Here is a 115,343-nt window from a genome sequence, read left to right as displayed (position 1 = left end):
GATTTCTGCACGTCCATTAGAAATCAAGTCAATTGTAGCAAAATCCTCATATACTCGTACCGGATCAGATGTACTTATTATCGTTGCTGAACTTGCAATTTTTATATTTTTCGTAGCTTGTGCAATAGCCCCTAAAATAACTGTATGAGCTTGCGTTGTAAAATGCGTTTGATGACTTTCACCGACAGCAAATACATCAAGTCCAGCTTCATCTGCTAACTTAGCTGTTTCAATTAATTCATGAATTCTTTGTTCAGCACTAATTTTCTCTCCATTATGCGGATTTAATACATGGTCCCCGATCGAATATAATCCAAACTCCATTCCTTTACTTGTATCCATACGGTATTTTTCCATAGTTGTTCTCTCCTTTAATTAAGTCATATTAATTTTCTTCAATCAACCTTCACTTGATTAGTCAATTGATAATGTAAAAAAAATTACTCTTGCGGTAATTCTTTTTTTTCACTGTGCTTATGCACTTTCGTCATTAGCTCGTATAATATTTTCTGCTCTTCTTCATTTAATACATCATCAAAAAACGAAGATTGAAATGCAAGCTGCTCTGGCAGTGCTCTCTCTAAAGCTGCTTCCCCTTGCTCTGTAAGACTAATTGTTTTCGTTTTCCAATCTTGTTTTCGTACTATATATCCTTCTTTTTCAAGGCGAGTTAACATTCGAGAAATACCGCCTTGTGTAACTGTTACCTTTTCAGCTAACTCCATTTGTGTGAGTGGTTGATACGTACGTATTTGCAAAAGCACATCAAATTGAGCTGTCGTTAAATCAAAACGTTTTAAAAACTCATTTGACATCTGATTACTTTGGTTCGTAAATCGTATTAAACGTAACCATATTAATGATCCTATCGTATTATCACGCATGTTTGATCACTTCCTATCGTGAATCTTACTATCACTTTACTACGCAAGTGATAAAAAAGCAAGAGAAAAAGTGAAAAATATCTCATTAAAAAATAACGATAAGAAAGAATTCATGTTTAAATGAATTCTTTCTTATCATTATTCTTAACTTTCCATTTCATTCATTGCTATATTTAAAGCTCCCGCTGCTTTGGGCCAACCAACATAAAAAGCCATATGTGTTATTAATGCAATCAATTCATTTTCTTTAATTCCATTTTGTTTGGCCAGTCGCAAATGAAATGGTAATTGTTCTGTCTGATTAAGACTAATTAATGCCGCCACTGTACATAAACTTCTTTCTCTTAATGTTAAAGTGGCATCCCGCCACACTTCCTCGAACAATATCTCTTCACTATAATGAGAAAATGCAGGTGCCTTTTCTCTCATTTTCTCTTGAATACAATATTCAATGGATTCATTCATCATTTCACTCCCCCTTCACTTTTACCAATTGTGCCATTCCTTGACCAAATGACCAATTTTCTGCAGATGTCTCATTTAGCGTAATAAAAATATCTGCACTTTTTATACTAGAACATTCAGAAACATTCGAGGATATCGACTGATACAGATCACTTTTCTGTTTTATCGTTCTTCCCGGTCCACATGTAATAGAAACATAAATCATATTCTTTGTTCTCTTTTCTCCTCCTTCCAACAAATAATATGGATTATATAAAAAGTGATTTTGCGAGTAAGATAAAAACAGTTGAAAATAATCATTTTCAGGGATGTTAAAATTTTCAATTAATGAAAGATGAATACATTCACCTATCTTTTTGATCTCTTCTTTATTTAATTTATTTTCATGATAATAAACGTTCACAAAAGGCATACATTTTCATTCCTTTTCTTAATTTAACATTTAACAAATTTTCATCGTGAAATGTGCAAAATCTCATATACTGTAACATCTTTATTCGTTACCATATCAGGCTTATCATTATAAAATCTGAATTGGCTATATCCCCATTTATCTGGATTATAAATAATTACATTTCCTAAACTCTTTTCTATGTTTTGTACATTCTCATTCAAAGTGTTTAATTGAGTCCCTCTCAGTGAATTACTTTGAGAAATACTCCCTGTATACTCAACAGCATATCTACTTTTTTTAAAATCATCGCTTAAATTAACAACTAATGGAACACCTATATTTATTTGTTGCCATCCAAAAGATTGTAAAATATTATCGTAATACCCTTCAAAGATAAATTTGTTCATTCCTTCATGGCCATTCCAAACATATAAAGGTGCATAACAGTTATAGAAATTCCCATCCTTACCTGCCTCATTAATTAAATACGCTTTAAAATTTAGTTCTTGAAAACCATCCGTTTTATGTCCATTATCCTTTACCCTTTTTTTAATGATCTCCATATCATAATCCTTTGGCAAAATGACCTTATATTGCATTCCAATCATGTTTATCACTCACTTTCTATCTTATATACAAAATGATAAACCGATAATTAACTAACGTAAAATAGGTATAAATTATGTTTGATATCATTTATAATGATACCGTATAAGGGGCTGTGATACATGGAAATAAATGATCTTATTATATTCAAAACTGTAGCTAGTGAAGGTTCTATTAGTAAAGCTGCTAAAGAGTTAGGATATGTTCAGCCAAACGTAACTGAACGAATCAAAAAATTAGAACAAGAATTAGAAACTCCTTTACTACATAGAGATAATAAAGGCGTTTCCTTATTACCTTCTGGTGACATTTTATTAGACTATACGAATCAAATATTAACTTTAGTAGAAGAAGCGAAAGATAAAATTAAAACGAGTGGTTCTTCTTATATAATAGCGACGTCACAATCTATTTTGACCAATTATGTAAGTAAGCGTATTAAAGAAAATTTCAGGAATTATCAAATATATGTAGAAAATAGTAGTCATTTGCATAAATTACTGCAACAACAAAAAGTTGATATGGTCATTACTTACGAGGATGATCCCGAAGCAGCTTTTAAAAAAGTATTTACTACTTCCATTTCCGTAGGCTTATTACAAGCGAAAGGAACGCTTATCATTGACTATTCAAAGGAACTCTTCTTCGTTAGCAATGACAAAAAGTGCCCTTTTAGAAATAAGACGATACAATTTCTAAAAGATAATAATTTATCTCAACTTCAACTTCAACAATTAGATTCTTATTCGCTTATGGAAGAGTTTATTCAGGACGGTAAAGGGATAGCCTTTTTACCGATTAAAAATGATAACTTAGTGCCCATTGAAGATGTTCCAATTGAGGAATTAGCTGTTCATTTTTTTACAAATCAAAACTCTTTAAAACAAATACCTAATGAATTATTTGATTAGGATAATATCTTTAAACTAACTAATTACATACACCAATAAAAATCCCTCCTTTACGAATCTAAAAGAGGGGTTTTCATATTCTATACAATTGATTTTTCACACATTTTGCTCCACTTCTGCACTTTTCTCCTTCTTATTCCGTTTCACATTCTTCAAACTCTTTACCGTCCCAACTAATCCTTTCGGGAAAACTAGCAATACGATAATGTACAATAAACCAAGAATAATCGTCCATCGTTCAAAAATCGGATACGCTGTAGCTAGTTCTGATAAATAATATTTCAGTGATTCAATAATTCCAGCTCCAGCAATCGCTCCAATTAACGTTCCAACGCCTCCAATCATCGTCATCAATAATGCATTTAATGTCATTTCAATTGAAAATACAGTCGTATTTACAAAGCGTAGTGTGATAACAAATAAACCACCACTAATCGCAGCTACTACTCCTGCCACAATACTAGCAATAATTTTATAATGAAGAACTTTATATCCTAATGCTTCAACACGTTGTTCATTTTGTGAAATTGCCTTTAATACTTTTCCGATAGAAGATTTAGTAAAAAGACGTAACAGAATAAAAATAACAATTAAACATATAAGTGTTACATAATAAAAAGTAAAACGATCACGGAATAAATCTGGTACACCAAATGTAAAACCATCCCCTCCGTGAGTAAGCCCACGCCATTTTTCAGCAAGTACGAAAAACAACTGTGAAATAGCAAGTGTTAACATTGCATAAAAATGACTTTTCAGCCGTAAAGAAAGCAAACCAATTATATAACTAACAATTGCTGAAATGATAATTGCAGCTACTAGCCCTATAAAAAAGTTCGTTATAGATACTCCTTGCCGATCAAATAAAAGGGCTACGCCATATGCTCCTATTCCAAAGAACATACAATGACCGAACGATACAATTCCTGTATATCCAAGCAATACATCAAAACTCATTGCAAAAATAGCAAAGATGAAGATTTGAGTGAACAAAATTAACAAGCTCCTTGAATCATTTACGAATGGAAATACACTTAAACAAATGAGCATAAATACTCCGAAGTATACTTTAATTCGATTTGATGTGCTGTTCACCATTTCACCCCTTTTCACTAACAAGTCCATTTGGCTTCACGATTAAGAAAAATAGTAACATTAACATATTGATTGCAAGTGATAAATCTGGTATAAAATACGCTGTAAAAGCACCAGCTAATCCGACAATTAAAGAAGCGATTGCCGAACCTTGTACGCTTCCTAGCCCTCCAATGATTACTACTATGAAAGCTAAAATCGCATACTGCATACCCATCTCAGCGAAAATAACGCCTGAATATGGTGCTAATAAGAATCCTCCCAACGCTGCCATCCCTGCTCCTAATAAAAAGACGAAAGAAAATATCGCTTTTACGTTAATACCGAGCGCTTGAACCATCTCTTTATCCATTACACCAGCACGTATCATAAGACCTATCTTTGTTTTTTTGAGCAGTAATAGTAAGGCAATATAAATGATGATCCCAATTAAAATAACGAATAAACGATATTTAATTAAGATAACTCCTCCGAACGTAAAACTTCCCTGTAGCCATAATGGTAATTTTGCACCAATTGGATTAGGTCCCCAAAATACTTTAATACATTCACTAAGTACAAGCATTCCTCCAAGCGTCACAAGAAGCTGGCGAACATGATTTCCATATACAGGTCTAATAAGGAATCTTTCTAAAATGAATCCAAGGAACATTCCCATAGCTATTGCCCCAATTAGCGCTAATACATAACTACCTGTCATATTAAATAGCCAAACACCTGTAAACGCTCCCCACGCAAATAATCCACCATGTGCAAAGTTTAGAACACTCATTAAACCGAAAATAAGCGAAAGACCTGACGCTAATAAAAAAATGAGCATCCCTGTTGAAATTCCATTTACAAATAAATTGATTAACACATCCATCCTTCTCACCCCGGATTCATGTTAAGAGATCCCTAAATATTTTTGACACATTTCCTTATCCTCTTTTAATTCGTGCATAAAACCGTTATGAACAATTTTTCCATTATCCATAATATAAAAGTAATCACCAATTTGACTAGCCATCATAAAATTTTGTTCAACGAGTAAAACTGTTGTTTTCTCCTTCATTTTCAAAATGGCTATCATTAACTTTTCTATCATAATAGGAGACAACCCTTTACTCGGCTCATCAATAAGTAGTAAACCATCACTATTAATAAATGCTCTTGAAATTGCTAACATTTGCTTTTGTCCTCCACTTAGGAGTCCGCTTTTTTTGTGCCAAAATTGCTTTAAATCTGGAAATAGTTCCAGCATCCATTCTATTTTTTCTTCCGCTTCTTCACCCTTACCTCTAGCAAGAGCGAATGTTTCTTCTACTGTCAGGTCGTGAAAGATACCTTGATTTTCTGGTACATACCCTATTCCTTTCCTTGAAATTAAATGTGTAGATAATCCATTTACTTGTGTACGATCATAATAAATTTCACCATGTGCGATATGATGAAATCCCATAACCGAACGTAACGTCGTCGTCTTCCCTGCCCCATTTCTGCCAAACAGTACAGTAATCGTTCCTTTTTCAACAGCAAGAGATACCCCTTGTAAAATATGAAACTGATCTAAATACGTCTCTATATTATTCACTTGTAATAGTGCCACTATATAATCCCCCTAAATAAGCACTTTGTACACGCTCATCTTTCATAATTTCTTCGGGTAAACCTTCAGCCAATAGCTCTCCATGAAATAAAACGATAAGATGATCTGACAAACCTAGTACCATATCCATTTTGTGTTCAATAAGTACAATTGTACTCTCTGGATGTTTCTTAATATTTTCAATCACTTGTAAAATAGCTGGTACCTCCTCAACTGATATACCTGCCGTCGGCTCATCAAGTAGTAACACATCCGTTTTTAAAGCTAATAACATCGCAAGCTCTAATTTTCGCTTTTCTCCATGCGCTAAATCTTTCGCTAATACATGTTCTTTCTCCTGAAGTAATACTGTTTTTAAGAAACGTCTCGCCTCTCCAACTTGTTGCTTAAATTTTGCCGAACTCGGAAAAAAACTATAGTAATCTTGCACGAATGATTGAACACTTAAACGAACATTTTCAAGTACCGTTAACTCTGGAAATATATTTGTAAGTTGAAAAGAACGACCAATTCCTAATCGAGTTCGATCTGAAATTGATAACTTTGTAATCTCTTGTCCTTTAAAATATACTTCACCCTTCGTTGGGGAAATTTGCCCACTTAGTAAATTAAATAACGTTGTCTTTCCTGCACCATTTGGTCCAATAATGGAAATGAGCTTTCCTTTTTGTACTGTTACATTCACATCTTTAATAACATGATGTTCCCCAAAAGATACGCTAAGATTTTTCGTTTCTAGCAAATGTGTCACGAAATCCCTCCCTTTAAAGCTTTAAGTTTGAAAGAAATACGTATAAAGAGGGTGTCCCCCCTCTTTATACAAAAACAACAGAAAATTCAGTCTATTTATTTTGAACTGGTGGTTCTGTCTCTTTCATCGTTAATTCTCGCTCTAATACTGGCACAGGATAATCAACACCATCTTGTTTTTTCAATGTGATAGAATAAAGCGTCTGCATCGCTTGATGATCCTTCTCTCTAAATTTCATCTTTCCTTTCGGCGTATCAAATTCCATTCCTTCCATTTTCTTAATCAATGTATCTACATCTGTGTCCCCTTTTGATTTCTTTAAAGCTTCTACAATAGAAATTGCCGCTGACATTCCACCCGCTGTAAATAAATCTGGCACTTCACCATTAAATCGCTTTTTATGTTCTTCCACTAACCAATCATTCACCTTATTTTTTGGGAGTGTATGATAATAAACAGAAAAACCTTGCATTCCTACTAACGCATCCATCGTTTTTAATGCTGGTATATCTGGTGCACCTGTAGAAATTTTAATACCTTGCGCTTCCACATTCATATCCTTCAACTGTTTCCAAGGTGAATTTGCCCCTGCCCAAACGATAAATAAATAATCTGGTTTTGAACTAATGATATTTTGAATATTAGCAGTGAAGTCAGTCGAATTCGTATCAGCATATTGCTCATTTACAATATTCGCACCTAATTTCTTCGCTCCAGCTTTAAATGCCGCAATTCCTTCACGGCCGTAAGCATTATCTTGTGCTAACGTTGCTATTTTCACATCTTTTTTAGCAATTGCTGCAGCACCAGCGACTGCATCTTGAGATGAATTTCTACCCGTTCTAAAAATATATTTATTCCAGTTCTTCCCGGTAATACTATCAGCTACTGCCGGTTCTACAACCATTATTTTTTCATATTCTTCAGCTAATGGTAAAACCGCTAATGTATCACTTGAACTAGACGATCCGACTAAAAAATCAACTTCCTCTTCTTCTAATAACTTCGTAGCTTTCTTCACTGCTACATCTGCTTTCGTTTCCGTATCTTCTACAACAAACTTAATCTTCTTCCCTTCCACCTTCCCAGTTCCCCCCGTCGCATAGTCTAACCCTAATTCAAATCCGTTCACTGTTTGTTTTCCATACGATTCTAATGGACCTGTTAATGAAGCAAGAACCCCTACCTTAATCGTCTTTTCATCCTCTGTACTTGTTTTCTTTCCTGAACAAGCTGCCGTTATGAATAACGAACTTAAAACACAACCAGTAGCCATCATTCTTAGCCATTTACGTTTTTTCATCGACATTGTGATCCTCCCCATACTTTACTTTCTGATAGAGTCAAACACGCCAAAGTTACCCATCCGTAATTATGACTTTTTCTTTAAATCATATAAACGAGGTTGTTAGTATACATGTATCTTCTCCGATTTCCATGAAACACCTTTACAATTTGATATAAATATTTTATTCCTACCTATACCGCATTCCGAAACTATTAAACTTCTATCCTCTCTAACAAGTATTTTGAGCCTCCAATATTAATTAGCTTTCTTAAAAAATTGAATTCTTTGGAGTAAACCATCTGTAATAATGATATTCCCTTGGCTATCCACATCTATTCCTTGTGGTGAGAAAAACTGCCCTGATATACCACTAAAACTTCCAAAAGACTCTAAAAAACCCCCATTTTCATTATAAATATTCACGCGATTATTAGAAGTATCTGTGACATACACCGTATTATTTATATCGATTTCAATTCCTATTGGCAAAAAAAGATCCCCGGGACCCTCTCTCCAATTTTCTAGTGGATCTAAGTTTCCAGCTCCATGATTGGTACCCCATTTTGTAAGAAAATTACCCTCATTATCAAATTTTTGAACCCTATTATTAATCCGATCCACAACATAAACATTATCTTTTGAATCAATTGCTAATTGCATAGGTTGAAAAAACTCTGCCTCTCCAGTTCCTTTTTTCCCCCATGATTTCATATATACAAAGAATGGATTAAATTTTTGAATACGATGATTTTCTGAATCAGCTATAAATATGTTTCCTTTACTATCAATAGCTATTCCAGATGGAAATTGAAAAAAGCCTGGTAATACTCCAAATGAACCATATGAAGCAAGCGCTATTCCTGAATTGGTGAATTTTTGGATACGATGATTTACAGAGTCAGATACATAGACGTTATTGTAACGATCCGTTGCAATTTGTCTTGGAACATAAAACTGTCCTGGAAGACTTCCGTATCCTAGTGGTCCACCAGCACCAAATAAACTTCCCCACTTCCCAACAACCTTCCCAGTTGTATCATATTTCAAAATCCGATGATTAAAGGAATCCGATACAAAAACATTTCCATTCGTGTCTCTTTCGACGTCATAAGGTCCTGCATATTGTGTATTTCCATTCCTTTCACTACCTATAGTTTTCTTCATTACCGCTGTTAGGCCTACTTCATTATATAAAAGTACACGATTATTTCCCGTATCCGTTATATAGATATTCCCTTTACCATCCGGAAGAACTTGATTTGGATAAACAAACTGGAAAAAATTACCTATTGTATATAAAAATTGATCTTTATTTGTAAATTTCATTATCCGATTGTTATAAGTATCTGCTACATATAGCGATCCAGATGTTGAGTCAAAATTTATTCCTCTTGGATGGTAGAATTGATATGGGCCTAAACCTGCAATTCCTGTTCCGATTACTCGCTTAAACTCCCCTTTTTTATCAAACACTTGAATACGATTGTTATATGTGTCTGCAATATAAACCTCGTCTTGTTTATTTATCGCGATACCTTGTGGTAAAGCCATTTCTCCATTCGCCTTTCCATAACTCCCTATTGTTTGAATATACTGCCCATTCGGGCTATATTTCTGAATACGATGATTGTATTCATCCGTAATATAGTAATTGTTATCGCTATCTACTGCAATTTCCCTAGGAAACGAGAACTGCTCACTTCCTTTACCTTTTGTGCCCCAACTTTTAATAAATTGAAACTCCTCATTAAATTTTTGAATACGATAATTCGCTGTATCCGCAACTAAAATATTACCTTCTTTATCAACAGCAATACCAAATGGCATATTAAACTGCCCCGGACCTTCACCTAAAGTTCCTATCGTATCAACAACTTCTCCATTCTTATCTATTTTCAAAACCCTATTATTCCCCATATCAACAACATACAAAAATCCTTTTGCATCCCTTGCCATCGCCACCGGTGTCCTTAATAACTTAGAAGGATCTAGCTCACTCCCCCATGATTTCACATATTTTACAGCAGAGGCATTTCCTACAGAAGCAAACATCCATAGACTCACAATAACAATGAAAAAACAACATATAATTTTTTTAATAAAATCCATCTTTACTACCATCTAATCACAGTCGCTGCCCACGTATACCCAGTCCCGGCACTAACTACTACTGCAATATCTCCAGGCTGTAATTTTCCCTGTTCATTTGCAAAGTGAAGACCAATGCAAGGATCAAGCGCTGACATATGTCCATAATGATCTAAATATACAACTTGTTCTTCTTCTAGCCCTAGTCCCTGTATCAATTCTATTAACATAGAACGTTTTGTATGCAGTGGTAACAATACTTTAATATCTTTAGGAGTTAACCCACTTTTTTTTAACGCCTCCCTAATAACCTTGTCAAAATTAGGGATTGAAACCCGATCTAGACGTTCTTTCATACTATTAGGATCTATTACATCAATATAATGTTGCCGATTCTCAACTGTATCATAGCTCGCAACCTGCTTTGATCCACCTGCTGGAATACGTACATCTTCATGAAATGAACCATCTGTTATAATCGCACTTTCTAATATTTCACCATTGCTAGCATCTTTTTTCACTAAAGCTGCGCTTCCACCATCAGCGAAATTAAACATAAAACGTGAGCGTGGATTATCATAATCTACAATTTGAGATTCTTTACATCCACCTACTAATAATATATTTTCAATTGAGTTATCGGAGTAAAGCATATCTTTTGCAACTTTGAGAGCAATAGGAAAGCAAGAACTAACATTCATAATTTCAAAAGCATAAGCATTTTTCAATCCAAGTTCATGCTGAATTTTTGGGGCACTTGACCATACGTGGTAATCTTTATGTGGACTGCCAAAATAAATGACTACATCAATAGATTGAGGATCTACTTGTAATAATATTGGCTTTGCAGCAGCAATAGCTAAATCTGATGCATGCATCGTTTCATCTGCGACATGTTTTTCATATAATCCAAACTTTTCTATAATAATATTCTCAGGGATGCCTGTTTTCTTAGATAGATCTGCAGCCGTCTCTACGTCTTTTGGGAAGAAAACACCCGTCGTTTCAACCCCAATATTCATTAGACTACCCCTCCTTCTTTTGGCACCATCATTGTCGCTACACCTGTCAATACTAAATCTCCTTTTTGATTATGACATTCAGTTAACAATTTCAAAACTCTCTTTTCTATCATAAATTCTTGCACTGTAGCCGTAGCTGTAATTGTATCGCCTATAAAAACTGGTGCTGTAAATTTAATAGTTTGTTCCATATAAACGGATCCTTTTCCAGGTAAATGAATCCCAAGCAATTGTGATAATAGACTAGAAGTTAATAAACCATGTGCTATTCTTTGATTAAATCTAGTTTGTTTCGCATACTCATGATCAATATGAATTGGATTAAAATCCCCACTCAAACCTGCAAATAATACAAAATCTGTTTCTGTTATTGTTTTACTACATGATGCCTGTTGACCAGTGCTATACATCGTCATCTCTTCACCTGCTTTTCAATTGATTTGCTAACTGTACTTTTTGAATTTTACCAGTTGCATTTTTAGGCAATTCCTCTAGAAATACAATTTCTTTTGGAATTTTATATTTTGCTAGAAATAAACAACAATGTTCAATGACTTCCTTTTCAGTTAATTCACTGCTACTCTTTTTCACAATAAAGGCGATTGGAATCTCTCCCCACTTTACATGTTGCCTACCAACGACCGCTACCTCATATACCTCCGAAATCTTATTAATGACCTGCTCTACTTCAAGTGGATAAATATTTTCACCACCGGAAATTATCATTTCTTTTTTTCTACCGACAATGTATACAAAACCATCTTCATCAACTTTAGCTAAATCTCCCGTATATAACCAACCATCTTGAATCGTTTCTTTTGTTGCATCTGGTCGATTCCAATACTCTTTCATTACATTCGGTCCTCTTATAAGTAACTCTCCAACTTCACCGATTTCAACCTTATTTTTCTTTTCATCAATAAGTACATAATCACAAAACAGAACAGGTTTCCCAATTGAACCTACTTTACGTCTTGCGTCTTCTTCTGAAAGCATAAATACGGTTGGTGATGTTTCAGTCATGCCGAAGCCTTGCCCAAATAAAAATCCTCTATCTATAAATTTTCTCATCAACTCTTCTGGACATGGAGCACCACCGTTATAAAACCAGCGGACTGATTGTAAATTTGTAGTTTCAAACTTTGCGCAATTAATTAATGCTTGATGAATTGTAGGTACTCCCATCACTACAGTCACTTTATGTTTTTCTATCATGGAAAGAGCTGTGGTAGGTTCGAATTTTCTTGGAATAATAATTACGCCACCTGCAAATAAAGTTGGAAATGCGAATAAACCAATCCCACCAATATGAAATAAAGGTAATAATACAATAGAGCGGTCGTGCATAGTTAAGTCAATTGCAAATGTATTGTTAAGCGCATTCCAAAACATATTTTCTTGTGTAAGTACGGCTCCTTTCGGTTTTCCTGTTGTACCTGATGTATAACATATAATAAAGGAGGCGCTTTCATTTATCTCTTCAAAGTTGTCACTTTTTCTATCTTCTATTTCTTTTAAACTTTTAATCGAAATAACTCTTTGGACGTACGATACCTTATGCATTGACAGTGCCATATTTTCAAATGTTTCCTCTACAAATAAAACTGTAGTTCCACTGTCTTTTAACTGAAATATAAGTTCATTTTCTGTTAACCGTATATTCAATGGAACAGCAATACATTCTACCTTTGCTATAGCAAACAAAAGTACAATATATTCCAAGCTATTTTGTGATAAAATAGCTATCCTTTCTCCTTTTTGCACATTTAAGTCGTAAATTAAATAGGCAGCTACTTTACTTACATACTCATGTAACTGTTTATATGTCATTTCCTCCTCTTCTGTAATAATGGCAATGCGATCTGGATGTAAATAGGACCGTTTTTCAATCCAATAAGCAATGCCTTGCATATTTTCCCCACTCCCTTATCTCTTTCTCAATCCTTCAAATATTAATGACATCGCTGCTTCAAATACATCTTCCGGAACATCTTTCTCTTCCCAATAACCCCATCGCATTCCTAGAAATTGTCCAATTGACATAAGACAATACGCAATTGTTTCTTTATCAAGTTGTTTAAACTCTCCCGCTTCCATACCAGCCGATAAACTTTTTAAAAATCCATTTGCGAGCTTTGCATAATACCATCTATATAAGTTATCATCAACAACTACTGCCTGTTGTACAATGTTATATAGATTAGGTCGATCTTTCACCCACCGAAAAAAAGCCTGAAAACCTCTTCTTTGTGCCTCTTCATAACTTGATATTCCCTTCATTTCTTCTTTAATAATTAAGCGTAACTCACGGTTCAACCTGCGAATCAATTCATCAAATATATCTTTTTTAGATGGAAAGTAATTATAGAAAGTTCCGTGCGCTACCTTTGCTTCTTGTGTAATATTCACGATAGAAGCCTCGTAATATCCTTTACTACCAAACACCTCTTCTGCAGCACACAATAATTTCTCTCTCGTTTCTAATCCTTTTGTTGTTAGGTTTTTCACATCCATTATTATTTTTTCTGACACCTGAATCACCTCTTAGATTTGATTATAAATAAAATTCTGAATTTTACAATTATTATCGTTAGACAAAATCTGCAAGTGTCTTTCTATATCTCAATAAAGGTTGGTTTCTTTTGACCAGCTATTAATTAGTGAGAATTTTATAATACATCCTTAATCAGAATGAATAAACACCCACGTCAGTTGACTTTTTTACACTTTCCGGCCTCTTATAACACCATATATATTTAAGCAATATTATAAAAATCAATCTATATTTTACAAAAAACGGAATATCCTAATATATAATTGATTACCACTTATAAGTATCGGATATGAGCGAGAGAATATTGTTTTATATACCTAGGAGGAATCATAATGAATTTTAAACATGTACTTGCAACAGGCTTAATTACCGCCACATTATTCGGCGCAACGAATGCTCATGCGCAAGCTGAACATTTCATCGATGTACCAATGGAGCACTGGTCTAAAGATTCGATTAACTACTTAACTGAAAAAAAGGTCATTAGTGGTTATGGCAACGGAAAATTTGGATTTGGGGACAATGTAACTCGTGGGCAAGTGGCTGCGATTATTTAAAGATACTTAAAACTAGAAAATACTGGATCTACAATTAAACATTTCTCTGATATTCATGGACATATGTTTGAAAACAGTATTAAAGCAGTTGCTCAAAAAGGACTTATGACAGGGGACAGTAACACTGACAAGTTTAGACCCGATGATACATTAAATCGATACGAAATGGCTGTTATCTTACAAAAAGCTTTTCATTTACCAGTAAAAACAAGCGACCTTTTCTATGATGTTCCAAATAATTTTTGGGCAACAGACTCTGTTCGTTCATTGTATAGTAATGGCATTACAAAAGGAATTGGAAACTATCAATATGGCGGAGAAATGAATGTAACAAGAGAACAATTTGCAACGTTTATGTATAATGCAATTTTTGTAAAAACTAACTTTGTTCCTGATCCTATCCCTGCAAAAGATGAGGATACGTATAAAGAAATTGAGAATATACTGATTGATTCTGGATTTTTAAAAACCGATTATAACTATGTATTCACTAAAACTGGTAAAACATATGATGGAATTATGTATTTTAATTTTTCACCTAAAGATGACAGCGCATATAGAATGTCTATTCATAGTGATGACCCTGTATTAAACGAGCCGGTGAAAAAAATCCTAAATACACTACTACCAACTAAAGCAGATCATCTATATAGTTTAATTAAAAACCCTACTGCAAGCTCTCGAACAATAGAATTAGATGGTCGCAAAATTGAATTTAGAAGAGATTCTAGTACTAGTCTAAGTGTTTCTCTTGGAAAACGAAAACACTAATAGAGTGACTATTTAAAATGAATACAAGTATCTATTTGCTTATTCATAAAAAATAAAAAGACTGCCTCATAAGTCGTTTTCACCAACTTATGGGGCAGCTCCCTTTAATGTTAGTTAGAATTAAGTTCCACTTTCTCTAACCCTTCAGCCAGTTGTTTCTTATCTAGCCCTTCCCCTATTACTACCAAGTTCGTCGGGAAACCGAAGTCTTGTTCCAGTAAAGTTGGTACCCCAAATGAATATTGGAATAGGTGCGGGTATTTATCTCCGTGGAATTTCACAAATCCTTTTACACGATAAATACTGTCTGGTAAATTTGAAAGCCATTCATATAAATTGTCTTGATCAATCGATTTTGTAAATTGATACGTCATCGTTTGTATATGTAAATGCTGTTTTACATGTAGTGTCTCACGTTCCGCGTCATTCGTAAATTCAGCTTCTTCTATGTCTTCTAAAGATATATTACAATATTTTGTTTCAAACAATTTCGCATGATTATTTATCACTTTCACTTCTTCTATTACTTTGTTCTTATCCTCATCTGTTAGTAAATCTGATTTATTAATTAAAATGTGGCTACCAAACTTCAGTTGCTCATGCAATAATTGCTGAACATTTGCACTTAATACACTTCGATTTAACCACCTTACTGCATCTAGTACGACTACAATTGATTTCACTTCTAAGAAAGGTGCTAAAATTGGTGATACACATGCATCTAACACTTCAATTGGATGTGCAACACCTGTCGTTTCAATATAAATGACATCTGGTCTTTCTTGCTGATATAACGAATGCAGCTGTATTTCAAGCTCTTCTTTTAGCGTACAACAAATACATCCTTTCAGAAGTTCTCTTAAAACATTCTCTTTTCCAATAATATCGGTATCTACCGAGTATTCACCAATTTCATTCATTAATACAGCAACTTTTCTATTCTTCTTTTTCTCCGCTAACAATAAATTTTGTAATAATGTTGATTTTCCACTACCTAAAAAGCCACCTAATATATGAATTTCTACTTTATTCATTTGATCGACCATCCATTTCTATACTTCAAACGTATTCAAAGCGTAATAATTACGATTTATATTAATTATTCTATTAAAAGAATAGTGATTTGTAAATATATCTTCACTGTTCGTTTACTTCATAAGCAACTCGAATTCCAGACTCTATTGCTCCTTGCATCCATCCATGCGTTAATGTCGTATGCTCTCCTGCAAAGTGCACTTTGCCAGCTGGCGGCGTAATATACGGAAATAACTCGAGCTCTTGACCTGGTTCGAAAGCTGTAAATGCGCCGCAAGAATACGGATTTTTACTCCAGCTAAAAGATGTTCCAGTAACAAACTCACTATAGACGATGTCACCGTATATTTCCGCTAAATTTTTTAATGCGTAACGAATACGATCTCTGTGCGAGAGACTATCCCATGTTAATGCCTCATCTGCCCACGTATAACTTGCTAAAACGATGGCTGCCCCTGGTGTATGAATGCCATAACTCGGATAATATGTAAATCGGATAGGTAAATCTGTAATAGATTTACCTCCACACTGTCCCGCTTTCTCCCAAAATCTACTTTTAAACTCTATCGCAATTTTAGTTGCAGCAATATAATTCAACTCACGAATTGCTCGTCTTTTAAAATAAGAGAATAAATGATATGGCTGAACTTCTACAAATCGTAACGCTGAAAATGGAATTGTGACAATAGCAATGTCGCCTGTTACCATAAATGAATGTAACGTTTGTTCATGTAATACTTGCATTGCTACTTTATTATCTTCCTGTATAATTTTCTCTACTTTATAGGACATAAAAATATTATCTTTTAACTTCGGTAAAAATGCATTTGGTAATGCATCCATTCCGCCCATTATCTCATAATATTTTGTCGTTGAAGTAAAAAAAATCATTTCACGTAATACTTCAATTAAAGACATTCCCATATATGCTTCCATATCAAGAAGTACACCGATCATATCAATTGCTCCATCTGAATAATACTCCATTAAAAAGGAACCAAGCGAATACGTGTTATACTTTTTTTCAACGATAAGCCAGTTTTTATTAGGGTCTTTTTTTATAAAATTTAGTATGGGTTCTAATACTACTAACATTAACTCTTCTGCCGTTTTTCCTTTTTCATTCTCTAAAATAGGGTATCCAAGTATACTTGGATTTTTTTCAAATACGCTCAATCTCGTTTTAATATTATTCGTATATATAATATCTGAAGCGGTTTTATTTATAAAAAGATTTAACGGTAATTTAAATTTACGAATGTAAGCTAAAGTTAACTCGTGTGTTTCAGGAATTCGCATCGGCCCTGCATTAAAATATAAACCAGAGCTAAATGGTTCACGAATCGTATATATTCTTCCGCCTATTCGGTTATTCGCTTCTAAAATTGTTATGTTATGCCCAGCTTCTTTCAATAATGATGCTGCAACTAATCCTGAAATTCCTGCACCAGCAATAATAATCTGCTTTGGATTCTTCGTTTTAACGAGCCCCACATGAATAATATGAAGCATTCTTTCCATCGTTAATGGCTGCATCATGCCCTTTTCCCCTTCAATAAAGGATTTTATTGCATTATATTCGGTTAACTTACTTCCTATGTTTCATGCAAAGAATTGCACGGATACATTTTCTAATACTTGAATATCTTTTATAAAATGTAATAAACTAGATATGACTCTATAGAAGTAAGACGTATTATCTTACATAATAAAATCAATGAAATTGCGAGGAATTTTGAAATGAAAAAAGGTATTAACCGAGTGGTATTAGTAGGAACAGGAGCCGTTGGATGTAGTTACGCTTACTGCATGATTAACCAAGCTGTAGCTGAAGAATTTGTTTTAGTTGATGTAAACGAGGCAAAAGCTGAAGGAGAAGCGATGGATTTAAGTCATGCTGTTCCTTTTGCACCAGCTCCAACTAGAGTATGGAAAGGCAGCTACGAAGATTGTAAAGATGCAGATCTTGTAGTCATTACAGCTGGATTACCACAAAAACCAGGCGAAACACGTTTAGATCTAGTTGAGAAAAACGCGAAAATTTTTAAACAAATCGTTCGCAGTATTATGGATAGTGGATTTGATGGTATCTTCTTAATCGCAACTAACCCTGTCGATATTTTAACTTACGTAACTTGGAAAGAATCTGGTTTACCAAAAGAACGCGTAATCGGTTCTGGTACAACTCTTGATTCTGCTCGTTTCCGCTATATGTTAGGTGAGTACTTCAATATTGGTCCACATAACATTCATGCTTATATTATCGGAGAACATGGTGATACGGAACTTCCTGTTTGGAGTCACGTATCAGTCGGTATTCAAAAACTACAAACGCTTCTTGATAAAGACAACACATACACGCAAGAAGATTTAGACAAAATCTTCATAAACGTTCGTGATGCAGCTTACCATATTATTGAGCGAAAAGGTGCAACTTACTATGGTATCGGTATGTCACTTCTACGTGTTACGAAGGCCATTTTAAACGACGAAAATAGTGTATTAACTGTTTCAGCATATTTAGAAGGTCAATACGGTCAAAAAGATGTTTATATCGGTGTCCCTGCTGTTTTAAATCGCGGCGGTGTTCGTGAAATTTTAGAAGTAGAATTAAGTGAAGAAGAAGAATTAAAATTCGATCACTCTGTTCAAGTATTGAAAGAAACAATGGCTCCAGTTCTTTAATATGTATAGTAAAAAAGCAATCCAATTTATTTTGGATTGCTTTTTTTGTTTATTTTCTATTTTTTAATCGTTTCCTCATTATTTACATTAAGTACATCTAATAAGAAGATGAAGATTGGTATCCCGATAATAAGGCCCCATATTCCAAGAAAATGCTCTGAAAAGATGAGAATCATAAATGTATAAAAGATTGGTAAATTCGTTTTCGCAGACATGAACTTCGGGTTTAAAAAATAACTTTCAAGAGCATGGATTACTGTAATGAACACAAGTATGTATACAACGTACATAACTCCTCCTACGTTATAAGCAATAATACAAAGCGGAAACAAGGAAATGATTACACCGGCAACAGGAATCAATCCTAGTAAGAAAATCATGACAGCCAATACGAGAAGCTGCGGAAATCCTAAGACGATTAATGCAATTACAGTGAGTACACAATTGACAACCGCAATTAAAAACTGTGCTTCAATTACTTTACCGAATGATCTTGCAAATCTTTCACCAAAATATGCAATCTCCTCATAAAAAATCTTCAGACTACTATCTTTAAATTTAGAAGTAAATGTAATAATACGCTCTTTTTCTAATAAGAAAAATAAGCTTAATATGAGAGACAATAATATTTGTAAACTTACCTTCCCTATGTTTGCAATCGATTGATATATGACATCTACACCTTGTTCTATATATTTTGATACTTCCATCCCATTAATTGTTGAAAGTGCATATTTAATGATCTCATTATCAGGTGGATTTTGAAAAAACAACCTAAACTGATAAATCAATTGGGAAATTTGTATCGTTAGCACAGGTAAATATTTATATAATGTTGTGCCGATAAAAGTAACTAATATTATATACAAACATGCGATAACAATTTTCCGATTCACTTTCAACTTCTTTGAAATAAAACGTTGAAGCCGATCCATTAAAAATGTCAGTATAAACGTAATTAATATTAAATTGATCATACTTTTTAATCCATATAACACAAGCGCTACTATTATTAAAACGAGAAACCGTTGGAACCCTCTACTTCGAAAAAAATTTTTCACTTCATTCATTAAGATTTAACCTCCCCCTTCAATGGATGGAAATTGAATATATTACATTTTATGAACCTCTATAGACAATCTTTCTTACTAATTGAGAAGAATCCTTTTTTCTTTTCATATTGTTAGATTCTTTTCATTCCAGCCTACCAACATATTTCAGTGAAACTCTTTTTCCGTTTACTCTTTTACAGTTTTGGTGATCTTCTATTTTTAGACTGCTGCTCATACGCATATCCAATATTGAACAGTTGCTTTTCACCAAATTGCTTCCCGACAAATACCGCACCTACCGGCTCTCCATTGTTATCATATCCTGCTGGCACTGCTAACTCTGGATACCCAGCTACAGCTGATAGAAGAACTTCAGAGTTGTTAATCATAACTAAAGCATCCAAACCTTTTTCTATTAAATACCTATCTAGCTCTTTTCTTGCATTATCTTGGCTCGTTTGCACTACTTTTTGAAACTCAACTTTCGTTATAGCAGATTTGTCAGATCCCTCAATTAATGTTTGTCCGTATTTTATTCGTCTATTACTATCCTTTTTATTAAAAGCTATAATCTCTTCTAACGATTTTACCGGCACATCTTTTTGCTTTGAAAGAAAATCGTTAACATTATGTTTGAATTCATATTCTAATGTTTGTAGATTATCTACACCCTCAGCGTTTAACTGAATATCATCAGTCAAGATCGCACCTGCATCTTGAAGGTCTTTTCTAATCTTCTCTGCTACTTCTTTTCTATTTTCACCTTGTCGATCTATTGAAAAAAGAACTCCTATTTTTTTCCCTTTCAATCCGTCTATCGATAAATCCTTCGCATAATCCACACTTTCTTTTTCTTTCATTTTTTCTGTCATAGCATCTTTTTCATCATAACTTACCATTATGTTAAATAACGTCGCGGCATCCTTTACCGTTCTTGCCATCGGTCCTGCTGTATCAAGTGTTTCAGCTAACGGAATAATGCCTGATCTACTCACCATACCTAGTGATGGACGTAATCCAACTACGGATTGCTGCGTCGCTGGTGCTACAATCGATCCAGTCGTTTCCGTCCCGATTGCAAGTGGTGCAAAATCTGCCGCAACTACTGTAGCAGATCCAGAACTTGATCCCGATGTATCAAACATAATCGGACCGTATGGATTCAAATTTTGTCCTTTTTTCCCGCTATATCCGCTAGGCATTGTAAAAGATAAATAATTTGCCCACTCAGACATATTCGCTTTTCCTAAGACGAAAGCACCTTCTTCTTTCAACTTCTTCACGACCGTCGCATCTTCATCTGCAATCCAATCTTTTAACACATAAGTACCCGCGCTTGTCGGCATCACCTTTTCCGTTTGTACATTATCTTTTACGATGACCGGCATGCCGTATAAGTTCGACTTCTTTTTTAATAACCTTTCTTTATCTAACTTTCGCGCTTCTTCCATTGCATTTGGATTAATCTCTGTAACAGCATTTAATGATATTCCATTTTGGTCATGCTCTTGTATTCTAAAAAGATATATACTCGTTAATTCTTCATATGATAATTTCCCATCATCAATCATTTTTTGAATCTCATCTACAGTCGCATTTACGACTTCTTTTTATTTTATCTTTACGCTTTCTATATTAATTCCTTTTAACTGGTTATGTATCGGTTTTAACACTCTATCTTTATCATATACGATACGCTCAGGTTCCTTTGGAAAATAATTTTTATACACGTAATATCCTCCGGCACATGCCAACAGGACAATACCTCCAGCGATCGATAACGTTATCTTTACCCACTTTTTCATGTTGTTTCCTCCACTCTAAAAGTTGCTCAATTGTATGGAAAAAGAGAGTTACCCTTGTAACCCTCTCTTATTAAAATGCTAAATGAAAAAATGAAGAATTTCAATTTCATTACTTCTTTTTTTGCATTTGCTTCACTAATAATTCCTTCACTTGATTATACGTTAACCCTGAATCTTTATTTAAACGTTTTACTTCCTCAACATCAGTACCTACTACTGTATATTTTTTCTCATCATTCATTTTTCCACTTCCCTTTCTATTGCATTATTTCTAATATTTTTTCCCTAAACCCTTATAAATTAATACAAATAAGGAAACTGCCCGAAATTCAACACCTAAGGGCAATTACGTAAGAGGAAACGATAAAAAAATGTCGAATGTATATACTTGTTGAATTTAAGGGCTTGGAGGGAACATTTTGAAAACATATGAGTTTAAACATAACATTCCAACATTAGAAGAGTACAAATATTTGTGTGATTCTGTTGGATGGACTAATTATATGAATTTTGATGTAGCAAATATTTCACTGAAGAATTCTATTCACTGCATCACAGTGAAAGATAATGAACAAATAATCGGCATGGGGCGAATTGTTGGTGACGGATCTATCTATTTCTATATTCAAGATATAGTAGTTCATCCGAATTATCAGAAACATGGTATCGGGAAAGAAATCATGCATCGTTTAGTTACATACTTACATGAAAATGCCCCTGATAAAGCGTTTGTCGGTTTGTTTGCATCAGAAGGTAAAGAATCGTTCTATGAGAAATTTGATTTTAAGGATTACTCACCAAACATGACGGGGATGTTTACTGTCATTTCAAAAACATAATAGATTTTTAATTGTAAGGAAGGACTTCGATTCCTATGTAGGTAATTGCGCTTGCAATAAGAGTTTAACATTACATACGAAAGGAGAGTACATTTATGGATAATATGTACTCTCCTTTTATTTCACTCTTTATATATTAAATTTCTTAATAAAATTTCACTACATCTTCAGTAGGTAAAAATGTTCTTTCTCCTGGTTGTTCATTTGGCTCACCAAATGGCATTTGTCCTACTAAGTTCCACTCTGCTGGAATGTTCCAAGTTTCTTTCACTTCAGCATCTACGATTGGATTGTAGTGTTGCAGAGATGCGCCAATTCCTTCAGCTGATAATAACATCCATACTGTATGTTGTAACATTGCATTTCCTTGATGAGACCAGAATGGGAACTGATCTTTATATAATGGTGCATTTTCTTGCATTTTTTCTACTGTTGCTTGATCTTCAAAGAATAACACAGTCCCAACACCCGCATGGAAACCTTTTAATCTTTCTACAGTCGCTTCAAAGTTTTCTGCTGGTACGCGGGCTCTTAATGTTTCTTTAACAATATCCCAAAACTTTTCATGCTCTCCATCCATTAATACAACCATTCGGCCACTTTGCATATTGAAAGATGTTGGTGCGTGTAAAGCTGTTTTTAAAACTTCTTCAATTCTTTCTTTCGTAATTGCATCGTTTTTTGTTACTTTACGAATGGAACGACGGTTCACGATTGCTTCTTTTAAGTTTGTTGTAGTTGCTGACATGTTAATTCCTCCAAATATTTGTTTTATAATTTATTTTGTTATTTCATAACAAGCGAATTAGCAATATCCATCTGTATTACACTGCATACCTTCAAATGAATTTGTTTTTTCCTTTTCAATTTCTTTATCAATTACTCTTTGTAGCGTTTCTTTACTAGCAAGTCCTTGAATGACTTCATCTCCAATCATGACAGTTGGAACAGCCATAATATTCGCTTCATCATATGCGTGCTGAATTGCTTCTTCATGCTTTTCTTTATATTTACGAGTTACTAAAGCATCTTTAAATTCGGCTTCAGGAAGACCTACTTCTACTGCTAATTTTGTTAAAACATCAATATCTTCAATGTTTTGCTCTTCTTGGAAAAATGCTGTGAATACGCGGTGATGATACTCATTTCCAAGTCCACGTTCTTTCGCAAATTGACATCCTTCAAAAGCTAAATGTGTATATGGATGCGGAGAAACACGCGGCAAACGCATATCGATTCCTAACTTCTTCGCAGTTGGAAGAATGAAAGCATCCCATGAACCTAATTTTTCTGGCTCATTCCATGGATCTATTTTTGAATATGGACTTGGACGTAATTCAAATGGCATCCATTCAATTTCTACATCTTTCTCTTTCGCTACTTCATCTAATGGACCTTTTGCTAAAAAACAAAATGGACATATAAAATCTGAGTATACTTTCATTTTTACAGTCATAACTTTTACACCTTACCTTCATAGTTGTAATCAAGACAGTTACATTAATAATAAAAAAATATAAATATGATTTAAGTATTCATTTTTTCTTGCAAAGTTTCAAACAACTGCCCCATCGTAATATTTCTTAAAACTTCCTCCATCGCAGATTGCGCTTGTATTAATATAACTTCTAATACGGCTTGAATATTCGCTCCAATTGGACAATCTGGATTTGGTTGCTCGTGAATATGAAATAATTTATCCTCTTCCACTACATTCACTGCATGATACACATCTAACAATGTGATTCCATGCAAATTCTTTAATAATCCCGCACCACCTGGACCGCGGTTTACATATACAAAACCCGCTTGTTTCAAGTACGACATGATTTTGCGAATGACTACTGGATTTGTGTTTACACTTTCAGCCATATAGTCTGAAGTACAAAGTGAAGATGGATTATTTTTCAAAATAGATAAAATATGAACAGCTATAGAAAAGCGGCTACTAATTTTCATCGTGATCATCACCTCGATGTAATCATTATAGTTACAACCGAAAGATAAGTCAATCCTTTTCATAAATTTTTTATAAGCAAATTAAAAAGTGTCCCATTTAGATATATGAGACACCTCTTTTTACTCTGCAAATAGCGCTTGAAATTCCTCTATAAATAGCTGCACAGCTATTGAAGAATCCTTTAATGAAGGAACAGCTAAAGCAATTTCTCTCCATACTTGTGGTTCCAATTCCCTCGTTTGCACATTCTGTGGTAAATTCGTTAAAGATAATTCGGCTAATATTGCAATACCTAGCCCTTCTTGAATCATGTTTAAAGCTGTAGTAACGGTTGATATTACATACTCAGCCCGCAGTGGTACGTTGGCTTGTTTAAACATATCAATAATGGGTGGTTCATATCCGCCCTTACATAATATGATTGGTTCATTCTCTAAATCACTAATTGTAATAGAGCCCTTCTTACAAAGAGGATGGTCATCTCTTAAGATAACAACCATTTTTCCTTTCGTTAATGGAACAATCTCCATCTCTTTATTAGGCAAAATAACAATTCCTATATCAACAACCCTCGATACTAACCAATCTTCAACCTCTTGAATCGTTCCTTCGCAAAGAACGACCTCTAAGTTCGGATACTTCTCCTTAAAATGGTTTATCATTTTCGGTAAGAAATGTGCAGAAGCACTCGGAAAACTCCCAATTCGAATCGTCCCAACTTCGTGCCCTTTCTCCATCGCAACTTCTTGTTCAATCTTCTCTACACCGTTCAAAATCTCTCTAATATGTACAAGAATTCTGTTTCCTACATCCGTAACAATTAGCCCTTTTCGTTTATCACGTATAAGAATAGTAACTCCTAACTCTGACTCAATACTTGAAATGGCATGACTGACTGCTGGCTGCGTCATATTTAACACCCGGGCCGCCTTCGTAAAACTACCTAACTCAACAGTTTTTATTAATACTTGCAGTTGTGTAATGGTCATAACTAATCACTTATACTCCTTATAAAAAAGATTCATTTTATTTATTACAGTCGATATCATATCATAGTGAAATGAATAACAACAAGGAGGTCTTACCGTGACACAGCTTTCTCGAACTAAGACGGCCATCATCCTTACCTTTCTCGTTTTCATGTGGGGGATCAATTGGCCTTTATCAAAGTTCGCCCTGCATTATACACCACCCGTTTTATTTGCAGGCGTTCGAACTTTAATTGGAGGATTCATTTTACTCCTGTTCGCATTACCGAAATACAAAGAGTTACACTTAAAAGAAACTTGGTATTTATACGTTATTTCTTCTTTACTTAACATCATTATATTTTACGGATTACAAACTGTCGGTCTTCAATATATGCCTGCTGGGCTATTTTCCGCCATCGTATTTCTACAACCAGTTTTACTCGGCATTTTCTCATGGATTTGGCTTGAAGAATCTATGTACGGCTTAAAAATTTTCGGGCTTGTTCTTGGATTTATTGGCGTAGGTGTTATTAGCTCTAGTAGTTTAACTGGACATATTTCTATTATCGGAATTCTTCTCGCGTTAGGATGCGCGATTGGCTGGGCACTTGGCACAGTATTTATTAAGAAGACTGGGCACCGCGTTAATTCCATTTGGATGGTAACACTTCAGCTTATTATTGGTGGGCTTTGCTTAATTGGATTTGGATCAGAGTTTGAAAGCTGGTCTAGTATCGCTTGGAGTATACCATTTGTTAGCGTACTACTCTTTATTTCATTCTTTGTTATTGCAATGGGATGGCTTGCATACTTCACTCTTGTTGGAGCTGGTGAAGCAAGTAAAGTTGGGGCTTATACATTCCTTATTCCTCTAATTGCTATAATTGTAAGTTCAATTTTCTTACATGAGGCCATTACTATTAGCTTATTCATCGGACTATTATTTATTGTGGTGAGTATTTGTTTCGTAAATATAAAGCCGAAAACACTTGCTGTAAGGCAGCAGGTTGAAGTGAAATAAATATGAGAAAGAGCCTACTGTTTGTAGGCTCTTTCTTATTGTATGATGATACTTAAGTAATAAAAATATTACTTCTACTATACATGGATGAACTAACAATTCTAATCATAAGGGGGAATTATATGGTTTTACAGTATAAAGAATTTGGAGATTCAAGCTCTCCACTTATAGTTTTTATTCATGGGGGCGGAGTCAGTGGATGGATGTGGGACAAGCAAATTAAACATTTTACTAACTTTCACTGCCTTGTTCCTGATTTACATGAGCAAGGAAAAAACAGAAGTAAAGATCATTTCTCAATAAACTTTAGTGCTCAAAAAATCATAGAACTAATTGAAGAAAAAGGACAAGGTAAAACTGTTATAGTAATTGGGTTTTCATTAGGCGCTCAAGTATTAATTGCTATGCTCAGCATGAAACCAAACTTAATTCAATATGCTATGGTAAATAGCGCATTAGTTAAACCAATTCCTTTCGCTAAAACATTAATAAGCTCTCTTAGCTTAACCTACTGTCTAGTAAAGAGTAAGACATTTTCCAAAATACAAGCAAAATCAATGTACATAGATGAAACACAATTTGATAACTATTATCATGACAGTTGTCAAGTAAATAAAAATACATTTGTAAGGATATTACAAGAGAATATGTCGTTTACAATACCAAAAGGTTTCAAGGATGCTAATAGTAATATATTAGTAACTGTTGGAGATAAAGAAAAAAGAATTATGAAAGTCTCGATGACTGAAATCCTTGCAAATAATACGAATTGCACAGGTATTATCGTTCCTGAAATTGGTCATGGGATCTCTTTAGCAAATCCCATACTATTTAATACTATAATTGAAAACTGGCTCGAACATGATATACTGCCGGAAGACTTCATAATCGTCAATTAAATTCCAGACATCAATAAATTTCATTATAGAGTGGCTATAATAGTGCCGATATCCTCATTCCTTCTAATCCATAGACGTAATAAAAAAGGTCTCATTATTTACGATGAGACCTTTCAATCTTACTTATCTTTTACGACGTACTACAAAAACACACGCACCAACCGACGATACAATCGCCAAAATAGACAAGACAATTGCTATTACTTGCATATTACTAGTGCCTTCATTCTTTTCTACACTAGACACTTCACCATGTTCTCCTGTTAATGACGTACCTTTTGCAATTGTAGTAAGTGAATGTGGTTTTTCAGCTTTTTCATCGCCTGTCCATTCAACAATTTCTCCGTCTTTATATTGTTGATATGCATCCCAAGCTATTTTTTGTTCTTTATCCGGATTTTTAGCGACGAAAGTAAATCGCTGAAACTGACCGGGTAAAATCCCTTCTCCTGTTGCTTCCCATACTACAGTTTTCACTTTTCCATCATTATCTTTTTGTTCTTCCACTTTCCATCCTGGCACTGGTTCATACTGTTGGAACTCCACTCCAGACGGTATTTTCAATGTGATTTTTGTCGTTGCTACATTCTTTTCAACTGGTACTTTTATCGTGTAAGTCTCCCAAGAGTTAACGTCCGAAGTTGCTGGTTTCACAGTAACGTGCGCACTAACAGGTAACGAAAAAATCCCCATTGCAATAATTGTTGCGATCATTGTTGTGCCAATTTTTTTTATACGTTTCATTTTCTATTAGCTCCTTTTTATCTATACCTTCTCTTTATCTGCCGCCTACTATAAATTTATAATCCGTATCAAAGCTATCAAGAGATTTTGTTAATCCGTGCACTTGTATATTCCAGTTTCCTGTCATGTTAATATACATCCCTTCCGCTTCATATTCTCCTGGTGACACGGCCGAAACTTTAAATGAACCTTTTCCCATATTCATATCTAATGATTGCGTAGTTAAAATAATTTGCTCCATATCGGTAACAGGTTGTCCGTTCTCATCCTTTAAAGTAATATGGAATGTATTTTGCCCTACTTTATTAGGACTTACATGTAAAGTAAGTTCATATCCATTATCTAATTGTTTACTCTCTGTAAAAGGTCCAGTAGGAGGCATCGGCGGTGTTTGTACGTTTGTCATAAAAGCTACGATTATGAAAATAATAATTCCAATGGTAAACTCTATTTTCACCGTAGCGCCTAATCCTTGCTGCGCTCTCATTTTCCCTTTTACATAATGTACAATTCCCAATATCCCCATGAAAATGAAGAAAAGCATCTTCACTAATAAAGCTAATCCATACTTCGTATCAAATAACGAGTGGATTGTTGGAATAAAGAATGTACTGTTAAAAAGACCAGTTATTAAAATCATAATGACAGCACCTGTTGCCCACGGTGAAAAACGCTTAATCATATCCCAATACTTACTCCACTTGTCATCCTCTTTACGTAAAAGAAGAATAATGGATGATAGACCACCAATCCATAATGAAGCTGCGAATAAATGCAGAAAATCCATAACGACAGCAATGTCTTTAAACTTTAAACCATATGCATGACTATTAAATGCTTTCATAACAAGTATCCCAATAAATAATACTATCGGAATGCTCCATACTTTAAACGACGACAGCTTCTCAAACTTCATCGCAAAATACGTAACAATTATAAGCAAACTAATAAGAACCATTTGAGTAATCCATACATATCCAAAAACAGAAAGCTGTAACGTTTCTTTTAATAGTAACGGATCGAATGCTTCTAGCCATGAAACATCTGCATTTATTTTCGCTTGCAATGGTAGATTGAATAGTAAACTAATGAATATACCAATTAATGAGATCCATATTATTTTTTTACTTCTTGATTGAACCGAGATTGCATTCCCTTTATACATAATAAGATTAAAGAACAGTACTCCTATAAATAGTGAGAAACTTGTATATAGAACTCCACGTTCTATAATCATGTCTATTTGCGGGACATACCCCATCTCTTCTACTTGTATATCCTCTGCTCCCGCTTCTGCTGACCCAATTCGGAACGGAATAACCCCTTGAATAGGATGCCCATCAGCAGAAATCACTTTCCACTGAATAGAGTAGAGTCCGTCTTTCAAATTTTCTTTTAATCCTGCTTCTAATAACTTTTTCTTTTTCTTATCGATATGAGCATCTTTTAAATCTACTCTTTTACCTGATGTATCTCTTACAAACAATGTATTAAAATGTGAAACTTGTATATCCTCATCGAATTCAATTTTCACAATAGATGGTGCCTTCTTCAACGTTTCATTTTCAACAGGGTTTGATTTCACAATGTGCGCATGAGCAGATGCACTTTTCGGCATCGATATGATAAGTACACATGCAATTAATAACCATGCCCCTAACCTTTTCATTACTTTCACAATCATTTCACTTCTTTCTTACTCATCGCTATACTTCCATTCCTTTAACTTTCCAAGTTCAATTCTCCGGCGAAATATTAACCTGATTAAATATAAATTTCTATACAATATAACTCTTTATTTCTCTCTCACCTCTAAACTTCCAATACAATAGTAACTACCTTCATAGATACAACTTACATTTTTAAAGTCGATTGTTATTATATCATAAAATATATTTATGTAAGTTCCTGAAGAAGAAAAGTTATCGTGAATCATTTGTGAAGAAAGTGTGAAATACATAAATAAAAAGGTATTACGTTATTACGTAATACCCTTCTTCCATCATAAAATTTCTCTACTTCTCTTCCGGATAATCACAATACTCAATGATTGTTCCCTCTGTATCTGCTGGGTTAAGATAAATTAACCTTCTACCGTGCTTATTAATCCGAAGTGTATGCTCTAACGTTCGAATACCTTGTTCTTTTAATTCTTCTAAAGCTACATCTAAATCATCGACACGATATGCAACGTGATGAACACCTTTACCTTTTTGCTTTATAAATCTGGCAATTGGTGAAGTCGTATTATTCGTTGGTGCAAGTAATTCAATTCTATCTCCATCCACTTCAAGAATGGCGACTTCACTTTCAACACCAGGAGCTTCACTTACGTAACGATCTATTAAAGTTCCTAACAACACCTTTTCATAAAAACGTATCGTACTATCTATATCTCGAACTGCGATGCCGATATGATCAATTGTTTTTTTCATTTTATTTCCCCTACTACTTTATTTTCTATCCTTATCAATAGTAACAAAAAAAGTTATAGAATCAAATTCTATAACTTTTTTCACTTAACTTATTTTCTTATTCGTACTAGCTGCTGGCTGAACTTGATTTTTTACTTTCATAATGCTAATGCCGTATCCGATAAATCCACCGATAATCGCTGGTAAGATCCATCCTAATCCTACTTCTTGCATGGGAAGGAATTTAGTGAACACTCGGCTTACTACTTCAATGTTAACTCCAGCTGCACTTAATCCATCGAATAAGCTAATGATAAATGTTACGATTAAGCTCACTTGATAAACTTCAGCTCTTCCTTTGAATAATGAATGGAAGAATGTTAAGAAAATCAATACAATGGCTAGCGGATAAATTGCTGTTAATACTGGAACAGAAACTGCGATTAATTGTGTTAATCCTACGTTTGCAACAATGGCACTAAATACACATAACGTGATTGCAATTGCTTTATAAGGAACATTTGGGAATAACTTATGGAAGAATGAAGAACATGCTGATACAAGTCCCACACTAGTTGTTAAACAAGCTACTGTAATCATTAATCCTAATAATACTCCGCCATATGATCCAAAATAGTAGTTAGAAACTTTCGCTAATACTTCTCCACCGTTCTCTAAATGTCCAAGCTTTGCAACACTTGAAGCACCCATATAAGAAAGAGCTGTATAGATAATTGCTAAAATAGATGCTGCAATGATTGTTGCTTTTGCACAAACGACCATAATTTGTGTTTTCGTTTTTGCACCTTTTTCTTTAATTGCATTAATGATAATAATTCCAAATACGAATGATGCAAGTGTGTCCATTGTTAAGTATCCTTCTTGGAATCCTTTAAAGAATGCATGTGACGTATAAGCTTCCACTGGTGCTTGCATATCTCCAATCGGATGTATAAAAGCAACGATTACTAAAATACCAATGAAAGTTAACTTAATTGGCGTTAAGATTTTTCCAACAATATCGACAATTTTCGCAGGATTTAGCGAAAAAAAACAAGTGATACTAAAGAATACAATCGTGAAAAGAATTAAAGGTGTAGAACCTAATCCTTCTGGCATAAACGGTTTAAGACCAATTTCATAAGAAACATTTCCTGTTCTTGGTATTGCAAATAACGGACCAATCGCTAAGTATAAAACTGTTGTAAACACAATCCCGAACACTGGGTGAGCACGACTTGCTAATGACTGTAAATCATCTTTACCCGAAAAACCAAATGCTAGTACACCTAGTAATGGTAACCCTACACCTGTTACTAAAAATCCAGCGTTTGCAATCCATACATTCTCTCCTGCCGATTGCCCTAACATTGCCGGGAATATTAAATTTCCTGCTCCAAAAAATAGTGCAAATAACATTAATCCAATAACTACTATGAACGAAAACGGTACTTTATTCGCCATAATATAACCCCCATTCAAATTTCCTTATCTCATTTTCCATTTTTAACTAATTGAATTTTCTGAATTTTTAATTCAACTATCAACTATTCTTGACCTCATTATAGTTTGCTATATAATATTTTGCAATACTATTTTCAAACTTTTCATTTATTTTATAAATATACATTTTTTAACATAGAAATAGACTAAAAAACCAACATGGTCATCCATGTTGGTTTTTTACATTTATTATCAATTAAAATTTAGACGCTACTTTTTTAACGTTCTCTAAACCTTCTTCAACAATTTGTTGTGAACGATCTGGATATTGATTGTGCCCTTCAATTACAACAGTCTCTGGATTTGTAATTCCCCAGAACCCAAGTACATTCGTTACATAATTAACGGCCATTTCCATAGGAGCCATTTGTTCTGAAGAGTAATCTGAACCACGCGCACCTAATACAACGACTTTCTTATCACCAGCTAAACCTTCCGGACCATTTGCTGTATATTTAAATGTTTTTCCAGCTTGAGATAAATATGAAATATACGTAATTAATGGCGCTGGCACTGTGAAGTTCCATAGTGGAAAGGCAAATACAACTTTATCAGCTTCTAAGAATTGATTTAAATATTGATCTACCGTAGCTACAGCCTTCTCTTCTTCTGCTGTTAACTCCATTCCTTGACTACGTTTGTATCCACCTGAAATAGCAATATTTCCGTAATACGGAAGATCTAATGCGAATAAATCTAACTCCGTAATTTCTGTATTTGGGTTCGCTTCTTTATAAGCACTTACAAATGTTTCATACATTCTTGAACTAACTGCTTGCTCCGCTGGACGATCGTTTGCTTTTACAAATAATACTTTTGACATTGTTTTATTCCCCTCTACTTTTGTATTTTCTTCTTTTTTACCAAATAGCGAGCTAAATAATCCCATTTTCTTCACCTAAACTTTCTTATCATATTCATTATTCATCATCATAAAAATTCTTATTCTAGTAAAAAGTTCCAATAGATACCTTAAGTACAAACATAAAAAACTTTTTGTTATTTAATTACCTTATGTAAGTGATTGTAATACAGTTACTTACTTTAGTCAAGTAACTTTAAATAAAAAATAATATCTCGAATTAAAAATAATGACCACAATACAATTCATACACCCATTCTAACTTTATTGTTTGTATAATGGATGTAGAGAGGGCAATTCATATTTAGAAAGGATTTACTCATGAGCACTATAGAAAAGATTCAAACTTTTATTATTCTTTTTGCTGTTACATGCGGCATCGTACTCGGACAATTTCATTTGATACATATGTATTCCGAGCAATTTATTGTCCCCTTCTTATTTTTCATGCTGTATGGATTATTCCTCAGCATCCCATTGAAAGAAATAAAAAGCGGGTTCCGCAATTTAAAATTTGCTGGAACGAGCCTTACTATTAATTTTGTATGGACACCTTTACTCGCTTGGGGGTTAGGAGCACTATTTCTTTCAGATCACCCAGCACTTTGGGTTGGATTTATTATGTTAATGGTTACTCCATGTACAGATTGGTACTTAATCTTTACTGAAATAGCGAAAGGAAATGTAGCACTTTCTACTGCCATTTTGCCTGTAAATTTAATATTGCAAATACTACTCCTTCCCATTTATTTATTTTTATTTGCTGGTGTCATGAAGACTGTAGCGGTTTCTGTTTTAGTAGAAAGTATTGTTATCGTAATCATCTTACCATTTGTACTTGCACACGCTACAAAATTCATTATGAATAAAATGAAAAAGGCTGAAATACTCGAGAATACACTCATTCCGTTTTTCAGCTCTGCGCAAATTGTATTTTTAAGTTTAGCAATCGTAGCGATGTTTGCATCACAAGGTAAATATTTACTACAAAATATGAATGTCGTTTTCCTATTACTCATTCCTGTTCTATTGTTCTTTATCATTAATTTTGTACTCGGGCAATTTATCGGACGCATGATGCGTTTATCTTATAAAGATACAGTAAGTCTAAACTTAACAACTTTAGCAAGAAACTCGCCTGTTGCACTCGCTATTGCTGTAACAGCTTTTCCAGACGAACCTCTCATTGCACTTGCACTCGTTATTGGACCGTTAATTGAACTGCCAGTACTTGCTTGTGTTTCACAGGTGTTGTTGTTTATTAAGAGAAAACAGCAATATACATAATAAAAAAACGTCCTAATTTGGGACGTTTTTTATCGAGAAATTATAGAATTATCTGTCCTTATTCATTATTAAAAATGAAATAACTGAAACTAAAAACGTAATGATACCAATTACAATAAATATAATGGAAGATGAAATTGCCTCTAAGGAATACCCCGTTATTGCGATTCCAATCGGAGTTGATACTAATAATAACGAGTTTAGGAAACCAAAGAATCTTCCTTGCACTTCATTTGGAATTGACTTTCTATACAGTACCCCGAAATATACATTACTCACTCCAAAAGCTATCCCTGACAGAAAATAATAAACTGAAAATAATATTGGATTCAATGTCGTACCCATTGCAGCGTTAAAAATCCCCATAATAGCAGTAAATATAAGTGCTGTTGTTATTGTTTTATATGCACGAATTTTTTTAGTAATAAATGCCCCAATTAATATCCCTATCGGAGATGCCGCAAAGACGATACTATACCACTGCGTAGAAAGATCCATCTCTCTAACAACTATTACTTGCAGTGAAAGCATACACGCTGCTCCAAGTAAGTTAATGGCTGCAGCGCTCATTAGTAAGATTTTCAGTGATTTATTATTACTAATAATAGAAAATCCCTCTTTAAAATCTTCATAAAACGGCTTCTTCTTCTCCACTTTCAATTCACGTGGAAATTGAATTTTCATCAAAATTAAAAACGATATAAAGAATGTAAGTGCATCTAACACAAATACTCCATGAAAACTAAAAATAAAAATCAAAAAGCTCGCCATCAAAGGAATTGCGATCGATATGATTTGTATTGATATTTGTCTCAATGTAATCGCCTGCTGAACATGCTTTTCTTCCACATATGTAACTAACGCTGCATTTGAAGCTGGTGTAAATAAGGCACTTCCAATTGAGCGTAAAATTAGTAAAAGTAGTAATGGAATGTACAACATATTATTATAAAATGCTATTACAGCAATTAAAATCATGACAATACACCTTATCACATCTGCAACTATCATAAGTTTTCTTCTCGGCATTCGATCTGCTAATGTTCCTGTAATAGGAGCAAACAGAATCGCTGCCGTTGCAATCGCAATATTTACCCCCGAAACGAGTAATGGCGAGTTTGTTAATTTCATTACCCATAATGGTAAAACAAGTGTAACCATAGAATTACCTATTAAAGAAATACAACTTGCTAAGAAAAAATAAGAAAAAACTTTATTACCCCATATACTAGAGCTATTCTCTTTTCTATTACTAACTTCACTATTCACTGTACTCTCCCTTCTACTCACATATTCTTCTTCTCCTTCTCTTCGTCACCATCCTGTAAAATACAAAAAACCTTCTTCAAAACAAGAAGAAGGTTTACTTATACCCACATTCTTATCTTTTAGGACTTTTAGATCCTACAGGATTTAGCACCTTATATAACATTAGGTTGCTGAGGTTTCAAAGGGCCAGTCCCTCCACCTCTCTTTATAAGAAGTCATTATTCAATTCTCTAAATTTATTATATATCGCATCAAAATACTTTCAATATATTTTTTCTATCCAGTTAACAAAGTCTTTCTAATTAAAAATTATAGGAAAAGTAAATATTACGAAAGCTGCCCAAATTCCGTATATTGGCAAATACTTCGTAACGGCATCTTGGATAGCTGTCGGTCCTGATTTGTTTTGTAGAAAACGCATATAGGAGAACATAATCCAAATGAGATTTGCCCAAATCAGTATGTTTACCCCTAAAACAGCAAGTCTATTAGGTGTAATCCCGTAAGAAGAAAGTCTGAATACGATGGCTGACAATGCGACAGTATCAATAATAAGTGCCAAAACAATTAAGGCAAAGTTTATATAATCTGAAATGCTCTTTTTCTCGTCTGACTCACTCTCAACGATAGAAAATATAGTAACAGCCAATACACCAAGGAGTATTCCGTTGAAGGCCATTAGGAAATTGCGGTCCAAGAATGGATTTTTCCCGACCCAAATTACCGTTATAAGATAGATAAACAATGTGATCAAGACAAGCGGACTAAAAATTTTAGATATGTATGGTGTAATATTTTTAGCAAGTTTAAGATTCAATGATACTAAGTATGCAGCCACTACAGCGAGAGCGGCAGCTCCAAATAAAACAACATTACTAAAATAGAACTCTCCTATATCCAAGTCAACAAAGCTAAATAATCGCATTGTGAATAATGCTAGTATCATTCCGCTCACTGCCATGCTCGCGTAGAGAAGACCATATTCTAAATTAAATTTAATATACGCTAATCTTGTACTACCTTTTGAATATTCATTTCCCGTAAACGCAAGTCCCAATAAGACCCATAGCAATATAGGAAGATGTAAATACGCAAGGATACTGCTGTCTTTATAATTTAATGGCAATATATTAAGATACAACCCGGCAATTAAGAACAACGCTGCAAGGAAATAAATAATACTTTTTTTCGGATTATTATTGTAAATAAAATAAGCAGCAATAAAGGGAATTACACCAAAAGCCAAGTTAATTGGAGCAATTGCTTCCTGCTCAACAAAGTGGAAAATGATTCTAGTGCTTAGCCCTGCTAAAATAGCTAACATGCCCATGAATAAGAAACCTTTTTGAAACAGTGATATTTTTTCTTTATTTGCCGTCTCCTTGAAATGCAATCTTTCATACCAAGCAGCTAGTACCTGAGAATCAGGGTTTTCATCCCATGCTTGTGAGAATGACTTTTTAAAAGCTTTTGGGTCTTTTCTATACATTCTCTCCAACTCATGAGGATTATCCCTATTTTTAATAATCAAATTTTGATTGTTCATAGTTTTACCTCCTCTAATAAAAACAGCGTTTTTACCTTTCTATAAAAAGCATCTCACTGATTTATCATGATATTGATTTTAATATAAAATTTATTGTTTTACAATAAAAAATTATCAATTATAAAGATTTTTTTATTGTATATTTTATTTTAAATAAAAATAAATAGTACTACTTATTCAAAAAAATATCCTATAGAATAGACTTTTTTAAGTGTCTATTCTATAGGATACAGTTTAATTATCATATTTTTTTATTGGTTGAAACTACTTAATTCTCAAACACAAAATTAATCTTATTATCTTTCCACTCTAACTTCGCATCAAATGTTTTCTCGCCCTTTGTAAAGCCTTTAATTAAATCGGTCTTTTCACCTTTTAAGAGCTTTGTCATATTCTTTTGCGAAATTGTTTTGCTTAATATCTTCTTTGAGATGGTAAAATCACATTGTGTTGTATTGTAATTAGAACAACCGTAAAACGTTGACTTATCAATCACATCGCCATCACATTTTTTACAGCTACCAACCTTTTTACCTGTTGTAAATTTCGATCCTTTTCGCTCAATCGATTCAACATGTAATCCAGTGAAATCCCATTTTTCCGACATTTCCACTGCATCTTCAATAATTTTAGCTGATAGCTTTTTCGTTTGTTCCATAAATGTAGCTGGTGATGCTGTACCTTCACCGATTTCCGCAAGGCGCTGCTCCCATTTCGCAGTCATTTCTGGTGAAGCTAATATTTTATCACCGATTGCGGTAATTAATACTTTCCCTTTATCGGTTGCATACACTTGGTTTTTCTTTACATCTATATATTTACGGTCTTTCAGCATCGTAATAATTCCAGCGCGCGTTGCCTCTGTACCTAAACCTTCTGTTTTCTTTAATACTTTTTCAAGCTCTTCGTTCTCTAAATACTTACCTGCCGTTTTCATTAACGTAATAAGTTGCCCTTCTGTATAACGCTTCGGTGGCTGTGTTTTTCCTTCTTTCACTTTTACCTTTACAACTTTCCCTTGTTCACCTTCAGCTACAATTGGGAGAATTGTTTCATCATCTTTATCATCTTGGAAAATTACTTTACGCCATCCTTCTTGAATTTGCTGTTTTCCTTTTGATATGAATTCAGCACGTTCATCCACAAGCGTTACAATCGTTGTATAATCAAAGATCGCGACTTCATAGTGAGCGGCAATAAGTCTTCTTACAATCATATCGTAAATTTTCTTTTCATCACCTGATAATCTGCTTGGGTTTGTAACTTGCTCTGTCGGAATAATGGCGTAGTGATCTGTTACTTTCTTTTCATTCACGTAACGCTTATTATTCATAATTGATTCAACTGGAGCTGGTAATAAACCTTTATATTCATCAAACTGATTTAACTTCTGCAAAATATCAGGGAACGTCGCTGCTTCTCCTTGTGTCACATAGTTGGAATCTGAACGAGGATAAGAGACAATTCCTTTTTGATATAATGCTTGCGTTATATCAAGCGTCTTTTTCGGTGAAAATTTGAATGCTTTATTTGCAGTTGCTTGCAGTGACGATAAGTTAAATAAAAGCGGTGGCTGAAACTCTTTTCGCTCCGTTTTCATTTCCTTCACTTCAGCCGGTTTTCCTTGGCAAAATGCCGCAATTTTATTTGCCATATCAGGGTCTTTTAAGCGGGATTCACTATCCTTCTCCCATTTCCCTTCATACTTCTTTCCTTCTATATTAAAGGTTGCGAACACTTCCCAAAACGGCTCAGACTTAAAGTTTTCAATTTCTTTTTCACGCTTTACAATTAACGCGAGTGTCGGTGTTTGTACACGACCAGCTGAAAATACATCATTCATTCCTTTTTTCTTGAGCAAAATACTAAAGACACGCGATGCATTCATACCAACGACCCAATCAGCGCAAGATCTTGTATATGCTTCGTAATACGTATTAATCGTATCTGATTCATCAAGTAAGTTTTTAAACCCTTGATAAATTGCTTGCTTCGTTAAAGATGAAATCCAAAGACGTTTCATCGGCTTTTGCACGTTACAAAGATTAATAATGTTTCGTACAATTAGTTCCCCTTCACGCCCAGCATCGCCTGCGTGAATAATTTCTGTTACTTGAGGATTATGTAACAGCTGTTTCACAACGTTAAACTGTTTATACTTCGACTTTGTTACTTCAAATTGAAAACGCTCTGGAATCATCGGTAACGTATTAAGTGACCATTTTTTCCACTCTGCGTGATAATGCTCTGGATTACATAACTGCGTCAAATGACCAATTGCCCATGTACAGTACGCTCCATTTGGAAATAACTCATTCGCTTCTACTTCTAAATATCCATCTTTCCGGCGAAATTTAAACTGTGAAACAAGAGCCAAACCTTGATCTGGTTTCTCGGCAATAATTAATTTCATTTTATAACTCCCTATCTGTATTCCAGTGTTACGTTCATTGTCTATCTGTTTAGAGGCGATGATAAAACAACAATCTTATTTATCATTCGCGGTTCGTCTCGCAAATGGGAGACCTATAATATTATACGCTTATTCTTTATGGCTTCACAATAGAAACTCTTCATTTAACTCTTACATTCACATGCTCATAATTAAAAAGGCGTCCAAAAAAATCAGGAGCCTTCTCACTTACATTTATGAAATTGTGCAGATAATATGCAGATATAAATAAGCATAAGTACTCTCCATATGAACATATGATGAAATGAATGATAGGACAGGGAGGTATCATGATGTTCGCTTACACATTAACCGCCTTAACACTTTGTTGTGTCTCGATTCTTATTACATCATATATTTCTAAACGCAAGGGTACCCTAATGGAGTATATGGTATTTATTATGTCTTTTAGTATGTGTATCGGTTTAAGCATAGGTTTTTATTTAGGTATACTCTTTAAAGGAGAATTATTATATTCTACTTTGCTTGCGATTTTAATTAGTGGTTGTATCGGTTTTGTAGTCGGTCTACGTTTTCACCTATATACTGCTTTAGAAGGAATGTTCTCTGGATTAATGGCAAGTATGATGGGAGCAATGATTACAGAAATGTTAAACGCTCAACAAGCTCATAGTATACTGTTTATTAGTCTCTTACTTACGATAACAATAACTATGTCATGTATAATTCAACTTTTATCAGAAACTTTTTCTACTTTTATCCAAAGGCGTTTTTTATTATTACTTTCAATTAGTGTGGTAATTATCGTTTCCGTATTCGTGACATTCCCAGAGCATACTCCCCCACATTCATCCGAGCATGATCAACATATACATTGACTCTTGCAACGAAAATGAATAAGCAGCTATCCAAAGGATAACTGCTTCATATTATTCTGGCTTATTAGGAATGTTTGGATTGGGAACATAGTCAGATTTATAATCTGTATATTTCACTTCTGTTACCATCCCCGCGGAAGCATGGTGTAAATCATGACAGTGGAACATCCAATCACCTGGATTGTCTGCTACAAAGGCTACTTCATATTCTTCACCTGGTTTTAGGTTCAAAGTATCTTTCACAATTGGAGAACCTTCTATCGGTTTTCCATCTTTACTCAACACCTGGAAGAAGTGACCATGTAAATGCATTGGATGATCGTCCATTTTAGAACGATTTACCAATTTTACTTTTACTAAATCACCCTTTTTTACTGGAATCGGGTCAATATTCGGAAATACCTTTCCGTTAATTGTATATACCATTTCATTTCCATTCATTTGCGTATTTAAGTCCATATTATATGTGGCAGTATACTGCTGATCTAACGTGAAACTACCTAATTTTTTAGCACCGTATTTCGTCATATCTAATTTCGATAATTTTTCTTTTTCGTTTGCTTTATCTTTCATCTCTTTGCTGCCATCATATTCAATAACAGCTTTCATTCCTTTTACACCTTTATTTGCTGAATGGTCTTCCACATACCATTTCCCAGAATTATTAGCAGTAAATTCAATATCATAACGTTCACCCGGTGCGATTGAAATTACTTTATCCTTTATTACTTTTAGATCGTTTATTGGTTGACCGTCTGTCGCAATTACTTTTATATCATGACCGTGAACATGTATATCATGTGATAGATAACCAGCATTAACGAGTCGAAGACGAACTTTATCTCCCTTATTCACTTTTAATGGTTCTACTAAATCACCGCTTTTACCATTGATTGTGAATAAATCATACATACTCATATCATGACCTTCCATCTTCATATTCCGATGGTCCATTTCTGCCATATTGCCTGAATCTTTTTTATCACTGCCCATGTCCATATCAGAATGATCCATAGCGTTCTTATCATCATTCTTTTTCGTATTTTCATTATCCTTAGATTTATTACCTTTTTGCCCTTTTGCCATTTCTTTTAACTGATTATTAATTTCTTCTTTATCTGTCATCCATTCATCTATCATTAATGTGTAATCTTTATCATACTTTTCATTTGTATCTTCTACAATAAGTGCTCCATACAAACCTCTGTCTAATTGATTTACAGAATCTTGATGTGAATGATACCAATACGTTCCTGGGACGTTCGCTTCAAACTCATAGGTGAAACTTTTTCCAGATTCAACTGCATCTTGCGTCACACCTGGAATTCCATCCATATTATTTGGGACAGGATATCCATGCCAATGAATAGATACTGGTGCAGATAATTCATTTTTTAATGTTACTTTCACCTTTTCACCTTTTTTGACCCGAATTTCCGGACCAGGAGATGAACCATTAAATGTCCAGACCGGAACAATAACACCATTACTTAACTTTTGCTTTTCTTCTTTCGCTATTAAAGTCACTTCTGGTCCTTTTTCAACTTTCAATGGTTTTGCATCTGTTTCAGTCTGTGGTGTTCCTTTATCATTCATATTTTTATGATCGTTTGTTGTATTTGTAGTCGCGGAACATGCAGCAATTAAAGATATGACAGAGACTGTAACTGCTGTTAATACAAATCGCTTCATGGAAAACCCCTCCTTTTTCTTTTTCAAAATCATTATAAAAAATGATTTTCAAGAAAATATGGAGATGTGCAATGGATCAAATAAAAAGACGCCCAAAATTGAGCGCCTCTACTAATGATTATTTCGTAACAACTTCATCTTCTTTTATATTCACATTATTTGCTCTCATAAACGCTTCAATCTCTTCAACTTCTCTAATGATATCTTTTGACAAGTTTTCATGTCCGTCTTTCGTTACAAGAATATCATCTTCAATACGAATACCAATTGATTCTTCTGCAATATAAAGACCAGGTTCAATTGTTATAACCATACCTTCTTCTAACACTCTATCTTTATATGTTCCTACATCATGCGTATCTAAACCAAGGAAATGGCTGACACCGTGATAATAGTATTTTGATAACTCTTCGTCTTCTTGAATTAAACCAATTGCTTTACACTCTTCTGCTAGTACCTTTTTTGTATGCTCATTTAATGCAGCAAACTTTACTCCTGGCTTAATGAGCTCTGTTGTTTCTTTCAATGCTTTTAATACAATATTATACATTTGTTTTTGGCGACTAGAAAATGTTCCATTTGCCGGGAATGTGTAACTAATATCAGCATTATAGTAATCTTTTTGAGCGCCTAAATCTAGCAGTACTAAATTACCATTTTGAATTTGTGCATCATTATCTTCATAATGAAGAACTGTAGCATTTTTCCCACTTGCCAAAATTGTATTGAACGCATGATGCTTAATGCCAGATGACTTCAGTGTGAAATCAAACTGAGCTTCTAATTCATACTCCATCATGTCAGCTTTTGCATGCTTAAGTACGTTGTAAATGCCCTCTTTCGTTACAGCAATCGCTTCTTTAATGATTTCAATTTCTTCTTCTGTTTTAAACACTCGTAATTCACAAATATTCGGATATACATTACCAATTAAAACGTGTGGATACTGTTCTCTTACATGTTTAGCAAACGCAAGCGTTTTTGTCTCCGCACCATTCCACTCACGACGCTCTAAATCTAAATATAGATGCTTCACATTTTCTGTGAAAAGTATATTTGACATTGTCTTTTCAAAGCTATCTAAATATACAACTTTCTTTATACCTGAAATTTTCTCTGCCTCTTCGTTAGAAACTGTTTTACCGACCCATTTTTCCATTACTGGATCTGACTTTTCAATGAAAAGTGTTTCTTCTACACTACCTCCAACCTTCTTCAACATGAAAATAACATTTGGTTCATCAATTCCTGTTACATAGTAAAAGTTTCGATTCGGCACAAATTTATAATGTGCATCGGCTGACATATGAGGTGCTTGTCCAGCAAATAAAATAGTAATAGATTCATCTGGTAATGTGTTTACTAATCGTTCTCTATTTTGAGCAAAAAATGTTGATTTCATATTAATCCCCCTAGCGTTCTATGTATACTTTTAAAGTTAATTAACCTCTGCTATTCATTTTATTATTGTTATAATTTTTCGTCAATTTTTAACCTTTTAGATGATGTTGACATAATAAAAATTAAGCGTTACAATTACTATACATTAGTAAGTAACTAATGTAATTAATCCTAACTAGAGGTGAAGACAAATGAAAAACATTTTATTCCGTATTAACGAATTATCAAAAAAAGAAAAAGCATCTGGATTAACAGTTGATGAAAAACAAGAACAACAAATGTTGCGCCAAAACTATACACAAACATTTCGTGGAAGCTTAGATTCCATTTTATTAAACACAAAAATTGTTGATCAAAATGGTCTTAACGTTACACCGGCGGCATTACAAGATGCTCAAATACGTTTAAAATTAAGCAAATGAAATCAAAGCTAGAAAAACAATCGTATAAAACATAAAAAGAGCCGGAACTCCTATTTAGAAATTCCAGCTCTTTTTATTTTCTTTTCTAATTTAACATATGAGCGATACATCGCAATTCTCCACGATACAATCATTTTACGCAAAGTTTATGAACGGAATATGAACAAAATATTACATTCAAGTTTTGAAATTAAAAAAACCATCCCACAATTCATAATTGCGGAATGGTTTTTCAACTTATTTTAAATCTTCTATTGAGAAAGCACCTGGAAGTAATTGCTCAACAGTCACTTCTTTTTCATCGCCTTTTACATTCGTTAGTAATACAGGCATTTTCGGTTCACAGAATTCAGCAATTACTTGTCTACAAGCACCACATGGTGAAATCGGCCCGTCCGTTTCGCCTGTAATAACTAAGTAACTAAAATCGCGTTCACCTTCTGATACTGCTTTAAAGATCGCTGTTCTTTCTGCGCAGTTACATAAACCGTAAGAAGCATTTTCTATATTACAACCAGTATAGATTTTACCTGCTTTCGTAACTAACGCTGCACCAACAGGAAATTTTGAATACGGAATATACGCTTTTGCTAACATCTTATTTGCTTCTTCGATATATTTTTTCTTATCCATATTATTTCCTCCCCAAAGTAAATGTAATTATGATTAGTCAGTAATCACTGTATGAACTAATTTAGGTGCTACTGCTGTTTCAGCGATAGAAATGTTCTCATAGATTTTTGCTTTTACATCTTCTACATTTTCACGGTTTGCATAGATTGTTACGAATGGCTCGCCTTCTTTTACTGCATCGCCAACTTTTTTACGCAACATTAATCCTACTGCTAAATCGATTTCATCTTCTTTCGTCGCACGGCCAGCACCTAGTAACATAGCTGCGATACCGATTTCATCTGCAACAATGTTAGAAATAACACCTGAAGTTTTAGCAGGTACATCAATTACATACTTCGCCTGTGGCATTTTTTCTGGATTGTCTACAATTGAGCTATCTCCGCCTTGATTGCTTAAGAACTCTTTAAACTTCTCAGTTGCTTTTCCGTTTTTCATCACTTCAATTAGCATTTCACGAGCTTCTTCTAACGTATTTGCTTTTTTCGCAAGTACGACCATTTGACTTCCTAATACAAGTACTAATTCTGTTAAATCTTCTGGACCTTCACCTTTTAACGTATCGATCGCTTCTTTTACTTCTAGAGCGTTACCAATCGCAAATCCAAGCGGTTGTGACATATCTGAAATAACAGCCATAGTTTGACGTCCTACATTTTTTCCAATACGTACCATTGCATGTGCTAATTCTTTTGCATCTTCTTCTGTCTTCATAAATGCGCCAGCACCTGTTTTTACATCAAGTACGATTGCGTCAGCACCAGCTGCAATTTTTTTACTCATAATTGAACTTGCGATTAAAGGAATTGAGTTTACTGTTCCTGTTACGTCGCGTAATGCATAAATCTTTTTATCTGCAGGTGTTAAGTTTCCTGTTTGTCCAATAACAGCTACTTTGTCACGGTTTACAATATCAATGAACTGCTCTTTCGTAATTTCAACGTGGAATCCTTCTACCGCTTCTAATTTATCAATTGTTCCGCCTGTATGTCCTAAACCACGACCAGACATTTTTGCTACTGGTACGTCTAAAGCAGCTACTAATGGTCCTAATACTAATGTTGTTGTATCACCAACACCACCAGTTGAATGTTTGTCTACTTTAATTCCTTCAATTGCTGATAAATCGATTGTTTCTCCAGACTCAACCATCGCCATCGTTAAATCTGCACGTTCACGATCTGTCATATCTTTAAAGAAGATTGCCATTGCAAGTGCACTCACTTGATAATCAGGAATACTTCCGTCTGTATATCCATTAATAAAGAATTTAATTTCTTCAGTTGTTAATTCTTTGCCGTCACGTTTTTTTGCAATAATATCTACCATTCTCATTACAATCACCATTCCTTTTTATATGATATGAATCTGTTAAAATAATAAGCCAACGATTGTTGCTGATAAGAAACTTACTAATGTTGCACCGAAAAGTAATTTCAAACCGAATCTTGCGACTACATTCCCTTGCTTTTCATTTAAGCTCTTAACTGCCCCTGCAATAATTCCAATTGAAGAGAAATTTGCAAATGAAACTAAGAATACAGATATAATCGCTGTCGTTCTATCTGAGAAATTAAAGTTTCCTTGTGCTAAATCTGTCATAGCGACAAATTCATTTGATACTAATTTTGTTGCCATAATATTTCCGGCATTAACTGCTTCATGCCAAGGTACACCCATAATAAATGCAAATGGTGCAAATACATAGCCAAGAATTTCTTGGAATGAAATACCGATTACACCTTTAAATACTGCATTAATGAATGCGATAAGAGCAACGAAACCGACTAACATAGCTGCTACTGTAATCGCAACTTTAAATCCATCTATAATGTATTCCCCTAATACTTCAAAGAAAGTCTTTTTCTCTTCTTCTTGTACTTCTAACATATCTTCTTCTTCAGTAACTTCATAAGGGTTAATGATAGAAGCAATGATGAAACCACCGAATAAGTTAAGCACTAAAGCGGTTACAACATATTGTGGTTTTAATAACACCATATACGATCCAACGATAGACATTGAAACGGTAGACATTGCAGATGCACATAATGTATACATTCTTTTCTCTGGCAATAATCCTAGTTGCTTCTTAACTGAAATAAACACTTCAGATTGTCCTAAAATCGCAGAAGCAACAGCGTTATATGATTCTAGTTTCCCCATTCCATTTACTTTACTTAATGCTAGACCGATAGATTTCACAATAATAGGTAATACTTTAATGTGTTGCAAAATACCGATTAAAGCTGAAATAAATACGATTGGCATTAATACACTTAAAAAGAACGAAAACTCTTTTTGATTTACTAATCCACCAAATACGAAATTCACACCGTCAGCGGCATATTTTAATAGTTCTCCAAAACCATCTGCTATTCCGCTAATTAATATATTTCCTACACTTGTATTTAATAGTAAAAACCCCAAAATAAATTGTAATATAACCATCGTTATGATTGGGCGATATTTGACTTTTTTTCTATCATTACTAGCAAGCCAAGCGATACCTAAAATCAATACGAGGCCAAAAATACCGATTAAGTATTTCATAAGCCGTCTCCTCCCATTCGTATCCGCTTACATCTATTTCAATTGTTAAAGCAATAGATACACTTTACTTTGTGTATCTATTGCTCTTCACTTCATTAATGATTAGTAGTTATCTGTAGCACCTTTTGCATCATTTAATACGATTGCAACACTAGCACTTGCTCCAACGCGAGAAGCTCCAGCAGCTACCATTTTGTCTGCATCTTCACGTGTACGAACGCCACCAGATGCTTTTACACCAACGTTTGGTCCAACTGTTTTACGCATTAATGCGATGTCTTCAGCAGTTGCTCCGCCAGTTGAGAATCCAGTTGAAGTTTTTACGAAATCAGCACCAGCTTTTACTGATAATTCACAAGCGCGTACTTTCTCTTCATCTGTTAATAGGCAAGTTTCAATGATTACTTTTACAAGAGCTTTTCCTTTTGCTGCTTGTACTACTTCATAAATATCTTTTTCAACGAACTCGTTGTCGCCATCTTTTAAAGCGCCTACGTTGATTACCATATCAACTTCAGTTGCACCTTTTGCGATAGCATCTTTTGTTTCAAATGCTTTTGTTTCAGTAGTGCTTGCTCCTAACGGGAAACCGATTACAGTACAAACATCTACATCATGTCCAGCTAACTCTTCAGCCGCTAATTTTACCCATGTTGGGTTAATACAAACAGAAGCGAATTTATATTCCTTTGCTTCTTCGATTACTTTCATAACATCTTCTTTAGTAGTATTAGCTTTTAAAATTGTATGGTCAATTAACTTTGCAATATTCATTATCTTCACTCCTCATATCTTTTAACAACTTCATTCTAACCCTTAGTTGAACAAATGTAAATACACTTTTGAAATTTTGTTCATTCTTTTTTAAAAGGGAATTTTCCTGTAGTAAATAAAGCTCATTCTAACTAAGAAACACTTCCTATTTAAAATCAAAACTTTTATATTAACAATGGTAGTATGTATCTCAATATCCATAATTATTTTTAAAAAGGCAATTTGTATTCAAAAAACACTCCCATAATCCATACATAACAAAATAAAAGGCTTTCTCAAAATTTACATCTTGAGAAAGCCTTTTATTTCTAATCTTTTTGATAATGTAACAGTTCCTTTGCTGTATGCTGATCGATAATTAATACATTTGCATAACCGCCACGTAACGCACCATCAATTGCTTTGATTTTTCTATTACCACCAGCAACTAAAATAGAACGTTTCTTTAATTTCAGTTCCTCTAACTCGATTCCAATGGTCCGCTTATTAATTTCTTCACTACTAATATTTCCGTCCCCATCAAAAAATCGTGAACAAATGTCACCGACCGATTGTTTTTTGAGTAAACTCGTTTCATCCTTATCGAAATAGCCTAATCGGAATAATAGCGCTTCGTCTCGCACTGTTCCGACAGTGAAAATTGCAATATTCGCCTGTTTTCCCATTTCGATAATGTGATGAATATGTCGATCCTGCTCTACTAATTCTTTTGTCACTGCGTTATCAAATATAACTGGAAGAGGTAGATTTCTCGGCGTCGTTTGAAAAGCATCTGCAAATAAAGCAATGGTCTCATTCGCATATGTATTTACACTCGAATGACTAATACCACCTTTTAACTGAACAACTTCTACACCTTTTACATGTTGTGGTACGATTTTTCTAGCGATTTCATACATCGTCATTCCCCAGCTTACCCCAACGATATCACCAGTTTTAACCGTCTTTTCCATATACTCAGCTGCATATTTACTAATATACTCTGTAATCGTTGCATACTCTGGTACTGGAGAAAATACGACATGTGCCTCTAACAAATTGTACTTTTCTTTCAGTAAATTCCCAACGTTATCTAAATCAGCAAATGGATCGGCTATGCTAATTTGAACAAACCCTTTTTCTTTCGCGTACTTTAATAGTCTAGAGATAGTCGGCCTTGAAATATTTAATTTGTTAGCAATTTCTTGCTGACTATAATCTGATTGATAATATAATCTTGCAACTTCAACGCTTAATTGTTGTTTATCTTTATCCATAGTAACTCGTTACATATCCTTTCCTGTATTTCCTTTTCGTTACAAGCATTATACAGCTTTATGCAAAAAAATTCGACTACCGAATTTTATCTAACTGAACTTCTACTACACTTATTATATATAATGAAAACTTATTGTGTAGATTTACAAACTCAATATAGATACGCTTGAAACATGTAAATCGATTAACATTTAATTCATATTTTTTCTGCAGTAACGATAACAAAGCCGTTCAAAATGCATGATAGAATCAAGTTATTGCACATAGAAAAAGTTGTATATGAGGCCTAGGATATCAAAGACTTTTGTCTCATACCTATAGAATTTCCGTCCGTTTTTCTGTGAGAGTTAGTAAAGAGACCATTTTTGGTCTCTTTTTCATGCTTTTTTCTTAATTCCATACGTAATGTCATTTAAAACCTTAGCTTGATGGGCATATGTTGTGACTCCTATTAAATAAACGCCCCTGTTATTTTATAAAGGCGATTTACTGGAAATTAAGTTAAAACGCCAATTATTACATTGCATAAAGTTACCAGGAGGGTATTCGAATTCGGATTCGGAGATTAATTCGAATCCAAGCTTCCGACAAATTGCATTTGAAGCTGGATTTTCAACTGAAGGGAAAGCATGAATGTACCTATACTTATTCTCAGCGGATGCTTCTTCTATTGCCAACTTTACTGCTGTTGTCGCTATTCCTTTCCCCTGAAATGCGGGAAGGACGCTCCAGCCAGTTTCGTACACACTTTCATCATTCCAAGTAGTTTGCCAATAGCCAACAGAACCTACTGATTCTCGTTCTGGTAACAATAAAATGCTAAACATACATCCTCTACTAACCAGTTCAAGGTACCGTTTGTGTCGATTCAAAATTTGTTCTTCATTTTCTGGACCTCCAAGATGCTGCACCATCACTGGGGTGTTAATACGAAAAAGTAAATCAAGGTCCTTATCTTCCCAAGGTTTAATTTGAATAATATGATTGCTACGTTCTAAAATTTTATTCATCCCCTTACATTTTTCTTTATTTATTCTTTCTTTACGGTAAGCAAAACTCCTTTATCTGTTCCATTAATCTGCACCGTTAGACAATAAGTAAAAATGAAAAATAGTAAAGGTTTTTATTCTCAAAATTTATTATAGATCATATTTCAATCATTCATCTTTTAGAGGCAACCTCCACATTTTTTAGTCATCTAAACTACCTTGATTTTTTCTTATAAAGCAAACCGGTCAGGTTATTGAGGAAGTCATTTTTAAAGTTCAAATTAGATATGTGTATAAAATTAGTATGAGGGTGTGAAATCAATTGTAAAATAGTAGTTTTGGAATAAATAAAAGAAATAATCAATAGTGATTATTTCTCTTTTCATTTACATATTTATTTTTGAAAAAACAACCTAACTCCAAATACTAATAATACAGCGCCTGTAATACCCTCTATTGTACGGTTCACTCGTTCTTTTCTTAGAAAAGTTCTTAATTGACGTATGAGTGAGATATAAAGTAAATACCATATTGCTGTCAAAGTCGTAAATGTGACTCCTAATAAAAGAAATTGGAGGAAGTGATTTTGATTACTCACAATAAATTGAGGTAAAAAACTAAGGAAAAACACAGCAGTTTTTGGATTTAAAATTGCCGTAGTAAATCCTTGTCTAAAGCTTTTAATTGCTCCTATATCTTTAGAGTTCATTTCTACTGAACCTGACATAGCTTCTTTTTTATGTAAGGCACTTTTAATTGACTTTACAGCTAAGTAAATTAAATAAAAAGCCCCAGCATATTTTATAAATGTAAATAACATAGCAAATTTCATTAGAATAGCAGAGAGTCCTAACGTAGCCATTATTGTATGAATCATCATTCCAGATATCGTTCCTAAAACAGTCTTTATCCCACCATTTTTACCATGCGAGATAGTATTTTTTGTAACTAGTGCAAAACCAGGACCAGGCATTATTATGATTAACATTGCTGTAAGGATAAATAATAGATAATTTTCCATGTTCTAGTATTTCCTTTCCAATTTTTAGTTTTGCTTACAGTATAGCTTTTTTCATTAAAACATTACATATAAAAGACTTGATCAGAAATTTATCTATGTTACTAATAACATAGATACAAGACATGGAAAATTTATACATTAAATTACAAGTCCACCTCTCACAAAAAACAGGATAAAAAAATAAACAGCGGAACCAGTCCACTGTTTACTTCGCCACACCTTCATGTAATTTTTCTGTATAATCTTTTACATCTTTCCAGCTATCTTTTGCTGTATGTAAATCTTCTTTTATAAACGTAAATTCTTCAGGGCTGATTCCTTTTACGTTTTGTAATAAGTTATTATATTTTGCCCCTACTGTATACCATTGATTTGATATATTTTGCAATGCTGTAATTGCTGCATCAATCGTTTCAGTCATGTTTGTTGTTTTATTTTTTACATCTGTCAAAATTGCGACCTCTGCTTGTGCGCCAGAAATTCTATCCTTTAAACTCGCGATTTCTCGTTCTGCATTTGCGATATCTTTTTTCGCAACGGCAATCATCGGTCCGCCAGCAAGACATGTAATTAGTGCTACACAAAGTACGCCACCAGCTATGACCATATCATTACTCTTTTTGATTGAATCGTTATATGTATTAATTTGTTGCTCTAAAGCTGGAATGCCAGCATTCGTACTTGCTAAAATTGCTGTTAATTGATTTGTATCCTCTTTAAAACGATTTGTGTCTTTCGCCATTCTATCGCGAAAGGCTTTCAAATCTCCTAATAATACATCTACCTCATTTTGATTCTTTACAATATCCGCATACAATTTTTCTAAATCCGCTTTTAACTTTACGCTATCTTTTTGATCAATCGCAATTAGCATGCTATCATAATACGCTTGAAAAGTATTATTGTAATTAATAATATTTTGATCTGTTTTCATAATTTGAGGCTTCATATGATTTGACCAATACGCCGCATTAATTTTTGCATCTCTTTGGTGCTGAATCATATTTCCTTTAAACTCACCATTAATGGAACTTATTTTACTCAAATCAGTCTCTTGCTGATTTCGAATTAATTTTGCATATGAATCCATTGCAAATATGCTCGATGTCGTTTGTGCCATTACATCTTGGAACCCCGCTGGCCCTAACGAATAATTTTTCGCACTTTCTTGTAATGTTGTTACGTTCTGTTCTGCTGCAAAAGGATGTAAAGGAAATGCGTTACTCGTTGCCACCCCAGCAATCATTAACGTTAAAAGGCATTTTTTATAAAATCGTTTCTGCATACTTTTCACCTATTTTCTTTATAAGAGTATAAAAAGCTCCTGCTCACAACTGAACAGGAGCTTCAAACCGTTCATCAATACTTAACGCTCTAACGATTCGTATTCGATTATGCTTTTTTCGTATCTACTACTTTAATATCTTCAGCATAAATCTTTTCTGCATAGTCTTTAATATTTTTCCAACTATCTTTCGCAATGTTTAAATCTTCTTTAATGAAAACAAGGTCATTTGGACTAATTGAATCTACATTTTGAAGTAAAGAATTGTATTTTGATCCCATTGTGTACCATTGGTTTGAAATATTTTGCAATGCTGTAATTGCAGTATCAATTGTATTTGTTAAATACTCAGTTTGTGTTTTAATGTTCGTTAATCCCGCTACTTCTAATTGCGCAGTTGTAACTTGTCCCGTTATCTTTTGAATTTCTGCTTGTGCATTATCAAGTTCTTTCTTCGCTAATACGATTCCAGCTGTACCACCGCCTACTGCTGCTGCACCACCTGCAATTAACGCGACTCCTAGCGGCGTTCCTGCCCCTGTAGCAATAACTACTGCACCACCAATAATGGCAATTGGCCCTAAAGCTGTTGCAACTGATGAACCGATTATAATTGCGTTATATTTACTAATTGCTTCATTGTACGTTGTAATTTGATTTTGCAATAGCGGGATTCCTGCATCTTGACTAGCTAAAATAGATGTAATTTGATTTGCGTCCCCCTTAAAGTTTTGCGTATCTGACGTCATTTTATTTCGGAATTTTTTCAAGTCTTCTACTAACTGATCTACTTGCGCTTTATTTTCATTAATACTACTTGATAATCTAGTTAAGCCTTTCGTAAGAGTCGCTTTATCCTTTGCATCAACTGCAGCAACTAAAGTATCATAATAGTTTTGGAATTTCGTATTGTAGTTAATGATATTTTGATTCGTTGAAATAAGCTGTGGTTTTAATACATCTAACCATTGCTTCGCATTTCCTCTAGCTGTATCTTGGTGCTGAATTACTTTCCCTTTTAAAGCAGCATCAACAGACGATACATTTCCAAAGTTAACATTACCTTGTTTAATAATTGTTAAAGCGTACAGATCCATTACTAAAGCGTTTGAACCCGTTCTTTCCATTGCATCTTTTAGGCCTTCTGGTCCTAATGAATATTCCTCATAGTTATTATAAGCTTTTGCTACCGCATGAACTGGAGCTTGCTTTACTGTACTCTCCGCTGCATACGTATGAGCCGGCATAATATTTCCTGCTGCAAATACTGCCATAAGTGCTGATAGAGCCATTACTTTATAAGGTTTTTTTGTCATTTTTCTTCTCTCCCTATATCGTTACTTATTTTTAATGTACTTCAACGTTTGTAACGTAATCTTCAAATTGATTCGTTTGTTTATTCATTTCATCACTTACTTTTTTAATTTGGTTGAAATGTTTTTGTAATAAACTACTGTCTGTATATGTGCCTTCTTCAACATTCTTTTGAATTTGGATCATATTATTGTTTAAAACTTTCCAATCCGTTAATAACGTTTCTAAAGTTGTGATTTGGCGATCAATTAGTTCTGTAAAGCTACTTACTTGATCTTCAACGAATGTAATTTGTGTTGCCTCTGCTTCAGTTTGTGATAACTTTTGAATAAGTGGCAATAGCTCTTTTTGCTTTTGCTGAATGCGAAGAGCGGCTTCTCTCGTTTGGCTATCTGCAGCATTTACAATTTCATTACTTAAAGTACCGATAGAAACGAAATCAATTGTCTTCGTTTGTGCAGTTTGATTTGTAATTGTAAATACTTGTTTACCGATATTAATAGAACCTTTAATAATTTCTTGCGGTCTATTCAAAATAGTCGTTAACTCTGCTTGAATTTCTCCTTGAATTCTTTTTATATCTTCTCTTAATTTCACAATATCTCCACTTGATCCTTGTAGTGTTTTTATTGCTTCATCGGCTTTAATTGATAAGTTGCTACTATCTTTATCTAATACCGTTTTAAATCGATTTAACTCTAATAAATCTTGCTCCATACTCTCTTGGATACTTTGTACTTGCAGTTGTAATTTTCCATATGCATTTGTAAAATCTGCTTTTGCTTGTTCATCTTCATTTACGTTTCCTGCTAGTTCATAGAGCTTACTATAATAACTATTAAATCTAGTACTATATCTCATCATCTCTTGATTTAAGTCAATGAGCTTCGGATTATATTCATCAATCCACTCTCTTACATTTGCCTTTGCAAACTTTTGATGATTCGTCAAACTACTCATGGCATTCACCTTAATGTCTGGCTGTTGTAAAATCACTAGTCCATATGCTTGTATAAGTGGTGACTGTGATCCTAACATTCTAATTGAATTAGATAATGTATTTGGAGCAATTACATTTTGTGCATATACTGTTTTCACTTCTGTTTGCCCCTCCTTAGCGTAAGCGCTTACAGGAATGAAGCAACTCGTAGATACTGCCGTAACCAATAACCCTGTAATTAAAGTCTTTTTCACTTTAACTCCTCCTATGTATTAGTAACTATTACTATCGCATTTTATTATTCTATTTCCTTACACATAATTTGAGATGGTTAAAATAGAGAACGTTCTCACCGCGATCCATGTATGAACCACCTCTCTCAACTTTTATTGCTACAGTACTTACTTATTGTTATAAAACATTTCATATGTGATTAGTATGAATATTATTGTATAAAATTTCTATTTTATAGCCATTTCCACATTCACACAGTGAATATATTACATGAAAATATTATTCATTATAAACTAAAAAACGTACGTCAATATGAAATTCCGTTTTGTTTTTATGTAAGTTTTGTACTGTAAGGTCATTTAAACACAGCTATTTATATAACGTAAAGAAGTATTTTCATTCCCTTTATTTTCAAGCTTTATTGTCCTTATTCCAAAATATAATCCTCTTCACTTTTCCAATTGAAATATCCATATATCACAACAAAAACCTCTACTTATTTACATATACAAAAATTATATCAATATATTTTTTAGACTCATATGCAATTATGCATAGTGTATACACAAAAAGGATAGCTTCACTTTCATGAAGCTATCCTTAAAAAATCTTCTTACTTTTTCAAATGATATGGAACTGTCGTAATAACTACATTTCTTTTATAGAGTAAATACGCACGAATGAGTAAACTAGACTGATTATGAAGAATGTTATGCCAACCTTTTTTCGGAATGAACTGTGGTATAACTACAGTAACTCGGTAATTTGATTCACTCGCTTTATATTGCACTGTATCAATAAACTTTGTCAGCGGTTGAAGAATACTTCTATAATGAGAATGCAATGTAACAAGTCTTACTTCAGGTTGCCACTTCTTCCATTTCTCTTCAAATTTCTTCTCTTCTTCTCTGTCAAAAGCAACATATACAGCGATAACTTGATCTGCAGAAAGAGACTTCGCATAGTTCAACGAATTTTCTACCACATGTGTCATACCAGCCACAGGAACGACAATTACATTTCCTTCAATCGGAACAATTCTCTCACAAGTTTTTAAACTTAATTGATCGCCTACTGCATCATAATGCTTCTTAATTCGGTGGAACAGGAATATGATTGCAGGTAAGAATATAAGGATCGACCAAACTTGTGCGAATTTAGTTAAAAAGAACATACTCATTACGATAAAACTAATGACTGCTCCAATTAAATTGACCGTTAATCTCAAAGCCCATCCTTCAGGTTTTTCACGAAGCCATTTTAATACCATACCCGTTTGAGAAAGGGTAAACGGAATAAATACACCTACTGCGTATAACGGAATTAAATGTTCCGTTTGTCCTTGGAAAGCTACAATTAAAATAATCGATGCGATTCCAAGTATAATAATTCCGTTTGAGTATCCTAGGCGGTCTCCTCTAATCATAAACATTCTCGGTATAAATTTGTCTTTTGCAAGGTTAACTGCTAATAGTGGAAATGCAGAATAACCTGTATTAGCAGCAAGAATTAATATTAAAGCAGTTGTACCTTGTATGAAATAGTACATGAAATTACGTCCAAAAGTTTGTTCAGCAATTTGTGAAACAACCGTTACTTCCTTACTTGGATTAATTCCGTAATAATAAGCTAAAAAGACAATTCCTGAAAATAAAACGGCAAGTAATGCACCCATTGCGAGCAATGTTTTCGCTGCATTGTTTGGTGCAGGATCTTTAAAGTTTGGAATTGCGTTAGAGATCGCCTCAACACCTGTTAAAGCTGAACTACCCGATGCAAATGCTCGTAGCAGTAAGAACAAACTAATTCCTGCAACTGGTGTTCCAATTGACGTGTGTAATGTCGGTGAAACTTGACCAGTTATAATATTATAAATACCTACACCAATTAATATAAATAGTGCTAGAACAAATAAATAAACAGGATATGCTAAAACGGAAGCCGATTCCGTTACCCCTCTTAAATTTAAAATAGTAATAAATATAACAAATATAATCGCAATGATTACATTATGTGCATGTAAACTAGGAAAAGCTGATGTAAGCGCATCTGTACCTGCTGATACACTTACTGCAACAGTTAAAATATAATCGACTAATAAAGACCCTCCAGCTATTAACCCTGGATTCATCCCTAAATTTTCTTTTGATACAACATACGCTCCTCCGCCGTGCGGATAAGCGTAAATAATTTGTCGATAAGATAAAATAAGAGCAGTTAATAACACTAATACCCCAACAGCTATCGGAATGGAATACCAATATGCTATTGCCCCAAGACCTGCTAATGCAATTAATATTTGCTCTGGTCCGTATGCAACCGATGACAATGCGTCAGAAGATAAAATAGCTAACGCCTTCGTTTTATTAAGCTTTTGCTCTCCAAGCTCAGTTGATTTTAACGGCCTTCCAATTAAAAACTTTTTGATAGATGAAACCACTGCTGTCCACTCTCCAATAATTTTGTACGAACTTTTCTGCTAGTTACAGCGGATAAACGATTTCTTCAGAAAACAAAAAATGTCTACAAGCCATAACGAAATAGACTTGTAGACATTATATTTTTTGTCGCACAAGCTCCACCTTCCTTCTCAATATAACGCTTACGAGGTTAGCTGTCGGATTCGGGCCTATGAGTAGCCCTACCTTTTTCAAGGATTCACCCCATTGGATTAAGAACTAATCCATAAGAACGGGTCCCCCGCACCATGCGGTTTCAGCGATTTAGAAAATTGAAACTGTGGATTATAATACTCCTTTATTTTCAAAATGTAAACAAAAATTTCGAAAAAGAAAAAATTTAAAATGATTGCGCATAATCCGCCGGTAAATATACATAATGAATACTAAAAAATCGATAAAGGAGACCTACATGTCTAAAGAAAAGAAGCCTATTTTTTCCGATTCCTATTTAGATGCATTAGCAAATGAAATTAATCAATTATACGGTAAACGTGAACAGGAAATAAATTTGACAGATAGAACGAAAAGAAATAAATAATTTGTCATAAAAAAGAAAGCAATACACTTATATATTGCTTTCTTTTTTATTTTTTCATACATCCAATTCTATTGCTGATTTGTTAAAGGTCATTTCTTCATACACCTTTAAATTTTGATATACCGCACCCAATAACGGTGCTTCCATAGAAAATTGTTCTGCTACATCTAGTAAGTATCCTTGTAAGTGCTCACCTTCAATTGCAGAACCTTTTTCCATATCACGCTGCATCGATGACTTCATATTATACGAAATTTTATCAATTGTTTTCATATGTTCCTGGGCAATATCTTCCTTAATTGGTGCTCCTATAAATCTCATGATTTGCACGCACTCTTCAAATAAGTTTTGGATAAAATTGCGGCCACCTTCGCTTTCACGAATCGGTCCTATCGGTGCACGCATTAATGTTGTCACACCTGACATTGCAGTAATAAATAAATATTTATGCCACATATCTTGCGTAATATTTTCACTTAAAACAAAACTAGATTTCGTACCTGCAAATGCTTTAGCAATATGCTGTATTCTCTCTGAATCTTGAGACTTCATTTCTCCAAATACAAGTCTGTTAGCAGCACTCGTTTGTACAATCTCTCCTTGATCGTTTAACGTCGTCTCAATAAAGCATAAACCGCCGATCACTTTCTCTTCACCAAATTCTTTTTGTAATAGTGATACATGAGCAACACCATTTAGTAATGGAATAATTACAGTATTTTCACCTACAAACGGCTTCAAATCTTGAATTGCATCGTTTAAGTGATACGCTTTTGTTGAAAATAGAATAACATCAAACGGAGAAGTTCTATCTTCTTTCGTTATTAATTTCGGTTGGAAGGAAAAATCCCCGTTAACACTACGAATAACAAGTCCCTTTTCCTCTAATTGCTGTTTTCTTTTGCTACGAACAAGAAACGTAACATCTTCTCCTTTTTCGACTAATCGGCCACCAAAAAAGCCTCCGACACCACCAGCTCCTAATACTAAAATACGCATACAAGATCCCCCTTTTCAACATACAATTTTATAACATTTAGTATACATAACATTATACATGTCCCCTACTAAATAAGCTGAATTTTCATTCTTAATCAAGTATAAAACAATGGTTATTTTCAAATGAATTTGGGCATGTTGTTTTTATAGCATATATGGAAAGGAAACAATGTAAATGGAGGCAATACAAACAATCGAGGAAAAAGATGTAGCAACAGCCATATTTCAATTTATATTCCCATTTTCTTTTAAAACTGGATATGAACAAAATATGTTCCCTTTCTTACAGAAAAATGATTTTCGCCCTTTTCGACTCGATCATCTTGAAAATGAAAATACATACTACGGAAAGTTTCAAGTTTCACATCAAAATATGGAAGCATACTACCTTTCATTTACAAATAAAATACTATTTCCTCACTCAGAACATCAAAAAGGATTACAACGCTATTCTAAAGACCTTAACTTAACTGGACATTTAACAACAAATTTGATTTCCGTTCCATTCAAGATTCATTCTATTGACGTAACACTTTGTCCTTATGAGCTTGGCTTCTTAACAATTCGGACAGAAGTAGAAACCGCTCTAAACATGACATTATCAGAAGCAATCGAATTCGCCGCCCGCTTCCGTGTACTTGAAACTAAAAATGATACAAACGAGACTATTTGTATCGAATGTAATGGAAAAAAGTATTCCCAAGTGGAAAGATTCATTTTTGGTTATTTATTTCATGGCGTAACAGATTTCTTTGAGAAGAAGAGATTAAGAAGCTCTTACTTTCAAACCTTTCCATTCTTTGAAGACCAAAGAATGTACGTTCAAACTTTATTATCTATAAAAGAAGCAATGGAACTGAATGAAGTGGATGTTTATCGTACTTCCAGTCTTTCCGGGTTAACAAGTGATGGTAAGGCATATGTGAGTGCAAATAATCTGCCTTATATTCATGATTATTTAAAACAACACGCTTACCAAAGATGGGCTCCGAATCGCTATTTCATAATGGAAGAACATATATTCACATGTGTAACAAATGAAGGAGAACGCGAATTTACTAAACTTGCGAGTCAAATGTATGGGGAGTTTTATTACGCTTTATTATTAAATCTATTTCATAAAATTGTTTTATTAAAAATGGCAAATGCTTATGCTGAATTAAACATTGAACAAGATACAAATGAAATAGAGAAATTAATTTATTCAATCAATTCGTTTACGGCGAATTACTTTTCTTTAGAGCTAGTATCCCAGTCACAAAGTGAAGATATTTTCTTTCGCTTAAGAAAGCTTTTTAACATCGAAATACTATACTCAAATGCAAAACAAAATCTTGATAGTTTGTTTAAATATCAAGAAAACGTCGCCTCTAAAAAAGATAGCCTTTTATTATTAATTTTAACGCTCTACTCTGTAGTAGGCCAAATGTTAGGGTTTACTATGATTGATCTGTTAAGAAACACCGATTCAAACAAAATATCATCGCCACTTGAATTTTTCGCACTTTTAATAGCAATTAGCGGCATCGTCATTTCACTTATTTTAGGTGCGCAAAGTTTATACCAATGGAGTCTACAACATAAACGAAGAAAAGCATGGGTAAAACAAACTGTACTTTCTGCTGTGAAAGAGAAAGATGATGAGAAGTAAAGAAGGTTATTTTCAAATTATAAATATGTAGTATACGTTTCAGTAAATGAAATTTTTATCGGCGCAACTCGAAATATATCAGCGATTTTTAAGATATATCGACTTACCGACAAAAACTGACAAAAAACACATCATAAAAAAGTACTCCAAACTGAAATTTGGAGTACTTTTTTATTACAATAATCTAGCTTACTTCCCTGCTTCGATTTTCTCTAATGCGGCAGCTACTTGTTCTTCTGTTAATTCATGTTGTATTACGTAGCGGTTACGTGGGCTTACACGACATTCATGAGAACATGCACGTAAATATTTCGCTTCGTTTTCTTCAGAACATAAAATTTTCTTATTACATTCTGGATTTGAACAGTTTACATAGCGCTCACAAGGTTCACCTGAGAAGTGGTCTTTACCAACGATAACATGTTCTTTTTGGTTTACTGGTACAGCGATACGCTCATCGAATACGTAACATTGTCCATCCCAAAGCTCACCTTGTACTTCTGGGTCTTTACCGTACGTTACAATACCGCCGTGAAGCTGGCTTACATCTTCGTAACCTTCACGAACTAACCAACCAGAGAACTTCTCACAACGAATTCCGCCAGTACAGTATGTTAAAATCTTTTTACCTTCAAGCGTTTCTTTGTTTTCTCTAATCCAATCTGGCAATTCACGGAATGATTCAATATCAGGTTTGATCGCGCCTTTGAAGTGACCTAGATCAAATTCATAATCATTTCGTGCATCAATAATAACTGTGTCTTCTTGTTTCATTGCCTCATAAAAATCTTTTGGCTCTAAATATTTACCAGTAATCTCTTTTGGATTAATGTCATCTTCTAGACGAAGTGTAACTAACTCTGGACGAGGACGTACGTGCATTTTCTTGAATGCATGCCCCTCTTCTTCATCTATTTTAAATACGATACCGTCAAAACGTGGATCGTTATTCATCGCTTCCATGTATTTCTCTGTTTGTTCTACAGTACCAGAACAAGTTCCGTTAATACCTTCTTTTGCAACAAGAATTCTACCTTTTAATTCAAGTGAATTACAAAATGCTAAATGCTCTGCCGCAAATTCTTCTGGGTTTTCAATTGTTGTGTACATGTAATATAGTAATACTCTATATGGTTTTGTAGTTGCCAATGTATTTCTACCACCTATCTAATTTTTAAAATCATGTATAAGTTAACGTTCATATCAAAACATATATAATAAGAAAATGAATCCCATTTTCTTTTCTTTATACTATTTTCTATCAGTTAACAAAAATAAAAAACAAGATTACACACCAAAACACTATGGTTATGTTGTAATCCCAATATATTATATATCATACAAATGCAATTCCATCAATTAATATGCTATATTATCGGCTTTATGTTCACATAAATTTCAAAAATAGTCCTTTAATTTATTATCTTCCCCCTTATCTAGAAACCATAAACTTCCAAAAGTTCTTCACATCGTCACACCATTCATTGCATAAAGGCATATAATTTGCACTAAGGAAACATTTGTGTTCAAATAAAAATATCATCTAATACATTTAAATGTATTGAAATAAAAAATAAGAATACTTACAATAATTTCATCAAGTTAACATTTCAAAGGGGAAAACGACTATGAATAAAGATATATCAAAAGATGAACAAGTCCCTTCTCAAAGTACAACTGTTCAATCAGCGCATTTAGCATTAAGCGGACAAACGAAAGGTTTAAAAAGACTATTACCCTTTTTAGGTCCTGCTTTCATCGCTTCAGTCGCTTATATTGATCCTGGCAATTTCGCGACAAATATTGCCGCTGGATCACAATATGGATATTTATTACTTTGGGTAATTCTCGCTTCTAATTTAATGGCTGTATTAATCCAAACTTTATCAGCTAAATTAGGAATCGCGACAGGCAGAAACCTTCCTGAAATAGCTCGAGAGAACTTTCCAAAACCTGTTTCCATCGGCTTATGGATACAAGGTGAACTCGTTATTATGGCTACTGATTTAGCTGAATTTATCGGGGCAGCACTCGGATTGTATTTATTATTTGGAATTCCGATGCTACCTGCCGCTTTAATTACAGCAGTCGGATCATTTATTATTCTTGAGTTTCAACGCAGAGGATTTCGTCCATTAGAAGCTATCATAACAGGAATGATTTTCATCGTTGTTATCGCTTTTGGTGTACAAGTCTTTTATGCAAAACCGGAATTAAGTCCTCTACTTTCAGGGCTCTTCATTCCAAAATTCCAAGGTGTAGACAGTATATTACTTGCAGCAGGAATTTTAGGTGCGACAGTTATGCCACACGCAATCTATTTACATTCCGCCTTAACGCAGCGCCGCGTAGTCGGAACAAATGATGAACAAAAGAAAAAGATTTTCCGCTTCGAGTTTATTGATATTATTATTGCAATGGTTATCGCTGGAGCAATCAACGCAAGTATGTTAATAGTAGCAGCTGCACTATTCTTTAAAAACGGCTTGCATGTCGAAGATCTTGATGTTGCTTTTAACCAGTTCAGTACTTTAGTCGGTCCTGTATCAGCTGCTTTATTTGGAATTGGGCTCTTATCAGCAGGACTATCTAGCTCTTCTGTCGGTACAATGTCAGGTGATATTATTATGCAAGGTTTCATTCGAATGCATATTCCGTTATACTTACGCCGCTTTATTACAATGATTCCACCATTAATAATTATCGCTTTAGGTGTAAATCCAACTTACGCACTAGTCATGAGCCAAGTCGTCTTATCATTCGGTATTGCCTTTGCGTTAGTACCCCTTATTATGTTTACAAGTAGTAAAAAAATTATGGGTGCGCTCGTTAATCACCGCATAACGACCTTTATCGCTTGGATCATTGCTGCACTTGTTATCATTTTAAATATTTTCTTACTGTATCAAACTTTTGTAGGGTAATAAGAAAAGGTATTCCAATAAAACTGGAATACCTTTTTCATTACCACTTATGTATGTACCTCTTTCCGGCATTATCACATCTTTTTCAGTTCGAAAGTACAGTGGTAATCCTTCCGAAAGAAATATGCTCACCTTGGATGGATCCTGTCTTTGATGATGAATATGTAAATGCGGCTCACTTGAACTTCCGGAGTTACCGACTTGGGCAAGAACCTCTCCTTCATTTACATGTTGACCTTCCCTCACTTTAATTGATCCTTTCTTTAAATGGGCCAGAACCATAAATGTCCCTGATTCATCTAGTCGTAAATAAATATGATTCCCCGCCATTGACTGAAAATCATCCTCTCCTGGAACTACATCTTTTTCATCATTATTGATAGATACAACTGTTCCAGAAGCTGGTGCCATTACTTCCGCTCCATATATTCCATAATCCTCTAACTTACTACTTTTCACTTCAGCAGGCGGAATAAGAATATCATATGCCCAGCGTTCATTTGGTTTTATAACATGATAGTTCGTTTCTAATCGATCACCACCCCATCCCACTAATGCTCGTTCATTCAAAGGAAAGCGAACTACTGCTTTAGGATTCATAGAATGTACATCTGCTGGATAAGCAAGTCCCCCTATGTTAGCAAACCACCCTAAAGGCCAAGCTCCAATTATAGAGAAAAGAACGATGAAGAGTAGCGCTCTATCTATTCGCTTTCTGAAAATCCCTTTCCACACAAATAGTAAAACTGATCCTATCAAAATAAAGAGTGATACTATGCTAAAGGCTTGTATACTCCACCAAAAAATGACTGATATAACACCATGGGCTAAATAAACTACACTCCAACTTATAATTAAAAATGCAACTAAAATTATTAATACATATTTCTTCCACATGTTGTATCCTCACTCTCATATCTTTGTTCTACATAATACGAAGTAAAAATTACGACATATAAAAGAAATACTTACGACTTTCTTACAATTCTTTATAACGCGGTAAAGCGATAGTGAAAACAGTTTCTTTCTCGTTACTGCGCACAGTGATATCCCCTTTATGAAGCTCTGCTATACTTCTCGCTATTGCAAGTCCCATTCCTTTTCCACCCGTATGAGAGCTACGTGATTTTTCACCACGATAAAACTTCTCAAAAACGTAAGGAAGGTTCTCATTCGGAATGCATTGCCCAAAATTTTTAATTTCTATTTCAACATTCATGTCTCTTTTAGAAATTTGAACCAAAATCTGTTTTCCGTCTTTCCCGTACATAATACTATTACTAATTACATTTCCGAACAGCCTCACCATAAGCGCTACATCCATTTCCACATGTAACTCCTTATCACCATTAATACAAAAGCTCATATCGGCATCATCTAGTTGTGGTACAAAATCAATCATGATTTGTTCAATGAACGCTTTCATATTTACTACACTTTTATGTAATTCAATCTCTCTATAATTTATTTGACAATATTCTAATAAATCATCTACTTGATTTTTTAATTCATAACTTTTTCGCTTTAATATACTTACATACTGTTCACATTCTTCTCTATTTGAATGAAGCTGATTTCCTAACAGGTCCGCGTAACCGATTAGAGATGTTACAGGTGTTCGTAAGTCATGAGAAATATTGCTAATCATTTCATTTTTCGTTTCCTGTGATTTTTTTTCATTTTCGATAGACTCTTTTAAACTTTTAGCCATTCTATTAACATTCGCTGCTAATTCACCAATCTCGTCATTTTTTGAAATAGGTATATGTATTTCCAAATTACCACTACTTATTTGCTTCACACTCTTGTTAATTTCAGATAATCTTTTCATCATTGTTTTTGTCATGAATGCAAAGTATATTGTAGTAAAAGTTAAAAAAGCTATTACATATAAAAATGAATATTTTTTCTCTAATTCGGTAACTTGACCATATATATTTCCAATTAATATTTGAAACGCTATTATACTTACAGTTGCTAACAAAATGCTACATATGAATGCGATAAAAAACTTAGCTCTAATGCCTTGTAATGATTTAATCTTCAATTTTATATCCGACTCCCCAAACATTTTGAATAAACTTCGGCTCTTTTGGATTCTCTTCAATTTTATTTCTTAATCTTGCAATATGAACCATTACTGTATTATTACTTTCATAGGCCCTTTCTTTCCAAACGCTCTCATATATTTCTTCAATAGTAAATACACGATTCCTTGCAGCGGCCATTAAGTACAAAATATCATATTCAGTCCTCGTAAGATTGATTGTTTCTCCATATAACATTACAGTTCTAGACACTTCATCTATTTCTAAACCTCTAATGTTTATTTTCTTTTCTATTTCTTGGACAGCATTTTGATTGAAATATGTATACCTTCTTAATTGAGCTTTCACTCTCGCTATAAATTCAATTGTGCTGAACGGCTTCACAATATAATCATCTGCTCCAGTACTAAATCCTATTACCTTATCTACATCCGATGATTTCGCGCTTAAAAACATAATTGGTAAACTATGTTTCTCTCTAATCCTTCTACACAATTCTATTCCATCCATTTGTGGCATCATAATATCCAAAATAGCAAGTTGAATTCTGTTATTATTTATTATTTCTAAAGCCTCTTCTCCATTATGAGCACTAAAAACTTTAAAACCTTCTTGCATTAAATTTACGTTCACAAATCGAACAATATCTTGATCATCATCTACAATTAAAATTGAATTTTTCTCCATATACAAACCTCTTTTTGAAATATATTCCACAATCAATTTTATCATACATTAAAACCATACTTCCTCTTGAATAATCTTTATTTTCAGACTAAATTATATAATAACAACACATTCTAGTTTCAGAAGAAATGGAGTGAAAGCATGTTTCCTATATTGAAAACCGACCGACTAATTTTACGAGAACTTACAGAAGAAGATGCACCGGGTATACTACAATGCTTTTCTAATACTGACGTACTGCGTTATTATGGCCAAAAACCATTACAGGATCTTGATCAAGTAAGACAAATTATTCATAACTTTAAGCTGAGTTACAATGCAAGAAGCGGTATAAAGTGGGGAATTGAATTAAAAGGCAAGAAAGAACTCATTGGAACAATCGGGTTTCATGATTGGTCTTCTGAGCATAAACGAGCAAATTTAAGTTATGCCTTCCTCCCTGAACACTGGGGAAAAGGATATGCGACTGAAGCGGTTTCTGAAGTTATATCATACGGTTTCCAAACAATTCACTTAAAACGAATCGGGGCGATTGTATTTCTTGAAAACGAAGCTTCAAATAAAGTGCTATTAAATTTAGGGTTTGAAAAAGAAGGAGTTCTTAAAAATTATATGTATCAAGATGATATCCCCTATGACACGAACTATTATTCTTTATTAAAATGAGTTTAATAGAAATTATGCGTAAAAACTCGTTTCAGCATAATAAATCAAGATAGTGGATTTTTAACGAAAGATGGGAAACCGAGCGTTTTTCATTTCTTAGATCATCATGCGACTGATGCGAAGTACAATAAATTATATAATCTAAAAAAGGGGCATGAGCATATTCTTACTCATTTCCCTTTTTTACGTTCTTTTTCTGTTTTCTTAATGCTTTTGGAATGTATACACAGAAAGGTTCACTTTCCATGTAATCTCCCGTTATTGCATATGCTCTAGAACGAGATCCCCCACAAATATATCGAAACTCACAAACACCACACTTTCCTTTATAATTGTCAGGATTACGAAGGTTTTGAAAAACAGGGGAGTTTCGATAGATTTCAGCTAGCGATGTTGTTCTAATATTCCCAGTTTTAATCGGCAATAACCCACTTGGATATACATCTCCAATATGAGAAATAAATACAAAACCGTTCCCATCATTCACCCCTTTTGGAGCACGCCCAAGCCCATCAATTCGCCCCGTTGTTCCATTCATCAATACATCCTGATATTGAATGACCTGATTTTCCTTTTTATGTTCTTTCATTTTTTCTTGAATCACAACACGTCTATAGTGCTGACCAGCTGTTGTTTTAATGTCAAAAGAAACCTTTTTACTAAGTTGATATAGCCAATGGAATACCGTTTCATGTTGTGCTGGTGAGATCATATCTTTTTCCTTACCTCGCCCTATTGGAACTAAGAAAAATATACTCCAAAGTACACATTCTAATTCTTCTATTAACATTGCCATCTCTTCAAGTACATCCACATTATAATTAGAAACAACAGTATTAATTTGAATAGGAATTTTTAATTCATGCAAATAACGAATCGCATTCATCGTTAATTGAAATGACCCTTCTGTCCCTCTAAAATGATCGTGTATTGCAGCTGTTGGTCCATCTAAACTAAATGCCCATCTAGCAAGTCCTACTTCTTTTGCTTTTTGAATCGTTTCTTTCGTAACGTTCGGGGTGGCACTTGGCGTCATAGATACTCGAACACCTTTTTTCACTGCATATTCCGCAATATCATATACATCTGAACGCATTAATGGATCTCCACCAGTAAATACAAGCATTGGGTTTTCCATTTCATATATATCATCAATTAGTTTTTTTCCTTCTTCGAATGTTAGCTCTAGAGGATGACGATGATACTGTGCTTCTGCACGACAATGCAGACATTTTAATTGACATGCCCTTGTCAACTCCCATATTACGATAAATGGATTTTTATTAAAATCAAGATTCATCAATATTAACCCTCCCATCAATTGATATTCTAATTGTAAAGTTATATATGTATTTATGGTGTGAGATGCATCACAAATAACTCTCTTCCTAACCTGCTGTTGATCTAATGTTTCTACCTTCCTCTTCAACAATTACAGAATCTCTTTTTTAATATAAATACCCCTTTAGACTAAATTATCTAAAGGGGCAAAACTACACAACTTTTTATTAACATCGCGGCTTTCTTCAACTCATCAAATTTAAATTACATTTTTTAAAATTGTATTTTTAAAGTTTTTCAACATCATTACTTCTTTTCTAAAACCATAAAGAATGTACTATCCGGTAGCGCAACAGCATTCCCAGACTCATCTTTAAACTCGATTTTCTCGCTAAGATGTTGTGTATATCCATCCTGTAAATAGTTCATAGCTTGAACGATGTTTATGTTATCTCCAAAGATACCCTTTACGAAATCCTTATATTCGTTTGGCGTAAATATTCCAAACTGCTCTTGCACCTCGTGAACGAAGGAATCCTCGCCCCATGTATACGTATATAAGAACTCCATTGCATCGTTAACAGACATTTTGACTGTATTGTCTGCAAGTACCTCATACTGGATTATGCGCCCCTTAAATTCACGGACATACTGCTCTAAGAACTTCATTGCACCTGCATCTTTAAAATGAATCACACGCATTAACGTTTTATCTTCGGTCATGATGCCATCACGAATGATAATACGACCTCCTGGTTTTAACACCTCATAGGCACTCTGCAGCCCCTTTTTAATTACTTCATGATTGAATTTCTTACCTTCATACTCGATATAAGAGAACAGCTCATGAAGGATAGAAGAATATACAATCGTATCAACCGATTCTTTTTCAAACGAGCTGCTTAAGTTGATTGCATCCCCTTTAATGACGTCCCAAGAACGCCCCTCGTTCTGCTTCTTCTTTTTCAACGTATCAATTACGTTTTCAGAAATATCGATACCGTAGATTCGTTTGTCCTCGGTCTCTTCTTCGATCATGTCTAACATGACACCGCCACCGGCTCCGACATCTACAATCGTATCTCCCTTTATATAATCAAGAATAATTCGTTTATCATCAGCTGAGCTATTCATATGCTCTAGATACACTTCTTCGTTATGGAATCTATCATATGCATCCTTACGTAACCCGAAGAAATCAAAGAGCAATACATTTGCCCGAGCATGCATCATATCTATCTTTTCTGCCTCTACACAGAAGGTAATTAACGCCTCACCTACAGCAGAAAACTGAAACGACACATACGCAGTTTTCATATCTTCATCGACTTTAACCTTAAAAGAAACATGCGTTGTATTCGGCTTCTCATTCTCACGGTACTCCCGTAGATACTTCTCAATAACCCGCTTACGATATACGTTGTCCTTTTTCTCGCCTTTGAAATCATAGTGCAACTGCTGCATCAATTTCTCGAAATGTATATGCTGAACCTTTCTAGTGCCTATCTCATTCTTTAACATAACAAACACTGTCCAAATATCCTCGAAGCTAAGAGCATGCATAGACGGTTCTACATACCACAAATCCTTATCGGATAAGAATGTTTGAACGTCACTCTTCTCGCTTCCCATAATTATATCTTTTTCAAATACCGACTCCTTATGTTTTGGCGTGAGTCTATGTATACGAGAAGTAAATGGCTCCATATAACCATCAAACAGGCCATCAATTGTAATCTTCACATCGTTCTTCACTTCACTCCACAAAGCTTTTGATACACCTTCAATAATACATTGGTTAAGATAGTATAGAATCTCCTTTAACCTAACGTCTCCGTATTCTTCTTTATATGTGTTAATTAAATCAACATGAGAGTCCAAACGAGCCTCCCCGCGTATATACTGCCCGATTAATCCATGTGTTCTAATTAAATCTCGAATAAACAAATACTCAGTAGAGTTTAAGTTTGTCTCTACACGTTCAATAAACTGAATATCACTAAAGATATTAGCAGAACCCTCGTTATGTACGAATAGATTAATCCCTTTTTTCTTCCATTGCTCCCGCTGTTTTAAAGATCCTACCTTTGCAAGTTCACTATACGTTAGTACCTTTTCAATAATACGATACGCTTCTTCATCTAAAGGCAGTCCATCTAACACTTGTAGCGTACGGTGTACATAGTACAACACCGCATCTGTTTTTAATGTTCCAAGTACTTGTACATTCTCATAGTTTTGATGTATCTCCTCTGCCTCAATTAAATACTTTAACCACGTAGGGAGAGTATCGGAAAACCCTTCAATGTATGTATTTAAAATCTCAATGTTTTTCAACTTATTTACCCCCATATATAATCAATATCTGTAGTAAAGTCTGGGCACCTTCTCTAAAAAGATCATCACCCTATGTCCCCCTTTACCATCTAGAACTCTTTCAAATACAAACGCATCAAACCCAGTCTCTTTATCTTGTAAAAAAGAGTTATCAAGTTTGTAACATATTCTTTTGTTCATCTCTTATTTTAACTTCATCAGGAATTTCGGCGGAATAAACAGTAGGACTCAGCGGATCACTTCTTACATTGATAAACATATGTTGTGATAGAGAAAACGGCAAGCGGGTGCACTCCACTTGCCGTTTTTTCATAGCTTAGTATGTATTTGAATTTCTTTTGCTTTCTCTTTTTCACCCTTCACGCGTACAATTAAATCATATGATCCGGATTTTGGCGCTTCAAAAGAAAGCAGACCTTCTTTTTGAGAAGTAACTTCTTCTTCATAAATAACCTTATCATCTTTTGTAACTTGTAATAAAATCGTACCTTCCTCAACGGCTGCTTCATAAGGAATTTCCACATTTCCTTTTTCAGCTTTAACCGTTTGCACATCGTAATACCCTTGCAACGAACCAATTTTTAAAGTCGTTTCGCCATTTTTTTGAACCTTTGTGACTTGTGTTGCTGTATTGCATGCACTTAACAATACAACAAGAGTAAGAATCATAAATAAACGTAGTAATTTCATAAAAATTCCCCTTTTTTTATGTATATGAATTAAGATTCATTCTTTAACTATTTAAAAAACACCAATAGCTTAAAAGAATCACCACTTTTCTTCAATTTCTTTTTTAAATAATTTTTGAAACTCTAATCATTAAAAATCCTACTCTTTCTTACTTTAATTGTTTCTAAAATGTAGAAAAGAACCCCTAAACCAAATATCTTTTCAGCATTAGAAATATTATTACCTAATTTAATAATAGGTACATTTAATCCGAATCTTTCGCTCCATTCCAAAGGCATATATCCTCTTTTACAGTTTATTAATATCCGGTTATCCATTGTACGTAAAGAAGTTTCGAAAAAATCAAATTCAACTTCTACTTCAGAAAGTTTTATCTCTTTTTCATTCATTAAAGAACCACGTACCATTCCAAATCCTTGTATCATATTTTCTTTAAACATACCTACACAATTATAATTTGAGTCATAAATAGCCCAATCATAGTTTTCAACTTCACTATGAAAATATGCAAGAATTTCCCCATCCTTTGCTTCCAATCCAATAACTTGCTTGTTTTTAAAAAAAGGTAATTTTGAAGAAATTATATCAGTTGAAACCATAGTTGTTCCTACTATATAGGTCCCATCGGGAGTATATAAACCGTAATGTTTATTATTTTGAGGTAATTCTAGTAAAACATAAGTATCAATATCCCAAAACTTCAAATCATTTTTAGCTATATTCTCTTTTAATAAGTTCCCTTTTCTTAATTGCCAAAATCCAATTCCCCAAAAAACAAACGAAGCTACAACCATAAATATTATTTCTCCCCAATTAACATCACCCCAACTATTATACAGACAATATAATCCAAAGAGAAAAATCCCTGTCCCAATTAAACACTTAAACCGTCCCCTTTTTTTATAATACTCAAATAATTCCACCCAAACACCTCTATCAATCCATCTTAATACCAAAATTACCTTTTAAGTATACCAAGGACAAAATATATAATCTAATATTTTTTGTATATAATTAAAACAAATATAGTTATAGCAAGAGAATGCTTGTATGCTAATCTCCACTGCATTCCCTTATTCCATGTATGCTATATTTCTATTCTTCTTTTTCCAATATTACATCCCTACAAAGAATAGAAATTACATTCAATTTTTAAACAAGTCGGGAACACCACCAAAGGATTTCCCTGCCCTCTGTTAAAAAAACCTTACTTTTAATAAGTAAGGTTTTTTGTATTTATTCTTTAGTGATATAAGCATTCTTATAAGTATAAACACCACCAAATTGATGCTTCTCAATTCCTTTTACATAATCCTTTTGTACGTAAGCTGATCCCATTTGATAAAGCGGTGCGACCGCAGCATCCTCTAGTAAAATACGCTCGGCCTCTTGCAATGTTTCCCACCTTTTCTTCTGATCTAGTACTAAATCGCTTTTCGCTTTCTTTATTAATTCATCGTAGTGTCGGTTAGAATAATTCATTTTGTTATTCGGATTACTCATCGTAAAGAGTTCTAAATAACTAATTGGGTCTTTATAGTCAGGTCCCCAATTTGCCATAGATATATCGTAATCTCCCGTTTGTTCTAACTGTAATTTTTGCTTAAATGGCTGTTGTTTAATTTGTACCGTGAGTCCTTGCAAATGCTTTTCTAAGTCACCTTTTATATATTCTGCCATACGTTTTGCATTATCTTGTTCATACGTTAAAAATTCGAGGTTTACTTCGTCTACTCCCAGTTCTTTTTTCGCTTCTTCCCAAACCTTTTTCGCATTTTGCAAATCATATGAAGAAAGATCTCCGTTTTCTTTTCTAAAATCTTTACCAGTCTCTTCATTTACATGACCAACTGGTACAAGTCCACTTGCAGGTTTTGCTCCGTTATTAATAAAATGAGCAACGAAATCTTCTTTATTTAACGCGAATGAAATAGCCTGACGCACTTTCTTATTTGCTAACGCACTATTTTTTTCATTAAAACGTAGCATAGCAATTGCAGGTTCGCTCGACATATGTAATTCCTTACTTCCTTTATACTTGTCTACAAATTGAGAATTAATAGGTACCCGGTCCAAATCACCAGCTTCGTATAAATTAACAACCGTCATTGTATCCTTTACAATTTGAAAGTTTATTTCATCTAATTTCACTTTCTTTTCATCCCAATATGTAGCATTCTTCTTTAATTGAAACTCTTGTTCATGCTTCCACTTCTCTAATACAAATGGCCCGTTATATATGAGATTACTATGTTCCAATGCATAATTCTTTCCTTGTTCTTTCAAAAATGATTCATGCTGCGGCAAGTAAATCGGCAGTGCTAACAGCTGTAAAAAATACGGGATTGGCTGTTCGAGTTCCACTTCTAACTTATAATCATTTATAACTTTAACCCCAAGTTCATCAAGAGGCATTGTTCCCTTATTTATCTCTTTCGCATTTTTCACGTAAAAGAGCATGTACGCATATTGAGACGCTGTTTCACGGTTAATTGCACGTTTCCATGCAAACATAAAATCATTAGCTGTCACACTGTCTCCATTTGACCATTTTGCATCTTTACGCAAATCAAATGTATATTTTTTACCATCTTCACTTCTTTTAAACGATTTTGCTACTGCTGGAATAGGCTGATCTTGATCATCTAATACATATAAACCTTCAAATATGTTTTGCATAACGTGTGCTGATGTACCATCCATCGTTTTCGCAGTATCAAGAGAAGGAATTTCTTCTGATACTGTTACATTTAATACTTGTTTTTTTGCCTCTGTATCACTTTTATTCGCTTTATTATTACATGCTGTTAATAATAAAGATGTAACAAGTGCCATTACCATTAAATGGCTCTTTTTTCGCTTCATGAGTTGTTCTCCTTAAGTATAAAATATTATAAAGCGTTATATATTATAGCAGAAATATGAACAGAAAGATGCGACATTCTGTTGAATATTTATTCGTTCAAGAAAAAAAGCTATCCTTTAAAAAAGGATAGCTTTTTCAAATATCTATCTTTGCAAACCTCGTTTATAACGACTCGCTTCAAATATAATACGCTCTTCATCTAACGTTTTACATTCACCATTCCAAACGACACGCTTTCCGTTAATAATTACATCGCTAATATCTTTTCCACTAGCAGCATACACAAGATGCGATAATACTTCATCTGCTGGTTGTAAATGCGGCTTATTAGATGGGTCAATCGTAATAAAATCGGCACACTTTCCAACCTCAAGTGATCCTGTTTGTTTCATGCCGATTACTTCAGCAGCTCCTTTAGTCGCAAGTGTAAGAGCAGTTTCAACTGGTAATGCTGTTGCATCTTGATGAATACCTTTTTGTAATAATGTTGCAATGCGCATTTCTTCAAACATATCTAAATTATTGTTAGATGCCACACTATCTGTTGCAATTCCTACTTTCATTCCTGCTTCTAGCATCGCTTTTACATTTGCTATACCAGAACCTAGTTTTAAATTACTATTCGGGTTATGAGCTACTCGAACATCATGTTCTGCTAAAAAAGCACGTTCATTTTCATTTAATACTACACCGTGTGCAATAACTGTTGGGCGTTTAAACAATCCACAACTTGCTGCATATTCTACTGGACGTTTTCCGTATTGCGCTTCAATATCACGTACTTCACGCTCTGTTTCTGAAAGATGAATATGAACCATCGTTTGATTTTCTACTGCAATACGTGCGCATTCTTCTAATAGTTCTGTGGAACATGTATATGGACTATGAGGTGCAACCATCGTAGTTAACATACCACTTTCGTTATGGTAACGCTTCACATATTTTTCAGCTTCTTCAATTGCTTTCTTTTCATCGTCTTCCGTTCCGAAGCTAAATAAAGTTCTTGAAACAGCAGCTCGCATTCCACTCTTTGATACCGTTTCCATAATTGCATCTTGATCTACTCCAATTGGATTAAACATATCAGAGAATGATGTTGTACCACTTTTCACCATTTCAAGTAATCCTAATTCCGTACTAGCGACCGCAAGCTCTGGAGTAAACTGACTTTCAAGTGGCCAAATTCTCGTCTCAAGCCACGGCTGTAATAACATATCATCGCCAATACCTCTTAAGAGACTCATTACAACGTGTGTATGTGTATTTACAAGCCCTGGTAATACCCACTTTCCTTTCATGTCAATTACTTCATTTACTTCAAAATCATTAGCGAATTCTCCGCTCTTTACATCTATAATTTGATCATTTTCTACAATGATATATCCATTTTCTATCACTTCGTTTTGTTCATTCATCGTTACGATTGTAGCGTTTACATAAGTTGTTTTCAAAAGTATTTCCCCTTTCAACTCTATGAAGTTCCCTTTAATAAGTTACCACCATTATAGTAACTTATTAAAGATTAAGAGTCAAAAGATAATTTCAATTCTTTCATTATCTTTTCCTTCAAAATGCTATATTGTTTTTCATTTGTATCTGCAAACGCTTCTTCCCGATTTGATTCCACATCCAAATAGTTCAGGTTTTTATTGAATTGAGACTCTGTAAAATCAAACCTATGTCCATTTATACAGTTATAAAAGTGCCACTCCTTTCCAATTTTTGTCTTTTTTATTTTCCCTCCGTTTATATCTTGAACGACTAAAGCCGTTACACCACACTGTCCCTTTGCTGGATTTTCACTTGTCCACTTTGTACTTGTTTCAATCGACCAAGATTTCATGAGTGCTTCATATATTCTTTTTCCCTTTATATGATCCATTCTCAGCTTCTCCTACTATTAATTGTTTTACACATCATATTTCAAAAGGGGCAGTAATCGGCCCTTAAAAACCGTTGATGGTGTCTCTCCTATTAACTTCGCTCCCATTTTCAAGTAAAACCCTTTTGCATTCGGATCACTATCAATTGTAAAGCTTTTTATTCCTAGTTCATTTGCTTGCTCTATTACAAACTTCCACATTATTTTCCCATACCCCTTTCCTTTGTAACGAGGATGAATGTATAAGAAATCGAGAGCTTTATCGTTACGTAAAAATGAGAAAAAACCAATCTTCGTATTATCGTTTTCTAAAACATATACAAAATTATTTTTTATGTACTCAACGGTAATTGTTAAATCTTCCTTACAAGCAAGTATGAATTCTTCACTATAGTTCCACGTTGCTTTTGAATATAGTGCGAGTTCACTTAGTTCATCTGCTTCGCTTAATAACGCTTTTCTTATCTTCATGATCCTTTCTCCTCACCTTCAATATGTAAACTATTAAACTGATTCGAAAAAGTAATTTAAAAAACCTTTTATTTTCTTAGATAAGAGCTTACTTTTATAATTCTTCATAATAGGTAACAATTTTTTAAAAGAAAAAGAACGCCATTCCTGAAAATTGGCGTTCTTTTTCTTTTAACCTTTATGGCATATTATATTGAGAAGCATTTTTACACTTCTATACGGTTTCTACTACTGCTTCAAGCATTGTTCCATTTTTAGCATAATTCGTATGCCAAGAAAAAGCTTTTTCTAAAACATGAGGGGTTTGTCCACCTCTTGTTTGTGCTTCTTCGAAATAAACTCTTAGCTGGTTACGATACATTGGATGTGCGCAATTCTCAATAATTAGCTCCACTCTTTCTCTTGGCGCTAGTCCTCTTAAGTCCGCATATCCTTGTTCAGTGACGATAACATCTACATCGTGCTCCGTATGGTCTACATGCGAAACGAAAGGAACGATACTTGAAATGTTACCACCTTTTGCAATCGATTTCGTAACAAAGATAGCTAGGCGTGCATTTCTCGCAAAATCACCAGAACCACCAATACCATTCATCATTTTTGTGCCTAAAACGTGAGTAGAGTTAACATTTCCGTATATATCTAATTCTAAAGCAGTATTAATCGAGATCAATCCAAGGCGGCGAATGATTTCAGGGTGATTAGAAATCTCTTGCGGGCGCATCATTAATTTGTCACGATATTTTTCAAAGTTAGAAAATACTTGTTGCATTTTCTCTTCAGAAAGCGTGATCGAGCAGCAAGAAGCAAAATTAACTTTCCCAGCGTCCATTAGATCAAAGACCGCATCTTGTAAAACTTCAGAATACACTTCTAAATCTTCAAACTCAGAATCTAGCATGCCGTGCAATACTGCATTAGCAACTGAACCAATACCAGATTGTAACGGCGCTAAACGATTTGTTAATCGGCCTACTTTAACTTCTTCTCGAAGGAACTCTATTAAATGTTGTGCCATAATAACAGTTTCTTCATCTGGAGGAACAATTGTCGATGGCGAATCCAGTTGATTCGTAAACACAATCCCCTTCACTTTTTCAGCATCAATCGGGATACCAATTGTTCCAATTCGATCATCCGTTTTTACGAGCGGAATTGGAAGTCTTTCCCCTTGTTTACCTGGTTCATATAAATCATGTAGCCCCTCTAGTTGCGTTGATTGAGCCATATTCATTTCAATAATAATGGACTTAGCATTTAAGGAGAATGCTAATGAATTTCCAATTGAAGTCGTTGGAATAATCATTCCATCTTCAGTAATCGCAACCGCTTCCAAAATAGCGACATCTATATCCATAACGTCAGCACGAAGTAACTCTGCTGTATGAGATAAGTGCTGATCTACAAATAAAAAGTCTCCGTTATTAATTCCTTTTCGCATAGTCGCATCGGCTTGGAAAGGCAATCTTTTTCCTAAAATTCCTGCCTCAGCAAATAATTTATCTACATCCGAACCTAAGGACGCCCCTGTATAAACATTTACTTTAAAAGATTTATCATTCTTAACTCGATTTACAAGTGCAAACGGGACTGCTTTTACATCCCCAGCACGTGTAAATCCACTTAAACCTAAAGTCATTCCACTTTCAATCCATGAAGCTGCTTCTTCAGGTGTAACTACTCGATCTTTTAATCGTTGATCCCTAATTCTATCCAAATTATTCTCCATATGTAATCCCTCTCCTAATGAATATTCATAATTATTTTACACATTAACACCATCAAAATAGGGATTTTTGTATATAATGCCGAAAATTCAGATAAAACAGCGAATCTAGGTTCTAAAGCAGAAAAAATTTAGAATCCTAGAAGCTTGCGAAAATAACTAGCGTATGATTGACTCACTGGTACCCTCTCTCCGTTATCCATAGAAAGTACAAAAGTAGAATGCGTATCTGGATAAATCGCTTTAATATGATTAACATTTACAATAAAGGAACGATGGCATCTAATAAACGAATCTTTCGGAAGCAAGTATTCAAATTCTTGTAGAGAGTACTTATGTGTTCCAGTTAACTCTTCTGAATTCACATATGTCTTTTTATCTTTAGCCTCTAAATACTTCACCTTTGAGAAAGGAACCGGAACCCATCCGTCTGTTGTTTTTAAAGTAACGACTGACTTCCCATCCGTTAAAGCAGGATATATCGCCGTCACGCAACCTTCAATCTTGCCATTATTTGAAAATGGTACGGCCATTCCATGATAAGGAATACCGAAAACATCCCGGTTAATAAACTCAGAGGCTTTTTGCCTCGTTACCATTGCTTTATGAGCAATCGTTCCTTCCTTAATAGGATCCCCGGCGCTAATCTTTAAATCAATTCGTTTACTTGGCCGATAGTACATATATTCTTCCGTATTCGAAACGGCGATTGATATTTCATCTGAAAATAATTCCCCAACAACATCTAGTAGTATACCTAACGTTTTATCTTCCATAGTATTAACACCTCATTTACTATTATACTACTATTATGAACAGGTAGCTGTTGCTTTTACATGTAGTGCAAGTCCACTTAATTCACTAGCTTCAATTACTATCAATTTTCTTACTTCCTTAAGTATTTCTCTCCACCTTCAAAATATGAAATACTAAAGTATTGCTACAAGCAATAAAAAACCCTTTATTTTTATAAACTTTAAATCAACTTGCTTCTTATATTACTTGCATTATAAAATAAAAAAGTATTCTAAAAAACATTTCATTTAGGGGGAATTGCCTATGCCGTTGGATTCCATTTCAGGTAACGAATATTCCAACATTTAAAGGAGTGCCTGAAATTTGTTAAACTCATATATCAATTCATTTTTATATAAAAATATCTAAAAATTTAATGGAACAATTTTAATAGCCCATAAAGAAGAGACTCTTTATAAGCAGTCATTTGGAAAAGCTAATTATAATTGGGACATACCTAATACATCTACAACGAAGTTTCGTATCGGATCAATAACTAAAATCTTTACAGCAGTTTCAATTTTAATGCTTGTGGAAGAGAAAAAATTACAGCTACATGATACATTAGATCAATTTATTCCCGATTTCCCAAAAGGAAATCAAATTATGATCAAGCATTTACTAAATCATACTGCTGGAGTTGGTAATATTACTGCTCAACATGATTTTTTATCGCAATCTTGTCGACCTCGAACACCAGATGAACTAATACAATGGGTTATTGCATGCCCCTTTGAATCTAGCCCTGGTGAAAAATTCAATTATTCGAATTCGGGTTATATTATATTAGGAAAAATTATTGAAGTTATAAGTGGAATTTCTTATGAGGAATTTCTTAAAAAGAAAATTTTCTATCCAATCTCTATAATGAACACAAATATTGATTTGAATCACACTATTCAAAAACATAAAGCAACTGGCTATGAGTTACATCCAAATCACGGCCTACAGAACGCATCATTTATTCATATGTCTAATTCATATTCAGCCGGTGGATTAGTTTCTACAGCCGAAGATTTATATAAATTTGATAAGGCACTAAAAGAAAATTGCTTCTTATCAAGTAGGATGACATCTTGTATGCTTACTGCAGAATCTTACGGATATGGTTACGGTTGGAATATTGCTATGACTGAAAAAAATAATAAACTTATATTTCATCACGGCGGAATTAACGGCTTTACATCCTCCTATTTACGATTAATTGACAAAGAGGCTACAATCATCATTTTAAGCAATGTATCTACACCATTAACATCGACTCTTGCTAATGAAATAGCTTCTTATATAGATAGTAATTTTTAATTCTATTATAATTTGTAAAACCGTTCAAATTTTTGAACGGTTTTACAAACAATTTAGTTCACCTTAGCACCATAACATCTTGCTACTGCAACTGCCTGCGCTATATCTAATTTCACATTTTTTAAATCAAAACTTGTAAAGTCAATTCTATCAACTATCGCTCCTTTTAAATTTGCACCGCTAAGTTTCGCCTTACCTAATTGTGCACCGGTTAAATCCGCTTCACGTAAATCTGCTTTTTCTAAATTACATTCATATAAATCAGCTTCAATTAAACGTATACCTTTTAACATTTGTTTACTTAAGTTCGCGAACCTTAAATTCGTATATGACCAATCACCCGATATTATAGTTATTCCGTCTAAATTCGCTTCTTCAAAGTCAGAACCAGTCATTTTACATTCTTCAAACTTCGATACGAATAAATTTGCACCAACAAACTTACAATTTGCAAATGTAGTTCCTTGATGGATAGAAGCGTTAAAAAGAGCACCGGTAAAATCACATTCTATGAAATTACAATTTTCAGTAGAAACTTCCGATGCATCTATCCCTCTAAAACGGCATTTTATGAAAGTACAATTTTTCAATTCCTCTTCTTTAATCAAAACATCTTGAAAATCTATTTCTACATATTCTTTATTTACAAATTCACTCATAACTATTCCTCCATCTCCTTAAAGAAACCTCACTTCAAAAAGTGAGGTTTCTTCTCATACAATATGTCCATCTAACCAAGAAATCAAATCTTGAAATACTTCATCTCTATTTACTTCATGGAACATTTCATGTCTTCCATTTTCATATAAACGCAGTGTTACATCTTTCACACCACATATTTTATAATTCTCATATACTTCCTTTACACCTTTCCCCATATCCCCAACAGGATCACGATCTCCTGAAAAAATATGTATTGGAAGGTTTTGCGGTGTTTTCTTGAACTCTTCTAGTTTATTTACTTCTAATACACCAGAAAATAATTCTCGATAAAAACTAGTCGTACAAATGAATCCACATAACGGATCCGCAATATATTTATCTACTTGATTATTATCTGAAGATAACCAATCAAATTTTGTACGATTTGGTTTAAAGTGTGAATTGAAGTTTCCGAAAGATAAAAAGTTTAGCATCGGACTTTTCGTTTTTTCCCCGCGTAATTTCATCTCAATTGTCGCTACTTTATGACCAATACTTCCTAAAATACCTGGATTTCCACCAGTCCCTGAAATAAGGAATCCATCATATAATTCACCTTTCAGTTGTACAGCACCCCTTGATAAAAAAGAACCCATACTATGTCCAAGTAAAAATAACGGGCATGTCTGCTCTTTTCTTATCGTTTCAGATACAAAGATAACATCAGATACAGCCTTACTCCAACCTACATTTGGTTCAAAATGACCATAATCTTCTTCTCTTTTCACCGTTTTCCCATGACCTTTATGATCATGTGCATAAACACCATACCCTGCTTCTAATAAAGCAGCAATAAAGTCTGTATAAACACCTGCATGTTCTGTCATACCATGTGCAATTTGAATAATCCCTTTCGGTTCACCTTCTGGTAACCACTTACGTAAATAAATTTCCGATTCATCCATTGCCGTAACGAAACTTTCCTGTACGTTCATTTCGTCAGCTCCCAACTCTATTATGTATCTCAAAAAATGAATATCCATTCATTATTCTTATTATGTATTATATGCAATTGCCTTCATTATGACAAATGACTCACTTTTCTAATTAGCTCTTAAACTAATATGTTGACGCATTTAAAATAAAATTATATAGTTACTTACATAAAGTAATTATTATATTTTTTGGGAGGTTTCTATTATGATGCCATCATTATTTTTAGCACACGGATCACCGATGCTTGCTATTCAAGATACAGAATATACAAGTTTTTTAAAAAAACTTGGAGAAACATACAAGCCAAAAGCAATTGTTATTTTCACCGCTCACTGGGAAAGCGAAGTATTAACGATTTCTTCATCAGATAACGAATATGAAACAATTTATGATTTTGGAAGTTTTCCTCCTGAGTTATACGAAATCAAATATCGTGCGAAAGGCTCTTCTAACATTGCATCTATGTTAGAAACAAAATTTAAAAACAAAGGTATTCCAGTCCATCATAATATGACGAGAGGTTTAGATCATGGCTCATGGACTCTCTTGCACCGTATGTATCCAGAAGCAAATATTCCTGTCGTACAAATATCAGTCAATCCATTCCTTCCTGCAAAAGAGCAATTTAAGATTGGAGAAGCACTAAAAGGACTTGGACAAGAAGATATTTTAGTAATCGGGAGCGGTGTTACCGTTCATAACTTACGAGCTTTAAAATGGAATCAAACGACACCCGAACAATGGGCAATTGAATTTGATGATTGGATTATTAAACATATGCAGATTACTGATAAAGATGCATTATTTAATTGGGAGAACAAGGCCCCTCACGCACAATTAGCAGTACCAAGAGCAGAGCATTTTGTTCCTTTATTTATCGCTATGGGAAGTGGTGAAAATAATGGTGAAGTCATTCACCGCAGTTACGAGCTTGGTACGTTAAGTTATCTTTGTCTCCAATTTTAAAGAAAAAGGATGAAGCAATCGTTGCTTCATCCTTTTTCTTTTTCATTCACTTAGTTAACTAACTTCCAAATGTCGTTTCTCTGATACTTCTTCGTTCTTATTATGAAAATAAACCCAAATGCACGCAGTAAATAATAGTGATGATGTAGAGAAGAAAACATATTGAAAACCTGCATGCGCTGCAATTTGTCCACCAAGTACTGGTCCAATCATATTTCCTAAAAACTGAAACGATTGATTATACCCAAATATTCTTCCCGTTACATGGGTTGGTGTATGTTGTTTTAGTAGAGTTTGTACGGAAGGTAATAGTCCTGCTTGTGCAATACCTAATAAAAATCGAAGAATTAATAGTTGCCAAGCTGAGGTTACAAATGCTTGCGGAATAAAAATAATTCCTGCAGCAAACAACGCTACAACTAACGTTTTTTGAGGACCAATTTGATCTGATAATCGTCCAAGTCTTGGTGCTGCCAAAATAACTGCTAACCCTGTCGCTGACATCACTGCACCCGCAATTGTTTCAATATGTGCAGTTTGAGGACCTACTAAATTTTTTACGTACAATGTTACAATTGGTTGAACAGACATATTAGCAAGTTGAATAATAAATGTTGTTACAAACAAACTAATAATTAAATGCTTCGCTGGAACCATCGTCCATACTTTTTTCGTTTGTACTTTTTTTGCTTGAGCGGAGTGATTCTCTTCATGTAGGAAGAAAAAAACGATGAGAAAAGAAAGGAATAAAAAAGCTCCTGTAACAAGAAAAACATGGCGCATTCCAATTAACTCAGACAAATATCCTCCAAGTAATGGACCAAGTAAAGAACCGCTCACTCCACCAGTTGAAATTGTAGAAATTGCCCAACCTGAATGCTCTTTCGGAGTTTCTGCTGCAATAAATGTCATCGCCGTTGAAAGGAAACCAGATACTGCACCCATTAAAAATCTTAGTGCGACTAGTTGATACACATCCGTTACAAACCCCATAAGCGTCATAATAATCGCCATACCTAGGCTCGCACGAATAAGCATCAATTTCCGTCCATGTATATCACCAAGTTTCCCCCATATTGGTGATACGATCGCACCCATTAAAAATGTTATACCAAATGCAAGTCCCGACCACTGTGCAATACTTGAAGTGCCAGTTACTCCTAATTCCTCAATATAAAAAGATAAAAAAGGAATTACTAAACTCATACCGGCTGCAGTGGTAAAACAACCTAGCCAACAAATCATCAAATTTCGTTTCCAGCTGGCCATTTTCACACCTTCTTTCTTTAGATACCCATTCTACACCCTTTCTTGTAAAAAGTTTAGTAATTTGCTTTATTTGTAAGTTTTACTACAAAACCCGTTATTTTCCAGTAAAAATCACTACATCTCTACATTTTTTCATAAAAAACCAACTCCCCTATTTGGAGTTGGTTACTTATTCTCTATCGGTATTAAACGAGCATTACAATTTCTTTCATAAAACTCAATCGGACCTGCTTGTCCAATAATTGCGTATTCATATCCATCTTGCTTCATACTCTGTAAACAAAGGTGTAACAATTGCCTCCCTACACCTTTCACACGATTTTCTTTCGCTGTGCCCATTGGACCAAACAATCCTTTCTTTCCTCTCACTACATCATAGCAAACGAAACCTACTATCATTTCTTCTCGTTCTGCTATATAAATAGGTACATTTTCTTTATAGGTACGAAATCCATATTCTATTGAATGTAACCAACGTTCACCAAATTCCTCATTAACAAAACATGCTAATTTTTTAAAATCAGAAAGGTTAGCCTTTCTAACAGTACAAGTTAAATCATTATAAGTAGGAACAAAAGATTTTAAATCGACCGCTAAATCTCTTGGCTCAGCTATAATATGTAATATATCTTTTTGTATTTGTGCACTTTCAATAAACGTATCCGCGCGAAATAGTGCATACATAACATGTCCTTCATTCATCATTACTTGCTGAAAACGTTCCATACGTTTCTTCGCTATTTGTAAAATTTCTAGCACCTTATAAGATAATTTATATTGTCCTATTTTTTTATAATCTTGATCCGTTAAATCGTCTTGTTTTCGTGATGAAAGTTTTTCTAAAAAATTTGTACCCACGTTACGAAACAAATACATATACAACTCGCTGCAAACTCCAGTACCTTCTTTACACATTCCAATAAACAGATGAGTTGGTTGAATAATATTATTTTCCGCCTCTTCTGCTGCAATCTGCAATATGTTATGAACACGTTTTGTAAATTGAAATTCCTCCATATGTATCTCCACCCCCTATTACTTTACTATTAAACCGTAACCGTAAATAAGTGAAACAATTATTCCAACTACCAATATACCTGGCAGTAAATTTGCCACTTTAATTTTAATAATACCAAGTAAGTTCAATCCAATAGCGGCTATCATAATACCACCTGTAGCTGTCATTTCCACTATAAATTGATTCATTAATTCTTTCGGGACCAAACTATTAATTTGTGTTGCAAAAACCGCAATACCTCCTTCGTATAAAATAACTGGAATCGCCGAAAATACTACACCAATTCCTAAAGTTGTCGTTAATATAATAGAAATAAATCCATCGATAATCGCCTTTGTAAATAAAATATCATGATTGCCGCGAATGCCGCTGTCGAGTGCACCAAGTATCCCCATCGCACCAATTGCAAAAATTAAAGTAGCCGTTACAAAACCTTCTGATATGCTCCCTTTCCCTTTCGATCCAACTTTATTTTCTAGCCAATCTCCTAACTGTTTTAGCTTTCCCTCTAATTGTAGCCATTCCCCGATGACGGTACCAATTACTAAACTTAGTATGACAACAAGAAAATTTTCACTTTTCAATGCCATTTGAAGTCCAAGCACAGTAACCGCTAAACCGATTGCATGCATAATTGTTCCCTTCATACTTTCTGGAATTCTACTAAATAATTTACCTAGTAAAGTACCACATATAATACAAATCCCATTTACAACTGCTCCTAATATAACCATTTCTCATTCTTCACCCTTCGAATTCTTTATTTCTATATTTTGGTTTATTCATTGATTTACAGGTTATCTATATGTTAACTTAATATTGAGAATATTAACAAACGTTTTTTCACAACATAAACCGCAATTTTTTATAGTTATACATAATGTGAAACTTTAATTAACGTGAGTTTTATTGCCCACAAATTGCGGTATAAATTCAAAAGGGAAGGTATTTATGAACACTTTACTAAAACGATTTCTGTTAATAGCCTTTTGCATTACACCAATTGTTTTATTAGTTAACTACTCTTTTACTTCAAAAGCGAAAGACAAACCCGATTTGCAAAACAAATCTAGTAAAACCGCTTCAACAAATGAAAAGAAATTAGAAGACCCGGAAATTACACTCACCTTCTCTGGTGATACTATGTTCGATTGGCAATTACGTCCTGTAATCGAAAAAAACGGGGCTGATTATCCATTCCAACATGTAAAAGAAGAAATAACAAAAGCTGATATTTCTTTCGTTAATTTAGAATCAGCATTTACAACGAGAGAAAAGAAAGCTCCTGGACAACTGTTTTGGATTAAAAGCGATCCATCCACGCTTAAAGCGATAAAAAACACTGGATATGATATCGTAAATATTGGGAATAACCATACACTTGATTATGGGCAAGATGGATTATTAGACACAATTTCTCACGTAGAAAAATTAAAGTTCCCTTACATTGGAGCCGGAAAAAATGCAAAAGATGCATATACAGCACGAGAAATGACCGTAAAAGGGAAAAAGTTCAAATTTCTTTCCTTCGTTCGATTTATGCCTGATACGAATTGGGTAGCTAGCGACAATAAACCTGGTGTTGCGAACGGATATGATTTAAATCTCGTAACAAAAACAATTAAAGAGCAAAAGAAAGATGCAGACTATTTAATTGTCTATATGCATTGGGGCGTTGAGAAGTCAAATCGTCCAGTAGAATACCAAAAACAATATGTTCCTAAAATGGTTGAAGCAGGAGCTGACGCGATTGTCGGAAGTCACCCACATTGGCTTCAAGGATTTGAGTATTATAATAAAGTTCCTATCGCTTACTCATTAGGAAACTTTTTATTCCCAAGTTACGTGAGCGGGAAAAGCGCCGAAACTGGCGTATTAACTTTAACTTTTAAAGGAAAGGATGTCCAAATGTCATTCAATCCTTACATCATTCGCAACAACCAAATCTCCCCTGTAAATGAGGAGGAAAAGAGAAAAGCTCTACAATATTTACAAACGATTTCAACTGATGTAGAAATTGATGATACAGGGAACATAAAAAACAAACGAAACTAAACAACGCAAGATCTATTTCTCTGTAACATACATTAGAGAATAGGTGATGAATATGCTAAAAGACTTATTAGAAAATATAAATCTCTTAGAAAATATCTATAAAATTTCTATAGCAATCCTGCTTTTATGTTCCTTTTATTCTGTGAGACTATTAAAAAAAATAAAGCGAGAGAGAAACCTTTCTCCCTTTGAATTTACTATGTATGTAATTATTCGTATTGCGATATTTTTTTGGTTAGCTAGCTTTATTCTTCTTGAATTTAATGAATATCTAGTTTAACTATAAAAAGATAGAACAAGCATTATATTTCCCCGCTTGTATCTATCTTTTTTATTTTGGTGCTAACCCTTTCCTTCTATTAAATAAGCAAATCAAACAAAACAGGATTTTTATTAAGCTCCATAAATTGAATGTTATTTTCTTTAAAACGGATAATTAACTGCTCGTAATCTTCTTTATGTTTTAACTCTACTCCGACTAATGCTGGACCATTTTCCTTATTATGTTTCTTAATATACTCAAAGCGCGTAATATCATCTTCTGGCCCTAATCCTTTATCAAGAAATTCTCTTAACGCACCTGAACGTTGCGGGAATTCAATGATGAAATAATGTTTTAACCCTTCGTAAATAAGAGATCGTTCTTTCATTTCTTGCATTCTATCAATATCATTATTTCCACCACTTAATGTGCATACAACTGTTTTACCTTTAATTTCATCTCTGTATAAATCAAGCGCTGCAATAGATAGTGCACCAGCCGGTTCAGCTACAATTGCATTTTTCTTATACAGTTCTAAAATCGTCGTACAAACCTTTCCCTCTGGTACTAAAACAATATCATCAATTACATCTTTACAAGTTTCAAATGTTAACTTCCCTACCTTTTTAACAGCTGCCCCATCAACAAAACTATCTATTTTCTCTAATGTGACATTTTCATTTTGAAGAAAAGCCTCTTTCATAGATGCAGCTCCCATTGGCTCTACACCAATGATCTTTGTAGCAGGACTAACACCTTTCACATATGTACCAACACCTGATGCTAATCCACCACCGCCAATTGCTGTAAAGATATAATCCACTGGTTTCTCCATATCATGCATAATTTCAACTGCAACTGTCCCTTGACCAGCAATTACATACGGATCATCAAACGGATGAACGAACGTCATTCTATTTTCTTCACAATAGCGCTGTGCTTCTTGGAAAGAGCTATCAAATGTATCACCTACTAATACAATTTCTGCAAAATCACCACCGAAAAATTGTACTTGTGATACTTTTTGCTTAGGTGTTGTTGTTGGCATGAAAATTTTTGACGGAATCTTCAATAAATTACACGTGTAAGCAACTCCTTGCGCATGATTACCAGCGCTCGCGCATACAACACCGTTTTGTAATTGTTCTTTTGATAAACTTTGAATTAAATTGTACGCACCACGAATTTTAAAAGAGCGAATCAATTGTAAGTCTTCTCGTTTTACATAAACTTCACAATCATATTTCTCAGATAGAACTGTATCACGTTGTAACGGTGTTTTTATAACGATATCTTTCATGCAATTATGAGCCATTAAGATATCTTCAATTTTCACTCTCTCCTTTACCTTCTGCACCATTATATATCATCCTTATCTCTTTTAAATTGGCTCAATCAAAATTCGGGATTTTTAGAACTGCACCTGTATTCGCCGATGTTACCATCTGTGCATAACGTCCAAGCCAGCCAGTTTTCACTTTCGCTTCTGGTCGTTTCCATTCTTTTTTACGCTTATCTAATTCTTCGTCACTAACTCTTACTTCTAACAATCTTTCCTCAACATCGATACAAACGATATCTCCTTGTTCAAGAAGTGCAATCGTTCCACCCGCAGCTGCTTCTGGCGAAATATGCCCTACTGAAATACCACGTGAAGCACCCGAAAAACGACCATCTGTTAATAGTGCAACATCTGCACCTAATCCCATACCAGCAATCGCTGACGTTGGTGCTAACATTTCTGGCATACCAGGGCCGCCTCTTGGTCCTTCATAACGAATAACAACTACATCCCCTTTCTTAACCTTACCAAGCATAATGCCCGCAAGCGCCTCATCTTGTGAATTAAAAATAACGCAAGGTCCTTCAAATCGTTTTACTTCAGTTGCCCCGCTTTTAATAACTGCTCCGTCTTTCGCAAGGTTTCCTTTTAATATACGTAATCCCCCTTCTTCACTATGAGGGTTTTCGAGAGAATGAATCACTTCCTTATCTTTAATCTCTGCATGAGCAATATTTTCTCTTAACGTTTGCCCAGTAGCGGTAATACGATCTAAATGAAGTACCCCTTCTTTTCGGCTCATCTCTTTCAAAATTGCACTAATCCCGCCTGCACGATCAATATCTTCCATATGCCAATTGGAAGCAGGACTTACTTTACATAAATGTGGTACACGTCTTGAAACGGCATCAATGCGGTTCATATCGTAATCTAAACCCGCCTCTTGCGCGAGAGCTAATGTGTGCAATACTGTATTCGTAGAACCGCCCATTGCCATATCAAGCGCGAACGCATCATCAATGGCTTCTTCCGTTACAATATCTCTCGGTTTAATATCTCTTTCAATTAAAATCTTTAATTTTTCTGCTGCTTGTTTAATTAATTCTTCGCGTCTTGGATCGATGGCTAAAATACTTCCGTTACCCGGAAGAGCTAAACCTAACACTTCACATAAACAGTTCATAGAATTCGCTGTAAACATACCGGAACAAGAACCACAAGATGGACAGCCATGATCTTCAATATCCTTTAATTCTTCTTCTGAAATTTTCCCAGATTGATAGGCTCCTACTCCTTCAAAAACAGAACTTAAATCGACAACTTCTCCTTTAGATGTTTTTCCAGCCGCCATCGGGCCACCTGAAACAAACACAGTTGGAATGTTAATACGAAGTGCAGCCATCATCATACCAGGTGTAATTTTGTCACAGTTTGGAATACAGATCATGCCATCAAACCAATGTGCATTTACAACCGTTTCTACTGAATCTGCAATGATTTCGCGACTCGGAAGCGAGTAACGCATACCGATATGCCCCATCGCAATACCGTCATCTACTCCAATTGTATTAAATTCAAATGGAACCATACCTGCTGCACGCACTGCTTCTTTAACAAGTTTTCCAAACTCATTTAAGTGCTTATGACCTGGAATAATTTCAATAAAAGAATTACAGATAGCTATAAACGGTTTATCAAAATCTTCATCTTTCAAACCAGTTGCTTTTAATAAACTACGGTGCGGTGCTTTATCAAAACCTTTTTTAATCATGTCACTTCTCATCTTGTCAAATCCCCTCTTACGTATTTTTCACTTACAATCACTTACTCTATTTCTTTACTAATTCTTTCGGTGCATGAATCCAGCTCATCATTTCACGAAGCTCTGCTCCTACTTTTTCTAACTGATGAGTTTGCTCTGCTTTTTTCATCGCATTATACGTTGGACGTCCCGCTTGATTTTCTAAAATCCATTTCTTCGCGAATTCACCTTGCTGAATTTCTGTCAGAACACGCTTCATTTCCTTCTTCGTTTCATCTGTAACAATTCTCGATCCGGTTACATAATCTCCGAACTCAGCCGTATCGGAAATAGAATGGCGCATGTTCGTTAAACCGCCTTCATACATTAAATCAACAATTAACTTTAATTCATGTAAACATTCAAAGTATGCAATTTCAGGTCGATATCCGCCTTCGGTTAATGTTTCAAAACCCGCTTTCACAAGTGCCGTTACACCGCCGCAAAGCACAGCTTGCTCACCGAATAAATCCGTCTCTGTTTCTTCTTGGAATGTCGTTTCAATTACCCCTGCACGTGTACACCCTACTCCTTTTGCATACGCAAGTGCTACACTTAATGCTGTGCCTGTTGCATCTTGATGCACTGCGACTAATGCCGGAACACCATTTCCTTCTTGGAATACACGGCGAACGAGATGACCTGGACTTTTTGGCGCGACCATCGCTACATCTACGTAACTTGGCGGATTAATTTGTCCGAAGTGAATATTGAATCCATGTGAGAAAAGTAACATTTGTCCTTCACGAAGATTCTCTTCTACTTCTGCTTTATACACATGTGCTTGCTGTTCATCCGGCAATAACATTTGTACGACTTGCGCGGTTCGAACTGCTTCTGAAACAGACATTACTTCAAATCCATCTGCTTTTGCTACTTCATACGATTTACCAGGTCTAACACCAACTACAACTTCTACACCGGAATCACGTAAATTTTGTGCCTGCGCATGACCTTGAGACCCATAACCAATTACCGCAACTGTTTTCCCTTGTAGTAACTCTAAATTTGCATCTTTCTCATAATACGTTTTCATATTCCATACACTCCTTATAATTTATTTACTTGCAGTACATCAATTAATTTTTTCAACTGACTAACAAGTAATGTCGCTTCATTTTCAGTACAAACTGCTGTGAGTTTCATTTCAGAGACGCCACTAGTATCTCTTTCGTTTAAATGTAAAGAAGAAATATAATAACCACGCCGAGCAAAAATCCCACTTATACGTAATAAGACGCTTGGCTCGTTATGAATAACGAGTGAAAAAGTATGACTCATTCTTCCCACCTCTTCATAATCATTTCGTTATTCCCTTTGTTTGGTGGAACCATCGGAAATACGTTTTCACCTTCTTCTACACAAAAATCAACTACGACAGGACCTTCATGAGCAAATGCTTCTAACATCACTTGTTTCGCCTCTGTTGAATTTGTCGCTCTTAATCCCTTCACTCCATAAGCTTCTGCTACTTTCACAAAGTCTGGTGATCCAATTTTTGATTCCGATAAACGATTTTCATAAAACATTTCTTGCCATTGCCTTACCATCCCTAAAAATTTGTTATTTATAATAAATACTTTTACAGGAATATTATTTTCAGCAATTGTTTGCAATTCTTGAATGTTCATTTGAAAAGAAGCATCGCCTGCAATACAAATGACGAGTTCTTCTTCTTTTGCAAGCTGAGCACCAACTGCCGCCGGGAACCCAAACCCCATCGTTCCTAGTCCGCCAGACGTTAGAAAAGTCCGTGGATTTTTCGCTTTATAAAAATGCGCAGCCCACATTTGATGCTGTCCTACTTCTGTCGTAACAATCGCTTCACCGTTCGTTAATTCACTTACTAGACTAATAACATGCTGTGGTTTTAACTCCCTTTCTTTTTGGTTGTAGGAAAGAGGGTATTCCTCTTTCCATCCCTCGATTTTCGTAAGCCATTCATCTGTCTGTGTATCAATCGGCATATGTAACAACATATGTAACGCATTTTTCACATCTCCAACAACCGGATATTCCACAGTTACATTTTTATGGAACTCCGAAGAATCTATATCAATATGTACCTTTTTCGAATGCAGAGAAAAAAGTTCTAATTTTCCTGTTACACGATCATCGAAGCGAACACCTAAAGCAAGTAGTAGATCACATTCTGTTACAGCCATATTTGCAGCGTACGTTCCATGCATACCAAGCATTCCTAAAAACAACGAATCTCCCGGCGGATATGCACCCAGTCCCATTAAAGTGGAAACGACAGGAATACGATGCTCCCTCGCAAATTTGATGAGTTCATCAGATCCACCCGAATGAATAACACCTCCTCCAATATAAAGAAGTGGGCGTTTAGCTTTTGAAATTTCTTTAGCTACTTCTCTAAGCTTTATACTGTCTGGCATAGGCTCTATTTTGTATCCTGGAATCTCAATTACTTCATTATAAAAACTTGTTACATTTTCATTTTGAACATCTTTTGGAATATCAATTAATACTGGTCCTGGCCGCCCGCTTTCGGCGATGTAAAAAGCTTCTTGTACAATGCGTGACAAATGATTCACATCACGAACTTGATAATTATGCTTCGTAACAGGTACTGTAATCCCGACAACATCTGCTTCTTGAAATCCGTCTTTTCCGATGAGAGGTTTTGCAACTTGCCCTGTAATGACAACTAAAGGAATCGAATCCATATAAGCATCTGCTAAACCCGTAACTAAATTTGTCGCCCCTGGGCCAGAGGTAGCAAAGACTACCCCGACCTTTCCAGAAGCTCTCGCATATCCTTCTGCCGCATGAATGGCAGCTTGTTCATGACGAGTTAAAACGTGCTTCAATCCACTTCCGTATAACGCATCGTATACTGGCAAAATCGCTCCGCCCGGATAACCGAAAACAGTCGTTACGCCTAATTTTTTCAAACATTGAATAACGTGTCCAGCACCTGTCACTTCTTCACACTGTAATTTCTCACGTGTTGTATACTGCTCCATTTCAATTAACTCCTCTCCCTACCTACATTAAGCTTTCCGCCAGTCCTGGAACACGTACTCCTCTTTCTCTCGTTAACTTTTTAAATTCCTCTGTTAATTGTTTCGTTACACTTCCTGGTTTCCCATCTCCAATTTCTCTTGAATCAACTTTTACAACTGGAATTAATTCTGCTGCCGTTCCTGTTAAAAACACTTCATCTGCTACATATACGTCATGGCGAGTAAAGGGTCTTTCCTCACACGGAATATGAAGTCGCTCACATAGCTCAATAACACTATTTCTCGTAATACCTTCTAACGCTCCTAAATACGAAGGAGGTGTTAACACCTTTCCATCTTTCACAACGAAAACATTATCTCCAGATCCTTCACAAACATATCCTTGTTGATTTAACATAAGTGCCTCTAGCACTCCTGCTTGCGCCGCTTCAATTTTTACAAGTACGTTATTTAAGTAGTTCATTGACTTAATTCGTGGGTCCAATGCATCTGGCGTGTTGCGTCTTGATGCAACAGATACAACGCTTAATCCATTATCGTAAAATTCCTGAGGGAATAACTTTAATTGTTCTGCAATGATAATAACGCTCGGTTTCACACAACTTCTAGGATCGAGCCCTAAGTCACCTTTTCCTCTTGAGACAATTAACCGAATGTAGGCATCCGCATACTCATTTTTTTGCAACGTTTGTAAAACCGCTTCTTCCATTTCTTCAACCGTCAATGGGATTGTAAGTAAAATAGATTTTGCCGATTCATATAATCGTTTTACATGTTCTTTTAAACAAAATACATTTCCACCGTAACTACGAATCCCCTCAAATACACCGTCTCCGTATAAAAAACCGTGATCATATACTGAAACAACTGCCTTTTCCTTTTCTACAAACTCCCCATTCATATAAATGTACTGGTTTCCCATCTCACATCGCTCCTCTTTTTTTCTCTCTATTTTTGCAATCTATTTCTATATCGATTGCTGAGATGAATATTTTAACAGAATATTCAGTATATAAATGTTAAAAATATACTCGTCTCAACAATCGATTACTTACATACTTGTAGCAATCCATTGCTGAGACGAGGGAATCGCGGTACCACTCAGCTTCCTTACACTTCTCACGAAATATAAGCTCTGCAAGTCCAATTAGACTTTTGTTTTTCTATCGGAAACAACTCCGCTACTTTTTACTAGTTTCAAAAGTAGTGCTCCGAGGTGATCTTCAATGATTAAATTGTTACCACCTTCACAGCTTCTGGGCGGCTCTCTGAAACAATTTTTATCATTTACTCTCCTCTTCTACGCATTCTCTTATTCGATATTTTAAAATAAAAACTCTCGCCTCAGCAATCAACTACTACAATTTAGTAGCTTTGATTGCTGAGGCGAGAGTTTCGCGGTACCACTCAGCTTCCTTATACTTCTCGCGAAATATAAGCTTTGTAGGTCCAATTAGACCCCCGTCCTTTTACCGGAGACGATGCCGTCGCCCTCTACTCAGTTTCCCTTTCGCAAGCGATGCTCCGAGGTGATCTTCAATGATTCGATTGTGACTACTCTCACAGCCTAGGAGCAGCTCTCTGAAACGATCATAACCATCTACTTTCCTCTTCTTTGCATATGTAACATATGAAGTTAGAAAATTCTTAATTGACTTTTATTTGTTAAACGTATTATAGGACGTTGTTCTTTACATTGTCAACATGTTTTTCTAAAAAAAATAAAATTCAATCAATTTAAGAGAAGTCTATTTATTTTTTCTCAAAACAAAATCGGAATGAACTTCTTACACATACTCATATATTACTTAAGTATGTTCGCATTACTACATAAAGAAAAATAACTTAATAACATATAAAATTTTATGAGGAGATGAGAAAACTATGTTAAAAGGAAAAGTGGCATTAGTTACAGGAGCAAGCCGAGGAATTGGACGTGCTATTGCAAAACGTTTAGCAAACGACGGTGCATTAGTTGCTATCCATTACGGAAATCGAAAAGAAGATGCTGAAGAAACTGTTTATGAAATTCAATCAAATGGCGGATCAGCTTTTTCTATCGGTGCAAATCTTGAATCTTTACATGGTGTAGAGACCCTTTATAGTTCTTTAGATAACGAATTACAAAAAAGAACTGGTGATACTAAATTTGATATTTTAATAAACAACGCTGGAATTGGTCCTGGGGCTTTTATTGAAGAAACGACTGAACAATTTTTTGATAGAATGGTTTCAGTAAATGCTAAAGCACCATTTTTTATCATCCAACAAGCCCTATCTCGTTTACGTGATAATAGCCGAATTATTAATATTTCATCCGCTGCCACTCGTATTTCTTTACCTGATTTCGTTGCCTATAGTATGACGAAAGGCGCTATTAATACAATGACTTTCACATTAGCAAAACAGCTCGGATCACGGGGAATAACAGTGAATGCAATACTTCCTGGATTTATTAAAACAGATATGAATGCAGAACTCTTGAGCGATCCAATGATGAGACAGTACGCCACTACTATTTCCGCTTTTAATCGCTTAGGTGAAGTAGAAGATATTGCCGATACCGCCGCATTCCTCGCTTCTCCAGACAGCCGCTGGGTTACTGGACAATTAATTGATGTTAGCGGAGGCTCTTGTTTATAAAAAAGCATATATTTTCAAATCTTTTTTATTGCGCAATAAAAAAGATTGTATAATACTATATAAAACATATATATTTAGGAGGATTACAATAATGTCCGAAAAAACATACGAACTCGCAACCTTCGCAGGCGGTTGCTTTTGGTGCATGGTAAAGCCATTTGATGAACTTCCTGGTATTCATAAAGTACTTTCTGGCTATGCAGGTGGTCATGTAGAAAACCCAACATATGAACAAGTAAAAGCTGGTACATCTGGTCATTTAGAAGTTGTACAAATTACATTCGATCCTTCTATTTTTCCATATGAAAAATTACTAGATTTATATTGGCCACAAATCGATCCAACTGATGATGGCGGACAATTCTTTGACCGCGGTCCCTCTTATCGCACTGCTATTTTTTATCATAACGAAACGCAAAAAGAGCTTGCTGAAAAATCAAAACAAGCTCTTGCAGAAAGCGATATGTTTAAAGAGCCAATCGTAACTGAAATTCGCCTGGCCGCACCTTTTTATGAAGCTGAAGAATACCATCAACATTTCTATAAAAAGAACCCAGAGAAATATGCTACTGAGCAAAAAGAATCTGGCCGTGAAGACTTTATAAAAGAAAATTGGCAAGAAAAATAATAAAAATGCATCGTACCTTTTAAGTACGATGCATTTTTATCTTTGAAAAAAGTACCATGCAATAATGAGAACAACCGCTGTCAATATCCAAAGTATGATTTCATTTTTCACTCTACTCTTTTTCTTATTCATTTCCTCTCCTTCTAATAGCTATCAATATATTCAAGATTTCCTCTGTTTAATGGTCCACCTTATATACGTGAATACATCCGTACAAATTCTTATAACAAGACCACCAATAATTCCGATTGCAATTGAAATTACTAACATCTGTCCAAAACTAAAAGTAGTTGTGTATGTTATGTAGAGAACAACGCATACAAGTAAAACATCCGGTAAAGAAAGCAAAAACTTTTTAAGCATTTCTTCAGCTCTCCTATGCTTTATTTATCTCTTCTACTGTAGCTTTGAAATAAAGCTTGTTTAAAAATTCTATTTAGACACTCATTTTACGGAAAAAGAATAAGAATCCCTTTTGAAAAGAGATTCTTATGTATATGTTCTATTCCATAATTACTCCTAAAATAGAATAATATTACTAATGATTTGTTGTACATTAACTATTTGCCAGGCAATCGGATGTTGCGCCACCTACCTACATCGCATTGACCGTATGTATTATCACCTACTGCAACCACGGTGCCATCTAAATTAAGACCGACCGTATGCGCACAACCAGCCGCTATCGCTACAATATCGCGCCAATCACTTACATTACATTGACCATACTCATTCCAGCCAACTGCCACCACGGTACCATCTGATTTAAGTCCGATTGTATGATTCGTACCAGCTGCTATTGCCATAATATCTTTCCATCTGCCTACATCGCATTGACCAAGTTTATTATTACCCACCGCCATCACTTTGCCATCCGATTTCAAACCAACAGTATGAAGGTAACCTGCCGCCAACTCCACCATACCACGCCATCCACTTACATTGCATTGGCCATATCGATTATTCCCCACTGCCGTCACTGCGCCGTCCAATTTAAGACCGACTGTATGCCAGTCACCCGCCGTGACTGCCACAATATTTCTCCAGCTACTTATATTACATTCTCCTTCTTTATTTCGCCCCACCGCTATTACCGTGCCATCTGGTTTAAGACCAATGGTACGACGCCATCCCGCCGCAACCGATACAATATTATGCCAGTCGTTCACATCACATTGTTCATGCTTATTCCACCCCATCGCTTCCACAGTATTATCACATTTCAGAGCAATTGTATGAGCATTCCCTGTGTTCATCGCCATATGAACATTGCCCGCTGCGACTGCTTCCATATCACACCATCCGCTTACATTGCATTCTCCTTCTTTATTTCGCCCTACTGCTACTACCGTGCCATCCGATTTAAGAGCAACGGTATGACCACAACCCGCTGCTATCGTATCTTTAGGCCACTGTTTCACTTTTAACATTTCTTCTTTCGGTGAAATATAATTCATATTTACCTCCTTCAAAATAAGCAACTGTTTCGAAATATATATCTTTTATCAAACTTTATTTCATTATCAAGACCTAAATCGTAAAAAGTCATAAATAATAAAGAGTGATACATATTAGTCATGGATAATATGTATCACTTTTCACTACTTTTCCCGTAATCTCGCCCTTTAATGGAATAATAGATTACTTATAACTGGTTTGTTGAAATATGATAACCAAAAATATTTTTGTTGACTCTGACACTGGTGTCATACTTTAGAATTAAGTTTGAACATCTGAAAGGAGGCATTTTCATTGAAGAAAAATGACCAAAGTGAGAAAGAACAAAATATCAGTCAAGTATCAGATACAGATGTATCAGTGATGGAGAACCCGAACCGTTCACCTGTTACAGTTATCGGCTTGGGTCCGATGGGCCAGGCGCTGGCTGGTGCATTCCTAATGAACGGCCACCCTACGACATTATGGAACCGCACCGCCGAAAAAGCCGATTACCTTATTTCTCAGGGGGCGACCCTTTCAAATTCAGTCACCGGCGCGGTCTCTGCAAGCCCCCTAGTGATCATTTGTGTTCTGGACTATAATGTCGTCCATGAAGTCCTTGGCCCCGTGGGAGATTCCCTAAAGGGACGGACACTGGTGAACCTCACTGCCGACTCACCCAAACGTGCCCGTGAAATGGCCACATGGGCTGCCCAACACGGAGTCGATTACCTCGATGGGGCGATTATGACCCCTACTCCGACCATCGGGACGCCTGCGGCTTCCGTCCTGTATAGTGGACCAGAATCCATCTTTAAGGTCCATCAACCGACCTTGGCAAGCTTGGGTGGCACTACTTCTTATCTTGGGGCGGATCCTGGCCGGGCGGCGGCATATGATGTAGCCCTGCTCGATCTCTTTTGGACATCCATGAGCGGTTACGCTCACGCTCTCGCCCTTGCCACTGCCGAGAATATTCCAGCAAAGGAGTTCGCCGTCTATGCCCAGGGCATCATAGACATCTTGCCCGACATCATGGCTTATTTGGCAAGTGAAGTAGACTCGGGTCACTACCCTGGTGACAAGTCCAATATCATCTCAGCCTCGGCAGGAATGGAACACATCATCCATGCTGCTCAACACCACGGCCTCGACGTCAGCGTTCTGAGTGCTGCAATGGCCGTAACCCAGCAGGCCATCAATGAGGGCTATGGAACCGACGGATTCTCGCGCTTGACCGAACTGCTAAAAAAACCGTTCGCATAACATCATAGTCGTATGTAGAGATCCCGGATCCCGCCATGATCGCGGACTGGGATCTTCAATTATTCCGTTGTTTCAACTAAGGGAATTTCCATTCCTCATTCTTCTTTTATCCGTCATTTGCATGATTTGTTTTTCCAACCGATGCTTTACAACGTCCAATACACTAATTTGCCTGTTGATTTGATCCAGCTTCACTTGATAAGTTTCCAGCATTTCTTCACAAAATTCATAGTCTTCCGGACCATTAACCTCACATTTCAATATTTCCTCAATTTGTTCCGTTACCAGACCCAAACCTAAATAAAGTTGAATAATTCGAATACGTTTGATGGCAGATTCATCGAATTCGCGATAACCATTTTCAAGGCGTACAGCGGTAATTAGATTTTTTTTCTCATAATGCCTTATGGATCGGATACTTGCACCTGTCTTTTTAGACAGCTCACTGATTTTCAATAGAAACGCCTCCCTATTAAATATTCAAAAACCTTATCTTATAATATGACATTAATGTTACGGAAAATAATAACATATAGGTTTTTGTTTCATTGAAGTTGTGATATAAGTGATTCAGTTTTTCAAATAATCGTTCTAAAACTGATTGGGAGATATGGTCATAAGGTTTATTTTTTGATTTCCATTTATCTATTGAACTAATTATCCTTTAATAATCATAGTACAGTTAAATTTTTAATCTACTTCTTCAAAAAATAAAAACCTCCAGTTTAAGCACTAGAGGTCTTCCATTTTATTTCTTTAATCGCTCAATAAAATCATGTAATTTATCAAGTGATTTCATATTCTGATTACAAGCTACACCATCTTTGCAAATATAGTTTCCCTTTTTCACGAAAGTTCCTTGTACATCACCTTTAATTTCAACTAAAAACATCCCAACTTCTTCATGTCCATGACATAATGAACAAATGCTTTTTTTATTTAAGCTTTGGAACGTTCCTTGCAGACCAACAAACTTATTTTTATCATTTTTCGCTATTATAAATTTCCTGCTTGACCCTTTATCAATCCAGCTTAAATAAGATAATTCTTTCATATCCAGTTCTTCCATATCAGGAAGTTTTAATTTTTTTGCTTTAGGAAATAATTTTTTTAATGTTTGCGCTGTAACTTCCTGAAACGGAATGACATACGGATTTATTTTCGTTAAAAAAGATTCTGCATCTTCTCTATTTTGAACTGTTAATACCTTATCAATTAACTCTTTCTGTTCATCCGTTAAATCCTCAAATACATGTATTATTTTTTCAATCGCTAATGATTTTAATGCTTGAATGACACCTCTATCATTTGCCGTTGCGTGCCCATTTGCTAAAATATAAGCTTGTGATTTTATAAAATTATATTGATCACTTCTAATAAAAGCTTCCATCTTTATCACTCCATACAAATTGTTGATCTAGTTTTATTGTATACAATGATTCAGCTTTTTGATATGTAAAAGATAACTTAGAAACGAATATTACATACATCGATTATATTCTACCGCTTCATTTCCTGACAAAAGAAACCATCATCTGTTTTCCATTCTGCATATAATACGTCTTCAAATTTAGTAATTCCTTTTTTCTTTATTTGTTTATAAAGCCATCCTTCATCAAAACCTGCTTCCCTCAAATTATCCTTAACTACTTTCCCGTCACTAATTAATGAAATAGGTAAGTAAACAGGCTTATGTTTTATATTCAAGTCATTTATAGTGGGAGATTCATATTTACTTTTTTTCAATACACTTATGTTTCCGTTAGGTTCCAATATCATATATTCAACTTCTCGGATTGAAAATATATCCTTTTGTTGCCTAAGCATTTGTTGTAATTGGTTAATATCCAAATGATTCGATTTTAATTGCTCTCTGTCAATATGCCCATTACGAATGATAATAGAAGGGTATCCTTCAAAAAACTTTCTTGTCCTTCTAAATTTTTGTGTTATTACTTCTATTGCGTAAATTAAAAGTACCCATACAAAAACAGCGTATAAAATAGACCATACTCTCACCTCAGGATCATATACAGTGTTTCCAACTAGTTCTCCAATTACAATGGCAGAAATAAAATCAAAAGGTGTTAGCTGCGATATTTGTGTTTTCCCTAATATTTTAGTAGCAATCAATAAAACAAAAAAACCAACAAAAAGTTCTATCGTTATTTGCCCAAGATGATTCATAATCGTTCACCTTTCTGTAATATGTAATATAACGTTTTTATTTCTATTCACATTTCTATACGATACAATTGTGATTCATTTTTTCTATTATCATGCCCATTCACACCCCATATATCCAATACGGGTAAAGCAAAAAGAGTCTAGTTCAAAATAATATTTGAACTAGACTCTTTTATCTTCATTTAGAGTACACAATCTTTTTAATCGTTTCTCCGGAAAGAAAATACTCCTCTGCAAGTTGATGAATGGAAATCCCGCTTCTAAACGCATCTTTAATGGCTTTGTTTCTTTCATCTAGTTGTTTTCTTCCTCCAGATCGTGTACCCCATTTATAATGTTCCGTTTCTTGTTTTGGAATGTAAATTGTTTCACCTTGTATATACTTTTGAATTTCAGTAATTAAACTTTCTGGTAAAACCGTCGCAGCTTTAACATATTTCATTTCTGCTCGCCCCTTATTTTTTATGTTTCATTTCAATAAGGTGCAAAGCCAAATATAAAAAATGATACGAGCTCATTTAGGCGATTGTATATTACTTGTCTACCTCACGCAAAGTATCGCCATTTCCATACTTGGCTTTGCATGAGACGCTGCAGTGTCCGGCAATTGAATTGTAATCGCCATTTAAACACCTCCTAATATACCTTTTGTATTTTATTATATGATAAATTCCTTCCCCTTGCATCCACATCCTTTTTAAAGCGTGAAATTACTTAATTTGATATAATACTTTTTAGTCCAATCCAAAAATATAGTGAGGTTGCTTTATGAAAAAGAAAATAATTATTACAATCGTTACATTATTCATTATTACTGTAGCATTATTTGGAACATACAAATTGATGAACGCAAGAGGCTTTCAATTGTTTGGAGATTTAACAAACCGAGTAGAAACAAATGAAAAAGTGGTTGCTTTAACTTTTGATGATGGTCCTACGAACAATGTAAAACAAATATTACCGCTACTAGATACATACAATGCAAAAGCTACTTTCTTTTTAATCGGAAATGAATTAGAAAAAAACCTATCGTTAGGAGAAGCTATTGTACAATCTGGACACCAAGTTGGAAACCATACATATTCTCATAACAGAATGGTTTTAAAAACACCTTCTTATATTAAAGAAGAAATAGAAAAAACGAATGCATTAATCCGCCAAACGGGATTTACAGACGCAATTGACTTTAGACCACCAAACGGAAAAAAGCTAATTGGTCTGCCCTATTATTTAAATAAAAACAATATCGAAACAATTACATGGGACCTTGAACCTGATACTTTTTATAAATCTGCTGCTGATAAAATTGAATATGTTAATAAAAATGTAAAACCAGGTTCTATCATTTTACTGCACCCTATGTATGATGAGTCTAATGAAAATTTACAAACCATCGAAGGTATTTTAGACTCTTTATCTAAGAAGGGATATCAGTTCGTAACAGTAAACCAACTGCAAAAAAGAGCAAAATAAAAAGGTAGCGTATCATACAATGATACGCTACCTTTCTGTTTATATAATGCCAAGTACATTTAAGAATACGATAATAATCGCAATTGGTGCGATAAAGCGAAGTAAGAATAACCATAATACGAATAATTTATAGCCTTTATTTTTACTTACACCAAGCTCTTTCATTAATACATCTTTCTTCATTTTTAAAGGAACGAAGATAGAAACTAATAAAACACCAAGTGGCATTAGTACGTTACTAACTGCATAATCCGCTAAATCAAAGACTGTCTTTCCGAAAATTTTCAGATCACTTAATATACCGAATGATAATGCTGATGGTACTCCAACAACGAAGATTAGTAATCCTACGATTAACGCCAATTTTTCACGTTTTCCTTTACCTTTTGCAGTTAAAGATGCAACGCTAATTTCTAACATCGAAATTGCTGATGTAATAGTAGCGAAGAAGAATAGTAATAAGAAAACGATGAAGAATAATTTTCCGAATGCCATTTTACTGAAAATAGCTGGCAGTACGATAAATAATAGTCCCGGTCCTTGAGATGGTTCCATTCCAAATGCGAACACTACTGGGAAAATTGCAAGCCCTGCAAGTAATGTAATCACAAGCGTTAAAGCTACGATAGAAAATGCTGAACGTGGTAAGCTTTCTTCTTTCGGTAAGTATGAGCTATACGTTACCATAACGGCTACACCGACAGATAGCGAGAAGAACGATTGCCCCATTGCATATAATATGATTTCTGATGTTACATGTGAGAAATCAGGTTGTAAGAAGAAACGAACTCCTTCTCCAGCACCATCTAACGTAAGTGCACGAACGATTAAAACAAAGAATAAAACGAATAATGCTGGCATGAAATATTTATTTACTTTTTCAACACCATTTTGTACACCTTTACTTACGATGAAAATAGTAATAAGGATGAATAATAGCTGTGATCCAACTGCTAAATACGGATTGGAAATGATTTCACCAAACGTAGCTTCGTATGCCCCATTTCCTTCCCATAGTCTACCTGTAATTGCATTCCATAAATATAATAAAATCCAGCCTCCTACAACACTGTAGAAAGAAAGTAATATGAAACATGTTACAATCCCTAATTTCCCTAACCATGGCCATAATGTTTTTGGTGCGATTTCTCTATATGCATCAACGGCCTCTTTTTGTGTACTTCTTCCGATAACAAATTCAGCTAATAATAGCGGTAAACCAATTAATAATGTGAAACCGATAAAAATAAGGAAGAACGCGCCGCCCCCTCCAATTCCGGCCATATACGGGAACTTCCAAATTGCCCCTAGACCAATTGCTGAACCTGCTGCAGCTAATACGAAACCTAATTTTGATGTCCATTGCTGTGAATTCATCTGTTAATCTCCTCTCTTTATCTTTTTCTGTTTACAATTCAGTATTTATATTGTTCTATCCACACTCTTTTCTAATACGTTCACTTCCTTCCTACTAATAAAAAAACGCCCCTACGTAAATACGTAGGGACGACAAAAATATCGCGGTACCACCCTAGTTATGAAGATACAACAAAAGTAAGACCTAAATAAAAAACGTCCCTACGCAAATACGTAGGGACGATAAAATATCGCGGTACCACCCTAGTTATGAAGCCACAACAAAAGTAAGACCTAAATAAAAAACGTCCCTACGTAAATACGTAGGGACGATAAATATCGCGGTACCACCCTAGTTGTGAAACAATCTTCACCACTTTATTTGATAACGGTATAAACTACCGTCTTTCATTTCCTCAAAATATGAGATTTATGAAAGATGCTCCAGGACGAACTTCATGAATAATCTATATACTGATTCACACCAACCATCAGCTCTCTGAAATAGGGAGATATTCACTACTATACCCTTTCATTGCCCAAATATTATTTTCCGAATTGATTACTATCATTTTTATCACACATTAAAAATAGTGTCAACTTATATTTTGAATTTTTACGTATTACATTCTATTTAAAAATGTAAAATATGACTTTTAAATGAATAATATTAGAATATTTATGTTCCATACTATATTAACTACTCTAACAGGTTTATAGTAGTATACGATGAATGCAAGACAGCACGAGTAGGAGGAACGAATTTTGTCTACTTCAAAAGTTTTAAAAGGAACTGCTTTATTAAGCGGTGCAACAATGATTTCACGTATATTAGGTTTTATATACTTCTTCCCCTTTCAACTATTAGTCGGAACACAAGGGGTCGCTTTATATGGATATGCATACTCTTGGTACGGTATTTTATTAAGCTTTTCAACCGCCGGCATTCCAATTGCTGTTTCCAAATTTGTTGCAAAACATAATGCGCTTGGTGATTATAGTACAAGCAAAAAATTATACAACTCAAGCGTAAAATTAATGCTCTTTATGGGCTTTTTAGGATTTTTAATTTTATTTATTGGAGCACCGTACATATCACAATTTATTATTCGCTCGAAAACGCCAGATCCACAATTTATCGCTGACGTAACACTTACGATGCGAGCATTAAGTTTCGCACTTATTATCGTACCAGCTATGAGTGTTACACGCGGTTATTTCCAAGGTTTTCAACATATGAAACCAAGTGCTGTTTCTCAAGTCGTAGAACAAATTGCGCGCGTTGTTTTCATTTTAGTTGGTAGCTTTATCGTCTCAAAACTATTAGGAGGTTCCGTAGCCTCTTCTGTTGCAGTTGCCACGTTTGGCGCTGTTATCGGAGCGCTTGCCAGCGTTTCGATTTTAATGCTGTACTGGAAAAAATATAATAGATTAAAGCCTCCCGAAGGAGAATTAAAATCAAGAGCATCGAATATCCCATTAAAAAATATTTATATGGAATTACTTCGATATGCAATCCCAATTGTATTTGTCGGCATTGCAATTCCGCTCTATACGTTAGTAGATCAATATACTGTAGCTGATGTCCTTAGGGCGATGGGAGAGCCTTTAGAAACAGCAAATGCAGTTTTCGCTTATATAACGAACTATGCCCAAAAGTTAATTATGATTCCAGCTTCACTTGCAACTGGATTCTCATTAACGATCATTCCGGCAATAACGAAATCTTATACAAGCGGGAAAATAGAAGAATTACAAGAACAAATTGCAAAGATATTTCAAGTCTTATTATTCTTCACTATCCCAGCTGCATTCGGTCTTGCTAGCATCGCTTACGATGCATTCCGTATGGTTTATGTAAATCCTGAAATTGCACTTGGTGGATCACAATATTTAATTTCATTTGCACCTTCTGCTATATTAAGTGCGATTTTCACAGTTTCAGCAGCTATTTTACAAGGAATCGATTATCAAAGAAAAACGATGATTGCTTTCTCAGTCGGTATTCTCGTTAAAGTTTTAGTAAATACACCGCTCTTACATTTATTTGGCGGACACGGTGCTGTACTCGGAACAATTCTTGGATACCTCGTTTCCAATGTTATTATGTTGTACTGCATCGTTAAGTTTGCAAAATTTAAAATTGGTGAAACAGCAAAAACAGTATTTCTTATTACAATTTACTCCGCAGCAATGTCTGCTGTTGTGATGGCATTAAAAGCTATTTTAAAATGGTTAATTCCTGGACAATCTTATATAGAATCACTTCTCATTGTTGTTATATGTGGCACTATAGGAGGGATTGTTTACCTTTTATTCGTCCTAACAAGCGGACTTGCTTCACATATTCTCGGTGATAGGATTCAGCGATTACCCGTACTAGGTAAATTAGTCAAATAAAAAGAAGGGATGTAACGCATTGTTACATCCCTTCTTTTTTTACTTCGCATATTGAATATGTTTTTGTTGTTCAGCAATATGTAATTCTGGCGCATGTTGTTCTACTAAATGTAATAGTTCTTCGATTAACACTTCTAACTCCTGTACACTATACTCCGGTTTCCCTATTAACGTATTCGCCATACGCTCATATAAGTTGTCAGGCTTAATACTCATTCGTTCCACATTATTCGGCATCCATTTAAACGCCGGGTGATGCACATACATTCGGTTTAGACCAAATAAGACCCCAAATATATTTCTTTGCACTTCACAAATAACATCATATAGCATGAGCCAGTCTTTTCGTTTTAAAAGCGCCTCTCGATTATGCCAACGATTGCTTAACCAAAGATTTTGTGAAATCATCTGTTCCGCTAAATCTTCTGGATATGATACCACTCTATCTTTTAATTCATGTACTTTCTCTTCTCCATACAAATTAACACCGTCATGAACGGATGATACGATACATTGTTTTTCATAACTTATATCATATCGATTCACCACATCCGAAATCACTTTCTCTACTGTTTCTGTTAAAAAGTTACTAATCTCTAATTTAATTCCCTCTTTTGTCAAATATGTTTCCGACCATTCTTCTTCCTCGTAAGGATGATATGACAAAATTGTTCCACCAATATAGTTAATAGGCCCTTTACGATCCTCATCCTCTGGTGGTATTGACCATAAAATATGTAATTCTATATCTGAATGTTCATCTTCTAACTTTCTAGCTACTGAACCCGCTAAAATAATAGACTCCACTTTCGGATTTCGCCTATAAATCTCCGACATTTCTATTGCTTTCTCTTTTAATCCCACTTCATTTCCCCCTATAATTGCAGTACACATTTACTTTTTTATTTATCTATTTCGATATTACGCATTATATTCCCTTTTCAAAGTTCCACTAAATCATATTTCTACCCAATAACGTTGTACAATTTCCCCAGTATGAGAAGAAACTACTTCATTTTCTAACACACCACTAACTTTTTGAATCGTTTTAGCCGAAGCAATATTAGCTTTATCGCAAGTTATTAACACTTTCTGTAACCCTAACTTTTGCGCTTCATATAATGCGAGTTTCAATTGTTTCGTCGCGTAACCCCGGCGACGTTTATTCGGATGGACACTGTATCCAATATGACCACTTTCCCGCAATAATTCTTCGTTTAATCGATGTCTAATATTCACAAAGCCTATAAGTTCCTCTTTTTCAAAGCTTAAAAATTGGCTAGATGGTACTCGATTACCTTGTAAATTTTCTCCCAGTTCTTGTATACTCACTTTTTCAAACCATTCATCGAGAGAATCAAAATTTTGTAAAGAACTACTGCCGTGTGGTTGTTCATCCACATGCAAAAATGCCTCTCGATACTCCATAATTTGTTCGCTGAATTCATATGTCGGTTTTAATAATTTCATTGTGTTTCTCCTCTCTTAATAACCTATAACAAACCCCTTAATAGTACCATTTCACCATTAAGGGGTTTCTATCATTTTTATTCAAATAATCCCATACTCAAATACCGTTCTCCCGTATCAGGTGCAATACATAAAACTTTTTTACCAGCGCCTAATCGTTTCGCTATCATAATTGCTGCGTAAACAGATGCTCCAGACGATGGCCCAACTAATAATCCCTCTTGTCTAGCTAAGTTTCTCATTGTCGTTAAAGCCTCTTCGTCTGCAATTTGAATAATTTCGTTATACACCTCTGTATTTAAGTTTTTCGGGATAAATCCTGGACTTGTTCCTACTAGTTTGTGAGGACCTGGAACACCGCCTGATAAAACAGGAGATCCTTTCGGTTCTACTACTGCAATATATAAGTTTGGTAGTTTCTCTTTTAGCGTTTCCCCAGTTCCTGTAATAGTTCCACCAGTTCCTGCCGTTGCTACGAATGCATCAAGCTCGCCATTCATTTGTTCATAAATTTCAAGTGCAGTCGTATAACGATGAATATTCGGGTTTGCCGGATTTTCAAATTGTTGCGGAATAAAACTATTCGGAATTTGCTTTTGTAGTTCTAATGCCTTCGCAATTGCTCCTGGCATTCTTTGTTCTGCTGGTGTTAAAACTACTTCTGCTCCGTATGCTTTCAATAAATTTATACGCTCTTTTGACATATTGTCTGGCATAATTAAAATCGCTTTATACCTTTTCGCAGCTGCATTCATCGCTAAGCCTATTCCTGTATTACCACTTGTTGGCTCAATAATTGTATCTCCTGGTTTGATAAGACCATTCTCTTCTGCAACGTGAAGTAAATTATAGGCAGCACGGTCTTTCACACTGCGTGAAGGATTAAACATTTCTAGTTTTACATACACATCTGCTGCGTCTTTTGGAATAAATTTAGATAATCGGACGACAGGTGTATCTCCTATTAATTCTGTAACATTTTCACATAATTTCATAGTGCATCCCCCTATTCTATCGTTTTCTTATCACTTGGTAAAAACCATGAAGTAAGTCCAATTAATGGTAGACAACTACATAGTAACATAATGAATTGAAGACTATATATGTCAGCTAATTTCCCAAGGACTACAGAACCTAAAGCGCCGAGTCCAAACGCAAGCCCTACAATTAATCCAGATACCATCCCTACTTTTCCAGGAACAAGCTCTTGCGCATAAACGACAATTACACTAAAACTACTTGAACTAATAAAACCGATACATAAAAATAGCGGTACGACCCACATGAGCGAAACGTGAGGTAATAAAAGGGCAAGTGGCGCCGAACCTAGCATTGAAAATACAATAATTGTTTTTTTTCCAAATCGATCCGCTAATGGACCGCCAAAGAAAGTTCCTAACACACCAGCAATCATAAATGCGAATACGAAATACTGGGCATTTTTTATAGATAAACCGTAATGCTCAATTAAGTAAAATTGATAAAAGTTTCCGATACCAGCACCGTACCAAGAACGTACAAAAGTAAGAAAAACAAGAAGTATAATAACAAATTTAATATGTGTACTTACAATCGCATTTTCCGCCTCAAGCGCAGCCCTCTTTTTTCTCCTCACAGCACCAGTTGCTAATTCATTCCTATACCAATTTGATACGAAAATTAACAATACAATTCCTACCGCTGCAAAGGCTGTAAAACCTAAAGAACCAATTTGGCCGAGCGGAACGAAAATTAATGCTGTAAAAATAGGAGCTAGGGAATTCCCTGTATTTCCTCCCACTTGATAAATCGCTTGTGCTAAACCTCGTTTTGCCCCTGCCGCCATATATGCAACACGAGCACCTTCTGGATGAAAGACTGCGGAACCTAATCCGATAAATAAAACAGAAATAATAACAACAATAAAGTTCGGTGCAAAAGCAAGTCCAATCATTCCAAGCATACTCGAAAACATACCGAGTGGTAATAAAAATGGTGACGGCTTCTTATCCGAATACATACCAAAAACCGGCTGCATAATCGATGACGTCATATTTAATGCAAACGCAATCCATCCTACTTGCATATAGGATAAATTCATCGTTTTTTCCAAAATAGGAAACAATGCCGGCACAACTGCTTGCATCGAGTCATTTAAAAAATGTCCGAAACTAATCGCAAATAGTATTCGATATATCGTCGGTGTTTCAACAGTATTTTTTTGCGAAACTGCCTGCATACGTGTATTTCTCCTTTCTGTACAAAATATATATTTATTACAGTAGGTGTAATAAATTCTGACTTTTGAAACATTTCTATTCTATACTGGTTTCATTTCTTTTTCCAGAAATATCACTTCTTACATAATATATTTTTTCTATACGTTTTATCGGGTTTATTTATAGAAATTTTCTATCTTTTCTTTTATACTAAGGCATAGATGAAGGGAAGGATGACAGCTATGAAGAAAAAAACTAAAGGAATCGTTGCACTCTCGATCACATTATCTATGTTTTTAACAGCATGTGGTCAAAAACAAGAGGCAACAACTACCGGAGAAAAGAAAAAAGATTCTTCAAAACAAGTATTAAACATTGTAGAAGCCGGGGAAATTTCTACACTTGATTCATCTATCGCAACCGATGGGTTTTCTTACGCTGCTTTAAACAACGTAATGGAAGGATTATATATGCCTGGTCCGGATAACAAACCTGTTCCTGCAGCAGCTGAATCATACAAACTGAGCGAAGACGGAAAAACATATACATTTACATTACACGATTCAAAATGGTCAAATGGCGATCCAGTAACTGCTCATGATTTTGAATATGCATGGAAACGTGCCGTTAATCCAGAAACTGCTTCTGAATACGCACATATTATGTTCGATATTAAAAACGCTGAAAAAATAAATAAAAAAGAATTACCAATTGATTCATTTGGTGTAAAGGCAATTGATGATAGAACACTTGAAGTACAATTAGAACACTCTGTTCCATACTTTTTAGGGTTAATGGGATTTGCAACATTTTATCCTCAAAACCAAAAGGTAGTAGAAGCACAAGGGAAAAATTACGGGCTTGAAGCTGCAAATGTAGTTTATAACGGGCCGTTTCAATTAAGTGAATGGAAACATGATACAAGTTACAAAATGACGAAAAACCCGAACTACTGGGATAATAAAAATGTGAAGTTAAATGAAATTAATGTAAATATCGTAAAAGATACTTCAACAGCTGTTAATTTATTTGAAAGTAAACAAGTAGACCGTATTACGATCAATTCAGAGTTTGTTGATAAATATCAAAAAGATCCAAGCTTAAAGAAAATGGAACGTCCTTCTGTGACTTTTTTCCGATTTAGTCAAAAGAATCCTTTATTAGCAAACAAAAATGCTCGTAAAGCTATTTCGCTTGCTTTTGATAAACAAGGAATCGCAACAACGATTTTAAACAATGGTTCTATACCTGCGAATGCATTCGTTCCGAAAGGATTCGTAAAAGGACCTGACAATAAAGATTTTCGCAGTACAAGTAATGTAAAAGTAGAAACAAATGTGAAAGAAGCTAAAACACTATGGGAAACTGCGAAAAAAGAAACAAACTTACAAAACGCTTCCCTTTCAATCATAACAACTGATGAATCTAACGATAAAAAAATTAGTGAGTTTTTAAAAGGTGAACTGGAGAAAAACTTACCTGGATTAAAAATCACATTACAACCACTTCCAGTAAAAGCATTTTTAGATCGTGAAGGAAATGGCGATTTTGAAATTTCACTTTCTACTTGGGGACCAGATTATCCTGACCCTACAACATTTTTAAATATGTTCGTCACAGACGGACCCTTTAATAAGATGAGTTACTCAAACAAACAATACGACGAATTAATTGAGAAAACGAGCTCTACTTTAGTAACTGACTTACCAGCACGTTGGAGAGCGTTCCAAGATGCCGAGAAAATCTTACTTGAAGAAGATGCAGCTATCGCTCCAATCTTTCAATCAGGACTTGTATATTTAGAACGCCCAACAGTAAAAGGTGTTGTTGTTCGTCCATTTGCAGGAATTTATTCTTATAAGTGGGCCTCTATTACAGAATAAGAAAAAGGCGATCCTAAAACATTTTAGGATCGCCTTTTTCATTAAATTGCAAAACGCTTATACTTTTCGTAATCACTTGTCTTACATTCTACTTCTAGTTTCGTACCTTCGTTTTCATAACTTGTAGATAAAACGTGCGCATGAGTATTGAAATAAGAAACTACCTGTCCTTGATCATACGGAATTAACATTTCACACTTCGTATACTCTTTATAAATGTGTGAGCGAATCATTACGACAAGCTCTTCTATCCCAACATGTTTCTTCGCTGATAAATAAACGCGGTCTTCTTGTACTTTCGGAATTTCAACATCTACCATATCTGATTTGTTATAAGCATAAATGGTTGGAATATTTTCTACTCCAATTTTCTTTAACGTTTCATTTGTAATATCAATTAACTGTTCGTAATTTGGATTTGCGTAATCTACTACATGAATAAGTAAGTCTGCTTCCGCTACCTCTTCTAACGTTGAACGGAACGCCTTCACAAGATGATGCGGTAATTTACTTACAAATCCAACTGTATCTGTTAATAAGAATGATTTTTTATCTGGCAAATCAATATTTCGCACTGATGTTTCTAACGTCGCGAATAACATATCTTTTTCAAACACTTGTTTTTCTTCTGTACCATTGTAAATTTCAAGCATCGCATTCATTGTCGTTGATTTTCCTGCGTTCGTATAACCGACTAAAGCTACAACTGGTACTTCATTTTTCTTACGCTGCTTTCGCTGCGTTTGACGCTGCGCAACGAGCGCTTCTAAATCTTTATTTAAAACTGAAATTTGTTCTTCAATTTTACGACGATCCAACTCTAACTTCTTCTCACCGACACCTTTATTTTTCGTACCAACACCGCCGCTCTGTCTTCCTAACGATTCGCGAAGACCGATTAAACGAGGCATCATATATTGAAGGTGTGCTACTTCTACTTGTAACTGCGCTTCTTTCGTTTTCGCACGTTGTGCAAAAATATCTAAAATTAATATGGTACGATCAATTACTTTACAATCTAAATCCGCTTCTAAATTTCGGATTTGTGAAGGAGATAATTCGTCATTAAAGATGACCATATTCGCATCTACTTCATTTATATAGGCTGCTACTTCTTCAATCTTTCCTTTTCCAATATAATGGGATGGATTTACACGTTGTAAATTTTGCGTCACTTGCCCGATTACCTCTACATCACAAGCTTCTGCAAGATTCGTTAACTCTTCCATCGAATATGCAAAATCATCTTCATTACCTAAATTCACTCCAACTAATACTGCTCTTTGTAATAATTCTTCCATATATTTATTCCTCCATTTCGATTACGTAAAATAAAAAAACACAGGTCGCTGCCTGTGTTTTCGTAAACGGATAAGGGTTCACCAAAGAAATAGAAGAAAGCTGTGCTTTCATCCTATCTCATAGTCAAAAAGTCCCAAGATCATATACGTATCCACAATAAGTGTTCACCTATACGATCCCATTCTATTTATAAAGGCAAAACAAAAAGAGGGCGTATTCGTCCCTCCCTCTTTTTCACATATAAGCTTAATAAAGGGTTCCTTTAAAATAGGCAGACCAATCCCGTTCACTCTGTACACAGACAGAGCCTTTGAGCGCTATTCAATTATTGGCACAAAGTATTGAGACGTAATCTGATTAAGATCAAAGGAAGCCCCTCCGTTCATTTTAAGTTACATAAAGTGTAGCATAAGTAATTCGCTTTCACAAGATTAAACCACCTATAGAAACAGAAAGAAAATCTTTATATTTTTACTTTAATCGTCATTTTTTGCGCATTTTTCTCATAATAAAAATAACAACAGCAATGATCAATAAAAGGTCAATGGAAATGATAGCAATCTGCCACCAACTGAAACCGCTCACCATCTCCCCTTTTAAATCCACTTTCTTCGTTGGAACAGACTCTTTTGCAATTTGACTTAAAGCCACTTTATCCGCCCCTGCTTCATCTAATCTCTTCGTTCTACTACAACTATTTGTGTGTAATCGTTTTTCAGATCCTCTTTGAGAAGAATATACTAAGTACTCTCCTCCTTCCACAAAGTGAAACACACAATCACCACCATTTGTATATATGATAATTTGCGAAGAAGTTTCCCCTTTCCAAATTTCTTTCACTTCAAATAATACTTCAATTCCAACCCCTTCTTTCCTTCCAACCCCAATTACCTTCCCTTCAAACACTACATCGTTTTTTTGAAAGGCATCTTCTGCCGATACAGTAATACAATCACAAGCATAAGATTTCTCTGGAAAAATAATAAGAATAAAGCTACAAATAATGACAACAGGCAACATACGTAAAATTATTTTCAAGGAGCTCAACTCACTTCATTATCAATTTTAGAAACTTCTCGTATATTATTTTTACAACACTCGCTAAATTCCTTCATAGTAAGCTAAGTCGTTCAATACACCAAAAATCTATATTGACATTTTTATAACCTGATATTAGTATCAGGTTATAAAATAAAGTTAGGAGCTGTTCCTATGAATTCTAAATCTCGTATTACTGCAATTGGTACTTATGTTCCAAATCAAATATTATCTAATAACGATTTAGAGAAAATGATTGATACGAACGATGAATGGATTGTACAAAGAACAGGAATGAAGGAAAGACGAATTGCGAGCAAAGACGAATACTCTTCACACTTAGCCATTCAAGCAATTGAAAATTTATGTACAACTTTTAAAAAGAACTTAGAAGATATAGACTGTATCATCGTCGCTACAACAACCGCTGACTATGTTTTTCCTAGTGTCGCGTGTCAAATACAACAACACTTCAGCATACCTCATACAATAGCATTTGATTTAAATGCAACTTGCGCTGGTTTCACATATGGCCTGCACGTCGGTAATAGCTTAATCACTTCTGGATCACACGAAAAAGTACTTATCGTAGCGACAGAGACATTATCTAAAGTTACTGATTACACCGATAGAACGACTTGTATTTTATTTGGCGATGGTGCTGGAGCTATTTTATTAGAAAGAGATGAAAACAAACCGAGCTTTATTGCTACTCATATGGGAACAAATGGGCACGGTGGTATTCATCTATACAGAACAAACTTATCTACTACTATGA

Annotated in this window: 106 protein-coding genes, 2 pseudogenes, 2 riboswitches and 3 other annotated features (2 of these 113 cut by a window edge); of the genes and pseudogenes, 24 read left to right on the top strand and 84 right to left on the bottom strand. The window is 34.7% G+C overall.

The window, feature by feature from the left end; genetic code table 11:
* The 5 genes from ACUXEY_RS11045 to ACUXEY_RS11025 all read right to left on the bottom strand — a co-directional run.
* On the bottom strand, positions 1-357 hold the beginning of the coding sequence (locus ACUXEY_RS11045; RefSeq protein ID WP_429602264.1) for an LLM class flavin-dependent oxidoreductase. The gene continues 699 nt to the left of window position 1, outside the view; 357 of the gene's 1,056 nt are visible here — the first part of the coding sequence; its start codon is at positions 355-357; the stop codon falls past the left edge of the window.
* 83 nt (positions 358-440) lie between these two features.
* Positions 441-884 carry a MarR family winged helix-turn-helix transcriptional regulator gene (locus ACUXEY_RS11040; protein WP_001205523.1) on the bottom strand — a complete coding sequence of 148 codons (444 nt, stop codon included), beginning with the start codon at positions 882-884 and terminating at the stop codon, positions 441-443.
* A 144-nt stretch (positions 885-1,028) separates the two neighbouring features.
* On the bottom strand, positions 1,029-1,352 hold the full coding sequence (locus ACUXEY_RS11035) for a carboxymuconolactone decarboxylase family protein (protein WP_429602265.1): 324 nt from the start codon (positions 1,350-1,352) through the stop codon (positions 1,029-1,031).
* Position 1,353: 1 nt separating this feature from the next.
* Entirely contained in the window at positions 1,354-1,761 is a 408-nt protein-coding gene (locus tag ACUXEY_RS11030) for a tautomerase family protein (protein WP_166702599.1), read from the bottom strand.
* A gap of 41 nt (positions 1,762-1,802) precedes the next feature.
* Positions 1,803-2,351: a DUF4865 family protein gene (locus ACUXEY_RS11025; RefSeq protein ID WP_166702597.1), complete on the bottom strand. Its 549-nt coding sequence runs from the start codon at positions 2,349-2,351 to the stop codon at positions 1,803-1,805.
* Between the two features lie 120 nt (positions 2,352-2,471).
* Between ACUXEY_RS11025 and ACUXEY_RS11020 the strand changes: the two genes are divergently transcribed.
* Positions 2,472-3,260, top strand: coding sequence for a LysR family transcriptional regulator (locus ACUXEY_RS11020; protein WP_166702595.1), 789 nt, complete (start codon positions 2,472-2,474; stop codon positions 3,258-3,260).
* Positions 3,261-3,356: 96 nt separating this feature from the next.
* Here the strand turns inward: ACUXEY_RS11020 and ACUXEY_RS11015 are convergent, their stop codons facing one another.
* From ACUXEY_RS11015 to ACUXEY_RS10970, 10 genes are all read right to left on the bottom strand, one after another.
* Positions 3,357-4,310 (bottom strand): branched-chain amino acid ABC transporter permease, encoded by a 954-nt coding sequence (locus ACUXEY_RS11015; RefSeq protein ID WP_166702653.1) that lies wholly within the window; start codon positions 4,308-4,310, stop codon positions 3,357-3,359.
* 49 nt (positions 4,311-4,359) lie between these two features.
* The gene (locus ACUXEY_RS11010) at positions 4,360-5,220 is read right to left on the bottom strand and encodes a branched-chain amino acid ABC transporter permease (RefSeq protein WP_166702593.1); all 861 of its coding nucleotides are present in this window, start codon (positions 5,218-5,220) and stop codon (positions 4,360-4,362) included.
* 21 nt (positions 5,221-5,241) lie between these two features.
* The gene (locus tag ACUXEY_RS11005; protein WP_078419855.1) at positions 5,242-5,943 is read right to left on the bottom strand and encodes a branched-chain amino acid ABC transporter ATP-binding protein; all 702 of its coding nucleotides are present in this window, start codon (positions 5,941-5,943) and stop codon (positions 5,242-5,244) included.
* Positions 5,921-6,694 carry an ABC transporter ATP-binding protein gene (locus tag ACUXEY_RS11000; RefSeq protein WP_210627216.1) on the bottom strand — a complete coding sequence of 258 codons (774 nt, stop codon included), beginning with the start codon at positions 6,692-6,694 and terminating at the stop codon, positions 5,921-5,923. The genes ACUXEY_RS11005 and ACUXEY_RS11000 overlap by 23 nt, the downstream gene beginning before the upstream one ends.
* Positions 6,695-6,785: 91 nt before the next feature.
* A complete protein-coding gene (locus ACUXEY_RS10995) occupies positions 6,786-8,003 on the bottom strand; it encodes a substrate-binding domain-containing protein (protein WP_461300676.1) in 1,218 nt (405 codons plus the stop codon).
* A gap of 234 nt (positions 8,004-8,237) precedes the next feature.
* Positions 8,238-10,034, bottom strand: coding sequence for an NHL repeat-containing protein (locus tag ACUXEY_RS10990; RefSeq protein WP_461300705.1), 1,797 nt, complete (start codon positions 10,032-10,034; stop codon positions 8,238-8,240).
* Between the two features lie 62 nt (positions 10,035-10,096).
* Positions 10,097-11,092, bottom strand: coding sequence for a 3-oxoacyl-ACP synthase (locus ACUXEY_RS10985; protein ID WP_461300675.1), 996 nt, complete (start codon positions 11,090-11,092; stop codon positions 10,097-10,099).
* Complete coding sequence (locus tag ACUXEY_RS10980; RefSeq protein WP_002071359.1) at positions 11,092-11,508, bottom strand: MaoC family dehydratase; 417 nt, start codon at positions 11,506-11,508, stop codon at positions 11,092-11,094. The genes ACUXEY_RS10985 and ACUXEY_RS10980 overlap by 1 nt, the downstream gene beginning before the upstream one ends.
* Positions 11,509-11,512: 4 nt before the next feature.
* Positions 11,513-13,003, bottom strand: a complete 1,491-nt coding sequence (locus ACUXEY_RS10975; RefSeq protein WP_429602273.1) for an o-succinylbenzoate--CoA ligase — start codon at positions 13,001-13,003, stop codon at positions 11,513-11,515.
* A gap of 15 nt (positions 13,004-13,018) precedes the next feature.
* Positions 13,019-13,624, bottom strand: a complete 606-nt coding sequence (locus ACUXEY_RS10970; RefSeq protein WP_001290799.1) for a TetR/AcrR family transcriptional regulator — start codon at positions 13,622-13,624, stop codon at positions 13,019-13,021.
* A 354-nt stretch (positions 13,625-13,978) separates the two neighbouring features.
* On the opposite strand from ACUXEY_RS10970, the pseudogene ACUXEY_RS10965 reads away from it, so the two are divergent.
* Positions 13,979-14,974: pseudogene (locus ACUXEY_RS10965) on the top strand (S-layer homology domain-containing protein).
* 110 nt (positions 14,975-15,084) lie between these two features.
* Here ACUXEY_RS10965 and ACUXEY_RS10960 read toward each other — a convergent pair.
* Entirely contained in the window at positions 15,085-16,008 is a 924-nt protein-coding gene (locus tag ACUXEY_RS10960; protein WP_429602276.1) for a CobW family GTP-binding protein, read from the bottom strand.
* A gap of 103 nt (positions 16,009-16,111) precedes the next feature.
* Positions 16,112-17,548, bottom strand: coding sequence for a flavin monoamine oxidase family protein (locus tag ACUXEY_RS10955; protein ID WP_461300674.1), 1,437 nt, complete (start codon positions 17,546-17,548; stop codon positions 16,112-16,114).
* Positions 17,549-17,749: 201 nt separating this feature from the next.
* Here ACUXEY_RS10955 and ACUXEY_RS10950 point away from each other — a divergent pair, with 201 nt between their 5' ends.
* Positions 17,750-18,694: an L-lactate dehydrogenase gene (locus ACUXEY_RS10950; RefSeq protein WP_016088332.1), complete on the top strand. Its 945-nt coding sequence runs from the start codon at positions 17,750-17,752 to the stop codon at positions 18,692-18,694.
* 56 nt (positions 18,695-18,750) lie between these two features.
* Here ACUXEY_RS10950 and ACUXEY_RS10945 read toward each other — a convergent pair whose 3' ends face one another.
* From ACUXEY_RS10945 to ACUXEY_RS10935, 3 genes and pseudogenes are all read right to left on the bottom strand, one after another.
* On the bottom strand, positions 18,751-19,764 hold the full coding sequence (locus ACUXEY_RS10945; RefSeq protein ID WP_461300673.1) for an AI-2E family transporter: 1,014 nt from the start codon (positions 19,762-19,764) through the stop codon (positions 18,751-18,753).
* Between the two features lie 176 nt (positions 19,765-19,940).
* Positions 19,941-21,551, bottom strand: a pseudogene (locus tag ACUXEY_RS10940) (amidase family protein).
* Positions 21,552-21,660: 109 nt separating this feature from the next.
* On the bottom strand, positions 21,661-21,792 hold the full coding sequence (locus ACUXEY_RS10935; RefSeq protein ID WP_048527332.1) for a hypothetical protein: 132 nt from the start codon (positions 21,790-21,792) through the stop codon (positions 21,661-21,663).
* 178 nt (positions 21,793-21,970) lie between these two features.
* Between ACUXEY_RS10935 and ACUXEY_RS10930 the strand changes: the two genes are divergently transcribed.
* Positions 21,971-22,390, top strand: a complete 420-nt coding sequence (locus ACUXEY_RS10930) for a GNAT family N-acetyltransferase (protein WP_461300672.1) — start codon at positions 21,971-21,973, stop codon at positions 22,388-22,390.
* A gap of 145 nt (positions 22,391-22,535) precedes the next feature.
* Here the strand turns inward: ACUXEY_RS10930 and ACUXEY_RS10925 are convergent, their stop codons facing one another.
* The 4 genes from ACUXEY_RS10925 to ACUXEY_RS10910 form a co-directional block, all read right to left on the bottom strand.
* A complete protein-coding gene (locus ACUXEY_RS10925; protein ID WP_071757879.1) occupies positions 22,536-23,138 on the bottom strand; it encodes a nitroreductase family protein in 603 nt (200 codons plus the stop codon).
* Between the two features lie 57 nt (positions 23,139-23,195).
* A complete protein-coding gene (locus ACUXEY_RS10920; RefSeq protein WP_048527329.1) occupies positions 23,196-23,846 on the bottom strand; it encodes a DsbA family oxidoreductase in 651 nt (216 codons plus the stop codon).
* A 71-nt stretch (positions 23,847-23,917) separates the two neighbouring features.
* A complete protein-coding gene (locus ACUXEY_RS10915) occupies positions 23,918-24,349 on the bottom strand; it encodes an Rrf2 family transcriptional regulator (protein WP_461300671.1) in 432 nt (143 codons plus the stop codon).
* Positions 24,350-24,469: 120 nt separating this feature from the next.
* Complete coding sequence (locus ACUXEY_RS10910) at positions 24,470-25,339, bottom strand: LysR family transcriptional regulator (RefSeq protein ID WP_461300670.1); 870 nt, start codon at positions 25,337-25,339, stop codon at positions 24,470-24,472.
* Positions 25,340-25,436: 97 nt separating this feature from the next.
* Between ACUXEY_RS10910 and ACUXEY_RS10905 the strand changes: the two genes are divergently transcribed.
* Both ACUXEY_RS10905 and ACUXEY_RS10900 read left to right on the top strand, forming a co-directional pair.
* Positions 25,437-26,342, top strand: coding sequence for a DMT family transporter (locus ACUXEY_RS10905; protein ID WP_327960451.1), 906 nt, complete (start codon positions 25,437-25,439; stop codon positions 26,340-26,342).
* A gap of 122 nt (positions 26,343-26,464) precedes the next feature.
* Positions 26,465-27,241, top strand: a complete 777-nt coding sequence (locus ACUXEY_RS10900) for an alpha/beta fold hydrolase (protein WP_461300669.1) — start codon at positions 26,465-26,467, stop codon at positions 27,239-27,241.
* A gap of 123 nt (positions 27,242-27,364) precedes the next feature.
* Here ACUXEY_RS10900 and ACUXEY_RS10895 read toward each other — a convergent pair whose 3' ends face one another.
* The 5 genes from ACUXEY_RS10895 to ACUXEY_RS10875 all read right to left on the bottom strand — a co-directional run bounded on the left by ACUXEY_RS10895 (position 27,365) and on the right by ACUXEY_RS10875 (position 32,791).
* Positions 27,365-27,985 (bottom strand): YcnI family copper-binding membrane protein, encoded by a 621-nt coding sequence (locus ACUXEY_RS10895; protein WP_327960448.1) that lies wholly within the window; start codon positions 27,983-27,985, stop codon positions 27,365-27,367.
* A gap of 34 nt (positions 27,986-28,019) precedes the next feature.
* Positions 28,020-29,669: a copper resistance CopC/CopD family protein gene (locus ACUXEY_RS10890; RefSeq protein ID WP_461300668.1), complete on the bottom strand. Its 1,650-nt coding sequence runs from the start codon at positions 29,667-29,669 to the stop codon at positions 28,020-28,022.
* 331 nt (positions 29,670-30,000) lie between these two features.
* Positions 30,001-30,420 (bottom strand): VOC family protein, encoded by a 420-nt coding sequence (locus tag ACUXEY_RS10885; RefSeq protein WP_000750833.1) that lies wholly within the window; start codon positions 30,418-30,420, stop codon positions 30,001-30,003.
* A gap of 84 nt (positions 30,421-30,504) precedes the next feature.
* The gene (brnQ, locus tag ACUXEY_RS10880; RefSeq protein WP_429602287.1) at positions 30,505-31,863 is read right to left on the bottom strand and encodes a branched-chain amino acid transport system II carrier protein; all 1,359 of its coding nucleotides are present in this window, start codon (positions 31,861-31,863) and stop codon (positions 30,505-30,507) included.
* Positions 31,864-32,098: 235 nt separating this feature from the next.
* Positions 32,099-32,791 (bottom strand): FMN-dependent NADH-azoreductase, encoded by a 693-nt coding sequence (locus ACUXEY_RS10875; RefSeq protein ID WP_088093074.1) that lies wholly within the window; start codon positions 32,789-32,791, stop codon positions 32,099-32,101.
* Between the two features lie 294 nt (positions 32,792-33,085).
* Between ACUXEY_RS10875 and ACUXEY_RS10870 the strand changes: the two genes are divergently transcribed.
* Complete coding sequence (locus tag ACUXEY_RS10870) at positions 33,086-34,051, top strand: arsenic resistance protein (RefSeq protein ID WP_429602288.1); 966 nt, start codon at positions 33,086-33,088, stop codon at positions 34,049-34,051.
* A 48-nt stretch (positions 34,052-34,099) separates the two neighbouring features.
* Here the strand turns inward: ACUXEY_RS10870 and ACUXEY_RS10865 are convergent, their stop codons facing one another.
* From ACUXEY_RS10865 to topB, 3 genes are all read right to left on the bottom strand, one after another.
* Positions 34,100-35,341 carry an MFS transporter gene (locus ACUXEY_RS10865; protein WP_461300667.1) on the bottom strand — a complete coding sequence of 414 codons (1,242 nt, stop codon included), beginning with the start codon at positions 35,339-35,341 and terminating at the stop codon, positions 34,100-34,102.
* A gap of 88 nt (positions 35,342-35,429) precedes the next feature.
* A riboswitch (SAM riboswitch) is annotated at positions 35,430-35,534 on the bottom strand.
* 84 nt (positions 35,535-35,618) lie between these two features.
* Positions 35,619-36,866 (bottom strand): DUF4153 domain-containing protein, encoded by a 1,248-nt coding sequence (locus ACUXEY_RS10860; RefSeq protein WP_461300666.1) that lies wholly within the window; start codon positions 36,864-36,866, stop codon positions 35,619-35,621.
* A 268-nt stretch (positions 36,867-37,134) separates the two neighbouring features.
* The gene (gene topB / locus ACUXEY_RS10855) at positions 37,135-39,279 is read right to left on the bottom strand and encodes a DNA topoisomerase III (protein ID WP_461300665.1); all 2,145 of its coding nucleotides are present in this window, start codon (positions 39,277-39,279) and stop codon (positions 37,135-37,137) included.
* 332 nt (positions 39,280-39,611) lie between these two features.
* Here topB and ACUXEY_RS10850 point away from each other — a divergent pair, with 332 nt between their 5' ends.
* Positions 39,612-40,157 (top strand): hypothetical protein, encoded by a 546-nt coding sequence (locus ACUXEY_RS10850; protein WP_461300664.1) that lies wholly within the window; start codon positions 39,612-39,614, stop codon positions 40,155-40,157.
* 51 nt (positions 40,158-40,208) lie between these two features.
* On the opposite strand, the gene ACUXEY_RS10845 is transcribed toward ACUXEY_RS10850, so the two are convergent.
* Together ACUXEY_RS10845 and ACUXEY_RS10840 are read right to left on the bottom strand one after the other, a co-directional pair.
* Positions 40,209-41,849 carry a multicopper oxidase family protein gene (locus tag ACUXEY_RS10845; protein ID WP_461300663.1) on the bottom strand — a complete coding sequence of 547 codons (1,641 nt, stop codon included), beginning with the start codon at positions 41,847-41,849 and terminating at the stop codon, positions 40,209-40,211.
* Between the two features lie 118 nt (positions 41,850-41,967).
* Entirely contained in the window at positions 41,968-43,251 is a 1,284-nt protein-coding gene (locus ACUXEY_RS10840; protein WP_461300662.1) for an aminopeptidase P family protein, read from the bottom strand.
* Between the two features lie 190 nt (positions 43,252-43,441).
* On the opposite strand from ACUXEY_RS10840, the gene ACUXEY_RS10835 reads away from it, so the two are divergent.
* Positions 43,442-43,672 (top strand): DUF896 domain-containing protein, encoded by a 231-nt coding sequence (locus tag ACUXEY_RS10835; RefSeq protein WP_098096872.1) that lies wholly within the window; start codon positions 43,442-43,444, stop codon positions 43,670-43,672.
* Between the two features lie 237 nt (positions 43,673-43,909).
* On the opposite strand, the gene ACUXEY_RS10830 is transcribed toward ACUXEY_RS10835, so the two are convergent.
* From ACUXEY_RS10830 to ACUXEY_RS10780, 11 genes are all read right to left on the bottom strand, one after another.
* A complete protein-coding gene (locus ACUXEY_RS10830; RefSeq protein ID WP_461300661.1) occupies positions 43,910-44,305 on the bottom strand; it encodes a cytidine deaminase in 396 nt (131 codons plus the stop codon).
* 33 nt (positions 44,306-44,338) lie between these two features.
* Positions 44,339-45,640, bottom strand: coding sequence for a pyrimidine-nucleoside phosphorylase (locus ACUXEY_RS10825; protein ID WP_461300660.1), 1,302 nt, complete (start codon positions 45,638-45,640; stop codon positions 44,339-44,341).
* 36 nt (positions 45,641-45,676) lie between these two features.
* Positions 45,677-46,858, bottom strand: coding sequence for a NupC/NupG family nucleoside CNT transporter (locus tag ACUXEY_RS10820; protein ID WP_000876170.1), 1,182 nt, complete (start codon positions 46,856-46,858; stop codon positions 45,677-45,679).
* Positions 46,859-46,960: 102 nt separating this feature from the next.
* Positions 46,961-47,632 carry a deoxyribose-phosphate aldolase gene (deoC, locus tag ACUXEY_RS10815; protein ID WP_001017444.1) on the bottom strand — a complete coding sequence of 224 codons (672 nt, stop codon included), beginning with the start codon at positions 47,630-47,632 and terminating at the stop codon, positions 46,961-46,963.
* Positions 47,633-47,940: 308 nt separating this feature from the next.
* Positions 47,941-48,888 (bottom strand): sugar-binding transcriptional regulator, encoded by a 948-nt coding sequence (locus tag ACUXEY_RS10810; RefSeq protein WP_306185971.1) that lies wholly within the window; start codon positions 48,886-48,888, stop codon positions 47,941-47,943.
* 474 nt (positions 48,889-49,362) lie between these two features.
* On the bottom strand, positions 49,363-49,899 hold the full coding sequence (locus ACUXEY_RS10805; RefSeq protein WP_461300659.1) for a GNAT family N-acetyltransferase: 537 nt from the start codon (positions 49,897-49,899) through the stop codon (positions 49,363-49,365).
* Positions 49,900-50,272: 373 nt separating this feature from the next.
* Positions 50,273-50,899: a LysE family translocator gene (locus tag ACUXEY_RS10800; RefSeq protein ID WP_429602296.1), complete on the bottom strand. Its 627-nt coding sequence runs from the start codon at positions 50,897-50,899 to the stop codon at positions 50,273-50,275.
* Positions 50,900-51,104: 205 nt separating this feature from the next.
* Positions 51,105-52,184 carry a non-hemolytic enterotoxin NHE subunit C gene (gene nheC / locus ACUXEY_RS10795; protein WP_461300658.1) on the bottom strand — a complete coding sequence of 360 codons (1,080 nt, stop codon included), beginning with the start codon at positions 52,182-52,184 and terminating at the stop codon, positions 51,105-51,107.
* 107 nt (positions 52,185-52,291) lie between these two features.
* Positions 52,292-53,500: a non-hemolytic enterotoxin NHE subunit B gene (gene nheB / locus ACUXEY_RS10790; protein ID WP_461300657.1), complete on the bottom strand. Its 1,209-nt coding sequence runs from the start codon at positions 53,498-53,500 to the stop codon at positions 52,292-52,294.
* Positions 53,501-53,531: 31 nt separating this feature from the next.
* Complete coding sequence (gene nheA / locus ACUXEY_RS10785; RefSeq protein WP_000751852.1) at positions 53,532-54,692, bottom strand: non-hemolytic enterotoxin NHE subunit A; 1,161 nt, start codon at positions 54,690-54,692, stop codon at positions 53,532-53,534.
* Between the two features lie 593 nt (positions 54,693-55,285).
* Entirely contained in the window at positions 55,286-57,112 is a 1,827-nt protein-coding gene (locus ACUXEY_RS10780) for an APC family permease (RefSeq protein ID WP_461300656.1), read from the bottom strand.
* 144 nt (positions 57,113-57,256) lie between these two features.
* Positions 57,257-57,403: riboswitch (cyclic di-AMP (ydaO/yuaA leader) on the bottom strand.
* A 140-nt stretch (positions 57,404-57,543) separates the two neighbouring features.
* On the opposite strand from ACUXEY_RS10780, the gene ACUXEY_RS10775 reads away from it, so the two are divergent.
* Positions 57,544-57,672 (top strand): hypothetical protein, encoded by a 129-nt coding sequence (locus ACUXEY_RS10775; RefSeq protein ID WP_000031869.1) that lies wholly within the window; start codon positions 57,544-57,546, stop codon positions 57,670-57,672.
* Between the two features lie 54 nt (positions 57,673-57,726).
* On the opposite strand, the gene panE is transcribed toward ACUXEY_RS10775, so the two are convergent.
* Complete coding sequence (gene panE / locus ACUXEY_RS10770) at positions 57,727-58,671, bottom strand: 2-dehydropantoate 2-reductase (protein WP_461300655.1); 945 nt, start codon at positions 58,669-58,671, stop codon at positions 57,727-57,729.
* Between the two features lie 175 nt (positions 58,672-58,846).
* Between panE and ACUXEY_RS10765 the strand changes: the two genes are divergently transcribed.
* Positions 58,847-60,322 (top strand): hypothetical protein, encoded by a 1,476-nt coding sequence (locus ACUXEY_RS10765; protein WP_461300654.1) that lies wholly within the window; start codon positions 58,847-58,849, stop codon positions 60,320-60,322.
* 189 nt (positions 60,323-60,511) lie between these two features.
* Here ACUXEY_RS10765 and trhO read toward each other — a convergent pair whose 3' ends face one another.
* Entirely contained in the window at positions 60,512-61,471 is a 960-nt protein-coding gene (trhO, locus tag ACUXEY_RS10760; protein WP_212956636.1) for an oxygen-dependent tRNA uridine(34) hydroxylase TrhO, read from the bottom strand.
* A 479-nt stretch (positions 61,472-61,950) separates the two neighbouring features.
* Here trhO and ACUXEY_RS10755 point away from each other — a divergent pair, with 479 nt between their 5' ends.
* Complete coding sequence (locus ACUXEY_RS10755; RefSeq protein ID WP_461300653.1) at positions 61,951-63,246, top strand: Nramp family divalent metal transporter; 1,296 nt, start codon at positions 61,951-61,953, stop codon at positions 63,244-63,246.
* Here ACUXEY_RS10755 and ACUXEY_RS10750 read toward each other — a convergent pair.
* The 3 genes from ACUXEY_RS10750 to ACUXEY_RS10740 all read right to left on the bottom strand — a co-directional run bounded on the left by ACUXEY_RS10750 (position 63,220) and on the right by ACUXEY_RS10740 (position 65,981).
* Positions 63,220-64,143 (bottom strand): M23 family metallopeptidase, encoded by a 924-nt coding sequence (locus ACUXEY_RS10750; RefSeq protein ID WP_461300652.1) that lies wholly within the window; start codon positions 64,141-64,143, stop codon positions 63,220-63,222. The genes ACUXEY_RS10755 and ACUXEY_RS10750 overlap by 27 nt on opposite strands.
* Before the next feature lie 82 nt (positions 64,144-64,225).
* On the bottom strand, positions 64,226-65,293 hold the full coding sequence (locus tag ACUXEY_RS10745) for a sensor histidine kinase (protein ID WP_461300651.1): 1,068 nt from the start codon (positions 65,291-65,293) through the stop codon (positions 64,226-64,228).
* Complete coding sequence (locus ACUXEY_RS10740) at positions 65,283-65,981, bottom strand: response regulator transcription factor (RefSeq protein ID WP_429602919.1); 699 nt, start codon at positions 65,979-65,981, stop codon at positions 65,283-65,285. Before ACUXEY_RS10740 ends, ACUXEY_RS10745 begins: the two co-directional genes overlap by 11 nt.
* A gap of 141 nt (positions 65,982-66,122) precedes the next feature.
* On the opposite strand from ACUXEY_RS10740, the gene ACUXEY_RS10735 reads away from it, so the two are divergent.
* Positions 66,123-66,647 (top strand): GNAT family N-acetyltransferase, encoded by a 525-nt coding sequence (locus ACUXEY_RS10735; protein WP_461300650.1) that lies wholly within the window; start codon positions 66,123-66,125, stop codon positions 66,645-66,647.
* A 166-nt stretch (positions 66,648-66,813) separates the two neighbouring features.
* On the opposite strand, the gene ACUXEY_RS10730 is transcribed toward ACUXEY_RS10735, so the two are convergent.
* The 10 genes from ACUXEY_RS10730 to ACUXEY_RS10685 all read right to left on the bottom strand — a co-directional run bounded on the left by ACUXEY_RS10730 (position 66,814) and on the right by ACUXEY_RS10685 (position 78,676).
* Positions 66,814-67,947, bottom strand: coding sequence for a TIGR04053 family radical SAM/SPASM domain-containing protein (locus ACUXEY_RS10730; RefSeq protein ID WP_429603061.1), 1,134 nt, complete (start codon positions 67,945-67,947; stop codon positions 66,814-66,816).
* A gap of 287 nt (positions 67,948-68,234) precedes the next feature.
* Positions 68,235-70,280 (bottom strand): class I SAM-dependent methyltransferase, encoded by a 2,046-nt coding sequence (locus ACUXEY_RS10725; RefSeq protein WP_461300649.1) that lies wholly within the window; start codon positions 70,278-70,280, stop codon positions 68,235-68,237.
* A 294-nt stretch (positions 70,281-70,574) separates the two neighbouring features.
* Positions 70,575-70,955 carry a BA_1872 family lipoprotein gene (locus tag ACUXEY_RS10720; RefSeq protein ID WP_048527289.1) on the bottom strand — a complete coding sequence of 127 codons (381 nt, stop codon included), beginning with the start codon at positions 70,953-70,955 and terminating at the stop codon, positions 70,575-70,577.
* A 122-nt stretch (positions 70,956-71,077) separates the two neighbouring features.
* Complete coding sequence (locus ACUXEY_RS10715) at positions 71,078-71,878, bottom strand: ABC transporter ATP-binding protein (protein ID WP_142286560.1); 801 nt, start codon at positions 71,876-71,878, stop codon at positions 71,078-71,080.
* A 313-nt stretch (positions 71,879-72,191) separates the two neighbouring features.
* Positions 72,192-73,820 carry a peptide ABC transporter substrate-binding protein gene (locus tag ACUXEY_RS10710; protein WP_461300648.1) on the bottom strand — a complete coding sequence of 543 codons (1,629 nt, stop codon included), beginning with the start codon at positions 73,818-73,820 and terminating at the stop codon, positions 72,192-72,194.
* 144 nt (positions 73,821-73,964) lie between these two features.
* Complete coding sequence (locus ACUXEY_RS10705; RefSeq protein ID WP_461300647.1) at positions 73,965-75,290, bottom strand: bifunctional S-methyl-5'-thioadenosine deaminase/S-adenosylhomocysteine deaminase; 1,326 nt, start codon at positions 75,288-75,290, stop codon at positions 73,965-73,967.
* 53 nt (positions 75,291-75,343) lie between these two features.
* On the bottom strand, positions 75,344-75,703 hold the full coding sequence (locus tag ACUXEY_RS10700) for a YunG family protein (protein WP_429602926.1): 360 nt from the start codon (positions 75,701-75,703) through the stop codon (positions 75,344-75,346).
* Positions 75,704-75,730: 27 nt separating this feature from the next.
* The gene (locus tag ACUXEY_RS10695) at positions 75,731-76,174 is read right to left on the bottom strand and encodes a GNAT family N-acetyltransferase (RefSeq protein ID WP_429602927.1); all 444 of its coding nucleotides are present in this window, start codon (positions 76,172-76,174) and stop codon (positions 75,731-75,733) included.
* A gap of 214 nt (positions 76,175-76,388) precedes the next feature.
* Complete coding sequence (locus ACUXEY_RS10690) at positions 76,389-77,903, bottom strand: acetyl-CoA hydrolase/transferase family protein (RefSeq protein ID WP_429602929.1); 1,515 nt, start codon at positions 77,901-77,903, stop codon at positions 76,389-76,391.
* Between the two features lie 128 nt (positions 77,904-78,031).
* On the bottom strand, positions 78,032-78,676 hold the full coding sequence (locus ACUXEY_RS10685; protein ID WP_461300646.1) for a LytTR family DNA-binding domain-containing protein: 645 nt from the start codon (positions 78,674-78,676) through the stop codon (positions 78,032-78,034).
* A 403-nt stretch (positions 78,677-79,079) separates the two neighbouring features.
* Between ACUXEY_RS10685 and ACUXEY_RS10680 the strand changes: the two genes are divergently transcribed.
* Positions 79,080-80,000, top strand: a complete 921-nt coding sequence (locus ACUXEY_RS10680) for a serine hydrolase domain-containing protein (protein ID WP_461300704.1) — start codon at positions 79,080-79,082, stop codon at positions 79,998-80,000.
* 53 nt (positions 80,001-80,053) lie between these two features.
* Here the strand turns inward: ACUXEY_RS10680 and ACUXEY_RS10675 are convergent, their stop codons facing one another.
* Together ACUXEY_RS10675 and ACUXEY_RS10670 are read right to left on the bottom strand one after the other, a co-directional pair.
* Entirely contained in the window at positions 80,054-80,659 is a 606-nt protein-coding gene (locus ACUXEY_RS10675) for a pentapeptide repeat-containing protein (protein WP_166702526.1), read from the bottom strand.
* Positions 80,660-80,713: 54 nt separating this feature from the next.
* A complete protein-coding gene (locus tag ACUXEY_RS10670) occupies positions 80,714-81,637 on the bottom strand; it encodes an alpha/beta hydrolase (RefSeq protein ID WP_461300645.1) in 924 nt (307 codons plus the stop codon).
* Between the two features lie 205 nt (positions 81,638-81,842).
* On the opposite strand from ACUXEY_RS10670, the gene ACUXEY_RS10665 reads away from it, so the two are divergent.
* Positions 81,843-82,604: a DODA-type extradiol aromatic ring-opening family dioxygenase gene (locus ACUXEY_RS10665; RefSeq protein WP_461300644.1), complete on the top strand. Its 762-nt coding sequence runs from the start codon at positions 81,843-81,845 to the stop codon at positions 82,602-82,604.
* A 54-nt stretch (positions 82,605-82,658) separates the two neighbouring features.
* Here the strand turns inward: ACUXEY_RS10665 and ACUXEY_RS10660 are convergent, their stop codons facing one another.
* The 3 genes from ACUXEY_RS10660 to ACUXEY_RS10650 all read right to left on the bottom strand — a co-directional run bounded on the left by ACUXEY_RS10660 (position 82,659) and on the right by ACUXEY_RS10650 (position 85,625).
* A complete protein-coding gene (locus ACUXEY_RS10660) occupies positions 82,659-83,873 on the bottom strand; it encodes a multidrug efflux MFS transporter (protein ID WP_461300643.1) in 1,215 nt (404 codons plus the stop codon).
* Between the two features lie 165 nt (positions 83,874-84,038).
* Positions 84,039-84,890, bottom strand: a complete 852-nt coding sequence (locus tag ACUXEY_RS10655; RefSeq protein ID WP_461300642.1) for a GNAT family N-acetyltransferase — start codon at positions 84,888-84,890, stop codon at positions 84,039-84,041.
* An 18-nt stretch (positions 84,891-84,908) separates the two neighbouring features.
* Positions 84,909-85,625 carry a DUF554 domain-containing protein gene (locus ACUXEY_RS10650; RefSeq protein ID WP_166702516.1) on the bottom strand — a complete coding sequence of 239 codons (717 nt, stop codon included), beginning with the start codon at positions 85,623-85,625 and terminating at the stop codon, positions 84,909-84,911.
* Positions 85,626-85,842: 217 nt separating this feature from the next.
* Here ACUXEY_RS10650 and ACUXEY_RS10645 point away from each other — a divergent pair, with 217 nt between their 5' ends.
* Entirely contained in the window at positions 85,843-86,946 is a 1,104-nt protein-coding gene (locus ACUXEY_RS10645; RefSeq protein ID WP_461300641.1) for a CapA family protein, read from the top strand.
* A 52-nt stretch (positions 86,947-86,998) separates the two neighbouring features.
* On the top strand, positions 86,999-87,226 hold the full coding sequence (locus tag ACUXEY_RS10640) for a hypothetical protein (protein WP_327923223.1): 228 nt from the start codon (positions 86,999-87,001) through the stop codon (positions 87,224-87,226).
* A gap of 79 nt (positions 87,227-87,305) precedes the next feature.
* Here the strand turns inward: ACUXEY_RS10640 and ilvA are convergent, their stop codons facing one another.
* The 6 genes from ilvA to ilvE are packed head-to-tail and all read right to left on the bottom strand — an operon-like array spanning position 87,306 to position 94,203.
* Positions 87,306-88,568 carry a threonine ammonia-lyase IlvA gene (gene ilvA / locus ACUXEY_RS10635; protein WP_461300640.1) on the bottom strand — a complete coding sequence of 421 codons (1,263 nt, stop codon included), beginning with the start codon at positions 88,566-88,568 and terminating at the stop codon, positions 87,306-87,308.
* A 31-nt stretch (positions 88,569-88,599) separates the two neighbouring features.
* A complete protein-coding gene (gene ilvD, locus ACUXEY_RS10630; RefSeq protein ID WP_461300639.1) occupies positions 88,600-90,273 on the bottom strand; it encodes a dihydroxy-acid dehydratase in 1,674 nt (557 codons plus the stop codon).
* Positions 90,274-90,319: 46 nt separating this feature from the next.
* Positions 90,320-91,327, bottom strand: coding sequence for a ketol-acid reductoisomerase (gene ilvC / locus ACUXEY_RS10625; protein ID WP_461300638.1), 1,008 nt, complete (start codon positions 91,325-91,327; stop codon positions 90,320-90,322).
* Between the two features lie 14 nt (positions 91,328-91,341).
* Complete coding sequence (locus tag ACUXEY_RS10620; protein ID WP_000019916.1) at positions 91,342-91,572, bottom strand: ACT domain-containing protein; 231 nt, start codon at positions 91,570-91,572, stop codon at positions 91,342-91,344.
* Positions 91,569-93,281 carry an acetolactate synthase large subunit gene (gene ilvB, locus ACUXEY_RS10615; protein ID WP_461300637.1) on the bottom strand — a complete coding sequence of 571 codons (1,713 nt, stop codon included), beginning with the start codon at positions 93,279-93,281 and terminating at the stop codon, positions 91,569-91,571. The genes ACUXEY_RS10620 and ilvB overlap by 4 nt, the downstream gene beginning before the upstream one ends.
* Positions 93,282-93,303: 22 nt before the next feature.
* On the bottom strand, positions 93,304-94,203 hold the full coding sequence (ilvE, locus tag ACUXEY_RS10610; protein WP_000528138.1) for a branched-chain-amino-acid transaminase: 900 nt from the start codon (positions 94,201-94,203) through the stop codon (positions 93,304-93,306).
* A gap of 151 nt (positions 94,204-94,354) precedes the next feature.
* Positions 94,355-94,593: a binding site (T-box leader), on the bottom strand.
* A gap of 67 nt (positions 94,594-94,660) precedes the next feature.
* Positions 94,661-94,906 (bottom strand) — a binding site (T-box leader).
* 259 nt (positions 94,907-95,165) lie between these two features.
* On the opposite strand from ilvE, the gene ACUXEY_RS10605 reads away from it, so the two are divergent.
* A complete protein-coding gene (locus ACUXEY_RS10605) occupies positions 95,166-95,924 on the top strand; it encodes an SDR family oxidoreductase (RefSeq protein ID WP_098520277.1) in 759 nt (252 codons plus the stop codon).
* Positions 95,925-96,015: 91 nt separating this feature from the next.
* Entirely contained in the window at positions 96,016-96,552 is a 537-nt protein-coding gene (msrA, locus tag ACUXEY_RS10600; protein ID WP_461300636.1) for a peptide-methionine (S)-S-oxide reductase MsrA, read from the top strand.
* A 162-nt stretch (positions 96,553-96,714) separates the two neighbouring features.
* Here the strand turns inward: msrA and ACUXEY_RS10595 are convergent, their stop codons facing one another.
* A complete protein-coding gene (locus ACUXEY_RS10595; protein WP_078420551.1) occupies positions 96,715-96,915 on the bottom strand; it encodes a hypothetical protein in 201 nt (66 codons plus the stop codon).
* A gap of 197 nt (positions 96,916-97,112) precedes the next feature.
* On the bottom strand, positions 97,113-98,009 hold the full coding sequence (locus ACUXEY_RS10590; protein ID WP_461300703.1) for an RCC1 domain-containing protein: 897 nt from the start codon (positions 98,007-98,009) through the stop codon (positions 97,113-97,115).
* A gap of 364 nt (positions 98,010-98,373) precedes the next feature.
* Here ACUXEY_RS10590 and ACUXEY_RS10585 point away from each other — a divergent pair, with 364 nt between their 5' ends.
* Complete coding sequence (locus tag ACUXEY_RS10585; RefSeq protein ID WP_303660238.1) at positions 98,374-99,258, top strand: NAD(P)-dependent oxidoreductase; 885 nt, start codon at positions 98,374-98,376, stop codon at positions 99,256-99,258.
* Positions 99,259-99,330: 72 nt separating this feature from the next.
* Here ACUXEY_RS10585 and ACUXEY_RS10580 read toward each other — a convergent pair whose 3' ends face one another.
* The 4 genes from ACUXEY_RS10580 to ACUXEY_RS10565 form a co-directional block, all read right to left on the bottom strand.
* The gene (locus ACUXEY_RS10580) at positions 99,331-99,714 is read right to left on the bottom strand and encodes a MerR family transcriptional regulator (protein ID WP_098520280.1); all 384 of its coding nucleotides are present in this window, start codon (positions 99,712-99,714) and stop codon (positions 99,331-99,333) included.
* 292 nt (positions 99,715-100,006) lie between these two features.
* Positions 100,007-100,648 (bottom strand): FusB/FusC family EF-G-binding protein, encoded by a 642-nt coding sequence (locus ACUXEY_RS10575; protein WP_461300635.1) that lies wholly within the window; start codon positions 100,646-100,648, stop codon positions 100,007-100,009.
* A 110-nt stretch (positions 100,649-100,758) separates the two neighbouring features.
* Positions 100,759-101,445, bottom strand: coding sequence for a DUF421 domain-containing protein (locus ACUXEY_RS10570; protein WP_461300634.1), 687 nt, complete (start codon positions 101,443-101,445; stop codon positions 100,759-100,761).
* Positions 101,446-101,623: 178 nt separating this feature from the next.
* Positions 101,624-101,887 carry a CD3324 family protein gene (locus ACUXEY_RS10565; protein WP_166702497.1) on the bottom strand — a complete coding sequence of 88 codons (264 nt, stop codon included), beginning with the start codon at positions 101,885-101,887 and terminating at the stop codon, positions 101,624-101,626.
* Positions 101,888-102,213: 326 nt separating this feature from the next.
* On the opposite strand from ACUXEY_RS10565, the gene ACUXEY_RS10560 reads away from it, so the two are divergent.
* Positions 102,214-102,918 (top strand): polysaccharide deacetylase family protein, encoded by a 705-nt coding sequence (locus ACUXEY_RS10560; RefSeq protein WP_461300633.1) that lies wholly within the window; start codon positions 102,214-102,216, stop codon positions 102,916-102,918.
* 39 nt (positions 102,919-102,957) lie between these two features.
* Here the strand turns inward: ACUXEY_RS10560 and ACUXEY_RS10555 are convergent, their stop codons facing one another.
* Positions 102,958-104,295 (bottom strand): sodium-dependent transporter, encoded by a 1,338-nt coding sequence (locus ACUXEY_RS10555; RefSeq protein WP_461300632.1) that lies wholly within the window; start codon positions 104,293-104,295, stop codon positions 102,958-102,960.
* Positions 104,296-104,596: 301 nt separating this feature from the next.
* Positions 104,597-104,819, bottom strand: a binding site (T-box leader).
* A 220-nt stretch (positions 104,820-105,039) separates the two neighbouring features.
* Between ACUXEY_RS10555 and ACUXEY_RS10550 the strand changes: the two genes are divergently transcribed.
* A complete protein-coding gene (locus ACUXEY_RS10550; RefSeq protein WP_429602945.1) occupies positions 105,040-106,674 on the top strand; it encodes a putative polysaccharide biosynthesis protein in 1,635 nt (544 codons plus the stop codon).
* Between the two features lie 39 nt (positions 106,675-106,713).
* On the opposite strand, the gene ACUXEY_RS10545 is transcribed toward ACUXEY_RS10550, so the two are convergent.
* From ACUXEY_RS10545 to ACUXEY_RS10530, 4 genes are all read right to left on the bottom strand, one after another.
* A complete protein-coding gene (locus tag ACUXEY_RS10545; protein ID WP_429602946.1) occupies positions 106,714-107,538 on the bottom strand; it encodes a DUF4037 domain-containing protein in 825 nt (274 codons plus the stop codon).
* Between the two features lie 93 nt (positions 107,539-107,631).
* Positions 107,632-108,144 (bottom strand): GNAT family N-acetyltransferase, encoded by a 513-nt coding sequence (locus ACUXEY_RS10540; RefSeq protein WP_166702489.1) that lies wholly within the window; start codon positions 108,142-108,144, stop codon positions 107,632-107,634.
* Between the two features lie 77 nt (positions 108,145-108,221).
* Entirely contained in the window at positions 108,222-109,139 is a 918-nt protein-coding gene (cysK, locus tag ACUXEY_RS10535; RefSeq protein ID WP_461300631.1) for a cysteine synthase A, read from the bottom strand.
* Between the two features lie 11 nt (positions 109,140-109,150).
* Positions 109,151-110,362 carry an MFS transporter gene (locus ACUXEY_RS10530; RefSeq protein ID WP_461300630.1) on the bottom strand — a complete coding sequence of 404 codons (1,212 nt, stop codon included), beginning with the start codon at positions 110,360-110,362 and terminating at the stop codon, positions 109,151-109,153.
* A gap of 222 nt (positions 110,363-110,584) precedes the next feature.
* Here ACUXEY_RS10530 and ACUXEY_RS10525 point away from each other — a divergent pair, with 222 nt between their 5' ends.
* Complete coding sequence (locus tag ACUXEY_RS10525) at positions 110,585-112,225, top strand: peptide ABC transporter substrate-binding protein (protein WP_461300629.1); 1,641 nt, start codon at positions 110,585-110,587, stop codon at positions 112,223-112,225.
* A 41-nt stretch (positions 112,226-112,266) separates the two neighbouring features.
* Here ACUXEY_RS10525 and hflX read toward each other — a convergent pair whose 3' ends face one another.
* Both hflX and ACUXEY_RS10515 read right to left on the bottom strand, forming a co-directional pair.
* Positions 112,267-113,526: a GTPase HflX gene (gene hflX, locus ACUXEY_RS10520; protein ID WP_461300628.1), complete on the bottom strand. Its 1,260-nt coding sequence runs from the start codon at positions 113,524-113,526 to the stop codon at positions 112,267-112,269.
* A gap of 484 nt (positions 113,527-114,010) precedes the next feature.
* Positions 114,011-114,565: a cobalamin biosynthesis protein CbiN gene (locus ACUXEY_RS10515; RefSeq protein ID WP_461300627.1), complete on the bottom strand. Its 555-nt coding sequence runs from the start codon at positions 114,563-114,565 to the stop codon at positions 114,011-114,013.
* A gap of 174 nt (positions 114,566-114,739) precedes the next feature.
* Here ACUXEY_RS10515 and ACUXEY_RS10510 point away from each other — a divergent pair, with 174 nt between their 5' ends.
* Positions 114,740-115,343, top strand: partial view of a ketoacyl-ACP synthase III gene (locus tag ACUXEY_RS10510; protein WP_429602952.1) — the 5' portion only. Its footprint extends 380 nt past the window's final position; the window shows 604 of its 984 coding nt (coding positions 1-604); it begins with the start codon at positions 114,740-114,742; the stop codon falls past the right edge of the window.

It is taken from the genome of Bacillus sp. F9_6S_D1_P_5 (assembly GCF_054823925.1).
The sequence above is the reverse complement of the archived record's forward strand: the minus strand, read 5'-3'. Positions and strand labels throughout refer to the sequence as shown.

Coding starts and splice junctions, on each gene's coding strand:
- ACUXEY_RS10735 (WP_461300650.1), top strand. CDS start 66,123: ATGTTTCCTATATTGAAAACCGACCGACTAATTTTACGAGAACTTACA.
- ACUXEY_RS10725 (WP_461300649.1), bottom strand. CDS start 70,280: ATGGGGGTAAATAAGTTGAAAAACATTGAGATTTTAAATACATACATT.
- ACUXEY_RS10560 (WP_461300633.1), top strand. CDS start 102,214: ATGAAAAAGAAAATAATTATTACAATCGTTACATTATTCATTATTACT.
- ACUXEY_RS10765 (WP_461300654.1), top strand. CDS start 58,847: ATGGAGGCAATACAAACAATCGAGGAAAAAGATGTAGCAACAGCCATA.
- ACUXEY_RS10700 (WP_429602926.1), bottom strand. CDS start 75,703: ATGGATCATATAAAGGGAAAAAGAATATATGAAGCACTCATGAAATCT.
- ACUXEY_RS10935 (WP_048527332.1), bottom strand. CDS start 21,792: ATGAATGATGAGAAAAAATATACAGTAGTAGGTACTGATGTTGAGGAA.
- ACUXEY_RS10825 (WP_461300660.1), bottom strand. CDS start 45,640: ATGAGAATGGTAGATATTATTGCAAAAAAACGTGACGGCAAAGAATTA.
- ACUXEY_RS10800 (WP_429602296.1), bottom strand. CDS start 50,899: ATGGAAAATTATCTATTATTTATCCTTACAGCAATGTTAATCATAATA.
- brnQ (WP_429602287.1), bottom strand. CDS start 31,863: ATGGCGAATAAAGTACCGTTTTCGTTCATAGTAGTTATTGGATTAATG.
- ACUXEY_RS10730 (WP_429603061.1), bottom strand. CDS start 67,947: ATGAATCTTGATTTTAATAAAAATCCATTTATCGTAATATGGGAGTTG.
- ilvB (WP_461300637.1), bottom strand. CDS start 93,281: ATGGAGCAGTATACAACACGTGAGAAATTACAGTGTGAAGAAGTGACA.
- ACUXEY_RS10645 (WP_461300641.1), top strand. CDS start 85,843: ATGAACACTTTACTAAAACGATTTCTGTTAATAGCCTTTTGCATTACA.
- ilvA (WP_461300640.1), bottom strand. CDS start 88,568: ATGGTGCAGAAGGTAAAGGAGAGAGTGAAAATTGAAGATATCTTAATG.
- ACUXEY_RS10665 (WP_461300644.1), top strand. CDS start 81,843: ATGATGCCATCATTATTTTTAGCACACGGATCACCGATGCTTGCTATT.
- ACUXEY_RS10830 (WP_461300661.1), bottom strand. CDS start 44,305: ATGGATAAGAAAAAATATATCGAAGAAGCAAATAAGATGTTAGCAAAA.
- ACUXEY_RS10530 (WP_461300630.1), bottom strand. CDS start 110,362: ATGCAGGCAGTTTCGCAAAAAAATACTGTTGAAACACCGACGATATAT.
- ACUXEY_RS10875 (WP_088093074.1), bottom strand. CDS start 32,791: ATGGGATTATTTAGCTCGCTATTTGGTAAAAAAGAAGAAAATACAAAA.
- ACUXEY_RS10740 (WP_429602919.1), bottom strand. CDS start 65,981: ATGGAGAAAAATTCAATTTTAATTGTAGATGATGATCAAGATATTGTT.
- ACUXEY_RS10675 (WP_166702526.1), bottom strand. CDS start 80,659: ATGAGTGAATTTGTAAATAAAGAATATGTAGAAATAGATTTTCAAGAT.
- ACUXEY_RS10915 (WP_461300671.1), bottom strand. CDS start 24,349: ATGAAAATTAGTAGCCGCTTTTCTATAGCTGTTCATATTTTATCTATT.
- ilvD (WP_461300639.1), bottom strand. CDS start 90,273: ATGAGAAGTGACATGATTAAAAAAGGTTTTGATAAAGCACCGCACCGT.
- ACUXEY_RS10870 (WP_429602288.1), top strand. CDS start 33,086: ATGAGCACTATAGAAAAGATTCAAACTTTTATTATTCTTTTTGCTGTT.
- panE (WP_461300655.1), bottom strand. CDS start 58,671: ATGCGTATTTTAGTATTAGGAGCTGGTGGTGTCGGAGGCTTTTTTGGT.
- ACUXEY_RS10995 (WP_461300676.1), bottom strand. CDS start 8,003: ATGTCGATGAAAAAACGTAAATGGCTAAGAATGATGGCTACTGGTTGT.
- ACUXEY_RS10945 (WP_461300673.1), bottom strand. CDS start 19,764: ATGAATGAAGTGAAAAATTTTTTTCGAAGTAGAGGGTTCCAACGGTTT.
- ACUXEY_RS10565 (WP_166702497.1), bottom strand. CDS start 101,887: ATGAAATATGTTAAAGCTGCGACGGTTTTACCAGAAAGTTTAATTACT.
- ACUXEY_RS10710 (WP_461300648.1), bottom strand. CDS start 73,820: ATGAAGCGAAAAAAGAGCCATTTAATGGTAATGGCACTTGTTACATCT.
- ACUXEY_RS11025 (WP_166702597.1), bottom strand. CDS start 2,351: ATGATTGGAATGCAATATAAGGTCATTTTGCCAAAGGATTATGATATG.
- ilvC (WP_461300638.1), bottom strand. CDS start 91,327: ATGAAAACGTATTATGAGAAAGATGCAAATTTAGAGTTACTACAAGGG.
- ACUXEY_RS10850 (WP_461300664.1), top strand. CDS start 39,612: ATGTTCGCTTACACATTAACCGCCTTAACACTTTGTTGTGTCTCGATT.
- ACUXEY_RS11035 (WP_429602265.1), bottom strand. CDS start 1,352: ATGATGAATGAATCCATTGAATATTGTATTCAAGAGAAAATGAGAGAA.
- msrA (WP_461300636.1), top strand. CDS start 96,016: ATGTCCGAAAAAACATACGAACTCGCAACCTTCGCAGGCGGTTGCTTT.
- ACUXEY_RS10750 (WP_461300652.1), bottom strand. CDS start 64,143: ATGTGGAAGAAATATGTATTAATAATTTTAGTTGCATTTTTAATTATA.
- ACUXEY_RS10660 (WP_461300643.1), bottom strand. CDS start 83,873: ATGGCCAGCTGGAAACGAAATTTGATGATTTGTTGGCTAGGTTGTTTT.
- ACUXEY_RS10820 (WP_000876170.1), bottom strand. CDS start 46,858: ATGAAATACTTAATCGGTATTTTTGGCCTCGTATTGATTTTAGGTATC.
- ACUXEY_RS10975 (WP_429602273.1), bottom strand. CDS start 13,003: ATGCAAGGCATTGCTTATTGGATTGAAAAACGGTCCTATTTACATCCA.
- ACUXEY_RS10685 (WP_461300646.1), bottom strand. CDS start 78,676: ATGGAAGATAAAACGTTAGGTATACTACTAGATGTTGTTGGGGAATTA.
- ACUXEY_RS10990 (WP_461300705.1), bottom strand. CDS start 10,034: ATGTTTGCTTCTGTAGGAAATGCCTCTGCTGTAAAATATGTGAAATCA.
- ACUXEY_RS10640 (WP_327923223.1), top strand. CDS start 86,999: ATGCTAAAAGACTTATTAGAAAATATAAATCTCTTAGAAAATATCTAT.
- ACUXEY_RS11010 (WP_166702593.1), bottom strand. CDS start 5,220: ATGGATGTGTTAATCAATTTATTTGTAAATGGAATTTCAACAGGGATG.
- ACUXEY_RS10590 (WP_461300703.1), bottom strand. CDS start 98,009: ATGAATTATATTTCACCGAAAGAAGAAATGTTAAAAGTGAAACAGTGG.
- deoC (WP_001017444.1), bottom strand. CDS start 47,632: ATGAATATTGCAAAGTTAATTGACCATACAATTTTAAAAGCTAATACT.
- ACUXEY_RS10570 (WP_461300634.1), bottom strand. CDS start 101,445: ATGAATCATCTTGGGCAAATAACGATAGAACTTTTTGTTGGTTTTTTT.
- ACUXEY_RS10605 (WP_098520277.1), top strand. CDS start 95,166: ATGTTAAAAGGAAAAGTGGCATTAGTTACAGGAGCAAGCCGAGGAATT.
- ACUXEY_RS10585 (WP_303660238.1), top strand. CDS start 98,374: ATGGAGAACCCGAACCGTTCACCTGTTACAGTTATCGGCTTGGGTCCG.
- ACUXEY_RS10595 (WP_078420551.1), bottom strand. CDS start 96,915: ATGCTTAAAAAGTTTTTGCTTTCTTTACCGGATGTTTTACTTGTATGC.
- topB (WP_461300665.1), bottom strand. CDS start 39,279: ATGAAATTAATTATTGCCGAGAAACCAGATCAAGGTTTGGCTCTTGTT.
- ACUXEY_RS11015 (WP_166702653.1), bottom strand. CDS start 4,310: ATGCTCATTTGTTTAAGTGTATTTCCATTCGTAAATGATTCAAGGAGC.
- ACUXEY_RS11030 (WP_166702599.1), bottom strand. CDS start 1,761: ATGCCTTTTGTGAACGTTTATTATCATGAAAATAAATTAAATAAAGAA.
- ACUXEY_RS10805 (WP_461300659.1), bottom strand. CDS start 49,899: ATGAATAAAATTTTAGAACGTAGCAATCATATTATTCAAATTAAACCT.
- hflX (WP_461300628.1), bottom strand. CDS start 113,526: ATGGAAGAATTATTACAAAGAGCAGTATTAGTTGGAGTGAATTTAGGT.
- ACUXEY_RS10840 (WP_461300662.1), bottom strand. CDS start 43,251: ATGAAATCAACATTTTTTGCTCAAAATAGAGAACGATTAGTAAACACA.
- ACUXEY_RS10755 (WP_461300653.1), top strand. CDS start 61,951: ATGAATAAAGATATATCAAAAGATGAACAAGTCCCTTCTCAAAGTACA.
- ilvE (WP_000528138.1), bottom strand. CDS start 94,203: ATGGGAAACCAGTACATTTATATGAATGGGGAGTTTGTAGAAAAGGAA.
- ACUXEY_RS10525 (WP_461300629.1), top strand. CDS start 110,585: ATGAAGAAAAAAACTAAAGGAATCGTTGCACTCTCGATCACATTATCT.
- cysK (WP_461300631.1), bottom strand. CDS start 109,139: ATGAAATTATGTGAAAATGTTACAGAATTAATAGGAGATACACCTGTC.
- ACUXEY_RS10885 (WP_000750833.1), bottom strand. CDS start 30,420: ATGAAAAAAACAATTGATCATATCGGCATCGCAGTTCGAGATATAGAT.
- ACUXEY_RS10540 (WP_166702489.1), bottom strand. CDS start 108,144: ATGAAATTATTAAAACCGACATATGAATTCAGCGAACAAATTATGGAG.
- ACUXEY_RS10925 (WP_071757879.1), bottom strand. CDS start 23,138: ATGTCAGCAACTACAACAAACTTAAAAGAAGCAATCGTGAACCGTCGT.
- nheC (WP_461300658.1), bottom strand. CDS start 52,184: ATGCAGAAACGATTTTATAAAAAATGCCTTTTAACGTTAATGATTGCT.
- ACUXEY_RS10960 (WP_429602276.1), bottom strand. CDS start 16,008: ATGAATAAAGTAGAAATTCATATATTAGGTGGCTTTTTAGGTAGTGGA.
- ACUXEY_RS11020 (WP_166702595.1), top strand. CDS start 2,472: ATGGAAATAAATGATCTTATTATATTCAAAACTGTAGCTAGTGAAGGT.
- ACUXEY_RS10860 (WP_461300666.1), bottom strand. CDS start 36,866: ATGAACAATCAAAATTTGATTATTAAAAATAGGGATAATCCTCATGAG.
- nheB (WP_461300657.1), bottom strand. CDS start 53,500: ATGACAAAAAAACCTTATAAAGTAATGGCTCTATCAGCACTTATGGCA.
- ACUXEY_RS11040 (WP_001205523.1), bottom strand. CDS start 884: ATGCGTGATAATACGATAGGATCATTAATATGGTTACGTTTAATACGA.
- ACUXEY_RS10950 (WP_016088332.1), top strand. CDS start 17,750: ATGAAAAAAGGTATTAACCGAGTGGTATTAGTAGGAACAGGAGCCGTT.
- ACUXEY_RS10895 (WP_327960448.1), bottom strand. CDS start 27,985: ATGAAACGTATAAAAAAAATTGGCACAACAATGATCGCAACAATTATT.
- ACUXEY_RS10620 (WP_000019916.1), bottom strand. CDS start 91,572: ATGAGTCATACTTTTTCACTCGTTATTCATAACGAGCCAAGCGTCTTA.
- ACUXEY_RS10955 (WP_461300674.1), bottom strand. CDS start 17,548: ATGATGCAGCCATTAACGATGGAAAGAATGCTTCATATTATTCATGTG.
- ACUXEY_RS10775 (WP_000031869.1), top strand. CDS start 57,544: ATGTCTAAAGAAAAGAAGCCTATTTTTTCCGATTCCTATTTAGATGCA.
- ACUXEY_RS10910 (WP_461300670.1), bottom strand. CDS start 25,339: ATGACCATTACACAACTGCAAGTATTAATAAAAACTGTTGAGTTAGGT.
- ACUXEY_RS10720 (WP_048527289.1), bottom strand. CDS start 70,955: ATGAAATTACTACGTTTATTTATGATTCTTACTCTTGTTGTATTGTTA.
- ACUXEY_RS10890 (WP_461300668.1), bottom strand. CDS start 29,669: ATGATTGTGAAAGTAATGAAAAGGTTAGGGGCATGGTTATTAATTGCA.
- ACUXEY_RS10920 (WP_048527329.1), bottom strand. CDS start 23,846: ATGACTGTAAAAATGAAAGTATACTCAGATTTTATATGTCCATTTTGT.
- ACUXEY_RS10980 (WP_002071359.1), bottom strand. CDS start 11,508: ATGACGATGTATAGCACTGGTCAACAGGCATCATGTAGTAAAACAATA.
- ACUXEY_RS10900 (WP_461300669.1), top strand. CDS start 26,465: ATGGTTTTACAGTATAAAGAATTTGGAGATTCAAGCTCTCCACTTATA.
- ACUXEY_RS10690 (WP_429602929.1), bottom strand. CDS start 77,903: ATGGAGAATAATTTGGATAGAATTAGGGATCAACGATTAAAAGATCGA.
- ACUXEY_RS10845 (WP_461300663.1), bottom strand. CDS start 41,849: ATGAAGCGATTTGTATTAACAGCAGTTACAGTCTCTGTCATATCTTTA.
- ACUXEY_RS10655 (WP_461300642.1), bottom strand. CDS start 84,890: ATGGAGGAATTTCAATTTACAAAACGTGTTCATAACATATTGCAGATT.
- ACUXEY_RS10555 (WP_461300632.1), bottom strand. CDS start 104,295: ATGAATTCACAGCAATGGACATCAAAATTAGGTTTCGTATTAGCTGCA.
- ACUXEY_RS10670 (WP_461300645.1), bottom strand. CDS start 81,637: ATGAACGTACAGGAAAGTTTCGTTACGGCAATGGATGAATCGGAAATT.
- ACUXEY_RS10695 (WP_429602927.1), bottom strand. CDS start 76,174: ATGAAGATAAGAAAAGCGTTATTAAGCGAAGCAGATGAACTAAGTGAA.
- ACUXEY_RS10985 (WP_461300675.1), bottom strand. CDS start 11,092: ATGAATATTGGGGTTGAAACGACGGGTGTTTTCTTCCCAAAAGACGTA.
- ACUXEY_RS10575 (WP_461300635.1), bottom strand. CDS start 100,648: ATGGAAGCTTTTATTAGAAGTGATCAATATAATTTTATAAAATCACAA.
- ACUXEY_RS10810 (WP_306185971.1), bottom strand. CDS start 48,888: ATGGATAAAGATAAACAACAATTAAGCGTTGAAGTTGCAAGATTATAT.
- ACUXEY_RS10650 (WP_166702516.1), bottom strand. CDS start 85,625: ATGGTTATATTAGGAGCAGTTGTAAATGGGATTTGTATTATATGTGGT.
- ACUXEY_RS10835 (WP_098096872.1), top strand. CDS start 43,442: ATGAAAAACATTTTATTCCGTATTAACGAATTATCAAAAAAAGAAAAA.